The following is a 115,343-nucleotide window of genomic DNA, read 5'->3' as shown; positions in this document are numbered from 1 at the left end:
TTCCGAGTTGGAGACCAAATATGAAGGAAAAGGTTACGGAGATTTTAAAGAAGGCACAGCTAAAGCGATCATTGAACGTTTACAACCGATTCAAGACCGGTATTTCAGCCTCATCGAATCTGATGAACTTGATCAAATCCTTGACCAAGGGGCAGAAAAAGCCAACCGGGCAGCAAACAAAATGCTGAATAAAGCAGAGCGTGCAATGGGCTTGGCCAGAAAACGAGTGTAAAACCCGGAACACGTGAAGAAACCTCCACTTTAAGTGGGGGTTTCTATGTGTTTTTTGAAGTTTGAATCTTGCGGAAAAGCAGTTGTTAATTTAGGGATTTAATCCGAATCTTGATTTAATTGAGCGTTACTCGAAATGAGTATTCACATAACTCCACCCCTGGCTTCAATCCTGAAGATCATAATAAGGGGCTGTCCAAGAAGTCTGATAGCTTTTGATCTCCGCTCCAGGCTGCTCGCTTTCCGCGGGGCGTGCGGTGAGCCTTACCGGCGTGAACGCCTACTTTTTGGCGCAAGCGCCTGCGGGAGTCTCACCTGTCACGCTAGTCCCGCAGGAGTCTCGCACCTTGCACTCCAATCAACTTTTCATTGAAGATTTTTCACGGCAAAGGAGCTGCCTGAAGGTCAATTTTCGACTTTCAGGACAGCCCCTTATTGCTTCATGGTCAGTTTACGTGTGTCCCGTTCTCAAGTTCCCATATCTTTTCAAAGTAAGGCTGCCCTTTTACTAATCGTTCACAGATTGCATAATGCTGGTCGCTCCAGCCGTCTTTAATTTCAGAATAAAGTGCTGCCCATGCTTCTTCAAATTCCATTCGCTGAATGGCCATGTAATTCTCAGGCATCCACTCCGTATACCAATAACGCACTTCCGCAACATTTTTAGTTGTATGAAGCTGATCCAGCACCATGAACAAGAGCTGCTTTAACTGTCTTTCTTTTCTTGTGAGCCCTCTCATGATAATCGGTTCCGGTGATAGGATATGATGCTCTTTTTCTTTGATTTCTGGTTTGAACGTGTAAGTTGCGGTCTCCATTTGTTCCGCCATTTCATAGACGAGCTGTTCCTGTCTCGGAATCAGTCTGCTCTTTCGTATCGGGATACGATAGCCCATCGTGTCAATCACCATCGTTTTCTTCTCATCCGTTATGATAAAACAATGATCAAGCTGCACTCTCTGGTTGTTTTTTCTTACGTATGCTTTTTGGTGTACTTCCTCTAAAAGGGAATCTGGAAGATCGCTAAGTTCATTTTCAATATAATGAAAGAGTGAAGAATCCATTTTCACGATTGGAACTTGATCGAGCAATTCAATAAAGTCATCCTTTCTCCACTCATGGAACTCACAAACGTTATAGCCATTTTCTTCACCTTCGAACCAATTCACCCAAACATCTCGTAAATATAACATCTGCAACCCCTCGCTTAACCGTTTTGTTAAAAACAGTATAGTCAGAGGTTGTCCAATTTATTCTATGGCATGGGAAGAAAAATCCCGAAAAGAACACAAAACCCTGGTTAATAGAATCAACCAGGGTTTTGTATTACAAACAAATATCTTGGCTGAAAAAATCAACCATCATTTTGTACACAAACAAAAATCTTGGTTGAAAAAATCAACCAAGATTTTGTACTACTCACTGTATTTTTTAAAGATAAGTGTTGCGTTATGGCCGCCGAAGCCTAAAGAGTTGCTGAGCACAGCGTTAACTTCTGCTTTTCTTGCTTCATTCGGCACGTAATCCAGATCACACTCCGGATCCGCTGTTTCATAGTTAATGGTAGGAGGAATGATACTGTTTTGAATGGATTTTACTGAGAAAATCGCTTCAATTCCACCTGCCGCGCCTAAAAGATGCCCTGTCATTGATTTTGTTGAACTGACAGCCACTTTATAAGCATGCTCTCCAAATACTTCTTTGATCGCCATCGTTTCAAACTTATCATTATAATCTGTGCTTGTTCCATGAGCATTGATGTAATCAATTTCTTCTAATGCAAGACCGCTGTCTTCAACAGCTTGTGTCATGGCTCTGACTCCGCCTTCTCCTCCTGGAGCCGGGGCTGTAATGTGATGGGCATCACCGGTGCCTGCATAGCCTACGATTTCCGCGTAAATTTTCGCTCCGCGTTTTTTTGCAAACTCAAGATCTTCAAGGACAAGAATACCTGCACCTTCACCAATGACGAAACCGCTGCGGTTCGCATCAAATGGACGGCTGGCTGTTGCAGGATCCTCATTGTAGGAGAGTGCTCCAGCTTGGCAAAAACCAGCCAATGCCATATCTGTGATCGGTGCCTCAGTTCCTCCGCAGATCATCGCATCCGCATCTCCGCGCTGAATCACTTTAAACGCGTCACCAATGGAGTTTGCACCTGATGCACAAGCCGTTACCGTACAGGAGTTCATACCTTTTGCTCCAAGAATAATGGAAACCTGTCCTGCTGCCATATCCGGAATCATCATCGGTACAAAGAACGGGCTGACCCTTCTGTAGCCTTTTTTCTCAAAAACACGGAATTGTTCTTCATGCGTATCCATTCCGCCGATTCCAGAACCGATCCACACCCCTACACGCGGTGCGATCTCATCTGTAATGTCAAGCTCTGCATCTTCCACTGCCATTTTAGAGGCAGCTACTGCAAATTGAGTAAAACGGTCCATTTTTCTTGCTTCTTTGCGGTCCATGAATTCCTGGGGATCAAATTCTGTAGCTTCTGCAGCTACTTTTACCGGGAATTTATCCCGGTCCCTGCGTGTTAGCGGGCCAACACCAGATTCACCTGCAACGATTCGGTTCCATGTTTCTTCTACACTATTTCCAAGGGGAGAAACGGCTCCCATTCCTGTAATTACTACGCGTCTTTTCATTTTTAATTCAACTCTCCTTTGAAGAATAGTTAGCTATTATCTTCCCCACCGAAGTGCAACTGCACCCCATGTAAGGCCGCCTCCAAATCCAACGAGTACTAGCAGATCATCATCTTTTATTTTACCATTTTTTAAGGCATCAGAAATAGCCATAGGAATAGATGCTGATGAAGTATTTCCATATTTATTTACGGTTACTGCCATTTTTTCTTTCGGTAGATCAAGCCGCTGCCGAGCTGCTTCCATGATCCGGATGTTGGCTTGATGCGGAATAAGGTAATCTACATCATCCTTAGTCAATCCAGCTTTTTCAACAACGTTCATGGATGATTCACCCATTTGGCGGACAGCAAATTTAAACACTTCCCGGCCGTTCATATAAAGATATTTGTCCTGATAAAGGTGTTTCGCTCCTCTGCCGTCTGAACCCAGTTCAAAGGAAAGGATCCCTCTGCCTTCAGAAACTGTCGACATTACAGCAGCACCTGCTCCGTCACCAAACAGCACTGCTGTATTTCTGTCATTCCAGTCTGTAATTCTGGACAATTTTTCAGCTCCGACTACCAAAACATTTTTGTAGGTTCCCGATTCAATGAATTGTTTAGCGATCACCATTCCATACATGAACCCAGAGCAGGCTGCACTTATATCCATAGCAACAGCATTAACCGCTCCCAGCCGATCCTGGATCATACAAGCAACGGAAGGAAAAGGCCTGTCAGGAGTGACGGTAGCCACAACAATCAGATCAATGTCCTCTGCATTCATATCAGCGTTTTTAAGCGCCTCTCGTGCAGCATTTTCAGACATGTGTGATGTATTGATATCGTCAGATGCTATTCTGCGTTCTTCAATTCCTGTTCGAGTACGAATCCATTCATCACTTGTATCTACCATTTTTTCCAAATCGAAATTTGTTAACACTTTCTCAGGGACATAAGCACCTAAACCCAGTATTCCAGCATTCATGTCATTACCCCTTTGGTTTATTTTTTATATTTTGTTCGCCAGCTAACTTAGTATCAATTTTTAAGACCTGGTACTAATGTAAGATATTTTTTGTTTTTTGTCCAGTACCGAGATTTCCGGTACAAGATACCAACTTCAAATCAGGGCATATCCTAGAGAGAGAGGTAATCAGTCTGAAAATAAGGAGTGGTACATTTGAATTCGCCTCGCTATGGGCCTCCTTCACCAAGGCATCCAAGGCCGCTGATGCATGCAAGAAGCCCATTTCCTCCACCGCGGCAAACAAGAGAACAGCCTCCAAGTGAGCCGCCCTTTATACCTATGGCTTACCGCCAGCCCTTTCAGCGACCCAATCCCTTATTAAGTGCATTCCGGACGAACGATGGGGCGTTTGATTATAACAAGCTGATGGCTGTTATTGATCAGACCGTTAAAGTAGCACAGCAGGTCTCACCGCTCTTTAATGCCTTTAGGAAAAAATAAAAGAGCCAACACAGAGTTGGCTCCTTTTTCCGATTTCTTAATCCTGTTTTCCGAGCTCATAAGCATCGTTCATTACTTTAAGGAGAAGATTCAACATAGGCTGGATATCCTCCATGGATAATTCCATTCCTTTTTTCTCCAAAAGCTCTTTTCCTTCTGGCAGATGCTTCATGGCAATTTGCATGAATTTCATATTGAGTTCTTGATTCATTGTTCTTCCTCCAATACATGTTCTTTCATTACTTTTCCGTTGGGGAGCTTTCCGGATTTTTTGTATTCGTCAATTTCCTGCTTTATCTTCTTTTCAAAAGAAGCAGGCACTTGCGGGCTGAACCTGCCCAGAGAAATGGCTTTCTCCTTAAATCCATATTGCAGATTCCCGGATTTCAGATCGCCTTCATTAAACTTGTCAGCGACAAATCCATACACATATTCAACATTTTGCACCGTACTAGTCAGTACTGTAGCGCGGCCGAGATCCGATTGGTCAGATACATAGCCTACCGCGTAGAGTGCTTTCTTTTTCACTTCTTCAATAACAGGGATGGTAAATCCGTCACCTGCAGGATAGAAGACATCTGCCCCGGAAGCTTCCATCTTACGGAATGTGCTGATAGCCTTCTGTTCATCGCTCCAGCTGTGTACCACATTCTTATCCACTTTAATCTTGGGCTTTTGGTAACGAGCACCCTCTATAAAGCCATCTATTTCAGGCTGCCAATCCTGGGCGGCAATTACTCCAAGATGGTTGGTGCGGCTCATTTTGGCTGCTGCCATTCCAGCGAAAAAACCCATTCCATATGAATTAAAATGAATGCTCGTCACATTTTTGCCATGTACTTTTCCATTAAAGCTCACAAAGTGCATCTTGGGAAAATCACTGCTGATCTGATCAAAGATATCAGCATAAATCTTACCATGGCCAAAAACGAGGTTAACCTTTTTCTTCTGAAACTCTTTTACCGCTTTAAGCACCTGGCTTTTTGTTTCTATTTTTTCTTTATAAAAAACTTCATTCCCATATGTATCCTGAATCTTTAAAAGCCCTTTATACCCCTTGTCACCCCAGCCCTGATCATTGATTGTATCCTGAATCAGGAGTCCCGTGTTTTGAAGGTTCTGTGAAGATTTTTCCTGGCATCCTGTGAGACCTAACAGTATACAAGCTGCCAGGAGCAATGTTTTAATCTGCATTTTGGACGTTCACTCCATTTCCTCGCTTGCCGGATATCCCCTTTAATAGTATAAAGAATAAATAAAAAAAGGGAAAACATATTTTCCCTTTTTATGCCTTAAACCTATTTTTGAGCCTTTCCTTGCTATGCTGAATCTGCTTTTTCAAACCTTCTTCGATTTTAACATCTGAGCTGAATCCAAGTTCTTTAGCCGCCTTTTCTCCTACAACCACCATGTTTCGCTTTTCTTTTGGAATTTCATCTTCTTTTATAGATAGGAGTTTTAATCCTTTGCGCCATTCTCCGCTTGTTCCGCTGACTATATTATATATCGCATTTCTGCTTTCGTTTTCTGCAGCCATACATAAGGCTCTGACGGCATCTTCAACGTAGATCGCATCCTCTGTGACAGAATCTTTTTTTACCGTCATAACATCACGTTCTCCTTCGTCTGCGCTGATGATCTGCTGAAAAGTCATCCCCTCAGGCTGCCAAGGGCCATATACTGTTGGGAATCTTAGAATGACGTATGAAAAATGCTTTTTTGCAGCAGCCATCCGAATATAATTCTCTTCTGTGAGTTTAATCAATCCGTACAATGTCTCCGGATTCGCTGCAGAGTTCTCTGTAACTTCACCTGTTTTTTTTCCATACACATCATAAGAAGAGGAAAAGATGAATTTCGTTTTTCGGCTGTCTATTGATTCAGCTAACAGCCGCATACAATGAACATGGTCCTTTACTCTATCTTCAATATCACTCCATTGTTCATTTGGCTGAATCCCACAGGCAAGATGGAAAACCACATCGACCTTTTGCATAATCTTCATCAGGTCCGCCTGTTCGATTCGTTGATTAATGAGTTCAAAGTTTGCGTTTCTTCCAATATAATCTAATTTTTCGGTTGATTGGGAGCCATCGATTCCTATGACCTCCACATCATCCTCTAAAAGTTTGGTACATAAGTGGGAGCCAATAAAACCTGCTGCTCCTGTAACGAGTGCTCGTTTCATGAACAATCCTCCGTTCTTTATCCTTCTCTATATCGTATTTTTCAACTTAAGGAGTATGCATCTTAAGAAAAGCACATAAAAAAACCTGCAACAATAAAGTCACAGGATGGTCTCAAAGCGGCTGTAAAAATAAGGGATGGAAGTATACCGTTCTGCACTTTTACCCGGCATCTGTATGGTCAGCGAAACAGAGAAACCTTTTTCAAGGCAAGAGGATTCAAAGGGCCGGCTATGCACTTTGAAAGGATAAACCGAACCTGCCGCATCATGAAAAATTTTAATCGGTACATTGCTTTTCAGGTTGAACCGAGAAATTTCTTTATCTAGAAATCCATCGATCTGTTCGTTTTTTATTCCGTAAGCCTGGCTGATTTCTTTGCGGATTCGCTTCAAAAATAATTTGTTTTGCTTTTCCTGCTGAAAATGCCCCTTAAGATCCAGGCAGGGGTTGATAAAAATGGCAGACCGGATGTATCCTTCCATATCATTGATAAAATCGAGTGCGGTTAGAGCACCCATTCCTTCTGCCAGGATATGAATCTTCGGATTTAGAATTTCATATTTCAGAACATATCGGTAAACTCTTCTCGCAAGATTTACAGCCTCTGGGTTCCCCCAGTTGCGTCCGTATAGATGAGAGTAAAAAACGGTGTATCCCATTTCCATCAGAGTACGGATGAGCATGAACCGGTCAGTGTTCTGTTTCCATAAACTTGTATGATTATCAACAAAATGATTGCAGTCTCCAAATACCATGACAGCAAAACCGTTTGGCTGTTCAGGAAGATGTATTGTATTCCATTGTCCATCTAAGCTGAATGATCTCTCTTCGATACTCACTTTTCTCCCCTCATCCAAAGTTTTCTTACTTATTCTATGTCTGTTCTGTGAAAGAGGAAAAGGGATATGCCTATTCTTGCCGGATTTCCTAAAACATTTAAAGACAAAACATTGATTTTTTGTTACTATATCAAGAGAAGAACTCGTTTACATAAAGCTGAGGTGAACTAAATGCGCTATTTCTGGACGTTAATCTGGTCATTACTTTTAAGCAACATGGCATTTTATGTACTGGCTTCCATGCAGGGCGGAGCATACGACTTCGCAAAAGCTACAACATTTGGCGTGATCTTTGCCGTATTTATCATGATCATCGGTGCTGTACTTCCAAATGAAGCAGAAACTGCAGAATAACCAAAATAGCAGCCCATCACATCCGTGAAGGGCTTTTTTTCATAATAAGGACGTATCTGGAGGTTATCGAATGAAAGAATCCATTACCGCTTTCCTGGATGACAATTTTGACTTATTTAAAGAAGTTGCCCGCTATATTTGGGAGCATCCCGAGCTTGGCTATAATGAATATCAGTCATCTAATAAACTCATCGGCACATTAAGATCATTTGGTTTTGAGGTTGAACAGAATATCGAGGGAATGGAAACGGCATTTATTGCTGTTTATGACAGCGGGCAATCCGGACCTTCCATCAGCTTTCTTGCAGAATATGATGCACTTCCGGAAATTGACCACGCTTGCGGCCATAATTTGATTGGTACGATGAGTACGGCTGCCGGAATTGCACTTAGCCGTGTGCTCGCCGAGACCGGAGGAAAAGTACTTGTATATGGAACGCCTGCAGAAGAAACTGGAGGAGCCAAGGTTCACCTTACCGATAAAGGATACTTTGACCGTGCAGATGCTGCTCTCATGTGCCATCCATACAAAGCCTTTGAACGAAGCGGATCGAGTATGGCGATGGAAGCTCTGCAATTTGACTTTAAGGGCAAATCCGCGCATGCTGCTGCTTCACCTCATGAAGGAATCAATGCTCTGGATGCTGTCATTTCATTGTTTAACAATGTGAATGCTCTCCGACAGCAGGTCACCCCAGATGTCCGCATCCATGGAGTAATCACGCAGGGCGGTACCGTACCCAATGTAATTCCGGATCGAACACAAGCTAAATTCTATGTGCGTGCGTCCACTGTTGAACAATTGCCAGACCTGGTGAGAAGAGTAAAAGACTGTGCTGCAGGAGCAGCTATGAGTTCGGGCTGTGAATGGGAAGCCTCACATTATGAACTCGGCTACGCCAACCTGCTTACGAATGAATCCATGTCAGATGCGTTTACAAAAAATCTCGTTTCACTCTGCATTCCGCTCGAAGAAATTGAAACAGGGAATGACCATGGATCACTCGATTTAGGTAATGTGAGCCAGGTTATACCAGCGATCCACCCGTATATTAAGATTACGGATGCCTTTCATAATCTCCATACGAGAGAATTTTGCACTGCAGCCAATTCAGAAAAGGGCTATGATGGAATGCTCATCGGTGCAAAATCACTTGCACTAACCGGCTATGACCTCCTGACGAATCCACAGCTTCTAAAGACTGTCAAAGAAGAATTCGAAAACCGCGAAAAAAGGACCTGATACCAGGTCCTTTTTTCTTTTACGCGCCAATCAGGATGATTTACGCGCCGATCTTAGCTTTTTACTCGCCGATCCCGGCAATTTACGCGCCAATCTCTTTTTTCAGCAGAATCAAGGCTTTCGTTTATACGTCCAAACACGGTTATGATTTGAATTTTTCGGAAAGGGATCCCCCGTACTAAGCTGGACCTCTTGCGGATCGTTGACCATGCTTCCGGTTTCGCCGATTTCTACATAGATGCCATTGTTTGGAGCCTTTTGCCCATGTTTAAATTGATGATTCTGACCCAATGTTTCCACACTCCTTTTTACATTTTCGTTGATTACTATTCCCAAAAACACACAAAAAAACCAACCAATAATGGCTGGCTCAGAAATTAGTAATATGGAACAGGCGTGACGTTCGCCAGGTTGGATACCGGGATGATAAACCGTTCAATTTCATAGCTTCTTACAGGCTGCGAAAACCCGTAATATGGATAATCGTATTCGGTTTCGTTGTTCTCTCTTTCACTGTCCTGCCCCTCATCGATGATTGGAGAAGCAAAATAAATATTCTGTCCGTCCATGAATTCAATAAATCCATCGTATACACTGCCATCGAGCATGGTTACCGAAACAAATCGCTGAATGTTTTTCCGGCACAGCTTCTGCATCTTTTTGAACATTTGAGGATTCGGCGGGAAGCCTTGCTGCTGAAAGCCCGGTTGCGGTTGCTGGTAGCCTTGCGGCTGGAAACCTTGCTGTTGAGCATAATAAGGATTCTGGTTATTAAACATGGGGCACCTCCTTACTAACACATGTTATTCACCCAGCCCCAATGTGTTCATCCCCTTACATGACTGATGCAAGCAGTGCTTTTTGAACATGCAGACGGTTTTCTGCTTCCTCAAAGACAACGGAATGATTTCCATCTATTATTTCACCTGTCACTTCTTCCCCTCGGTGTGCAGGCAGGCAATGCATGAAAATATAATCTGGATTTGCGCCTGATAAAGATTCGCTGTTTACTTGATAATCTTTGAAAGCTTTGAGACGCTCATTGGTTTCGTCTTCCCAGCCCATGCTTGCCCATACATCGGTATACACGATATCGGCATGTTGTATGCCTTCTTTTAAATCATTGGTCACAAGAATCTTCGCACCCGATTCTTTTGCAATTTCCTGCGCTTTACTTACAATCTCCGCTTTCGGCTTATAATTCTTCGGAGTCACAATGGTACAGTCCAGTCCCACTTTAGCCGAGCCGATCATTAAGGAATGGGCCATGTTGTTTCCGTCCCCAATATACGTTAATTTTTTTCCTGCAAAAGCGGATTTATATTCAAGAATGGTCATGAGATCAGCAAGTACTTGGCATGGATGATAATCATCGGTCAATCCGTTGATTACAGGAATATCTGCATGCAGAGCAAGTTCTTCAACAATCTCATGGTTAAATGTTCTGATCATAATTCCATCAAGATACCTTGACAGCACTTTAGCGGTGTCGGCGATCGATTCTCCTCTTCCCATTTGAATGTCACGGGAACTTAGGTGCAGAGCATGCCCACCCAACTGAAGCATGCCGACTTCAAACGAGACTCTGGTTCTGGTCGATGATTTTTCAAAGATCATTCCTAGGGTTTTTCCTGCCAACAGGTGTTTTGGCTGGTTTTCTTTTTTCAGCTGAAGGGCATAGTGAAGGATTTGTTGTATTTCATCCGCCTTCCAGTCCGCCAGGGTTAACAGGTCCTTGCCTTTGAGTGACGTTTCCGCAATGGATGCCATCGGATTCATAGTTTAACTCCCTTTCTTTCTTGTTTTTCTTTGATATGAATAGGATTTTCGTTATAAGACAATAGGCCATACTGATAAAATGTACATGTTTCCCATTGTGTAAAGATATAATTGCCTGCTAGACTGGCCTCCATTAACTTTTTCTGCGAAAGCTCGTCGCTGCCCGTTGATAAGTAGATGCCGGTCTGCCTGTATTGATTCCACTCAAAAAAAGGGAGCTGTGATGGAAAATAGACGCTCACACCTTTCTCTTTCCAATTTCGGAGAAGTTGTGTTTCTTCTATAGTAAGGGAATCTTCCTCTACGTCTGCATAAAGGCTGGCTGGCAAAGAAACATCTCCTGTCCTGGCAGCCGGATTGCACCCTGCAAAGACTTTTTGTGCAGCTTCCCCTAAAGAATCTCCAATTCCAAGCACCTCTCCAGTTGAACGCATAATAGGGGCTGTTTTAGGCGAAAGGCCTGGGAGCTTAACATTGGAAAATACAGGTGCTTTTACTGCGAAATAGTGGTTTTCGTTCAGCCCTTCTTCAATCCCGAGCTCAGCCAGCTTCTTGCCAAGCATGACTTGAACGGCAGACTGGATAACGTTCACACCCGATATTTTATTAAAAATAGGTGCGGTCCTTGATGCACGCGGGTTGATCTCAAGGACATAAACCTCGTTCCCCTCGATGACAAACTGGATATTGAAAATCCCTTTGAACGGCATCGAGCGGGCGATCGTTTCTGTATAAGAGACAATAAAATCAATCGTGGTCTTTTGCAGACTTACCGGAGGTGTAACAGCTGTACTGTCACCAGAGTGGATGCCCGCTGGCTCGATATGTTCAAAAATCCCTGGAATAAATACTTGGTCTCCATCTGTTAATACATCTACTTCTGCTTCTTTCCCTGAAATATAACGGTCGACTAGGACGGGAAACTCGATGGTCTGTGTGTTCAAATAGTCCTTCAGCTCGTGATCATCATGAACAATCACCATTCCTTCTCCGCCGATTACGTAGGAAGGGCGCAGCAAGACAGGGAATCCGATTTTTTTTGCGAATGCCAGTACTTCATGCCTTTCATAAGCGGTTTCACCTGGCACATGAGGGATGCTGCATTTATTCAAAAAGTGATAAAACCTCTCCCTGTTTTCCATCTCATCAATCAGATCTGCTCTTGAACCAAGGACTTGGATACCCGCTTCTTCCAGCTGATTTGCTACATTAATAGCTGTCTGTCCCCCAAACTGCAGGATCGCTTTTTCGGCTCCTTCAAACTCAAGTACGTTCATAATGTCCTCAAATGAAAGAGGTTCAAAATAAAGCGTATCCGCCACTTCAAAATCAGTACTTACAGTCTCCGGATTATTATTGATCAGAATGGTCTCATAGCCTTCCTTCTGCAAAGCAAGCACGCCATGAACACAGCAATAATCAAACTCCACTCCCTGACCGATCCGGATTGGGCCAGAACCGATAATAGCAACTTTTTCTTTGTCCACTGGTGTTTTGTCACTTTTTCCTCTCCAGCTTGAGTAATAATAAGCCGTATCAGCAGTAAATTCTGCCGCACATGTGTCGACCATTTTATATGAAGGAACGATTCCTGATTGAATCCTTTTTTGTCTTACTTCATTTTCAGTCACGTTCCAGGCCGCTGCGATCGTCTGGTCAGAGAATCCCGCAGCTTTCCATTCAGAAAGCTGGTTTACTACCAGGTCTTTCATTGAACTGCTCTTTATCTGCTGGTCGAGGTTAGTTAGTTTTTTAAATGAAGCAAGAAAAAATGAATTGATTTTCGTACATTCATGAATCTCTTCAACTGAAGTTCCCCTGCTGAGCAATTCGGTGATCGCAAAGAACCGGCGGTCGTCCGCTTCTAATAAAAGATTTTTCAGCTTCCCGCTCCCCCATGTCTTAAGCTCCTGCAAAAAAATACTTTCCGTGTCCAGCTCCAGAGAGCGGACAGCCTTTTGCAAAGCCGCTTCCAGGTTCCTCTCGATGGCCATCACTTCTCCGGTGGCCTTCATTTGCGTTCCGAGTTTTCTTTCTGCTTCCGGAAATTTGTCAAACGGCCAGCGCGGCATTTTAACCGTAATATAGTCCAAAGCAGGTTCAAAGCTGGCAAACGTTGAACCAGTAACTGGATTTTTCAGCTCATGAAGCTGATAACCAATGCTTAACTTGGCTGCTATTTTTGCGATTGGATATCCGGTTGCTTTTGAAGCCAGGGCAGATGATCGGCTTAAACGAGGGTTCACCTCAATCAGATAATAGGCTTTGCTTTCTGGATCAAGAGCGAACTGGATATTGCAGCCGCCGATAATACCAAGTGCCCTGATGATTTTTATGGCTGACGAACGCAGCATGTGGTATTCCTGGTCTGTCATTGTCTGGCTTGGTGCGACAACCATCGAATCGCCGGTATGTATGCCTACCGGATCAATATTTTCCATATTGCATATCGTGATACACGTATCATTGCAGTCGCGTACCACCTCATATTCAATTTCCTTAAATCCGGCAATGCTTTTCTCGATCAGACATTGGCCGATCGGACTTGCTGATAGACCTTTTTTAACGATGACATTCAGTTCGTGCTCTGTATGCGCAGTACCGCCCCCGAAGCCTCCCAGCGTGTATGCTGGACGAATAATGACCGGAAACCCTATTTTTCCTGCAAACGCAGCAGCTTCTTCAGCTGTTGTTACAATTTCACTGTCGGGCACAGGTTCATCAAGCTCATGCATCAATGCACGGAAAAGCTCGCGGTCTTCTGCTTTTTTAATGGACTCCAAATTTGTCCCAAGCAGTTTTACATTGTGTTCCTCTAGAATCCCTTTTTCCTGAAGCTCCATTGCCAAATTCAACCCGGTTTGCCCGCCGACTGAAGCCAAAAGTCCGTCAGGTTTTTCCTTTGAGATAATGCTTGCCAAGGACTGGGCAGTCAGAGGTTCAAAATATACTTTATCGGCATACGTTTCATCCGTCATGATGGTAGCCGGATTATTATTGACGAGAACAACATGTACTCCTTCTTCTTTCAGCGCTGCACAGGCTTGTGTTCCTGCATAATCAAATTCAGCTGCCTGCCCGATGACGATAGGCCCCGAACCAATCACTAGGACACTATGAATCTCTTGCTGCTTAGGCATAAATCTTTTCGCTCCTCTTTTCTTTGATTAGTTCAATAAAACTGCTGAACAAATGAGCATGATCTTCCGGTCCTGGATTGGCCTCAGGATGAAACTGGGCCGTCATGACCGGATGTGTTTCATGAAACATCCCTTCTACACTTCCATCATTGATATTTTTATAGAGCACTTGAAACCCGGTATGAATTAAACTGTTTTCCTCCACAACATAGCCATGATTTTGCGAGCTCATCGCCACTTTATTCGTTCTCACATTAATGATGGGATGATTCGCTCCCCGATGGCCAAATTTTAATTTTTTAGTATTTCCGCCGAAAGCCAGTGCCAAAAGCTGATGACCGAGACAAATACCAAATGAAGGGTAGAGCTCGGCTAGCCTTCTGTACACTGGCATATAGGGTGCCAGTTCTTTTGGATTGCCCGGTCCATTTGAAAAGAGAAGGCCATCCGGTTTTAGTTTATGGAGAACTTCTTCTTGTGTATCATAAGGGACGATGGTCACTTTGCATCCGGACGAGATTAAGGCATCCAAAATGGATTTCTTATATCCGAAATCAATCATTACGATATGTGTTTTTCCTTTGCCGTACACCTCAGGTTTTGTCACGGCTACTTCTTTTACCAGCCTTCCCTGCATCCCTTTTTGTTCTTTGAAATCCTGCAAAGTTTGTTCACTGCTGGTTAATAACCCTTTCATGTCTCCCTCGGAACGGATCAATTTTATTAGAGACCGGGTGTCCGCTCCGCTCAAATGCGGTATATTATGCTTCTTCAGCAAAGCTGAAAATGACTCCTGGCTCTGATAGTGATGGCCTTCTTCATCTGCAGAGCATGTCACCACTCCGGCTGGCTGAGGAACGATAGATTCAAAATCTTCTTTATTGATCCCATAATTTCCGATGAGAGGATAAGCAAAAACAACAATCTGTCCGTGATAAGAAGGATCGCTCAGTACCTCCTGATATCCGGTCATTCCGGTAAAAAACACCACTTCACCGCTCGAGCATTGCGGCTTCCCGTGCCAAATCCCTTTAAAACTTTCTCCATTAGAAAGCTGCAAGTATCCTTTCATCATTCCTTCTCCTTTGTATATTAATTTATATATTTGGATTTTTATGCATTTACTTGTAAAAAAAAATGAGTTATACTAGGATGCTTTTCTTTTTAACAGCTTTAGATATTTTTTTGACGCCTTCCGCCAGTTCTTCATAACTCATGTTTAGAGGCGGGAGAATACGCAAAACCCACTCTCCTGCCGGCAGTGCCAGCACCCCATCGTTTTGAAGTTCCTGAATGAGTGGCGCGGCTTTATGACTGAATTCAATACCTGCCATCAACCCCAGCCCTCTGACTTCTAATACTTCCTTACAAGGAGATAGTTCTTTCTGTAATTCTTCAATTAAAAAAGCGCTTTTTTTCATCACTTCATCCAGAAATACGTCAGAGAACACTTCTTTTAGTACGGCACTCGCTGCTGCCATGGCAAGCGGATTCCCCCCGAAAGTCGTTCCGTGGCTGCCTGGTCCAAACGCTGTGCTTACTTCCTCAGTCCCCAGTACAGCACCTACTGGAAAACCGTTGCCTAGTCCTTTTGCGGACGTAACGATATCAGGTTTTAATCCATAATGCTGAAAAGCAAAAGCTTTCCCAGTCCGTCCAATCCCAGTCTGCACTTCATCAATGATCAAAAGTATGTCATGATCCTGGCAATGCTGCTGAACCCTTTGCAAGAAGGATTCATTTCCCGGTATGACACCGCCTTCTCCTTGAACCACTTCGAGCATTACCGCAGCTGTCTGTGAATCAGCGTATTTGATCAATGAATCAAAGTCATTAAAAGGAACCGTTTGAAAGTCCGCCAGCATCGGCCCGAATCCTTTTTTAATCTTATCCTGCCCTGTTGCTGCCATTGCTCCATAGGTTCTTCCATGAAAGGACTGCTCAAACGTTATGATTTTTGTTTTCCCAGTAAATTTTCTTGCCAGTTTAATAGCAGCTTCATTCGCTTCCGCTCCGCTGTTGCAGAAAAACACTTTATTTAGATGAGTAGGCTTAACCAGCAGTTCTGCAGTTTCTTCCTGCAGATCAGATTGGAACAGGTTAGATGTATGCCAGACTTTTTTCAATTGTTTTTCAACCGCAGCTGTGACCGCTGGATGAACATGGCCTAAATTGCAAACACCGATACCGCTCGTAAAATCAAGATAAGACTTGCCCGCCTGATCGGTCAACGTACTCCCGCTTCCACTTTCAATCTGCAGGTCCCATCGGCCGTAGTTTGAAAATAGTGCACTCAACTGTATACCTCCTCTTTTATGATCATCGTCCCTTTCATTTCTTTTCCTACGATCTGAATCTCTTTAATTTTGGATTGCAGACATCCTATAGCCGCCTGTACTTTTGGAATCATCCCTCCTGTTATGACCCCGTTATTAATCAGCTCATGTATTGAAGCGATGGACGCTTTTTGAACAGTCTTGCCTTCTGCCATAATTCCGTTGACGTCTGTCACAAAAATCAGAGATTCCGCCTCCATGGCAGAGGCAACTTCAAAGGCGACTGTATCCGCATTTAAGTTCAAGATTTCTCCAGTAAGATTCCTTGATACTGATGCGATGACAGGGATAAAACCAGCTTTGATCAGCTGCGTCAGCGTTCCGCTGTTCACCTTTAAAATCTTGCCCACATGGCCCCATTGTTCTTTTTTCAGATAGTCACATTCCAATAGCGCACCATCATTGCCATTTATTCCGATAGCTTTGAGCCCCAGCTGGTTCAGCTGATACACAAACCAGGGATTCAGCCGGCCTGCAAGTACCATTTCGGCTGTTTCTGCCGCTCGGCCGGAGGTTCGCCTCACACCGTTGATAAATTCATTTGGTATGGACAGGACATTCATAAATTTGGTAATATCCGGTCCGCCTCCATGAACAAGTATGATTTGTTTTCCTTCTTCCTGCATATCTTTTAACCTCTGAAAAAATGAAGGCTCCAGCGCTTTCAGAACGCTCCCCCCGCACTTAATGATTACCAATTGATCCATCCTGTCTCCTCCTCACGTCGTATAGCTGGAATTGATTTGTACGTAATCATAGGTTAGGTCGCAGCCCCAAGCTTTTCCTATTCCGTTTCCTGTATGGAGGTTGACTGTTATGGAAATTTCGCTCCCTGTTAAGTAGCCAGAGATCTCTTCATGGTTAAAGCGTTCGATTTCACTCTGCACCAGTACAGGAAAATCTCCTATATAAAGATCAATCGCTTCTGGACTCATTTCGATGCCTGCATATCCAAGGACAGCTACGATCCTTCCCCAGTTGGGATCACAACCGAAGATGGCCGTTTTCACTAGCGGTGAACCAACGATGGACTTTGCTGCCGCTCTAGCTTCCTCACTGCTTGCCGCCCCTTCCACCGTCACCTCGATCAATTTCGTTGCTCCCTCTCCATCTCTTGCGATGGCTTTCGCAAGATCGGTGCACGTTAGTGTCAATGCTTGAAGGAATGTTCCCCAGTCAGGGTGATCAGGAGTGAGTTCCTCATGATCTGCATATCCATTGGCAAGTATGAGAACCATGTCATTCGTCGATGTTTCACCATCAACAGTAATACAGTTGAAGCTTTGATCTGTCACTTTTTTCAGTGCGTGATGAAGGTTTTCGGGAGATATGTTAGCATCCGTTGTTAAAAAGGAAAGCATCGTCGCCATATTCGGATGAATCATTCCAGATCCTTTCGCTGTACCCGCCAGCACCACCTCTGATTCGCCTACAGTAAAAGAGTAACAAGCGTTTTTTGTCTTCGTATCGGTCGTTAAAATCGATTGGCTGAACTCCAGCGCTTGATTCAGTTTGGATGCGGGATTCAATTGCTGAATTCCTTTTAATATTGTATCGATCGGCATTGTCTCACCGATAATGCCTGTGGAGGCTACCCCAACATGATTCTGTTGCAATCCAAATCGTTCACTCACTTCATTGCGCATGGCATAGGCATCCAATCTGCCCTGTTCTCTCGTAAAGGCGTTGGCATTCCCAGAATTAACAATCACAGCCTGCAGCAAACCTTCAGTTTCAATGCTTTCCTTCGTGACCTCCAGGGGAGCTGCCTTGATCTTATTTGTTGTATATACTGCCGCAGCTGAGGCTGGTTTCTCGCTCAAAATAATACCTAGATCTTTTTTCTTGTATTTAATTCCGCAGTTCATACCCGCAGCTGAAAATCCTTTTGGCAATGTAATATTTGATCCTGTAACTTTTTTTAGATGAGATGAAACGATAGAAGCCACATCGGCTCTCCTTTCTTTATGGAAAAACTGGACTTGCCGGCAATCCGGCTGCCTCCGGAAATCCATTCATTAGATTAAAATTATGTACAGCCTGGCCTGCTGCACCTTTCATCAGGTTATCGATGACCGATACAGCTGTTATGCGCTGTGTCCGGTGATCAAAGGACCAGCCGATGTCACAAAAATTGCTTCCGTACACCTGCCTGGTGGAAGGAAATCCTTGTGATGGAGAAAGCCTGATAAAATCATGCTGTTCTGCATACTCGATATAGGTTTCCTCAATCTCCTTAGAACTGACCCCCTCCTTCACTTTCGCATACATCGTATTCATGATTCCACGCGTCATAGGAACCAAATGTGAACTGAACGTAATGGGCTTGTTCGTTTCACAATAGTGATGAAGCATTTGTTCAATTTCTGGAATATGCTGATGCTGGTTTACCTTATAGATTTGCAGATTATCGTTAGCAAACGGAAAATGTGCCGAAACAGAAGGAACCGCCCCAGCTCCTGATACACCAGACTTTGCATCAATAATAATTGTACTGACTTCTATTAAACTCTTTTTGATCAGCGGCAAAAGGCCGAGCAAAGCTGCCGTCGGGTAGCACCCGGGGTTGGCGATCATCTGAGCGTTTCTTATTAGATCTGTGTTCCACTCTGATAGTCCATAAACCGCTAGATCAACCCACCTGGCATCGGGCGGTTCTTTTTTGTACCACTGCTTATATTCCTCACTTTTCTTTAAGCGGAAGTCGCCTGCAAGGTCAATCACCTTCATCCCCCGCTCAAGAATCGGAGGCAGCAAACTTGCAGAGACCCCCGTAGGTGCTGATGAAAACAGAAAGTCAACCTGTTCAGGAATTTTGTACGGATCAATGTCTTCCAGCTTTCCCTCCTTGATGCCGTTCAAATGGGGATAGATTGTTTCAATCGATTCTCCTTTTTTACTTGATGAATACAACGTAAGCTTTTTTACACCGGGATGCTGCAGCAGCAGCCGCACAAGTTCAAGACCCCCGAAGCCTGTTGCTCCTACAATACCGACATTCAAAACTTCCACCTCGTTTTTTTAATGTATGTTTCATTATATGTATGTATAAAGATAAATTCAACTGTATATTTATAAATTTTTATTTTTTCTGAGTTGATTGCACAAATCGTTGCGTTTAAGATAAGGAAAAGGAGGTGGGAGAATGAAGGAATACGTGGGAGAATGCAGCCAATGCAAAAAGCCCATCTATTGTTTAGAGGGCTTTTTAAATGGCATTCATGTGGACCAAACGACATTATTATGTTTTTCGTGTGCAGAACGCGAAAATTAACCTCCGCTTACCGGAGGAATAAAGGCGACAGTATCCCCTGTGGACACTTCTGTATCATCATCGGCAAATTCTTCATTGACCGCCGATAGACAGCCTATAAACATTTTTGGAAAATCATACTTTTTTTCTAATGCGGATTTAATATCAGAAATACGGAGCCGTTCTTCATCCAACTGAAGCTCAGCCGTGCCTGCGCGTTCCTGCATGCCGGCAAACAACAACACTCTAATCATTTTTATCTTCCTCGCTTTCAGGATGGCCTTTTGAATAGGCCTCTGTTTCAAGCTGATCTCCCACCCACAACTCTCCGTTATCCCAATGTTCTTTTTTCCAGATGGGGACAATTTCTTTGATGCGCTCGATCGCGTAGCGGCATGCATCAAAGGCTTCTGCCCGGTGAGGTGTAGAAACCGCGATAACAACAGCAATATCAGAAATATCCAGGCTGCCGATTCGGTGGGAAATGGCCGTTCTTGATCCCGGCCAGCGGGCACTAATCTCATCGCCTATCTTCGCAAGCTGTTTTTCTGCCATCGGAATATATGCTTCATACTTTAAATAGACCGTTCTTTTACCCTTCGTCAACTCTCTGACAGTTCCTATAAACGTATTTACTGCACCAGCTTCCGCCCTGATCACTTTGTCTATAATGTCCTGTATCAAAACTGGTCCAGTGACAATTTCAAATCGTTTCATGTATTCAACCCCTTAAACAAATCCAGAAGAAAATCTATATATTGTTCCTTTTCGCCAATCCTGAAAAATGGAAGATCTGCTGATATCAGCTGCCTGGAAACAGGCGGCCATGCAATCACCGCAAGAATTTTCACACTGTCTTCAAGAAGTTTTAGATCTGCATTCTCCTTTAGCAGGACGATGCGAGGCAGCTGATGTTCCTTGAATCCCTCTAGCAGCAGCAAATCAAGTCCCAGCGGTTCATAGAGTTCCAGCAGCTTGCATAAGCTTGCTTGCATATTAAGACAAAGCTGAAAAGCATTCCCGCCTTCAACCCCTGAAACAACTGCCCCCGCTCTGCGGTGTGCTGCGGTATCCGTTTCATCGTCTCGAAATTCAACCCGGCCGCCATGTCCATGATGCTTAAGCGTTCCGGTCATGATTCCAGCCTTGGCCGCAGCCTCTAATAGGTTTGTAATCAAAGTTGTTTTTCCGCTGTTCTTATATCCTACGACTTGGACTTTACTGCCAGATCCCATGGCCATACACTGCCTTCCCCGTCTAATAAGAGCGTGGTCACTTCCGATCCTTTTTCCCACCCCCTCGTTCCCCCAGGCAGAACGATAAGCGCATTGGCGTAGGCGAGGGAGGAAACGGAACCCGATTTATCCAAGCCTACTGGAACAGAAGATGGTGCAGAGCCCCTCCATTCCACTCTGCTTCGCACAAAACGTGTAAATGGATTCGGTTTAAGGAAATCCTCCTGTAACTCTGTTTTTAAAACGCCAAGATGAACCTTTTCGGCATTCAAGGCATTCAAAAGATAAGGACGCACGAACAGCTCACAGCCCACAAAGCATGCTGACGGGTTGCCGGAGAGGCCAAATAAAAGTTTCCCCTTGTAAACCGATGCTGAAGTAACGCTCCCCGGCCTCATCGCGATTTTATTAAAAAGCAGCTTTGCCCCCATCTTCTTATAGATTGCCGGCAAATGATCAAAATCTCCCACTGAAACGCCGCCTGTCGTGATTAACACATCACATCGTTCTAAAGCGCCGACAATACCCGTATACGTTTGCTCGAAATCATCCGGTAGTTTGCCGAGTATGTGAGGTTCACCGCCTATTTTTTTGATCTGTGAGGCAATCATGTAGGCATTGCTGTTTCGAATCTTTCCGGGAACGAGCTCCTCCCCAACATCCAGCAGCTCTGTACCAGTTGCTAATATTCCCACCACCGGCTTCTTCATAACCTTCACTCTTTCATAACCGAAGGTAGCCAGAAGAGCGACAGCACCCGGATGAATTTTTGAGCCTTTTTTTAAGATCGGAGTTCCCTGTTTTGTGTCTTCACCCTGTTCAGAAATATTATCACCTGGGTGGACAGTTCGTCTTATCTCAATATGCCTGCTGTCCCTCTCGCTCACGAGCTCCAGCATGATGACGGCATCTGCACCTTTTGGGATCTCAGCCCCTGTCATTAGGCGTACGGCCTCTCCCTCTTGAACTGTTTTTTCAGAAACATGGCCTGCTCCGATTGAATCGATCACGTTTAAGATTACAGGAGCTTGTTTTGATGCACCATTTGTATCTTCAGCTCTAATTGCAAATCCATCATAAGGAGAACGATCAAAAGGAGGCACATCATGGGTAGCTTTAATGTCTTCCGCTAAATAACGGTTATCACTTACTTCAAGAGGAATCTTTTCGGTCGGCAATTCAAATGTTTGATCCAGTACACTCCGTACTGCTTCCCAGACGGGTATGATTTCCCGTTTTTCAATCGGCATCATGCTCACCTCTCTCTCTTTGGTTATTTCAGATCTATAAATATTTGGCAAACCATTTTACCGTTTCGAGATACGCCGTCCTAGATACTTTATGCCCTGAGGTTTCATCCGCGATGTATTGGATTTTCTCAGGATTTTTATAAACAGCCTTTGCTTTTCTATAGAAATCGCAGCTTTGGCTGAAAGGTACCACTTCATCGATCTTGCTGTGCCATAATAATAGAGGCCGATTATCAAGCTTTTCCATGCACGATGTTAAATCAAAGGGCTTGATGATGGAGATGACCTTCGCGAGTGCCTCTTCTGAAAAAGGAAAGGAAACTTCCTGCTGTTTCATCTTTTCAATCTGCCAATAAGCAAAATCTTCATAGTACGGTGTTCCCATGAGTGTTACAGCGGCTTTTATATAAGGATACTGCGATAGAGCTCCAAATGTAATGATCCCTCCCATGGAAGTACCTGAAACCCCTACCCTCTCTGGGTCAATTATGCCTTCCCGATCAAGAGATTGAACAAGTGTATGTATGTCCTGGATACCTTGAACGACGATATCCCAGAAGGAATACATCCTTTTATCTCCTGAAACGTCAGACATTCGTTCACCATGATGAAGCATATCCGGCAGAACGACACGGTATCCTTTTTGGGCAAGGGCATAGGCAAAGTGCAGGTTGTGCTCCTTTGCGCTCGTGAATCCATGGATAAACAACATTAAAGGAAGCTTTTCATTCTCTTTGCCCGTTTCAAAAGCTTGCAGCACCGGAATGTTATCAATTGTTCGTGTTTCTATGGTTACCATATACTTCTCCTTTGCTTATTGTTTTCTCTATCATAACAAGTTAATCGAAATTTGCGTATTAGAAAAGCTCAATCGCCCGTTAAAGTCCGACAGCGCTGGAACTCTTACCCAACAACACGCTTTTTGTGTTGTTGGGTAAGAGTGAAGCGACCTAAGACGAAATGGTAAATATTTTTCGTCTTTCGAGGACTTATGCTGAAAACTGAAGTTCGTTTTCAGCACTGGGTGATTGAGCTAGACATTACATCTATGCATGCTAAATTGCTTTATACTTTCTTACCTTGGTCATTGCCTTACTGTTTCTTTTTATTGTAATAATTCACGGGATACATGCTTCCTTCCGACACCATTTCATTATCATCGATATCATATGGATCGGGATGGCCCGCTTTATTCACAGGCAGTTTCTGATCTTTTTCCTCTTTTGTCATAAAAGGTAGGATTTTATCTTTCATGTCATTGATCATCATTTTAGCCATAGCCCTGTTGGAACCCTTACGCAAGAGGTAGGATGTTACTCCGGCAGCGGACAATGCAAAACCAGATAGCAGCAAATATTTCTTCTTCATGGAAACTCCTCCTTCTTGAACCTATATGTATGTAGCATTACCCTTGAGCCGATACTGTAAAACTTCCTTATATTGGACAGTGATTAAGGAAAGCATTACACTAAACTTGAGAACCGAAGAAAAGGCAGGAATCTGAATGAAGAAACCGTATTTAATCGCGTTAGATCTAGACGGCACCTTACTGAATGATAAAAAAACGATTTCGGATCGAACAAAAAACGCCGTTCTTCAGGCTAAAAAAGAGGGCCATATCATCTGCATTTCAACCGGCCGCCCTTATCGTGCAAGCACCATGTATTATGATGAACTTGGCTTAAACACACCAATTGTTAACTTTAACGGCGCATTTGTCCATCACCCCCACGATAAGAAGTTTGGTGTGTACCATTCCCCATTGGAACTTTCACATGCGAAAAGAGTCATTCAAACTGCTGAAGACTTTCTTGTGAAAAATATTATGGCTGAAGTATTGGATGATGTGTATTTGCACAAAGAAGACGAAGTCATTGTCAATACGTTTATCATGGGAGAGAACCCGGCACAGACGGGGGACCTTCAAAACATGCTCACTGATGACCCTACCTCCATTTTGATTCATCCTCAGGATCATCACGTTGCTGAATTACGGGACCAGCTGAAACAGGAACATGCTGAAGTAATCGACCAGCGCGTATGGGCTGCTCCTTGGAACATCATAGAAATCATACGTGCCGGTTTAAACAAAGCTGTAGGATTAAAGAAGATCGCCGAATATTACAACATACCAACAGAAAGGGTCATTGCCTTTGGCGACGAAGACAATGACTTGGAAATGATTGAATATGCAGGACACGGAATCGCGATGGGCAATGCCATTTCCGAATTGAAAAATATCGCAAACTTTGTAACGGCAACAAACGAAGAAGATGGAATCGCCCTTTACTTAGAAGATGTATTGTCATTAAAATAATGTAATCCATTAAGGGGCTGTCCAGAAAGTCGAAAATTGACCTTCAGGCAGCCCCTTTTTGGCTTGAAAAATCTTCAATGAAAAGTTAATTGAAGTGGAAGATGCGAGACTCCTGCGGGACTAGCGTGACAGGTGAGACTTCCGCCGGTGCTTGCACCAAAAAGTAGGCGTTCACGCCGGTAAGGCTCACCGCACGCCCCGCGGAAAGCGAGCAGCCTGGAACGGAAATCAACAGCTTACAGACTTCTTGGACAGCCCCTTTTATAAATTTTGGAAGGGTGAGCTTTCTACATAAAACTCGTGCTTGTGTAAAAACTAATATAAACCGTTAGGAGGCCAAGATGAATGAGCAAGCACAGCAAATCAAAACGTGCTATACAGCAAGGCGCTGATGAAGTAAAGCATAATGACGTTCAGCAGCAGCTAAATGAAGACATTAAAGAAACGAAGCAAGAAGTTCAAAAAAATATTACATTAGGAGGAAATTAACCGATGGGTAATAATATTTTTCAGAGAGCAAGAGAAGCAGTTTCCAATCTGGTTGGGAAAAATGAAGAGGGACAACACGAACAGCATGAGCAAATCAGCCAGCAAAACAATGACTTCAGCAACGAAGACGTTTCAGTAGCACAGAATATTATCTCTTCCGCCATGGCTGACTCTTCTGATGCAGAACGCCAGCAGCTTGCTGAACTGCAGGAAGAGCTTGACCAGACAAAAAAAAGCACACAAGACCAGCAGTAAAAGGCCGAGAGTTTTCTCTCAGCCTTTTTTTATGGGTTACCCATTATAGCAGTAACATTCGTTTCGAAGCTTGGGAACTTGTCAGCTTTTCCATTTTTCGGATGACGAGATCTGCAAGGAGTTTATAGCCCTTTTTATTAAAATGCAGGCCATCATTGTTAAGCATCTTGCAATAATCTTTGTTGATCATCTCTGTCCATAAATCCACGAAATGGGTATTGTACTTTTTTGCCAGTTTCCTTACCGCTAACGCGTAATTCTTCAACTCCTCATTTGATCTCGCATGTTGAAAACGTTCGTCAACCGGTGACGGAGAAACAAGGATGACCTTTGATGGACCAAGCTTTTCAATCATGTATTCCAGGTTTTTTTTATATTCTTCCACTTCGATTAAACGATGGCTGCTCGCGTCATTTGCACCAAAAAGAATGGTCACCAGATCAGGGTCATGCCGTAAAACGTCTTCCTGAAAACGGGTTAACGCCAATCGTGTGGTTTCAGCGGGTACACCTGCATTAATAACATTCCATTTCTGCAGGGACAAACGCACCCTTGAAGTCAGCCTAAGTGTACCATCATCACTTTTTTCCTCAGAAGTGATGCTGTCACCGAAGCACACCAATGTTTTCATGAACTCCCCCCTTGCCATTTTTTAGTTTCATTATAAATATTCGCCTGTAAAATTCATTTGCTCACAGTCGCAAAGTGATTATTTTGTTATAATGTAGCTACAAAACCTATTTGCATGGAGGATTTTAATGTTTGTCTATGAAGTTCCGGCTGACGCCACTGAGGATTTAACCAAGAAAATCGCGGATTTGATCTCTCAGCAGCGGACGCGTTCAGAGGATGATGGCAGTTATCAAAAAGTACTAAACGGCATTTCTCTTGCCATCCAGAAGGATTCCAACTCAGGCGTCATCATCGCCGAGGAAGCAGGAGAAATTCTCGGAGTTGCATTCTACAACATCGGAATCAGTTTGCCTCTCGGCGGCCCCTATCTTTGGTTAAACGAACTTTTCGTCCGGGAAAATGCGCGAAACAAAGGGATTGCCCGCAAAATTTTGCTGCATCTGATCCATTGGGCAGAACGTGAAGGGATTAAGTCCATAGAGCTGGAAACAGGAATCAACAATTCAGTCACGAAACACCTGTACAACTCCCTTGATTTTCATGATATTGTATCACAGAGGTATCGTTTTAATTTTTAATAACAGGAGATGAGAAGAATGGCAGTAGAATTTGGAATACAACCAACCCCAAACCCAAATGCTCTTAAATTTTCAGCAAGCCAGCCCTTTTTAGAAGGCAGATTATCAGCCAGAGCAGGAGACACACCTGATTCAGAATTGGCACAATCCCTTATTGGCATTGATGGTGTGGAATCCATCTTCGGTTTTCAAGACTTTATTACCGTAAACAAATTTCCTGAAAGTGATTGGGACGAACTGGTGCCCCAAATTCAAAAAGTTCTGGAGACTTTATAATGAAAAAAAAGAGTACCTGGCAGGTGAAATTCCCTGAAGGTACTCTTTTTTCTATTAATCATCTCTTCGAAATAACCCGAAAACTCCAGTCGTGTTCACAATATTGGTGAATGCACTTGGATCGACTTCTTTAATGATGTTTTCTAAATCATATAGCTCATAACGGGTTACGACAATAACTAGCATCTCCTTGTTTTCGTTTGAGAATGCTCCTTTTGCAGGGACAATCGTAATTCCCCTAACCAGCCTTGAGTGGATGGCTTCTTTTAATTCGCTTCCCTTTCTTGTCACGATCATAGCCGTCAGTTTCTCATGGCGGGTATGGATTGCATCGATGACACGTGTACTAACATATAAAGTAACGAGTGTATAAAGGGCTTTCTCCCACCCGAAAAGCAGCCCGGCCGCAAGGATGATACAGCCGTTTAAAATAAGAAAATATGTTCCGATCGGGCGGTTGTGTTTACGTGACAAAATCATGGCAACGATATCAAGGCCGCCTGTTGAAGCACCATATTTTAGGGTAAAGCCAACACCAACAGCTGCAATCACTCCTCCAAATACTGCGTTGAGCAAAATATCCTTTGAGATTTCAACAACAGGAATGATTTCAAGAAAAAAAGACATCATAAAAACACAAAAAAAGCTGTAGATGGTGAACGATTTACCAACCTTCATCCATCCTAGAATGGCTACCGGAATGTTTAGAGCAAACAAAAGCATCCCAGTTGAGATAGGAACTGGTGAATGGATAAGCAAGCTAGAAACGAGCTGTGCCACACCGGTAAATCCGCTCGCATACACTTTGGCGGGTATTAAAAATAAATTAAGGGCGGCTGCATTCAACGCAGCACCTAAAATAATGACGATAATTTTCTTGATTTCTTGCATGGGTGTGTAATTCATTATTAAATTTCCTTTCGATTCATTGCTTCCCAACTATACTTTTTTATCAGAATTAACTTCTGGAGTCAATAGGCACAAAGGTTTTAGCTTGAAACATTCTATTGCCATTACCAATAGTGAAGTATACACTGAAGATATCATACATAATTGAAGGTGATTGATATGGGAGTCCAGATCATTACAGACAGCGGCTGTGATCTGCCGCAGCACATAATAGACGAACTTGAAATTAATATGCTTCCTTTAGTCGTAACCATTCATAGCCATGAAGAATATGACCGTAAAACCATACAGCCGCTTCAGCTGTATAATCAGATGCGTGAAGGTGCGGCACCTAAAACGTCCCAGGTTCCTCCTTTGCTTGTTAAGGAAGCCTTCCAAAAATGCGCAGAAACTGAAACGCCTTGTGTTTATATCACGCTTTCTTCAGGCTTAAGCGGAACTTTCCAGACCGCTGAACTCATGCGCCAGGAGGTGCTTGAGGAATATCCTCATGCAAATATCAGTGTTATCGACAGCCAATGTGCTTCTCTTGGTTTTGGCCTTGTTGTTTATCAGGCGGCAAAGGCTGCGAAGGAAGGAAAAAATCTAAAAGAAGTAATAAACACAGCGAATTATTACCTCAGCCATACTGAGCATATTTTTACCGTAGATGACTTGGAATATTTATTAAGAGGCGGACGTGTTAGCCGGACAGCAGCAGTAATGGGAAGCCTGCTGAAAATAAAGCCGGTTCTTCATATGAAGGAAGGAAAACTCTATCCGATCGAAAAAATCCGTGGCAAAAAGAAAGTGTTTGGCCGGATGATCGAATTGATGAAAGAACGGGGAACTTCATTTGAAGATCAAATTATCGGGATCAGCCATGCCGATGATCAAGAAGCAGCAAATGCCTTAAAAGAAATGATTAAAGCAGAAACCGGCTGTGAACAGATTATGATATCCATGATCGGCTGTGCCATCGGCTCTCATGCGGGTCCAGGCACCATTGCCATGTTCTTTCTTACAAAGCCCTATTCCGATGCATAAAGTTACTCCTGCCCGCTCATGTTAATTCATGAGGAGGCGAGACTTTTGACACATAAATACACGAAAGACAATCATAAGAAAAAAAACGATCGTCAAGCGGATCAGCAGTTAAAAAATGAAGCTGAACAAAAAAACAAAGCAGCTGGTAAACATTCGTTTTCTAAAGAAACCGATCATTTGTAAATTTAAAGGGGCTGTCCAGAAAGTCGAAAATTGACCTTCAGGCAGCCCCTTTTTGGCTTGAAAAATCTTCAATGAAAAGTTAATTGAAGTGGAAGATGCGAGACTCCTGCGGGACTAGCGTGACAGGTGAGACTCCCGCNCCCGCCGGTGCTTGCACCAAAAAGTAGGCGTTCACGCCGGTAAGGCTCACCGCACACCCCGCGGAAAGCGAGCAGCCTGGAACGGAAATCAACAGCTTACAGGCTTCTTGGACAGCCCCTTTTATGCTTTTACTTTTTCGGTTTCTGTAAGTTCTGCTGCTGGCCCGAAAAATTCAAAATGAATCTGCTGTTCGTGGATTCCAAGATCCCTTAGGCAGTGATACACAGCCTTCATGAATGGAAGTGGTCCACAGAAATAATAATCCGCATTAGGATCGAGATTCAGTCCTTTCAGCCAGTTGAGATCAATGTAGCCCTTTTTGTGGTACAAACCTTTTTCTTCGTCTTCAAGAGTTGGATTCTCATAGACGACATAACTTTTAATATGATCAAGCTTTGCAGCCAAATTATTGACATGGTCCCTGAATGCATGAAATGTACTGTCGATGGCAGCATGAATGAAAGTAATGTTTCTCTCTGTTTGTTCTTGAGCCAATGTGTTCAGCATGCTGACCATCGGGGTTAAACCCACTCCTCCGCTTAGAAGCACAACAGGAGTTTCTTTTTTTGTATCAAGATAAAACTCTCCGGCAGGAGCACTTACCTGCAGAATATCCCCTTGTTTAATATGGTCATGAAGATAAACAGAAACCTTGCCTGGATGGGAGCCGCCCGCTTCTTTCTTGACACTGATCCGATAATAGCCGGTTCCCGGAGCATCTGATAAGCTGTACTGGCGAATATGATTGTATTCTTCGCCATCGATCAAAAACTTGATACTGATGTATTGTCCAGGTTTAAACGCAGCGATGGCTTTTTGATCTTCCGGCACTAAATAGTAAGAGGAAATAACTGAACTCTCTTCTTCGACCCGATCCACGATAAAATTCCGGAATCCTTCCCAGCCTCCTGGCTGATGTTCTGCTTCCTGATACATTTGGCTTTCCACTCCGATGAACGCGTCTGCAATTACACCGTATGCTTTTCCCCATGCCTCTATAATTTCAGAAGTTGCAGCGTCGCCAATCACTTCCTTGATCGCTATAAGAAGGTTTTCGCCGACGATCGGATAATGTTCAGGCAGAATCCCTAAGCTTCGATGCTTCTGGGCAATTTGCTTCACTGCTGGAATAATCGATTCCAGCTGATCAATATTGGCAGCAGCTGCATAAACGGCGTTCGCTAAAGCCGTCTGCTGGCGGCCCTGTTTTTGATTGGCATGATTAAAAATATTTAATAGTTCCGGATGTTTAGTGAACAAATTTTTATAAAAACGGGTAGTGATCTCCTTTCCGTGAGTTTTAAGCACAGGTACGGTTGATTTAATCACTTCAATTGTCTTTTGATCCAGCATGACAAAGTCCCCTTTGTTTTCAATATTGATTACATGTTCATTATAAGAAAACGAAAATATCCTCATAGTGATTACAATCACTTTTCTTATGTCAGATTTGTGAATCATAAGAAAGGTGCAAGCCTCTGCTAAAGTTCGTTCGTCAAGCATCGAATCTAGACATTACTTCATTGCAAAAAAAAACACCTTATAAAGATGTTCTTTCGATTGCTTCTGGAATACTGATGGAAAAGGTTGTATATGAAGCATTGGAGTCAACAAGGATTTGGCCATTATGCTTTTCAACAATTTGCTTGCAGACCGATAATCCAAGTCCGGTCCCCAGCTCCTTGGTTGTAATGAAAGGTTCAAAAATGTTCTCGAGCAGGTGGGCTGGAATCTGTGAACCATTATTTGATATTTCAAGCCTGATTTTTTCTGATGATCGATAGGCTTTTACTTTAATAATTCGTTCTTCCGGAAGATCACAAAGCTCCTCTACGGCGTTGTTCAGTATATTCAAGATGACTTGTTTCAATTGGTTCTTGTCCCCTTCAACCTTTAGATCCGGAGAGATTTCTACCATTAGATTAATTTTCGCTTCTAGAAAACGAGGGTACATAAAGTCGATCATTTCATGCAAACAGATAGATAGATCAAAGATAGCGATAAGGTCGTCCAGTCCTTTCATCTTGGAAAGCAATAGGAACTGGCTGATCTTGTCCTGCAGATTTTCCATCTCATCATTGATGATAGAAATATAATGGTCGGTTTTTTCATTCGGTACAAGCTCTGATTCCAAAAGATAAATGAATCCTTTAATAGAAGTTAACGGATTCCTAAACTCATGTGCAAAGCTTGCCGCAATCTGCCCTAATATCGTAAGCCTGTCACTGTGCATTTCCTGAATAAACTGGTTTTTATTCTCGATGATAACATCATTCAATGACGAAAACTCTTTTATGGCATAGTAAAGAAGCTGGTCAAAAAAATGGTTGATGGTCATGATGATCCACTTCTTTTCTTCAGGAAGAAAAATGGCGTTCAGTGCCTTATCGTTTACGATTTGCCTGCCTATGTTAATGTTATAAACGAATTCACTAATGTCTGTTTTGGCTTCAATCCGCTCAGGAGCAATTTTTTTTGTAAGCTCCATAATCAGGGCAATATCAGGTTTTTCTATATACTGATAAAGCAAATCAAGGGTGCGGTTGCCGTTCTTAACGACCTCTTCATAAAAAGGGTCTTCTTTTTTTATTAAGGCATGGTCCAGCCATTCCCAAACAATTTTTTCATGAAGCGTTCGAAAGTGATTTATTGCTCGATACAGTTGTTCGCTGGACAACGCTTCAACACCAACCATGAAACCACTGCCTCTCTCTTTGTCATCTTTTATTTCATTATGCAACACTTTGAAAAGATGAACAATATTTGTCTACCTTTTTTTTAAAAAGGTTTGATTGCATAAGAGATGTGGAAGAATAATGTCGTATTCAAACCATGGACAAAGGAAGGATGAGAAAATGAGCGACCAGCAAGGAAGAAAAATTGATCCTCCGGCACAGCACCAGAATCATCAGCCGGGAACAGAATCGGAAATGAATCCAAAACCGCAATCTCAAGCTAAAACATATCAAGGCAGCGGCAAGCTCAAAGGAAAAGTCGCCCTAGTCACAGGAGGCGACAGCGGGATCGGTAAGGCAGCCGCGATTGCCTTTGCAAAAGAGGGCGCTCAGTTGTCCATCATCTATCTTGATGAACAGAATGACGCTGAAGAAACAAAATCGCTGATCGAACAGGAAGGCGTTCGCTGCCTCTTATTTTCCGGTGACATTGGAGACGAAAACTTCTGCAAGGAAGCCGTTGAAAAAACGGTAGGAGAATTTGGACAGCTAGACATTCTTGTTAATAATGCTGGTGAACAGCATCCACAGAACAGCATTGAGGATATTTCAGCAGAGCAGCTGGAGAAAACCTTTAGAACAAATATCTTCTCCATGTTCCATCTGACGAAAGCCGCTTTAAAGCATTTTAAGGCTGGAAGTTCCATCATCAATACCGCTTCCATAACTGCTTATAAGGGCCACCCTAAACTGATCGACTACTCATCGACCAAAGGAGCAATCGTGTCGTTTACTCGCGCCCTTTCCAATTCAATCGTCGAGAAAGGCATTAGAGTAAATGCAATTGCTCCAGGACCGATTTGGACACCACTGATCCCTTCTACTTTTACTGCAGAAGAAGTGGATGTATTTGGAAAAAACTCCCCTATGAAGCGTCCGGGCCAGCCTGAAGAACTGGCACCAGCCTATGTCTACCTGGCAAGTGACGATTCATCCTATGTTTCAGGTCAGACTATCCACATCAACGGAGGAACGGTTGTTAACGGATAGATTAAGAAAAGCTCAAGCAACCTGAGACGAAATGGTGTTTATATTTCGTCTTACGAGGACCTTGGCTTAAAACATAAATCCCGTTTTCAAAATTTGCGCTGGAGCTAGACATAGCCTCAATGCAAGCTGTTTCTCACATTTGAAAAGCCGATAAAGATCGGCTTTTTTTATTTGGATAAAATGGCAGGCAATTGTCACACACTAGAACAAGAACACTAGGAAAGGGTGTAGACAATGCATACCATGTGGAAGGGAAGCATCAGTTTCGGCCTGGTTAATATTCCAATAAAGCTGTTTGCAGCGACTGAGGACAAAGACATTAAGATGAGGTATCTTCATAAAAAATGTCATAATCCGATCAAGTATGAAAAAACTTGTCCGGTTTGTGAACAGCCTGTCGAGCAAGAAGACATCGTCAAAGGCTATGAATATGAGCCGGGAAAATTTGTGCTTGTAGAAAAAGAAGATCTCGACAAAATCGCCGGGATTAAGAATAAAGCGATCGAAATCATTGATTTTGTCTCATTGGAAGAGATCGACCCGATTTACTTTAATCGTTCCTATTTCATCGGCCCCGGAGAGAATGGCGCAAAACCTTTCACTTTGTTAAAAGAAGCAATGAAAGAAAGTGGAAGGATCGGACTCGCAAAGATTACGATTCGTTCCAAAGAGAGTTTGGCTGCCGTAAGGGTTTATGATAAAGGGCTTGTCATGGAAACGATATATTACCCCGATGAAGTTCGTAATGTCGAGCATGTTCCAGGACTGGATGAGGACATACAGGTGAATGACAAAGAACTAGAAATGGCAAAGCAGTTAATCGAACAGCTGTCTACGCCTTTCGAGCCTGAGAAATATAAAGACGAGTATCGTGAAGCGCTTCTAAACATCATAGAAAGCAAGATTTCCGGTGAAGAAATCAAAGTGTCTGAAGAACGGCCGCGAACCAATGTGGTTGACTTGATGGAAGCACTGCAGGCGAGTATCGACCAGTCCAAGACAACAGAAAAGAAACCGGAAACTCAAACAAAAAAGGCTAAACCAAAGAAGAAGAAAGCTTAAAATAAAATGCCTATACCGATCAGACCAATGCTTGCTTCCTTAGGGAGTGATCTGCCAACGGGATCCGAATGGATTTATGAGATAAAATATGACGGCTACCGCTGCATTGCCCAATGGACCGAATCAGGAGTCGATCTTTACAGCAGAAACGGCCATTCATTAAACCTTTCGTTTCCAGAAGTCGTGAATGATTTAATCCTGATGACTGAGGAGATCAAATCCCTCCTCCCACTCATATTCGATGGAGAATTATGCATCTTGGAAACCCCCTATAAGGCATCATTTGAAGCTTTGCAAAAAAGGGGAAGGTTAAAGGATGTGAACAAAATCAAACGGGCCGCTGCAGATCATACTGCCACCTACCTTGTCTTTGATGTGCTGAGTGTACGGGGAGAGCGAGTAACCGAAACCCCTTTGCTTCAGCGAAAAGAAAAGCTCCAAGAGATTTTCAAAAAAATGTCTGCACGCGAAGAAATGAAAACAAAACCCATCGAATTTTTCAGTAATGGGGATGAGCTCTGGTCTCTCAACAAAAAAGAAAAGAGTGAAGGGATTATAGCGAAACGGTGCAAAAGCAATTACGTTCCAGGAGCACGGTCAGAACAATGGATAAAAATAAAAAACCCACAGACCGGCATCTTTTTTATCACAGCCTATGAAAAGAAGAACGGCTACTTTCATGTTGCTGCACGTAAAGATGGTGAAACGGTTTCTGTCGGCTTGTTCTCTCATGGCTTATCTTCAGAAGAACGCAGAGTTCTGATCGAAGTCATAAAAAGCAACAAGTCTGGGGAAGACAGCAATTTTATCAAGGTTTTACCATCAATATGTGTTGAACTTCAATATTTGGAGATCTATAAAGATCAGCTGAGACATCCAAGATTTGTTGCTTTTAGACTCGATGTAAGCTGGGAGGATTGTACATGGGAAAAAGCAATCAGCAGCAGGAGCTGAACATCAACGGTTTTAAAGTAGCCGTCACCTCTCCAGATAAGCCTTTGTGGCCGAAAAAAGGACTTCAGAAGCTTCACTATCTTGAGTATTTGGCCAAGATAGCGCCTTACCTTCTTCCCTTTTTAAAGAACCGGGCACTGACGGTCATCCGCTATCCTCATGGGGTCAATGATGAACGTTTTTATCAGAAGAATTGTCCTGATTATGCTCCTGACTTTATCGAGACCGTTGTTGAAGACGAGATTCATTATATTGTTTGCAACACCCTGCCTGCACTGCTTTGGCTAGGAAATCAGCTGGCATTCGAGCTCCATATCCCCTTTCGTAAAATCGGTACAGAAGCACCCTCTGAGATTGTCATGGATCTAGACCCGCCATCACGGGATGAGTTCGTGCTCTCAGTCGAAGCTGCCATGCTTATCCATGAGGTTTGTCAAAAGCTGAAGTTAGAAGCGTTTGTCAAAACAAGCGGAAACAAAGGGCTGCAAGTATATATCCCTTTGCCTGAAAACCAGTTTACCTTTGATGAAACAAGAAGGTTCACCCATTTTCTGGCTCAATATCTTATTACGAAAGAACCGGGCTGGTTTACTGTTGAACGGCTTAAGAAAAACAGAGGCAACAAATGCTATATTGATTACATTCAGCATGCGGAAGGAAAAACCATCATCGCCCCTTATTCTGTGAGGGGCAACGAGGAAGCACTCGTCGCTACACCTCTTCGCTGGGAAGAACTAAATAGAGATCTTCGCCCAGAAACCTTTCCGCTGGACTCGATCCACCAGAGAATATTGGAAAATGGCGATCCGTTTGCTGAATTTGAAGATGCAAAATCCAACCAGCACTTCGGGCCGGTACTGGACTGGCTGAAGGAACAAGGTTTATAACAAAAAAGGGGCTGTCCAGAAAGTCGAAAATTGACCTTCAGGCAGCCCCTTTTTGGCTTGAAAAATCTTCAATGAAAAATTAATTGAAGTGGAAGATGCGAGACTCCTGCGGGACTAGCGTGACAGGTGAGACTCCCCGCCGGTGCTTGCACCAAGAGGCTCACCGCACGCCCCGCGGAAAGCGAGCAGCCTGGAACGGAAATTAACAGCTTACAGACTTCTTGGACAGCCCCTTTTTTTTATTCATCATTTGCTGTAAAACACCCGAACTTCAAACGGCTGCAGTTCACAGTTCTTCAAACCACTGCCGCTGTACTCATAATTCGAGATCAGCAACACAGCTTTGTCATCTTTTAAGCTTTCTGGCAGCTCAACTTGTGTGCATTGGCTGCTGAAGTTGCAAAGCACCGTAAGCTTTTCATTATCTAGAGTACGAGTGTAGGCGTATACGTCAGGATGGCCATCAAGAACCAGGTCGTACGTTCCATAGACAATGATGCTGTGTTCTTTTCTAAGCTGGATCAGCTTTTTATAAAAGTTTAAGATTGAATTCTCGTCAGCCAACTGCTGTACCACATTAATCTCAGGATAGTTCGGGTTCACAGAAATCCATGGTGTTCCTTCAGAAAAGCCACCGTTTTTAGCGTCTTTCCATTGCATTGGAGTTCTGGCGTTATCACGGCCTTTCACATAAATGGACTTCATGATTTCAGGAACACTCTTTCCGTCAAGCTGAGCTTCCCTGTACAGGTTCAGGATTTCCACATCACGGTAATCTTCGATCGACTCAAACTGTACGTTGGTCATCCCAATCTCCTGTCCCTGATAAATATAAGGTGTTCCCTGCATGAACTGATAAAAAGCGGCCAGCATCTTGGCTGATTTATTGTGGTATTCTTTATCATTGCCAAACCTGGAAACTGACCGCGGCTGATCATGATTTTCAAGATATAGGCTATTCCATCCGCTTCCCTCAAGGCCTTTTTGCCATTTGGTAAGTACGTCTTTCAAATCAGAGAGCTTCCAAGGAGCAAGATCCCACTTACTTTCTTCCGTTTGATCAAGACCCATGTGTTCAAATTGAAAGACCATATTAAATTTACCGATTTCTTCATCCACGTACTCTCTTGCACCTTCAGGACTAACGCCTGGCGTTTCTCCCACCGTCATGATTTTATCATTCATGAAGACATTCTCTTTCAGCTCTTTCAGGAAATCCTGGATTCCAGGCTGATTGAGGTGGCCGTCCCAGGAAGGAACGTAGCGTTTATTGCCCGGATTTGGAAGATCTTCGAGCCCTTGAGCTTTCTTAATGTGCGTGATCGCATCCACACGGAATCCATCGATTCCTTTATCGACCCACCACTGAACCAGTTCATAAAGCTTTTGACGGACCTTTTCGTTTTCCCAGTTAAGATCTGGCTGTTTCGTCGAGAACAGGTGCAGGTAGTATTCATCGGTCTGTTCATCGTACTGCCATGCTGAGCCGCTGAAGATACTCTCCCAGTTGTTCGGCTCTCTGCCGCCTTTCCCCTCCCTCCAAATATAAAAGTCTCTGTAAGGATTGTCTTTAGATGAACGTGATTCAATAAACCAAGGATGTTCATCAGATGTATGGTTGATGACAAGATCCATGATCAGCTTGATTCCCCGTTCATGGCAGGCTTCCAGCATCTCTTCCCAATCTTCCATCGTACCAAAATCATCCATGATCTCCTGATAGTCGCTAATATCATAGCCGTTATCATCGTTCGGAGATTTATATACTGGCGAAAGCCATATGACATCGATTCCAAGGTCCTTTAAGTAGTCCATTTTTGAAATAATTCCTTGTAGATCACCAATTCCGTCCCCATTACTGTCCATAAAGCTTCGAGGGTATATTTGATAGACGACGCTTTCTTTCCACCATTTCTTTTTCATTTCAATAACTCCCCGTTTTCGTTTTGTGCAAACGTTTGTCCTAAGTCCCATCCTTATTGTATACGATTACATAAACATTAAGCAACAGGTTTATTTAATAAGTACCCGTTAAGGCCCGACGAGCGTTGGAATATCATCGATCTATTCATTCCCAAAGAAAAAAGCCTGTCTATTTGAACCATAAACAGGCTGCCTTCTTTTTTATATGGTTTTCTCTTTTGGGGCAGATATTGCCATACAAGACTGCCGTTCGACAAGCCGGTACGGAACTGCCACCCTTCTTGGTTTGAGGTCTGGTTTTGCGATAAGATCCATCAGACACTCTGCTGCTTCATATCCCAGTTTAAAAATATTGATGTCAACAGAGGTTAACGCTGGTGTTGAAAAGTCTGCCAGCATCACGTTATTAAAGCTAAGTACGGAAATGTCATCAGGTACAGAGATGTTCATCTCGCTGAGTGTACTCAGTACACCAAACGCCATCAGATCATCCATGACGAGAAGAGCAGTCGGGGGTTCCTCTAGTGCCATCAACTTTCTGATCGCTTCCTGGCCGCCTTCTTTTAAAAATTCTTCATGAATAATGTATTCATCACGGTATGGTATCTGGTGGATTCTCAACGATTTTTCATAGCCGAGAAGCCGGTCGATGGTTACAACCAAATGAGAACTTCCACCAACGAATCCGATCTTATCATGGCCGAGCGAGATCAAATAGTCTGCCATCTCTCTTGCCGCTTTAAAATTATCATTATCAATGTGGGTAATCGCATCTTCATTCTTAAACGGCTTGCCGATCAGTGTAAAAGGAAACTTCTTCTCGATCAGATAGTTCATTACTTTATCATCTACGCTTGAATACAAGAGGATAATACCGTCCACTCTGCCGCCCTGGACCATTCGAACGACCCCATCATGAATTTCATCTTCTGTCTGGCCTGTGGACATATACAGTGCATATTCTTTTTCATGCACAATGGTGCTGATGCCGCGGATAACTTCCGGGAAAAATGGATTTTGAAACGCTTTGTCTGCGGAACCGGGCATAACAAGACCGATCGCCTGGGTTGAACGGTTAGCGAGACTTCTTGCATTAAAGTTTGGATGATACCCTAAATGCTCCATCGCTTCCCTTACTCTGAGCTTTGTTTTTTCAGATATCCTTGGGTTGTTGGCAATGACACGCGAAACGGTGGATGGGGCTACATTTGCAAGTTTAGCTACATCTTTAATCGTAACGGTCATCATCATCCTCCTTCCGTGTTTACTCTCAATCATGCTGCAACGTTCCTTTAATGATTACTGTATCATTGACATTTAACCTGTTGCCTTTCACCGTTTGTCCATTTAACTTAAATTCTGTATCTGGCGCAGGATGGTGGATAACAACCTCGTATTCTGTCCAATCAGGAGTATAGCCGCTGCTTTCTTGGTTATGTCCTATTTTAATCAAATTTTTGGAAAATGAACAGTTGATATTTATTTCTGCAAAGTGATCCTCTTCATAAGCAAAAGTCTTGGCGTCATCTTCGTACAAGCTATACTCCGTACTTCCATCAAGCTCTGCATACACATGGAACGTCATCTTCGTTTCTTTTACGGCAGAGTTTGGTTTTACCGTACCATGCGGCAGGATATAGCCGGCTTTTACAAAGATCGGCATTACATCCAGTTCCGCCTTTATAAGGACATGCTGACCGCCTTCATATACGGTGTCTGTCCAATAATCATGCCATGTGGAAGATATACCACTCGATGGGTGGTTCCCGAAGCATAACCGGCTCTGGTCAATAGAAATGGCCTGTCTCCGCCGATCAGCTTCTTCATACCATTATAGGTGGATTCACCCATTAATAAACCATACACATTGTGAAGCTCTCTGTGCGTTTTCGGATGACCGTTATTCCCATGCAACACTTTAATATCCATCGTCTTCGTCTCATTGAAGACAGCCGGTTCATTCATATCATTCCAGATGCCGTGGTTTCCCATATCACTGTAGAATTTGTGGTTCCGACCCCACCATTCCCTTGTTTTCGTGTTCGTGAAATCAGGAAATGCTGACTCTCCAGGCCAAACGTCACCAAAATAAGGGTGTCCTTCGATGTATTTACAGAAATGATCTTCATAAGTTCCCTCTTGATAAGTTTTATACTCCGGATCCTCTTTGACACGAGGATCGACAATCGGAACCACACGAATACCCATTTCAAGCAAATCCTGAACCAGCTTCTTCGGATTAGGAAACCTCTCATGATCAAACGTAAAAACTCGGTACCCGTCCATATAGTGGATGTCGAGATAAATCGCGTCGACGGGAATTCCTTTTTCCTGAAAGGATTGCACAAGAGCTCTGTCTTCAGCTTCGGTCTCATAGCTGTAACGGGACTGATGATACCCGATCGCCCATTTTGGCGGCATGTTCATCCGCCCTGTCAGCTCTGTGTATTGCTGTAAGACCTCTTTTGGCGTTGGGCCTGTCATTACATAATAATCAAGCTGTCCGCCTTCTGCACCAAATGAGTATGAATCCTCATCTGTTTTCAAGTCAAAAGCAGATTTAACCGTATTATCAAAGAATATTCCATGTGCCCTTCCATTTCGCAGTGTCGTAAAAAAAGGAATCGATTGATAGAGTGAATCTATTTCAGGATTGTGAGGGGCATAGACATCCGTGTTCCACATGGTCATCTTTTCCCCCCGCTTATTTAAAAAGCCGGATTTTTCACCGAAACCGTAAAAATGGTCTTCATGATCCATCTCTTTATAACAGATAACCTCTTTTTTCTCATTAAAACCCATTCCTCTTGCCCCTTCGGATACGAGAAGTGTGCCATCCCCCCGATATACTGAGATGCGAAAGGGTTTCTTCTGGATGGCAACACTGATTCGGGAAGCAGCTAAAATCATTTTGTCTTCTTCGTCTGTCATGTTAACGTTTATGTTTTCAGGTTCTTTTATAAGAGCAAAGCTTGAATCGAATGAAGGATATCCCGCAGGATTCATCGTCACTCTGGCCGTATCTTCTGTATAAAACGAAACTCTTGCAAAGCCGAATTCGCACTGAAACAAAAAAACCGTCTCTTCCTTTTCTGCCTTCAAGAGCTTTCCTATGTCGGTATAGGAACTGTTCAATAATTTAGCCTTTTTCCCTGGATGTATGGCAAAGCTTGTATCTAGCATTCTCATTTCCTCCAAAAATAATAGAATTCCATTCATTAAAAAACGGGAAAAGCGTATGCAGCTTTTTCCCGTTCATATATTGAGGCGCTTTTAGCCTTTTGTTCCTCCAGCCGTCAGCCCAGAAACGAAGAAACGCTGCAATGAAAGGAACAAGAGTCCGATCGGAACTGCAATTAATACAGATCCAGCTGCAAACAGGGTAAAGGAATTTCCAAACTCATCGGATACCATATTGAAAAGACCTACAGCCAAAGTCTTTTTCTCATCTGACTGGAGCAAGATGGACGCAAGAATGAAGTCCGCAAATGGCGAGATGAAACTGAACAAAGCAACCACAGCCAGAATTGGCTTGGCAAGCGGAAGAATGATCTGCCAGAAAATGCGGAAGTGTCCTGCTCCATCAATGCGTGCTGATTCATCCAGTTCTCTTGGGATCGTATCAAAGTAACCTTTTGCCAGCCAGGTGTTCATAGGAATTAATCCCCCAACGTACACAAGAACAAGTCCGAAATGCGTGTCAAGAAGTCCAACAAGGTTTGCAAGGATATAGATTGCAAGAATTGCCACAAACTGAGGAATCATTTGCAATACAAGGAATAGAAGCAGACCATTTTTCCGCCCGAAGAAACGGTAGCGAGAAAATGCATAGGCTGTCAGACCGATAAAGATTACAGCAAGAACCATAGTGCTGATACAAATTTTCAATGTATTCCAATACCAAGTTAAATATTGAGTTTTCGTGAACAGTTCTTTGTAATGCTGCAGTGTTGCATGCTCCGGTATAATCGTTGAACTCGTTAAACTGTCTCCGGGATTCAGTGATGATCCGATAACCCATAGGATCGGATAGATCACTATTGTAATCGCAGCAAGAATGACCAGATAGGACAGAGTGAGACGTATAATTTTTCCTCGTTTAATGCTCATCTTACATCATTCCTTCATCTTTAAATGCTTTCGTTCGCTTAAAGTTAATAAGCGCAACCGTAACGATAACGACAGACAGCAGAACTGTAACAGCTGCAGCTTTGCTGTACTGTGCAGAAGTCATGGTCAAATTATATATCCATGAAATTAAAATGTCTGTTCCGCCCGCACTTTGTCCAGCAACGGCTGGACCGCCCTCGTTAAAGAGATAAATGACGTTAAAGTTGTTAAAGTTGAACGTGTACTGTGTGATGATGATCGGTGCAGTAGCAGCCAGAATCATCGGAAGCGTAATGGATCTGAATTTATCCCAAACTGTCGCTCCATCAACGGTTGCTGCCTCATACAATTCTTCAGGGATGGATTGGAGTACCCCGGTTGTCATTGCCATGATGAAAGGGAATCCCAGCCATGTCTGGATAAAGATGATCGCGACTTTCGTCCATTGCGGATCGGTCAGCCACGGTATGGGATCGATTCCAAAAGCTGCCAGAATATCGTTATTAATGGCTCCAAAAGAGTCGTTGAACATTCCACTGAACACTAGGATAGAAACGAAAGCAGGAACTGCCCATGGAAGAATTAATAACGTACGGATGATTCCTTTAAATTTAAGATCCTTTTGATTAATAACAACCGCAAGAAAAATCCCAACGGCAACCTGCAGAGTGGTTGCTGTAAATGTCCAGATAATTGTCCAGGCAAGTACAGATACAAATGTATTTCTCCAGATATCCATCGTAAACATGTCACTGAAGTTCTGAAATCCTACCCAATCTACCAGTTTGGCAGGCGGTGAATGGTACAAGTCATAGTTGGTAAACGCAAGGAAAACCATGAACAGAATCGGAAATACAACAACAAAGATCAGGATAAAAAAGCCCGGCCCTACTAAAAGATAAGGGAATCCTTTATCAATCACATTTTGATATTGCTCTTTAATGGTTGTGACTGCAAAGCCCTGATCTCTCTTCTTGCCATTTTGAAACGCATCGTAAATGTTAAACACATAAAAAGCCATGCCGAAACCAATCACGATAAATGCGATGACCCCTTGGACGAGAAGGATGATGGAATGGTCACGCGGAAGCTCTGTTCCGAGGGTAAAGAATCCCCAGAGCCCCATGTTCAACAGGTTCCCGAAAACAACGAAATAGGAAGCTGCCAGGATAAGGAATAAAGCTCCTTTTATTCTTTGTTTATTATATATCTGGCCGATCCCAGGAATGATAGAGAGCAAAGCCGCGGTTTTACGATGGTTGGATTGATTTGCTAACGCCTCCATGATGTAGGCTGTCCCCTTTCTGAATCACTTGATATAGATGCATCTTTCAATGTCTGAACCTTCAGGTATTAGAAGATGCACCTATAGTGAAAGCAGTACCCAGAATATCCTGGGTACCGCCTCCCTCTATATTATTTACCGGTGTGTTTTGCTTTAATGTTTTGCTCGATTGTTTTTGATGCGTCTTCCAATGCTCTCTTGGAATCTTGTTTACCTGTTGCAGTAAGCTGCAGCGCGTTTCCTACTGGTACCCAAACTTCAGCCATTTCTGGTACGTTTGGCATTGGAATACCGCGTTCTGATTGGACAGCAACTGCTTTTGCTGCTTCGTTATCAGCAATGATTGGATCTTTCATAAGAGCTTTGATCGGAGGGATCTCCTGAGTTTTTTCGTAGCGGATTTTCGCGTTCTCTTCGTTCGTTATCCACTCTACAAATTTTTGAGCCCATTTTTTGTGCTCAGAGTATGCACTTACGTTCCAGCCTTTAACACCGATGAATGTTTTTACATACTCGCCGTTAGGAAGCTTCGGCATTGGTGCAACACCGATATCGATTCCTGCATCTTTATAGCCTTGGAATGACCAAGGTCCGTTCATTACAGAAGCAACTTTCTTTTCATTGAATAGACCGTCAATGGTTTGTCCTGCTTTTTTCCCGATGATACCTTTAGGGAATAATCCTTCTTTGTACCATTTGGAAATGTAATCAGCACCTTCAAGAGAGCCTTTGTTTGTTAAACCAAGATCTTTCGTATCGAGTGTTCCATTATTTTCCTTAAATACATAACCACCGTAACCGCTTAAGATGCCATGTGCGAAGTAGAAATCTGTCCAGTTCGCCAAGAACCCGTATTGCGCGCCGCCATTGTCGCCTTTAGAAAACTTGTAAAGATCGTCAAATGTTGCAGGCGCTTCTTTCATATACTTTTTGTTGTAGATGAAAACTGGTGTTTCAGTAGATTTTGGAAGACCATAAAGTTTTCCTTTAAACGTTAAAGCCGAGATTGATGAGTCAGTATATTGGCTTGTAATATCACTTGAAATATTTAGAGGCTCGATCAAACCTTCAGTAGCCAATGGCCCAATACGGTCATGTGGTGTTGTGATAACGTCCGCACCTTTGTGAGTCGGTCCATCAAGACGAAGCTTATCTTGTTGATCAAGCATTGGCATTTCTTTAAATTGAATTTTAATTCCGTATTTCTTTTCAAAGCTTTTCGCAGCTGGTTCAAGGCCTACACCTTTATCTGTATCTTCCCAGACTACTAATTTTTCTGGTTTTTTCTCTGCTTTTCCTGTATTGCTGCCGCTTCCGCTGCTGTCTTGTGGACCACAGGCAGAAAGAACACCAAAAGCAAGCACTGGCGTTAACATATAGGCCATTAACTTTTTCATTCTTGTTCCCCCTATTTTGTTTAAGATCTTGAACAACCGTTTGCACAAACGAGCCAAAAAAAGGATTAGACCTTCGCCTAATGTAGGTTGTGAAAACGATTGCATTAATTCTTAATTTCATTATACATCCCTTTTTGCATTTGACAACTTTTTTTAAAAATTTTTATAAAACGCTTTCAACTCTTTCGTTGACATCAATTTCAGTATATACTACATTAAAGTTGAAATTAATTGCATCGGGGCAATGCTACCGCAGGTACAACCTTCACACAGAGTTTGTACCTTTTTTATATCCTAATCGTGCAATCGATTGCAAAAACTAGTCAGGAGTGATGATATGCAGCGAGAAGTCCTGTACCATAGACCAAAGAATAACTATGCCTATGCCTATGACGAAAAAACGCTTCACATCCGTTTACGAACGAAAAAAGGGGATGTTCAGTCTGTACAGCTTATCTATGGCGACCCTTATAACTGGATAGACGGGTGCTGGCAAATCAAGAAAAGTGAGATGACCAAATCGGGATCTGATGAATGGTTCGATTATTACTTCATTGAAGTATCTCCCGAGTTTAGAAGACTTCGTTATGGATTTGAGCTAATGAATGAGAATGAGAAGCTGGTCTATACGGAAAAAGGCTTTTATGAAGAAGCACCTATGGATGATATATCGTATTATTTCTGCTTCCCTTTCCTTAATAAAGGGGATGTATTCAAGGCACCTGAATGGGTAAAGAATACGGTTTGGTATCAAATTTTCCCTGAACGGTTTGCGAATGGCAACCCTGCCAATGATCCTGAAGGAGCACTCCCATGGGGTTCTGCTGAGCCTACACCCGGGAACTTTTTCGGAGGGGACTTCGAGGGTGTGTTTCAGCATTTGGGCCATCTTTCAAACCTCGGAATTACTGGCATCTATTTCACCCCTATTTTTAAGGCAAAGTCGAATCATAAATATGACACGATCGATTATTTTGAAATCGATCCTCAGTTTGGAACGAAAGAAACTTTCCGTCGTCTGGTAGAGGCATGCCATGAAAAAGGCATAAAAGTGATGCTGGACGCCGTTTTTAATCATAGCGGCTTCTACTTCGGACCCTTTCAGGATGTTCTCAGTAACCAGGAAAACTCGCCATATAAAAACTGGTTCCACATTCGCGAATTTCCGGTCATCACAGAGCCTAAACCGAACTATGACACCTTTGCCTTTGAAAAGAACATGCCGAAGCTAAATACTGAAAATCCTGAGGTAAAAGATTATTTATTGAAAGTAGCCCGCTATTGGGTGGAAGAATTCAACATTGACGGCTGGCGGCTGGATGTGGCCAACGAAGTGGATCATCAATTCTGGCGCGAGTTCCGCAGCACTGTGAAGAGTGTAAAGCCTGATACGTATATCCTCGGAGAAATCTGGCACGATTCCATGCCTTGGCTGCAGGGTGATCAGTTTGATGCGGTTATGAACTATCCGTTTACTACTGCTGCTCTAGATTTTCTTGCCAAAGAGAAAATAACGGCAATCGAGTTTGCCGACAAGATTACAAACGTTCTGCAATCCTATCCTGCAAACGTGAATGAGGTTGCTTTTAATCTTCTTGATTCACATGATACACCAAGGGTACTGACACTAGCCAAGGAAAATAAAGAAAGAGTCCGCCAACTGTACGCACTCATGCTTTCCTTCCCTGGAACTCCCTGCATCTATTATGGAGATGAAGTAGGAATGACAGGCGAAATGGATCCCGGCTGCAGAAAGTGCATGGAGTGGAATGAGGAAAAACAGGACCGCTCTTTATTTGAAGATATTCAAAAACTGAACACGTTCAGATCTGATCATTCTGCTTTTGGCAATGGTGGAACCCTCTCTTTTATCAAAGCGAGCCATACACCTGAAACGCTTCTTTATAAGAAAACATCTGCTGATGAAACCCTTTTATTCGCCTTTAATACAGAGAGCGAACCCATAACGCTTGAAGAAGGTCTATTTGACGGCTTCAGCAATGCCATTAACCTTTGGACCGGAGAAAACATCAGCCTAGCTCATGCAGTTGTAAATGCCAATGATTTCTTGATTTTAAAATTAAGTTAACGTAGAACAGTGCAAGCGTCCTGTAAAGCAGTCAGCATGTACTTGGATTTTTGCTAGTCCCAGTCCTATTCATCAATAAAGCCCCTTTGATCATGAACACTAACATGGCGCACATGAACCAAAGGGGTTTTTTTCCCTCGGATGAAATTTTTTTCATCAGGCATATAGATAGGACTTTACATCACTCCCGGATAATTCCAATCAATGTCAGTGACATTGCCAAACATTTGATCGGACACATAATAATTTTCCTGCTGATCAACCTTAATTCCCGCCGGCATACAATTTTTCCAATATTGATTTACCTCAATTTTTTGATCAATAAAATCCCAATTTAAAAGATACCAATGAAAAACCATGCGATAGCGGCCGAATTTACTTAAATCCTGCTGTGGGTTATACGATGGCTGGTAGGAGAAAGGCTGTGAAGGATATTGTCTGAATGGCAAGGAAGGATGGGAAGATGAAAAATAGGGTTGATGATAAAATTTTTCATCGTAGAAGGGAAATGCAGGCTCTTGCATAAAAAAAGTGAAACTCTCATCCGGATTAAAAAAGGTTTGACATTCTCCTATAGTCTCGCGGGCTGATCCCTTCCAGTTTCTTAAATAGCTTTGAAAAGGCCATGAATGTGGCGGTTTTCATGAATGTACTCAATGTCATCGGAAATTGCCTTGTTATTTTCGGACCATTTGGATTTCCTGTTTTGGGTGTTCAAGGGGGCTTCTCTCCATTTTCACACATGATCATGCCAATATAGCCGCAGGGGCCGCGCTGCTTTATGTCACAGTTATCTTAGAGCCTGGCCGGTCGTTTAATCTTGTGGTCATCTCGTCACTTCGTGCGGCCTGAGACGCTAAGTTCCCTGCCCTGATGGGAGTCATATCGATGTGGGGAATCAGTGTCCCGCTTGCTTATTTTTTAGGAATTGCGATGGAGATGGGACTGCTTGGCATATGGATCGCCTTTATCGTAGATGAATGGCTGGGCGGACTTCTTATGCTTTGGCGCTGGAGGTCAAGAATCTGGGAGCGGAAGAACGTATTGGATATTCAGCCCAGCGCAGCTCACACATAGAAAACCGCGGAAGTAAATTCCGCGGTTTTTTTCAATCGATAATATTAATGTTATAGTCGTTCAGCCAAGTATCGATTTGAGACAGATGGGCCATGAGCTGTGGCCCGGTCATTAGCTGGCCGAACCAAGGAACTTTAAATGCTTCACCGTTTGTATCAATAATCGCCTGAACTTTTTCTTTTTTTATCAATTCCAGTATAGGTGAACTGCTGTTATCGATGATCGACTGAAGCCACTCTTTCACACTTTGCGTATAGTTTGGATTATGTGTTTTCGGATAAGGGCTTTTCTTTCTATGAAGAACTTCATCCGGCAGGATTCCGGTAAGCGCTTTTCTGAGAAGGCCCTTTTCCCGCCCTTCCAGCATCTTCATCTCCCACGGTATGTTCCAGGCGTATTCAACGATCCGGTGGTCAGCAAACGGCACCCTGACCTCCAGACTTGCCCCCATGCTCATTCGGTCCTTACGATCGAGCAATGTTGTCATGAACCAGATCATGTTTAAGTAAAAAATCTCCCTGCGTTTCGCCTCCACTCCCGTTTCTCCATCAAGCCTTGGCATTTCCGCGAGTGATTCTTGGTACCGCTGTTTCACATAGGAAGATAGATTGAGCTTATTCTTCCAATGATCATGCAGCAGATCTTCACGCTCAGCCGTTGAACTCATCCATGGAAAAAGGGGCCGGTTCATAACTTCTGGTTTATGAAACCATGGATAACCGCCAAAAATTTCATCGGCACACTCACCGGAAAGTGCAACCGTGGAATGATCTTTAATCAGTCTGCAGAACCAAAGCAATGAGGAATCAACATCTGCCATTCCCGGAAGATCCCTTACTGCTACTGATTCCCGAAGGTGATTGACCAGCAGCTCTGTGTCAATGACACAATTGTGATGGACGGAGCCTGTGTCTTCCACCATCTTTTGGATAAATGGACCGTCGGCGTTCGGCTGGAAATCACTCGCTTTAAAATACTTGTCATTATCCACATAATCGATGCTGAACGTGTGGAGCCGGCCTCTATTCTCTGATTTAAAATGCTCTGCCGCAATCGCGGATATCACACTTGAGTCAAGGCCTCCCGATAAAAAGGTGGAAACCGGCACATCGGCAACAAGCTGCCGTTGAACAGCATCCACCACCAGCTCTCTCACATTGGATATGGTTTCTTCCAGCGAATGAGGATGACGCTCGCTCTTCACGTTCCAATACCGCCAAAGCCTTTGACCGTTTCTATCAAACGTTAAAGCATGGCCGGGCCTGAGTTCACTGACCCCTTTAAACACACCATGTCCCGGAGTCCTTGATGGCCCCAGCCCGAAAACTTCCTGAAGACCTTCGCTCTCCAGTTCGGCTTTTACATCAGGATGAGCCAGGATCGCTTTTAATTCCGAACCGAACAAAAGACGCCCTCCCGCTATAGAGTAAAACAGCGGTTTGACACCAAGACGGTCTCGTGCAAGAAACAATTTTTCCTTTTGGGAATCCCAGATCGCAAAAGCAAAGATCCCATTAAAGTGATCAATACAGCTTTCTCCCCATTCAATATAGGAAATGAGAAGCACTTCGGTATCAGAATGACCTTCAAACCGATACCCTTTTTTCAACAGTTCTTTTCTTAAATCCTCTGTGTTATAAAGCTCACCATTATAACAAAGTGTGCAAGGGGCGTTCTCTTCTCCCCTCGTCATCGGCTGTGCGCCGCCTTCAAGATCCACAACCGCCAGCCTCGCATGGCCGAAGCCTGCATGAGTGCGGCTCCATACGTTCAAAGCGTCCGGACCGCGTTTCGATAATGTAGCTGCCATTTTAATCAATGTTTTATTTTCCTGTGAAACGTCGCGCTTCCAGTCTATCCATCCAGTAATCCCGCACACCGTCATCACCCTTTCCATTCGGATGCTGATTCATCCTTCCATAAGCGCCCAATACTTACTTTATGCAGGTAAATGATAATGGTTCACCGGTATGAGTGGGTAATTATGCAAGATTGAAAAGCTTGCAAGCTAGCCATTAAAAAAACTGCAGCAAAGGAAGCTCCCTTTGCTGCAGTCTAGTGTGTAATCTGATTATTTAACGGCTGTTTCCTGTTTATCGTAGAGGGGCACCCAGCCTTCCTTTGATTTAAAGATTCGGACGGCCACAACTTTGCGGTCATCCATGAGTGTAAAGTAATGGCGATAGTTTTCAGGTACAGAAATGAGATCTCCTGGCTCTAGCTCGACGTCAAAAAATCGTCCCTCTGGCCCTTCAATCGCAAAAATACCGTGTCCGCTCACAATAAATCGTACTTCATCATCGGAATGGTGATGCTCTGCCAAAAAGTTTTTCAGCAGCTCATCAAGATTTGGAGTATCCGGTGACAGGGCAATTATATCTTCTGTCACGTATCCTCTCCTTTCTGACAGTTCATCAATTTCTTTTCTGAAGACCTGAATGATTTCTGCTTTCTCTTCATCACTTAAAGAATAGTTTTCTTTCAGGTGTGCAGGAAGTTTTTCAATATCCCAATTTTCGTAGATTACTCCCTGGCTTTCGAGATAATCACTAACCTTCTTAAGTTCTTCATATCTTTCATTGTTATCATGAAAACGTAATTGCGCCATATGGCATCCCCCTATGCTCTTTCGTTTTATATAAGTGATGGTTGTCCATCATGAAACTGCATTATTGATTTCATTTTAATATGATAGGAAAATAGAAACTCTATTGCTTCCAAGTGCCTTTTCGCCTCAAATCCCGATTTGCCCCAAACGGTGATTCCGTGGTTTCGAATAAGGACAGCTCTTGTATCAGGACCAATTGCCTTTCCGAAGCTTTCGGCCAATATCTTAAGATCCGCATAGTTCTCAATAATGGGAACCGTGATAGACCCATCTTCTTCCCAGATGTTAAAGGCCTTGATCAGTTCCTGCCCTTTGAAAGTAACCTGCCCCTCTCCTGCATACAATTCTGAAATCACATTATTGTCCACAGTATGCACATGGAGACAGCAGCCCGCATCGGTCAGCTGATATACTTTTGAATGAAGGCCGGTTTCAGCTGAAGCGCGGAGATGTGTCGGATCAGCTGCATTTCCCTCTGAATCCACCAATAGAAAGTCCTTAGTCGTCCTTCTTCGCTTATCCTTTCCGCTTGCGGTAACCAAGAAGGTAAGCGGTTGATCGCTTACCTTAATGGACAGGTTTCCGCTTGTTCCTGGAAACCAGTCCCTTAATGCCAATTCATCTTTAATGTCCGCCAGTTCTGTCCATAGCGCATCAAGCGTACTCAAACTCTCACTTCCTTTTCCTCAAGATACTGTACAATCTCATAAAAAGTAGAGAAAGGATCGTATGCAATGCTGAGTTCTTCGCATTTCTCGATCAAGAAATCTCTGGCAAACACTTTATCCGCAATCTTGGCGGCCTGCAGGTCTGTAATGGAATCACCGATCACAATTTTTTCATAACGGGAAGAATCGTAGCCTCTCAGTATAGTAGGTTTACAGCATCCACAATCATTGCCGCAGGAAGAATCGCAGGAGTGCGGCCAAAGAATCTGTATTGTCTCTCCATGAAAATTACTCCGGTTGCAATAAATCTTATCTTGATTAATTATTCCATCAAGCATTGGATAAACGAAAAAATCAATTCCACCGCTGACGATAAACAGTGGGATATTGTGCTCTTTTGTATAAACTACAAATTCTTTAAATCCTTCTCGAATTTTTGCAGTTGAGAGGACATAGTCCACAATCTCATTCTTCCTGTCGGATGGAATAAGGGAAAAGAGTTTCCCTACACCTTCCCGGATAGAGATCTCCTGATTTAGAATTTGATCTTTAATGAGTTCCCAGCCGTTCGGAGCAAAATTCTTCATGATATCGATAATATTATCTTTTTCGGTAATCGTACCGTCAAAATCACAAAAGATAATTTTCGTTTTGCTCATGCCTTTACCAATCCGCCCCACAAATCAAGCGCTTCTTTTAAAGGTTTACTTTCCTGGCTGATCTGTTCAAGAGATTTGTTTAGCATCAATCCATCGATTGCATCCCGGAAAGCTCTTCCGCCATCCACAGCCCCTCCTGGATGGCCGTGAACACCCCCACCAGCATTAATAATGCTTTCAATGCCAAAATCCTGAAGCAAGAGCGGTGTTAAACCAGGATGGATTCCTGCTGATGGTACCGGGAATGCCCCTTTCCAGTTTGCATCCTTCTCAGTCAGTTCGCCTGCAATGCCGATTGCATCTTCTTTTCGAAGGGCGACACTGCCATATGGTGACGGGAACAATACGAAATCCGCTCCTGCAAGGCGGAGCAGTTTACCAAGAAGCAGACGGTTGGAGATCCCATAAAATTCCGATGGTGTAATGGCGCCTGATAAGGCAGGATGTGCCATGATCGGAAGGCTGACGTCCGGATCTTCTGCTAAGCTTTGCAAGACGTCAAGCCCATAGGCGAAAACGTTAAAGAGCAATGCGCTTGCCCCGAGCTCTGCCGCCTTTTTTGCTTTATCTTTCAGATCATACGTACGCCCTGTCAAATTCACTGCATACAGTGTCTTATGTCCGGTCTCTTGTTCAGTTGCCGTCAATACTTCTTTAGCAGCTTTTATTCGTTCTTCAAATGGTGTCAGCGGATTATCGAACAGAATTTCATCATCTTTTACGAGGTCCACTCCGCCCAGCGCTTGTTCCTTCAGCTGATTCTTGAAATATTGAAGATCCCTGCCGATCACACCTTTAAAAATACTCATTAGAAGAGGCCTTTCAAAAACCCCCAGCTGATTGCGAATTCCATCAATTCCAAAAGAAGGTCCAGGAAAAGCCGAAGCCAATTCAAGGGGAAAATCCAGATCGATCATCTTTACTTCTCCATCCAACGATAGTTTACCGAAGACAGTCGTCAAGATTGCCGGCAAGTCCGGTGTGAAGTTAGCGGCAGGATATGCGATTTTAAGAAGAGCCTGTTTTCTGGACGAGCCAAAGTATTGATTTACCCTCGTATCTTCGGGCAATTCATTGATTTCCACTACGTGGCCTTTATGGTTTCGCAGCTGTTCTTTCTCAAGATCTGGCAAGTCCGTCCATGAACCGACCGTCAGTCCGAGTGCTATTCCTTCAGCTTTTTTCTCAAAGTTGCCTTTTGGATCATGAACCAGATAGGTTGCAGTTATTGTCGACATGCTGAAATCCCTCCGAAAGCATAGATTTATATTAGAAAAGCGCAATCGCCCTGCTAAGGTCCGACAAGCGCCGGAACTCTTACACAGCAACACGCTTTTTGTGTTGTGGAGTAAGAGTGAAGAGACCAAAGACGAATTGTGTTTTTCAATTCGTCCTCCGAGGACCTGAGCCGAAAACAAGAAACATGTTTTCAGCCCTGGGCGCTGGAGCTGGACATTACTTCTATGCCAGCGTTATTTTGTACTCGCTTTACACTTAACTTAAAAAACCTCTTCCCGAGGGAAGAGGCATAATAAACACAAAGATACCGCTTCCTCTCATCTGTCAGCTGCCGCTGCAAGAATTAGCACCGTTTTTATCCTAAAGGATAAGCCGGTTGCCGGGCTTCATAGGGCTAGTCCCTCCACCTGCTCTTGATAAGAGAATAAATAAAATTATTCGAATGTTAGAATTACTTGTGATTATGACAGGTAACAAAAAATCTGTCAATCTCTGAAATGTTCAACACTATCAAAATAATTTTAGCTGGGCTATCCGATCAACGGCTTCCTTCAGCTTGTTCTCATCCGTTAATAGCCCTGCTCTAACATAACCGTCTCCTTCTTTGCCAAAACCGATGCCTGGTGCAACAACGACATGTGCATGCTCCAGAAGATAATCTGCAAAACTTTCAGATGTGAATCCTGAGGGAACAGGTAGCCAACAAAAGAAGGATCCTTTAGGGGCAGTCACATCCCAGCCGATCTCCTTCAATCCTGAAATAAACACATCACGCCGTTTTTCATACATGGCTACCAGGTTTTCCACGCACTCCTGCGGCCCCAGGAGTGCTTTAGCTGCAGCTTCCTGTACAGCTGGAAAAAGGCTGACATAGAAGTGGTCCTGAAGAAGATTAATGCTTTCAATCACACTCTCGTTCCCGATGGCAAAGCCTACTCTCCAGCCAGCCATGTTATACGTCTTGCTCATCGTATAGATTTCGATACCCTGTTCTTTCGCACCAGGAACCTGCAGATAGCTGACCGGTTTCTCGTTGTCAAATCCGATGGCTCCATAGGCAAAATCATGGACGACTAAAATATTATGCTTTTCAGCAAAGCTTACTGTATCTTCAAAGAACGGCACTGTGGCTACACCCGCCGTTGGATTATTCGGATAGTTCAAGAACATGAGTTTTGCCCGTTCTGCATCCTCTTGTGAGATTTCAGCGTAATCAGGCAGGAAATCATTTTCCTCTTTAAGAGGCATCATGCTCATCTCAGCTTCCGCCATGGCAAGTCCTGACCAGTAATCGGGATATCCAGGATCCGGGACCAAGGCTAGGTCACCTTTGTTCAAAAAACATTGTGAAATCTCTACTAAACCCGCTTTACCTCCGAATAAGACAGATACTTCTTTTTTAGGATCAACGTCTACGCCGAATTCTTTCTTGTAATGTTCAGCAACTGCCTCTTTTAAAAAATCATAACCCCTGAACGGAGAATATTTATGATATTGCGGGTTATGAGCAGCCTCCTGCAAAGCGGCCACAATATGCGGAGGAGTTGGCTGGTCAGGGTTTCCCTGGCCAAGGTTGATAATATCATGCCCTTTAGAAGCAGCAGCACTCACCTTGCCTACCAGCTTTGCAAAAAATTGTTCAGGCAGCCGCGATAAAGCTTCTGCTTGCTGAAATTGTTTCACGGTTACACATCCTGTCTTTCGTAATTTTCTTGAAATTCTAATCAATTATGTTATACGCTTAATTAAAATCTGTCAAAACGTTTAATGGAGGATAGCATGAAACTTACTGTTGCAGCGATTCAAATGGATATTCAGCTTGGCAATCCCAAGGAAAATATTAAGAGGGCTTCAGAAAGAATTGAACAGGCAGCAAAAAAAAAACCTGATGTGATTGTTCTTCCTGAACTGTGGACTACAGGCTATGATCTAGAAAGGCTAGATGAGATAGGAGATACAAACGGCGATGAGATCAAACGATTAATGAGCGGCCTTGCCAGCAAATACCAAGTGAACATTGTTGCAGGTTCCATCGCTAAGAAAACGGATGAAGGAATCTATAACACCATGTATGCCTTTAACCGAAAAGGTGAGCAGACCGGCGAATACAGTAAACTCCATCTGATCCGGCTAATGCAGGAAGAAAAATATATTGCTCCGGGCTCCCGCAAAGGAAATTTCATGCTGGAAAACGTTCCTGCTGCCGGTGTTATCTGCTATGATATCCGTTTCCCTGAATGGATTCGCGCCCATATTCTTGAAGGCGCCTCTATCCTGTTTGTTCCTGCCGAGTGGCCGGCGCAGCGGCTGAGCCACTGGCGGAACCTGCTAATAACAAGAGCCATTGAGAACCAATGCTACGTTGTGGCATGCAACCGGGTCGGCAGTGATAAGAACAACACGTTCGCAGGTCACACGATGGTCATTGATCCCTGGGGAGAAATTATTGCAGAGACAGACGGAGAAGAAGAGACCATTTTGTTTGCTGTGGTCGACACTGATCTTGTTGAAGAAGTAAGAAACAGAATCCCTGTGTTTGAAGACAGACGTCCAGAATTTTATTAAAAAAGATTTGACAGACAATGGATAAGATTGTATGATTGCCATTGTAAATTATTATTGCATTCTGTTTTTTCTAACAATTTTATATTTGTTGTCTCTTATCAAGAGCAGGTGGAGGGAATTTGGCCCGATGAAACCCAGCAACCGACCGTAATACCATTGTGAAATGGGGCGTCTATTACTAGAAGCCTGGAGATCCAGTATGGCACGGTGCTAATTCCAGCAAAACTTTGTTTTGCAAGATAAGAGGCGTGGAAACTATACATCCAGGCCTCTTTTCTTACAGAAAAGAGGCCTTTTTACATACAAAATATTCCGGAGGTAGTATAGATGGCAACAACCCTCAAACAATCTTACGAACAACTGAATGAACAAACCGTGGTGGAGCTGGCACAAAAACTCGAACTGTTATCTGATTATCAAAACATTAAAGTCAATGAGATTGGTGACGGTAATCTTAACCTTGTATTTCGGCTAATCGAAGAAGATACAGGTAAATCCATTATCGTAAAGCAGGCACTTCCCTATGCCAAAGTCGTGGGAGAAAGCTGGCCGCTTACACTGGACAGGGCAAGGATTGAAAGCAGCTCTTTAATAAAATCAGCAGAATTTGCTCCTGAGCATGTTCCAGAAGTTTTTTATACAGACCAGGATCTCGCTCTCACTGTAATGGAAGACTTATCTTCTCACGTGATTCTGCGGAAAGGTCTGATCGAAGGGGTCAAATATCCTCATCTCGCACAGCACATCGGCACATTTATTGCCAAAAGCCTGTTCTATACGAGTGATTTTTACTTGCATCCTTTCGAGAAGAAAGAGCTTGTCCAGACGTTTACAAACCCTGAACTCTGCAAGATTACCGAAGACCTTGTATTTACTGACCCGTTTTATGACTTCGACACCAACGATTTTCCTTCCGAGCTGAAGGAGGCCGTTTCCGAACTATGGAGTGATACTCTCCTCAAACAGAGAGCTGCCTCTCTAAAATATAAATTTTTGACGCGTGCAGAGGCTCTGTTGCATGGTGACCTCCATACCGGAAGTATTTTCGTTACCGAAACTTCTACAAAATTAATAGATTCCGAGTTTGCTTATTATGGGCCTCAAGGCTTTGATATCGCCCACTTTTTTGCCAATATTGCATTGAATCATGCCTCACAGTCCTTTCATATCTCTGACTCTCTTAGGCGCGAAGAATATCAGAGCTATTTGCTCAGCGTGATCAAAGACACTTGGGAAACCTTCACTGCCCGTTACAGAGAACTGTGGAAAACAGAGGGTGTAGAGTCTGCAACCAAACTTCCTGGATTTGAGGAAGAGATTTTAAATAGCATTTTTACAGATATGATTGGTTTTGCCGGTTGTGAAGTGATCCGCCGCACGATTGGGCTTGCCCATGTCGAAGATCTTGATTCCATTGAAGACTTCAATGGCCAAATCGAGTTAAAAAAACGTGTGCTGAAGCTTGGAAGCGATTGGGTAAAGAACGCTGAGAGCATAAAAAATATCGATGAATTTATCACATACATCAGGAGTGTTTAATGATTATGAGTACGACAGAAACCTGGATTTCATCACTGAGATATAAAGGGGATCATCTTCTGCTGCTTGATCAGCAGCAGCTTCCCCGCCATACCGTCTACATTAATGTTACGACAATTGAACAAGTGTGGGATTGCATAAAAAAATTGCAAGTGCGAGGCGCACCTGCCATTGGAATCGCCGCAGCTTTTGGAATCGTGTTATGGGCAAAGGCCAACATATCCATGCCGTATGACGAGTTCAAGTCAAAGCTGTTTCAGCAAAAAGCTTACCTTGCCGGATCCCGGCCCACTGCGGTTAATTTGTTCTGGGCCCTCGACCGGGTCACAGGCTCTGCCGAACAAGCCCGAGATACTGAGGAAGCGGTTCAGCTGATCGAGCAAGAGGCTCTTCTCATTCAGCGGGAAGATGAAGAAACTTGCCGTAAAATCGGGGAATACGCATTGACCTTGCTGAAAAACGGGGATTGTTTGATGACGCACTGCAACGCTGGCGGAATTGCAACTTCCCGGTATGGTACAGCTCTGGCTCCCATGTATTTAGCAAAAGAAAAAGGCTGGGACCTCTCGGTGTACGCTAATGAAACAAGACCGGTATTTCAAGGGGCGCGTTTAACAGCCTGGGAGCTGCAGCAGGCAGGAATTAATGTAACATTGATTACGGATAACATGGCTGCCCATACACTTAAAACAAAAAACATCGCTGCGGTCATCGTCGGCTGTGACAGAGTCGCTGCCAACGGAGATACCGCAAATAAAATCGGGACGTTCGGACTAGCCTTGCAGGCAAAAGCACTCGGCATTCCCTTTTATGTAGCCTCTCCTCTATCAACGATCGATTTGAACACATCAACAGGAGATGATATTCCCATTGAGGAAAGACCGGCAGAAGAAGTGACCCACTTTCAGGGAGAACCCATCGCACCAGAAGGCGTGAAGGTATTCAATCCGGCTTTTGATGTCACTCCCCATGAGTACATTACCGCCATCATTACCGAGAGGGGAATTGCGTCAGGAAATTATAAAAAACAGCTTGCAAACTTTTTTAATAGCTAAAAAAAGCTCGCGGCCCTTTTGGGTCACGAGCTTTTTGTATGGTACGTATGAAACAATTCTTCGATTTCTGCCGCACAGACCGGTTTCCCGATGAAAAACCCCTGTACATGATCACAGCCATAATCCTTCAGCACAAGAAGCTGCTGTTTTGTTTCCACCCCTTCAGCAAGAGCTGTTACGGAAAGCCCTTTGCATATCGTGATGATCGCTCTGACGATGGCTGCATCTGTGGAACTGTGATCAGATTTCGTAAGGTTGCGGATGAATGATTGATCAATCTTAAGAATATCGATTGGAAAATCTTTTAAGTAGCTCAATGAACTATATCCCGTGCCAAAATCATCGATGGATATTTTAATGCCGAGCTCCTTCAGTTCTTTCATGATGTTAATGCCATATTGTACATTTTCCACCATCATGCTTTCTGTCAGCTCCAAATGAAGGAACCTTGGGTCAATTTTAGATCGCTGAAGCGCTTCTTTCACTTCATACACAAAATCCAGCTTTTGAAATTGCCTGCCTGAAACATTCACGGATATAGAGATCTCACTGTTCATCGTCTCATGCCATTTTTTCAGCTGCTGACATGCTTCATTTAATACCCATCTCCCAATGTTCCCAATCAGTCCGGTCTCTTCAGCAAGAGGGATGAAGTTTCCCGGGGAAACAATTCCAAGACGAGGATGGTTCCAGCGGACCAAAGCTTCGAGTGCGATGACCTTGCCATCATCCAAACTAATCTGGGGCTGAAAATACAGTGACAGTTCACCTTTTGGAATGGCATTCCGGAGAAAGCTCTCCATGGCAAGCCGTTCAATCGTGAACTCGTTCATCTCGCCTTTAAAGAACTCCCGCTCTCCCCTGCCTTTTGCTTTTGCCCGGTGAAGAGCAATTCCGGCATTTTTGATCAAAACATCCGGAGTAAGTCCATCATCCGGATAAATGCTGATTCCCATCGAGGCTGTCAGAACAAATTCCTGATCATTATAAATAAGAGGAACAGCCAGAGTTTCTGATAGTTTCTCACTTACCCTTCCGGCTTCCTCCACACCTGACAGCTCGTTGATGACAACCATGAATTCGTCTCCGGCATATCGTGACAGCATGCATTGCCGTCCGATTCTTTTTTTCAGCTGTTTTGCCGCATACTTAAGAAAATGATCTCCGGCTTGATGCCCAAGACTCTCGTTAATCATTTTGAACTGATCAAGATCAATAAAAACAACCGCAGCCTTTTCTCCGTTTTCCATGGTTTTCCTTAAGCAGTTTTCCAGATGCTGTTCAAATAGCATTCGGTTTGGAAGTCCGGTCAATAGATCATGAAACGCAAGGTGAACGATTTTTTCTTCTGCTTCCTTTTGCTTTGTAACATTCTTACCGATCCCATAAACACCAACCACCTCTCCGTTAACGATAATCGGAAGGTTGGTGATGCAGAATTCGAGCGCATGCCCTTTTTTATGATAAAGCTTAGCTGTGAAACATTGCGTCTGCCCATGTATGGTGAGGTTAAAGCAGTTGCTTACCTTTAATTTATCTTCCTCTGAAACATAGGTGATCGCCGTTGTTTTCAATACTTCCGGCTGTCTGTACCCAAGCATTCTGGTCAAAGAGGCGTTCACACTCGTAATCATGCCTGTGAGATCCATAGAGTAGATCAAGTCAGGGTTATGATCAAACAGAGATTTATAGCGCTGTTCAGATTCTTGGAGGCTGGCATTTAGCTTAATCATTTCAACAGTTGATGCTTTCACTAAATGAGACAGTGCCATTATTTCTTCGTTATCATTCTTCATCATGAGCACCTCGATCTATTCAAATGCCAATATACAGTTCTCTGTATTCTATATCGGCATCGGCTGCTCATTTGTTTACACAAACATCATCGCTTCATTAAAAGCTCATCGGCAATACAGAATAGCCGTAATAAAACACAAGAGCCAGCGCAAGAACAAAAGTGATCCAGCGGGTTTTTTTCAGTTCATTGCGTTTTTCACCGTAAAGCATAAGCTCCATCTGTCCAATGACAGCCAGCCCAAGTACACCTTTAACAATAAGCGGACCAATATTCACGGCACCGGCCTGAATCCACAAATAAATGAGCGCAGCACCCGAAAAAATGGTCGTTACATAGAGCAGGCGCAAAATCATATGAAGAATTTTAGAAATTTTTTTATTTTTTCTTTTGTATAGGCTATAAGTCACAAAGAACAGAATAAGCGCCATACCCCACGAAAAGACATGCATATGCAACATATTTATTTCCTCCTATGTATAATCCTCCACTTTACTATACCACGAACTTTTTCAGCTCGGGAAATACGAGAATTTAAGGTAGGAAGAAAGCCTTTTCATTGCTATAATGTAAAAGGATTCACCATAAACTACAGATTGGAGTGAGAGATATGATTAAAACAGAAAACATCATCTCCAAAACAGAACAATTCGGGGCGAATAACTATCACCCACTTCCAATAGTCATTTCCAAAGGCGAAGGTGTTTGGGTTTATGACCCGGAAGGAAACCAATATATGGATATGCTCAGTGCCTACTCTGCGGTAAACCAGGGGCACAGACATCCTAAAATTATTCAAGCCTTAAAAGATCAGGCAGACCGAATCACGTTAACATCTCGTGCTTTCCACAATGATCAGCTTGGTAACTTTTATGAGAAAGTAACTGATCTCACAGGAAAGAACATGGTTCTTCCGATGAACACAGGTGCTGAAGCGGTTGAAACAGCTATTAAAACTGTCCGTCGCTGGGCGTATGACGTAAAAGGCGTTCCTGCCAACCAGGCAGAAGTCATCGCTTGTGAAGGCAACTTCCACGGCCGTACAATGACAGCGGTTTCCATGTCTTCTGATGAAGAATATAAACGCGGATTCGGGCCGATGCTCCCTGGCATCAAACTGATTCCTTACGGTGATCTTGATGCGCTGAAGCAAGCGATCACACCGAATACGGCAGCTTTCATCATGGAACCGATCCAGGGTGAAGCAGGAATCGTGATCCCGCCGGAAGGTTTCTTAAAACAAGCACGAGAGCTTTGTAAAGAAAACAACGTCCTTTTTGTAGCGGACGAGATTCAATCTGGATTAGGCCGTTCAGGTAAGCTGTTTGCCTGCGACTGGGAAGAAGTTGTTCCAGACATGTACATTCTCGGAAAAGCATTAGGCGGCGGCGTTATGCCAATTTCCTGTGTAGCTGCTGATAAAGATATTCTTGGCGTATTTAATCCAGGCAGCCACGGATCAACGTTTGGCGGAAACCCGCTTGCATCTGCTGTTTCTGTTGCTTCTCTTGAAGTTATTGAAGAAGAAAATCTGGTTGAGCGTTCATTGCAGCTAGGAGAGCACTTCTTGAACGAACTAAAATCGATTGATAATCCGGTCATTACAGAAGTCCGCGGACGAGGATTATTCATCGGGGTTGAGCTTAGCGAAGCGGCCCGCCCATATTGCGAGAAGCTGAAAGAAGAAGGGCTCCTCTGCAAAGAAACACACGAAAACGTTATCCGTTTTGCTCCACCGCTCATCATTTCAAACGAAGATTTGGACTGGGCGATCGATCGTATAAAAAAAGTATTATCTGTTTAACACAATAAGCAGAAACAGGCTGGAAGTACTTCCAGCCTGTTTTTTTGTTGGACTACTGATCCGAGAGAATGGGTGGAGTGAGGTGAGGCCGCGCGTGTGAATTGACACGCGAAAAAGACAGAAAATTCAGTAATGATCAATTATTTCGAGTTAGGCTCAATTCCCTGGGTTTCTGGCACAATTATTTCCTTGTTTCGCTCAATTACTGCCCCAATTCGCTCAATTCCGTTTAAAAGACCCAAAAAAAAGCATGGGTACTGCTCTTCAAGCAGCCCATGCTTTCCTCTCTTATAGCGCCTTCACCATACCTCCGTCAATCAGGAACGATTGTCCTGTAATGTAGGTGTTGGCTTCCGAGCCTAAGTAAACAATGGTCTTAGCAAATTCTTCTGGTGTACCATATCGGCCGAGCGGAATGCTCTTTTCCATCTGTTCCTTCACCTGTTCAGGGCTCACTGAATTCGCATCTGCAGCTTTACTGTCTAGCTCCGCCACCCGGTCGGTACCGATACGGCCAGGGCCGATCGTGTTAATGAGGATGCCGTCCTTGCCCAGCTCCTGAGATAAGCTTTTCGACAAGCCATTGATGGCAGTCCTGAACGTGTTGGATAGAATGAGCCCATCAATCGGCTGTTTAAATGAAGAAGAGGCAATGTTAACAATTCTGCCGCCACCATTCTCCCTCATATAAGGAAGAACCTCACGAACAGTACGAACCAAACTCATAAGGGTAAGATTGAACCCAAACTCCCACTCTTCATCCCCGAACGAATCAAAAGTCCCAGCCGGCGGTCCACCAGCGTTGTTTACGAGGACATCAATTTTCCCGAACGCGTCTGCGGCTGCTTTCACGAGCCGCGTAATCTCTTCTTTTTGAGTAATATCACATACAGCATACTCAATCCGGCTTCCTGTTTTCTTTCTGATCTCATCCGCAGTTACCATCAAAGCTTTTTCATCACGGCTCGTAATCATGACAGCCGCACCTTCTTCGGCAAATTTCATCGCTGTTGCCCGTCCAAGTCCTTTGCTGGAGGCAAGAACGAGCACTGCTTTATTTCTTAACCCTAAATCCATAATTTAATCCCCTCCCACTTCCTGCGCTTACTAAAAATTAATTCAGATGACAATGCTAACGTACTTCGTTTCAAGATACGCTTCCATTCCTTCCGTACCGCCTTCTCTGCCGATGCCGCTTTCCTTGAATCCTCCAAATGGTGCCTGAGCAGCGGAAGGGACACCATCATTCCAGCCAATGATGCCGTAGTCAAGCCCTTCGATCAAACGTGTGCCTCTCGACATACTTTCTGTGTAAACATACGCCGCAAGGCCAAATGGACTGCTGTTTGCAAGCCTGATTCCCTCTTCATCTGTACTGATTTTCTGCACAGGAAGTACGGGCCCGAATGTCTCTTCATTCATAATAAGCATGTCATGGTTTACATCTTTTAGAACAGTAGGTTCATAGAAGCAGGCATTGCCTTCGTCCTTACCTTTTCCGCCCAAAACACAAGTTGCTCCCTTTTCAACCGCATTATCAACATGCTCTTTGATTTTTTCATAGCCGTCCCTGTTGATGATCGGACCAATGTCTGTGCCTTCATCCATTCCATTTCCAACTTTCAACTTGCGCGTCGCTTCAACAAGCAATTTTGTAAACTCTTCATATTTGTTCTCATGGACATACACACGGTTGATACAAATACAGGTCTGGCCTGCGTTTCTAAATTTGGAAGCGACGATGCCTTTCACCGCTTTATCAAGATCCGCATCATCCAGGACGATTGAAGGAGCATGGCCGCCTAGTTCCATGGATACATTTTTTACAGTCTTGGCACTTTGCTCAATCAGCATTTTTCCCACTTCCGTCGATCCTGTAAAAGTCACCTTTTTCACCTTGTCACTGTCCATAATCTCTTCGGCTATTACCGAAGACGGACCAGTGAGCAGATTTACAACGCCTTTTGGAAAACCAGCCTTTTCACAGAGTTCTACCAGTTTAATAGCCGTCAGCGGAGTTTCTTTCGGTGGCTTTACAATAAATGTGCAGCCTGCAGCCAAAGCCGGGCCAAGCTTTCGGGTAATCATCGCCGCCGGAAAGTTCCAAGGCGTTATCGCCGCCACGACACCAACCGGCTGTTTGATCACCTGCATCCTTTTGTTTTCAGCAGAAGCCGGGATAGAGCGGCCATACACACGCTTGCCTTCCTCTGAATACCACTGAATGAAAGAAGCTGCATATTGAACCTCACCCAGCGACTCCTTCAATGGTTTACCCATTTCTTTTGTCATTATTTCCGCGATCTCTTCCTTCTGTTCAATCATCAGATCATAAAGCCTGTCCAAATAGGCCGAACGATCATAGGCTGTTAAGCGGGACCAAGGGCCAAAAGCTTCATGGGCAGCTTCGATCGCTGCACGGGTTTCCACCTTGCCAGCCGAAGCAACCGTTCCAACAAGCTCTCCGTTCGCGGGATTTAACACCTCAATCTTTTTTAAATCACTGCCGGTCCATTCTCCATTAATATACAGTACTTTTTCCATCGGCCTTGCCTCCTCAATCGTTGAATGTCTTTCTACTCTTCCTTTTCTACATGACCTTAAAACGTGCTAGATTACTTCATTGCTGAGGGTTCCGATTCCTTCTACCGTAATTTCCACTTGATCTCCACTGTTAAGAAGTCTAGGCGGCTTAAATCCTTTACCTACTCCAGCCGGTGTCCCCGTTGCGATAATATCACCAGGTTCAAGGGTTGTGCCGGCCGAAAGCGCTTTAATAATTTCTGGTATGGTGAAAATAAAGTCTTTCGTATGGCCATCCTGCCTGACCTCGCCGTTCACTTTGGTGATCAGCTTCAGTTCATGGGGATCACCCAGGTATTCCTTCGGCACGATGCATGGCCCCATCGGGCAGGAACCATCCAGGCTTTTTCCGATTAGAAATTGCTTATGGCGCTTCTGCAAGTCTCTGGCCGTTACATCGTTGATAATTGTATAGCCGAAAACATAGTCCATCGCTTCTTCCGCCGGGATGCCGATTCCTATCTTCCCTATGACAACTGCCAGCTCACCTTCATAATCGAGCTCATCTGTAATACCTTTATGCCTTGGAATGCCTGCTCCATGGCCGATAACAGACGTAGGAGCTTTAGAGAACATCATGACATGTTCTGGAATATCGGCTTCACTGCCCATCTCAATGGCGTGATCCTTATAATTTTTTCCAACACAAAAGATATTCTTTGCCGGCCGCGGAATAGGAGCGAGCCATTGTAGATCAGGGTCGTCAAGACCGTATGTAAAGAGCAGGTTTTCGTGAAAAGTGTCTGATAATTGATTGATTTTATCCAAAAATGCAGCACCGAGCTGTATTCCTTCCAGCATGGTTGCAGGTAATTCCATGTTTTTTTCTTTCGCAGCCATACTAAGATTGAACACTACATTTTGTTCCTCGATCAGTTTGCCTAAAAATAAATCATTCTGATAGCGAGCTGTTACTAATTTCATAGGCTTCACCTTCCGTTTCTTTCTTTAGAGTTTACTGAATGCTTCATCAAAAAGGACGGCCATTTTGAGGTCTGTCTGCGTCAGCCCGCTCAAACTCCACGTTGTAAGCTTAACGGTGACAAGCTTGTAGTTCACTGTAATATAAGGATGATGCTGAAAACTCTCTGAAAGCTGTCCCACTTCACTGACAAATTCAATCCCGTTCAAATAATTTTCGAATCGGTATTTTTTCACCAGCCATTTTCCGTTTGTCAGCTTCCAATCCGGATGCCTCTCAATAAATCGTTCAATCACTTCCTCTGACAGCACTTCATCCATCCGAAATCCGCCTTTCTGCCCCTTATTAAAACTATAACCGAGCGATTGTTTAAACGTCAAAATATTCGGTTAACAGATCCGTTTTATTTCCCTATTTTTTTATGATAAAATAATTTGTTGAATAAAATTAACAGATATGAGGGATTGCTGTGAACATTGTAGTGAGCACACTCAATGCAAAATATATTCATACCTGCCTGGCACTCAGGTATTTAAAGGCTTATAGCGAACCGGATTTCCAAGTTGAGATGGCCGAGTATACCATTAAAGATCCCGCGATTAACATCGTGAGTGACCTCTATATGAAAAAGCCCGATGTACTTGGCTTCAGCTGTTACATCTGGAATATTGAAGAAACGATAAAAGTCATCGAGATGATCAAAAAGATCAGCCCGGAAACAGCCATTATCCTTGGCGGCCCTGAGGTTTCCTATGACGTGGCCCATTGGTTAGACAGAATTCCAGATGCTGATTTCATTATCGTAAACGAAGGTGAAATCTCGTTTAAACATTTTCTTTCAGAGCACTCCGGAGAAAAACGCTATGAAAAGGTAGCGGGCTTGGCCTGGAGAAAAGAAGGAAAGCCAACGATTAACCCGCCGCGCGAAAAATTAGATCTCAAAACCGTTGCAAGCCCCTACCGTTTCCATGAAGATTTGGATCAGCTTTCCAAGCGGGTGACCTATTTTGAGACAAGCAGAGGCTGTCCTTATTCCTGTGCGTTCTGTCTCTCTTCCATTGAAGTGGGTGTCCGGTATTTTGACATCCAAAAAGTAAAGGACGATCTTATCTTTCTTATGGATAATGGGGCGAAGACGATCAAATTCGTCGACCGTACCTTTAACATCAAACGTGACTACGCGCTTGAAATGTTTCAGTTCCTTATTGAAAACAGGAGACCTGGCGTGGTATTTCAGTTTGAGATCACAGCAGATATCATGCGGCCTGAGGTCATTGCCTATCTTAATGAAAATGCACCTGCAGGGCTTTTCCGTTTTGAAATCGGCGTACAATCCACCAATGATCATGTCAACGAACTTGTACAGCGAAGACAGAACTTCGAAAAACTTACGCGGACGGTAATGACCGTAAAAGAAGGCGGAAAGATAGCACAGCATCTTGATCTCATCGCCGGGCTTCCAGAAGAAGACTATGCTTCCTTCCGTAAAACGTTTAATGATGTTTTCGCATTCGGTGTGGAAGAAGTACAGCTCGGCTTCTTAAAGATGCTTCGAGGAACCGGTTTGCGCCTGACTGCTGACCGTCATGACTATGTTTATATGAATCACTCTCCTTATGAGATTTTGGGCAATAACGTGCTTTCGTTTGACGAAATCATAAAGATTAAGCGTGTAGAGGATGTGTTGGAAAAATACTGGAACGACCACCGAATGGACGAGACGCTTCATTATCTCATCCATCATGTGTTCGAATCACCGTTCGATTTTTTCCAGGAATACGGAGATTATTGGGAAAGCAAAGGCTGGTCACGTATTGGACACCAGCTGGAGGATTTATTTGCACGGCTTAAGGAGTTCTTGCAGCATAGCGGGACAGTACATGAAGAGGTGATCGAGAGTCTAATGAAATACGATTATTTCTCTCGTAAAAAACACCGTCCGCACCGCTCGTGGTGGAAGGAAACCCTTTCTAAAACAGAAACAGACCACTATAACCGCTGGATTAAAAATCATCCTGAACTTGTTTCGGAAGAGTTCAAAGCGTATGGTTTAAGTGAGAAGGATCTTATAAAGCATACCGTGCTCGATCTAGTTCCATTTGATCTGCAGCACTACCTCCAGACACATGAAATTAAAGATAACCCTGTTCTTTCTTTGATCTATTACCATCCGAAGACCCATGAACCGGAACACTACACCATTCCGCTTGAGCGCATTATGCTTGAAGAACTGCATTCTGTATAAATAAAAAAGGATGTCCTTAATTAGGGGCATCCTTTTTGCTGTCTTTAGCTTTTTTCGCTTTAGGAACGTTGACTTCCGTATTTTCCGTCAAGTATGACGTTGGGTCTGAGACAACTTTTTCCTCCGGACGGATTCCTGCTTTTATCTCTATCCATTTCCCGTACGATAAACCTGTGCGTACTGCCCTTTTCTTTAAGTATCCTTCTTGCACCGTGTAAACAAATGGCTTTCCTTTGTTTTTTATAAGGGATGACATTGGGATGACAACGGCTTTTTCTCTAATAACAGGTTTCAGCTTCAGCTGCAGATGCTGTCCGATCTTTAAGTTATTCGCCTGATCCATTTTTACCGTAAAAGGAAAAGCTGATCCTTCATTGCTTTTTTTGGCATCTTGAAATTGTGAAACAGTTCCTTTCCACTGCTTGTCTTCAATAGCTGGAGAAAGGATGACCGCTTTTTCACCTGCCTCTACGATCAGGGAATCTTCTTCTGTCAGATTTCCTTTAATCTGAACATCATCTTTGGAAACGATCTCTACGATCGGCATACTTCCCTCGGAGGCGCCTTGATTGACGCTCTTCACTACTCCCTGAGTATTGCTCTTAATGGATAAGTTTTCTTTTTCTTCTGCAAGCTTTGTAAGCTGCTCATCGATGGAAGAGTTCCTTGCAGCGGCCAGTTCACTTTCCATTTTTGCTTTCGCCTGATCTTTTTCAAGCTGGTTCTTCTTTGTTTCTTCTTTTTTATCCGTACCAAGCGCATCAGCCTGTGCCTGAAGCTTTGTTTGCAGATCTTTATAATACGTTTCTTTTACTGCAGTTTCTTCCTTTTTCTGTTCCAGGCTGCGGACTTCCTTCTCAAGCTCCGGATTCTCATACGTAAAAAGGACAGTGCCAGGTGTAACTTCGTCTCCTGCTTTTACTTCCATCTCTTTAACATATCCTAGCTTATCCTGGACATAGAATGTTTCATTTTCTGCCGGAACGACAACACCTTTTGTCATGACTGTCCGCTTAATATCCATCACATTTGCAGACGCAAGGTGGACATTCTGGACTCTGGCAAATGCACTTTTGTCTTTCGAGAAAATCCATCCATTCAATGCCAGTAATAGAACGGAGAACACTCCAATTCCTAAAAAAATGATTTTTTTATTCACAATGTGGGCCCCCATTATAAAGTAAGCTGGCCATATTGCATTGCATAGGTCAGTGAGGACAACAGTATGAACCCTATGTATAAAAGCGATACAGCAGCAATGATATAGGTCTTCGATTTATAGCTCGCCTGTTTTAATCCGGTATACGTTAAATAAAATGCCCAAACGGTAAATAGCGACATAAATCCAAAAAGGGATATGATAAACGCGTTATTGGTCATGTAATTGGCGATGACTCCTAGACTTAACGGGCTGAGTACTTCATTCGTGTCAAGCATCCCTTGAAACGGAAGCTTAATGAGGGCGGAAATTAAGAAAACACAATAAACAATCGATTGAAGAACAAAGAGTTTCTTAAAACCAACCTCTCTAAAGAAAGGAAGAAAAACAATCGACATCAAAGATATAACAACAGCAGGCGTTATTAAGCCGATCAAGCCTCCTGCCACCATTAATAAATATTTGCTTGCCTGCAGTTTGGTTTCTGTTAAATTCACTTCTTTTACAATCGGCATATCCAGCAGATGTTCTGCTGAAAGAAAATAACTGATCGCAGTCATAAAGGCACTTACGATACAGATCATCAAAAACCGCAAAAAAAATCCTTCCGCTCTGTTAAACCGGCGGAAATAACCAAATTGCTCCCTGGGCTGAACCAGACTTTTCAAAATATGCACTTCACCCGGCAACTTATGGTCCCCCTCCATTACTTTCTTTTTCCTCCATCATATCACAATTTTTTTATCTATTTTGTCTTGATTTGGCAAATAACGTATTTTTATTTTTACAAAACCCTCTATTCCGAATGATTTTAAAAGGCAAATTCTTACACGATTGGCATCGGCCGAGAGCTGAACGCCTATCATTCAGATCTGGAAAAAAACCGATTGGGAGAAGGACTTTCCCAAAATTGCTCTATCCGCGAAGGTCACTGTGAATATCGTGGATCACGGGATCATCTACTAAAAAAACGGGGCTGTCCAAGAAGTCTGTAAGCTGTTGATTTCCGTTCCAGGCTGCTCGCTTTCCGCGGGGCGTGCGGTGAGCCTTACCGGCGTGAACGCCTACTTTTTGGTGCAAGCACCGGCGGGAGTCTCACCTGTCACGCTAGTCCCGCAGGAGTCTCTAATCTTCCACCTTCAATTAACTTTTCATTGAAGATTTTTCAAGCCAAAAAGAGGCTGCCTGAAGGTCAATTTTCGACTTTCTGGACAGCCCCTTTTTTTACGTATTTTCAATTGCTGTCCGGCTGCCATTTCCTTCGGCATTAGCAGGGGTGACAATCAATTTCTTCGTTAATCTTGCTTTGAGTTCCGGCACATGAGAAATGATGCCGACTGACAAAGCGTTTGTATGAAGCTTTTCCAATGCCGTGACGACCGTGTCCAGCAGCTCCTGATCGAGCGTGCCGAACCCTTCATCCAAGAAGAAAAACTCAAGCGGATATTTCCCTCTAAGCTGGATCTGTGTGGACAAGGAAAGCGCCAACGCAAGGGACGTCAGGAACGTTTCACCACCGGATAGCGTTGAAACAGGTCTTTTAACACCGCCGTTCGCATCATCTCGGATGACAAATCCATTATACGAGTCCACTTCAATCGCATACCTGCCGCGGGTTAGCTGGGCAAGACGGTTTGAAGCATCGAGGCTTACTTGAACAAGCTGCTCTTCTGCAACATATTCAACAAAGCTGTTGCCTCTGAAGACGGCTTGCAGTTTACCGAGAGTTTTAAGCTGTTCTTCCACTTCTCTTTTTTCTGTTTCAAGCTCATTGTAGCGGACATGTCTCATTTCCAGGTCCTTATGATACTGTCCTGCTTCTCCCATCTTCTGAATGGAGGTCTGAAGCTCTTCCTTAACACGCTGTAAAGAAGCGGTGATTTCATCCCATTGCTCCTTCGTCAACAATGCTCCATTTAATTCATTTGCTATTTTTCGTTTCTCTGATTCCGTCCGTTTGCATTGATCATGATACACATCAATCTCTGACTTCCATGATTTCTGAACCTGTTCAGATGCCATGCATTCTCTTAATTTCTCCATTGATTCAAACTGCGAAGACTTTCTTTTTTCTTCCCATGCGATAAGACATTCTTCTTTTCTTTGTTCACTTTTTTCTTTTGCATCCAAAGCAGAACGCCATTCTTTATCCTTTGTATGATAATGATCCAAAGCCGCTTTTCTTTGTGCTTCAAGCTGTGTCACTTGTTCCGAAAGACTGCTGAGTTTTTGCTCAGTCTGCTGAAGATAAGCCTCCGCATCCTGTCCGCCCGTAATTCGTTCTGACTTTTCACTTAATCGCGTGTATTCCTGAAGCAGACTGCTATGCTCTATTTCAAGCTTAGTAATGCTGCGGTCGATATCGATGCTCTGTTTTCGGCACTCCTCGATAATTTTTTCTTTTTCTTCAATAAAAGGCACTGCTTTTAGAAGACCTTCTTCTATCTTCTCCCGCTGGGCATCCAGCGACCGTACCCGTTCTTTTTCTTCTTTTACCTGGCCGGGAGGAAGGTCTGGAAAACGCTCTTTCCAACCGGTCTGCTGCTGCTTCAGTGCAGACTCCAGCTCAACAAGCTTCTCCCTGCGTTCCTCTGCTTCCTTCTGTAAATTATCAAGCTGTGCATTTACCTTATGTTCAACGGAAGATAATTCATGGAACTCAGAGCGGATCCTTTTCGTTTCATCTTCGATCTGAAGGATGTCCTGTCGCAATCCTTTGACACTCACCCTTGCAGCCTGCAGCTGCTGATTTAGATCTGAAAGGGAATGAAGAGATATCTGCTTTTCTGATGGAGAAGAAATCAGGCCCGCTGCAGCTTCAGATTTCTCTAGAAATTGATGGAGATCTTCGGACATCCGTTCCATCCTGTTTTTCATCAATAGAATTTCATTTTTCAATTCTGCTGAATCCCTTTGTATCACTTTCATCTGCTGGATCTGTCCGGCAGCCTCTTCGTCAGGTTTAAAATACTCCATTGGATGAGGATGGTCCAGTGATCCGCAAACCAAGCATGGCTCACCGTCCATTAACTGTTCAGAAAGTTTTGCCGCCAGGACTTTCGCCTGGTCCAGCTCTCTTTTAGACACGAGCTGCTCTTCCATTTCCTCGGCCGTATGAGTCATCAGCTCTTGACCATACTGAAGATCGGACAGCTCATTATAAAGTGCAAGAATGCGGTTTCCTGTTTGCTGAATCTTGTTTTCAAGCTGTTTTTTCTTTTCGTTCAGCCGCTCCGATTCGGCTTCGTTTGTACCCAGGAGTTTAATGGTTTTATCAAAGGCTGCATTTGCTTCCCTGAACTGTTTGGCTGTATAGTCCATTTCCAAAGCATACTCAACTGCATGGTTAATCCTCTCTCTGTCTGCGGAAGAAACACTTGTTGCTTTTAACTGCATTTGCAGTTCATTCTGCCGGTTAATGGCTTTATGCAATAATTCTTCTGCCGCTTTCTGCTGGCTGTGGACCGAACGCTGCTGTTGCTTCTGTTCTGTTAGAATTTGCTTTTTTTCTTGTGCGCTCTTCTTTTTCAAACGCGCTTCTTTTTCCATTTCTATGGCTGTAAGAAGCTGTTCTTTCCTTGCGATCAGAAGCGGTTCTTGGTTCTCTTTTTCTTTTTTTGCTTCTTCATACCTATGATCCGTATCATCCGCCCGTTCTTTCGCCTGATAGGTCTGAACGCGCAGTTCTTCTTCTCTTTTTATATAATAAGCCCATTCTTCCTCGGCCTTTTCAGCGGCATCACCATAGGGCATCAACAGATCTGCAGTCCTTGCGTTCTGCAATTTTTGTTCAAAGGTTTGAATCCTGCCGGCATTTGTTTGAAGCCGTGCTTCTTCCTCTTCCAAAGCTTTCAGCTGTACCTGTGCTTGCCAGATCTGTCTATTTTTTTCGTAGCTTTGTTCTTGTGCCTCTGTCTCTTTCCTCTTTAAAGCTACCTCTTGCTGAGCTTGATTCCAGGCCATCTCAGCATCCTTGAGGGCTTCCTTGGAGGCATCGCCAAGACCCGCCTGCTCTGCAGACAGATGATCCTTGACCCCTTTTGCCTCTTCCACACGTTTCTTTAATTTCTGGTTTAAACTGTCTCCGTACTTTTCAAGCTGAAACAGCCGCTGAAGCATCTGTCTCCGTTCTGCTCCCTTTAACGATAAAAACTCAGCAAATTTTCCTTGGGGCAGGACAACCGCACGCGTGAAATCTTCAATGGTAAGTCCAAGAAGCTGCTGCACCTGCTGTGTTACATCCCGTTCTTTATCAGCATGGACCACCCAGCTATCATTCTCTTTTTCGAGCAGCCTGCATGTGCTGGTGCGAATCGTGTGCTCACCCGTCCGCTTATAGTTCCGTTCAATTTTATACCGTGAAGGAGCTGATCCCACACCAAGCTCAAATGTAAACGATACAGAAAGTGTGTCCTCGGCATGGTTCAGTATGCCCTGTGTGCCGCCAGCTGCCCGTTCTACTTTTCCATACAGCGCAAGGGTAATGGCATCAAGAATGCTGGATTTGCCGCTGCCGGTTGGGCCGAAGATTCCGAAGACCCCTCCCCCGCACAGCGTATCAAAATTGATGCTCTGTTTTTCGCGAAAGCTTTGCAAACCTGCCACCTGCAATAAGATCGGCCTCATTCTGCAGCACTCCTTTCCTCTTCTTCATCTGAAATCAGCTCGAGAAAAAGGGACATCACCTTTTCATCCGGAATACCGCCGCCTGTCTGACGTTCGTAAAATTTACTGAACAGCTCGTCGATGGGCAGCTTCTTCTGTACAGCCATTTCCTGTGAAGTGCTGTTTTCAAAAATGGGTTTGATATGAATAATGCCTTTATGGGCTTTTCTGATGTATTGTATATCTTCCATCGCGATGCTGTCCTGCACAGAGATAGAGAGATCCACCCATGCACTGCTGTTCAGCCCTTCCTCCAGCCAGCGGTAAACCTCTGCTACTCCTTTTGCCTGATAGACGACCAGCGGCTTTCCGCATGTCAGCGGAATCTCTTTTATCTCAGCAGCTTTACCTGGTTCAACATCAACAATAGTGACGGATTTCGTGTGGCCTGCTTCCGAAAAACTGTAACTGAGCGGCGAACCGGAATACCGCGCGGCCGTTTTGGCCCTCTTGACGTTCTGGGGCCGATGGAGATGGCCAAGAGCTACGTATTGTGCAGCTTCCGGCAGTGTTTCAGCCGCGACTGTATAAGCTCCCCCTATATGTACTGGCCGTTCTGAGTCACTCTCGTTGCTGCCTGCAACATATAAGTGGCTCATCGCGATATTGACGCATTCAGGTGAAAAATGGCCCGACATCATTTGAAAATATTTTCCGACCCAGCTATCGTACTCATTTCGTAACTGCAGTTCTTCTCCGGAATCAGAAAGCATTTCTCTTAATCTTGATTCTGAGGGGTAAGGCAAAGCACAGACATTCAATTTCTCCTGTGTGCGCTTAATGCCATATGAATACATTTCCGTCCCAGGCAGCCCGACAAGTGTAATGCCGAGATTTCCTGCAAGGGGTGAGGAAGCGGAAAGACGGTCAGGATGGTCATGATTTCCCGCAATGGCGATCACATGCCGTTTTCCTTTATCGCTCAGCCGTGCCATCGTATCATAAAACATCTGTTCCGCTGCAGCCGGCGGGTTGACTGTATCAAACACATCACCCGCCATGATCACTGCATCTACTTTTTCTTCCTCTGCGATGCTGACCAGTTCATCGAGAAACTGCTGCTGTTCTTCGAGTCTGCTGCGCCCTTCCAGTGTTCTTCCCAAATGCCAATCTGCCGTGTGAAGCAGCCTCATTCTGCTCCCTCCTTTTCTTTCTTTTACAACTCTATTTCACTTGCAATAAATGGCCTCCGTCAAAGAAATACAAATAACTCTCTTTAACCGGCTTCTTTAAGATCCGCTCTATCGCTTTTCCATATAGCTCCAGCTGCACACGATACCGTTCAAGCAATATCTGCTTCGCTCCATCAAATCCTCCGGCAAAGCGATTGCTGATGGTATCCGACTTATAATCTATCAAAATAAACCCATCTTCTTCTGCAATCATACAATCGATAACACCTTGTACAAGAATAGTTTCTTTGGCTGTACCCTGCCATGTCAACGCGGCTTCCTCCACGGGGAGCGCCATGCTGAACGGCATCTCTCTTATGATGTTTGGTGCCTGGCTTACCCTTTTTCCAATGTCGGTTTCAAAGAATCTGGAAATGGCGCCAAAGTCAATATGAGCAGCCTGTTCGTCTGTTAAAAGTTCCTTGTTCACCATTTTTGCAAGCAGCTCTTTAATCTGTTCGGGTTCAGCCTGCAAGGACAGATCAATATGCTGCATAACAGCATGCATGGCCGTTCCCCGTTCTGCCGCTGTCAGCGTTTTTTCCTGCATAAACCTAGGCCTGCTCGCATTTGCCGACGAAAAGCCGCCAGCCAACGGACGATCGCTGTACTCATCGAGGAACTGATACTGTTTTTTAATTTCGGTGACCGACTGCTTCGATAAAGTCGCCGTCGATAGTTTGTAGCCATATTCCCAGTTCAGACGCCGTTCTGCTTCTTCTTTTTCCTCAGAACCGAGATCGACAGACTTGTATTCTTTAATAGCTGATAGAATTTCTTCCTGAAGAATTTTTCTGCCTTCGTGTTCTTCTTCATAATCCGCAGCATCAAAGATATCGATCCGCCACTTCGCCGGGTCAATATACGTTTCGCCTCTTCCCTGTTCTGCACTTTGCAAATGGTTTCTCAGATCGCCGCTGTCTTTGTGTCTGATTACCGCGCGGCCAATCCAGTCCAAATAGCTTTTTGCCTGTGAGCGGTCATAGTCCGGGAGAAGCCATTCTTCGCTTCCCAGTGCTTCTCCCCATTGATTGACAGACTTCTCCAGATCATTGAGTGTCCCCAGCAGATATAGCTTTTCTTTCGCCCGTGTTAAGGCGACATACAATACCCTCATCTCCTCTGCCAGCAGCTCCATTTTCTTTCTGCGCTGAATCGCTAGCTGCGGAAGCGTAGGATAGGCCACCCTGAATCTCGGATTAATATACCGTGTGCCAAGCCCGAGTTCTTTATGCAGAAGAACGCTCTCCTTCAGGTCCATCGTATTAAACTGTTTATTTAACCCCGCTGCAAAAACAACCGGGAATTCCAGACCCTTACTCTTATGAATCGTCATTACCCGCACGACATCTTCCTGTTCTCCAAGTGCACGGGCCGCACCCAGGTCCTTCCCGCGGTCCTGCATCCGTTCGATAAATCGAAGAAATCGGAAGAGCCCGCGGAACGATGTTTTTTCGTATTGCCTTGCCCGGTCGTATAGCGCACGAAGGTTAGCCTGCCGCTGTTTGCCACCAGGAAGGCCCCCTACGAAATCAAAATAGCCCGTTTCCCGGTAGATTCTCCAAATTAATTCTGCAAGAGAACCTTGTCTCGCGGTTTCACGCCACTGACCGAGCTTCTTTGTAAAGTGCTGCAGCCGGCTGATGATGTTTTCATCTTCTCCGGTGGCGATGTATTCTGTCACTGCGTCAAAATAGGTGCCTTTTTTATCTGCCAGCCGGACAGCGGCCATTTCATCCCCGGTGAACCCTACAATTGGAGAACGCAGTACAGAAGCGATCGGGATATCCTGCAGCGGGTTATCAACGACTTTTAACAGGGAAAGCATAATGTTGACTTCCACAGCTTCGAAATACCCGCTAGAAAGCTCTGCGTAAGAAGGGATGCCCTGGCGCTTGAACTCTTCCAGGATGATGGGAGCCCAGGAGCTCGTTGCACGGAGCAGAATAACGATATCTTTATATTTTACCGGCCTCATGTTTCCTGTTGTCTTATCAAGAACCTGATAAGAGGCATTACTCTCTGTGCCGATCAGCTGTTTAATTTTCTCTGCCATTACCCTTGCTTCAAGCAGTACTGTTTCACTGTCCGATTTCTCGCTTTCACCGGTCGCTTCACCCTCTTCATCAAGTACAGGAGAACTTTTATTGATGAGCAGAAGTTCTGCTTCCACTTTAGCGGTTTCCGGATAATAATTTGCGCCAAAAGAAAGTTCAGCTTCCTTGCTGTATGCGATTTCGCCAACAGACTCATTCATGATCTGCTTAAAAATATAGTTAGCAGCATCAAGTACTTCCGAACGGCTCCTGAAGTTTTTTGCCAGGTCGATCCGCAGTCCGTTTCCTCCATCACCCTGCTTGGAAAATTGCTTGTATTTCGATAAGAAAAGTCCTGGTTCAGCCAAGCGGAAACGATAAATGCTCTGCTTCACATCCCCGACCATAAACAGGTTCCCTTGTTCTCCTTTTCCTTTGCTGACCAGCCTGACAATGGTTTCCTGCACGAGGTTCGTGTCCTGATACTCGTCAACAAGAACCTCTACAAAACGGTTTCTGTATTCAAGCGCTGCAGAAGAAGGTACAGGGTTCTCAACTGTTGAAGAAGGCGCGCTCAAGATCTCCAGGCAAAAATGTTCAAGATCCCCAAAATCAAGCAACCCCTTTTCCTGCTTTTCTTTTAAAAAACGGCGGCCAAACTCTTGAACCAGTTCTGCAAGATATTTTACAACCGGGGCCATCTCCTGCAAGTGAATCACATACGACTCCGGCGGCCTGCTGAACAGATCTTCTTTAATTTGAGAGACTTTCTTTTTTACCTGGTCCCGCATCTTCTTTACTTTTTCTTTGAGAACAGGATCTACCTCTTTTCCGCGCACCTGTTTCATCGTTGCAAAAGCACCGGATTGAAACACGTCATAAAGCTCTTGCCAGGATAAGACTGCAGCGGCTTCAAGGCGCTTTACAAAAACCAGATCGTTTTCAATCGTTTCTCCGTATGCGGCAGGTCCTTCAGGAGACCGTGCTGTGTCAAGTGCACGTTCAAGCACGGTTCCTAAGCCTTTCAGCTGCATCGCCACATCTTCCAGCAGCTCTTTCGTCCAAGGCAGATCATCGATTATCGCCACTTCACCAGCATCATACTGAGCCGCCATTTGCTGCAGCCATTGTGCCGGTTCAGGATGGCTTCTTGAAAAATCATAGAGCTTTAGAATAAGGCGCTGCAGTTCAATATCATTCCGATCTGAACTGTATGCATCAACCACATCAAAGAACGCATGGCCCTCTCCCTTGCTGTACTCTTCTTCAAACAGATTTTCCAATACTTCCTGCCTGATTAATTCTGCTTCGGTGTCATCGGCAATCCTAAAGCCCGGATCCAGATCGATCTGATAATAATACTTTCTCAGTACTTCAATACAAAAGGAGTGAAGCGTGGAAATGGAGGCTTTATTCAGCAAACCGAGCTGCCTTCGCAGATGGAGCGAGGCCGGATGCAGAGAAAGCTCTTTTTCAATCGCATCTCCTATCCTTTTTCGCATCTCAGCAGCGGCGGCGTTTGTAAATGTAACGATGAGCAGTCTGTCGACATCAGCAATTTCTTTACTGATCATCGAAATAATCCGCTCAACAAGCACGGCTGTCTTTCCCGATCCTGCTGCAGCAGCAACAAGAATATCCTGCCCTCTCGATTGAATCGCTTGCCACTGGTCATCTGTCCATAAGCTGTCTGCGGGCTTTTCTGCTATTTTAATCATCGCTGCTTCCTCCTTCCTCGTTCATTTTGGCTAATATATTCTCATCACTTTCGTCTTTTAACAGCCTGTATTGATTTTCTTCGAGCGACTGGTCGAACTGGCATACCGAACGATAGGAGCAGAAGGTACATGGCACTTTACTTTTCATTTGATATGGGGAGATATCTATGACCCCTTCCGTAATGTCTGTGCCGACATCCTTAATGACCTTTCGAACATAGTTCGTCAGCGTTGAAAACTCTTCCTCGGTTGCTACAGATGAGTGAGTAGGATGAAAACCTTTCGAAGTAATGGAAACAGGTATGATATCTGATTTCTTTTCAAAGACCGTATCCATCAATTGCACCGTCTCAGTATCTGCCAGCACCAAGCCTTTCATCTTGAACTTCTTGTAAAGTTCGTGCTGCACCTCTTCAAGCGTCAGCAGCTTTTTGTTTGAAACTAATGGGTTATGGATGTGGAAATACAGAACACCGGCCGGGTGTGCTTCCCTTCCGAGCCATTGTTTGGAGTGGCTGATGACAACATCAAGATACGTAAGCATCTGCAGGGTGATCCCATAATAAACTTCTGAGAGGTTTAACCCTGTCGAGCTTGATTTATAATCAATGATTCTTAACATCAGTCCGTCTGACCCTTCGGCGGAATCCACACGGTCAATTCTTCCGATAATCTCCATGGTTGTGCCGTTTGGCAATTGATATTTAAGCGGCGGAAGGGGCTGCTGTTTGCCGAACCCCAGTTCAAGGCCGATTGGAGCAAAGCCGCTGGCTCGCGCATGCTCGCTTAACATATGGGACGCTCTGCCGACAATATCCTTTAATTTGCTCTTTATATATAAATGGCGTTTCGTACTGAGCAAGATCTGGCTCTGAAGTTTTAATGCGAGGCTTTCCACCATGTCTCCCGCAATGCGGTAACAATCCTTCATGGAAAGATCGCACCAGCTCATGTGGTTGGAGCCCAGAAAATCATCCATGTTCTTTAGAGCAGCATGAAACAGCTGACCGATATCAGGTGCTTCCAATCTATACAGCTTTCTTTCCTGTAGCTTCAGCCCATAGGAAAGAAACTGTGAAAAAGGACATGACTGGTGCAGTTCCATCCTTGAAACGCTGGCCGTAATCTCATTTCCGTATAACTCTTTCGTTAAAGCCGGTGTGAGGTTGTTTTCCTGATTAAAATAAAATAGACTTCCCAGCACGGTTTCTCCCAGCCATTTCCACCTATCCTGAACGGTAGTCCAATTGTAAACATCCCACCAAACCCCTGAGATGGGATAGCCTTTCTTCCATTCACGCAGCTGGGTATTGAGATAGGAAATCGCCTTTTGAGGATGCTGGATATAAGCCAAATCGTTGCCGTTTTCCGGATCGCTTTGAATCAATTCTTCTTTAAGTCCAGGGAACAGTGATTTCACCCTGCCGATCACCATGGAAGGAAGCAGATTCTTCCCCTCCTCATCTGCCAGCGGATAAGAGATATACAGCTTGTCTATGGCATTCGCCAGTGAAAGATAGATGAGGAATTGTTCATCTAAAAGCTGCCTTCTTGAACCAGGAGCAAGAGGCAGGCCGTTCTTTTCAAGAACATTCCTGTCATCTTCTGAAAGTATTCCTTCCTCCTTCGGCTTTGCCGGCAGAATCCCGTCATTGACACCCAATATGAAGTGGCATTTTACGCCTGAGTAACGGGAGCGGTCCATCGTTCCGGCGAGCACCTGATCGAGGGCAGGCGGTACGAGGGCAAACTTTAGGCTTTCTAAGCCTGTATCCAGCATTTTGATCCATAGATCAAGCTTGATGCTTTCTTCACCCGTAATCTCTACCATCTCATCTAGAAGCTCTACAACTGCATCCCAGACCTGATCATGTTCTCGTGCAATCCTGAGCTTGCCTTCCTGCTGTGCTCTTTGACTGAGACGTTCAAGCTTCATCGGGATATGCAGACGTTCAAGATAAAGAAACAGCACCTCACAGAACCCCCGGACATTGTCCGCGTTTTTCAAGTCATGTGAAAGTTTGTCCAGCGGAGACGCAACCATATGCCTGACTTCATTCAGCCGCTCCTGCTTTTCTTTTTCCTCATCTGTCTGGACGAATTCATGTTCTTCCAGCGCCTGAAAACGCTGCACCTTCCACGGCTTCTTCTCTATCCAGCGATATCCCTGAATGCCGTATGCGAGCACATAATTCTCCAGTTCATCCATTTCATGGCGAAGTTCTGCCCATGAAAAATCACTGTCTACAGGATAAAGCAGATCTGTTTTTACAGCACGGAAAACCGATTCGTACCGCCAGTTGCTTGTCACAGCTTCCAGCGACGACCGGATCAATTCAACGAGTGGATGGTGAAGCATCGGTTTCTTCTGATCTAAAAAGACGGGAATTTCATATTCCTCAAAGACCGTTTCAATCAGGTCGTAATAATCATTCATGTTTCGAATGGAGAGGGCGATCTCCCTGTATCGGTAGTTTTCATCACGGACAAGGCGGATGATCTCCCTGGCAGCGGCCTCGATTTCCGTTCTCCGATTAACGGCAGATTGAACAGAAATGCCGTTTGGCGCATCAAATTCCATAGCTGGCCTGCGGTCGAACTGGCTTTCTAAATGAGCCAGAGACGGTGTGCCGCTGAACCTTGGCGTTTTTTCCAGAATAACCGGCTCTCTTTCAAACACACCCTCTTCCTGTGCTATTTTTTTAATGGAGAGAAGTGTATTTTTCGGAGTATAGAACAGATCAAGCTCATGGGGATGTCCAGCACTTTCGTATGAATCAAGAGTCAGGGCAACTGTTACATGATCTGCATGTTTCAGCAGCATCCGAATGACTTCAAGTTCCTGCGGCGTGAACTGGTGAAAACCGTCTATGTAGAATTCAGCCTCTTTTATATACTCTGAATAAGGAATCTTCTCTGCCAGCAGCCTTAAATAATCCTCGGTATCCACGTATTTATGAACCAATGCTTTTTCTAATTCTCCGTAGATCAGGGCGAGGTCCGTAAGCTTGTCCTGAAGAACAGTTCCTTTTGCGTCGCTGTTAAATTGCAGCAGCGTCTGAGCGTTCCAGTCGAGCTGCTCGGCATCCACGCAGTATCGCTTGAATTCAGTGATCATATTTTCCATAAGTTCATAGAATCCATTCTGATCTGACGCTTTTTTAAATACCTTTAGATCCTGTTTTTTGTTTTCTATTATTTTTCTGAGCATCATGTTCATTCCGACACTTGTAATATGAAGTCTGGTCATCCCTCCGACATCACCGAGGACTTTCCATGCCATACGGGAAAAACTGAACACCTGGGCACGCATCATTCCTTCGAGGCCAGGTGTCTTTGCCAACTCATATTCGGATTGAAATGTCATCTGATCGGGCACCAAATAGATAATGGGTTTTCCCTCCGGATTTGCAAAAAGAGATTCTCTGATCTCGCTTAAACTGCGGTCACTCTTTCCGCTTCCGGCTCTTCCAAGAATAAAGCGCAAACTCATATCCTCACCTCTGTCAACCTAATAATCTTAAACCTATTATCTCATAAAACAGTATGTAAAAGAATGATAACGACTGCAGAAAAGCCTGCCTTTAACTGGAACAAGGCAGGCACTGAACATTCTATTCATTATTGCTTTATGTTTCTTTTATTCATGTACATTCTTTCATCCGCAAGACGCAGGTAATGATCAATATTGTCAACCGCATCCGCATGAAGGCAAATGGTTCCATAGGCCAGCGAGACCTTTTCATTCCACGAACGCAAATACAGATCAATCTGGCCGGCCAGCTGATAGGCCGTTTGTTCTGTATGGCCGGGAATCAAGAATACAAACTCGTCGCCTCCAAACCGGAAGCCGAGATTCATTTTCAGCTTTTCCGCAAAGAAAGCGATCTGCTGCAGCAGCTCGTCTCCCATATGATGGCCGAACTGGTCATTAATCTCTTTAAAATCATTGATGTCCATCATAATCAGTGACAGTGGATATTGGCCCTTTTTTGCCTTCAGGACCTCTGTTTCCAGGCAATGATAAAAGTAGCGCCTGTTATATAGGTTCGTTAATGGGTCTCTGATGCTCAGCTCTTTCAGATCGGTTACTTGTTTTGAAAAATAACCGCTTAAAACCCCGATCATTAAAGAATTGGCAGCATGTCCCCATCTCTCCAGGAAAAACAGTTTGTTTTCAGCTGTTTCTTCCTTAATCAGGTTCTGAATAACACTGTTGCCCGCCTGCCTCAGACTCTTTGCTAAAAGAGGAAGGAGCTGATGGGGGATAGCCCTTTGCCCGGCAAAATCATGTCCCTGCTTGAAACCCCGATCTTCAATTCGTTCCATGCAGGAGGTAAATTCTTCATTATGTATAAAAATGCCTTTTATCAAGGCAGTTAACATCCATTTAAGATGCATCTGGTATTCTGAATCTGTATAGGTCAGGAAGGGAACAAACAGTTCATTCTTTTCCAGATGAAGAAGATGCCTCTCGATAATGCTGGGAATGGATTCGATATGAAGGTTATAAAGACGGCTTTTGAGGTCGGCAATGTCCGTTTCTGGCATAGGTTGGATCCCTCTATTCAATATAGTATTTAAGAAGTGACCGGCTTTAGTACAAGATGTATTTGGCCGAACATAACAAAAAAGCCATCTCCCCTGCAGGGAAATCGCTCTTTCCCCTTTGGCAACCCGGCTGCCATAGTTTTTACAAACATTAGGCCCGCGGCTTTGCGTCCCACCTTTTCAGATGGTTTGCTCTGAGACAAAGGTCTCTTCTATTTATCCAATATAGTAATTATATACCATATAACCTATTTTTACCAACATCAAACACGAACCTTAGACCTATTTTTTCGTTTTCCATCTTTTGTACCATCGATAGCCGACTCGTACACCATTCAGCACCGGATAAGGAACTCTAAGAGGGAATCTATAAAAGAACGGCTGATAGATTTTATAATAAGCCTTTCTTAAATCTTTCCATTTATAGCATTCCTCTTTCTTGCAAAAATCTGAAACATCCACAATGATTCCCCGCCCATTAGAAATCATTACATTTTTCCCGTGAACATCCCGGGGAAAAAGGCCGCGGTTTCGAGCATAGCACAGTGCTTCATCCACGTCACGAATCACGTTTTCGGAAATTTTCACCCCTTTATGCAGGCAATCATAAAGTGTTATTCCTTCGATTCGCTTTAGGATCAAGTGGCGTTCTCCATATCCGTAACAGCGTGAATATCCAGGGTGCTCACCCAGCTGCCGGTAAACAGAGATCTCTTCAAGCAGGTCTTCATGATTTCTGCCGTAAATCTTAACGACTTGGTCAGGGAAATCAGGATGGACGAAAACGGCAGCATAATTGCCGCAGCCCAGAAGCTCCCACGGTTGAGGAGCGAACAGAACTTCCACAGGATCACCGGGATTCCTGCTAATTATTTTTACTTCTTGTGTTAACTCCTCTGATAACTCCGTATACTTTTTCATGATTCACCTGGCCCGATTCCTAAGTCTCTCGCCGAAAGCTTTGAACAGCTTTGCTATTTGCGCTTTATCATCGTACCAAAAAGAAAATGTTTCATCAGCAATTCTGCTTTATTTCGAAGATGGACGTTTGGGAATCTCATGACTTCCTGATATCCCCGGATAAAAATCTGATATTCTGTGATGTCATCCACTAGCCTTCCATCCGTTACTTTAATTTTACGGGCCATCATTTCTTTTTTCACATCTCTTAATTCAAAACTGATGGCATTCATCACGTTCTCGATGAGGGTGACATACGGCTGCCTTAATTTGAAAGGAGAAACGGCAATCACTTTTAAATCACGGTTAAAGATGGTGAGCAGCATAGGATACATAATATATTTATCTACTAGTATACGATCTCTTTCATCGCCATATAACATTTTTGTTCCTCCCGATCGCCGTTCAACCCGTTTTTCCGGCAACCGACAAAATATTAGACAGCTTAAACGTACGGATTTGTTTTCGAAGACAGCAATAGGCGGTTAACGTTTCTCCTTCACAAGAAACCGGAAAAACGTAACGCTTAGTAAACTGCCCGCCGCCAGACTGATAGATCATCATAAAGGGAGAACGTTCAGACACACAACGCATCAGCAATCGATTCATTTTAGCCACCGCCTTACCATTTATTTATTCACAGTATATGCGAACAAACGTTCTTTATGCAACTAGAAAAATATGCCTACCCTTAGTAAGGATAGGCATAAACCCTAATATTATTACACGCTTTGCAATAATCCTTTCTGTCCCAGTGCCTGATGAAGGCTTCCTGCGATGAAAAATCCCTCAAAGCTAATTCCCAGAGCAACAACGGTCTGAGCAAGTTCTGGCCGCATGCCTGTCAATGTTACCTCCACACCGAGAAGCTTTAAGGATGTAATCACTTGAAAAAGGTTATGGGCGACCATCGTGTCAATGATTGAACACCTGATAAATCAATATAAAGGTGCTCAATTTGCATCTCCATACATTCATTAAGAGCGATCTCCCCAGATAATCGTCCGGTAAAGCCGTGTAGAATCGAGGGCTGTATCAAGGGACAAATTGATTTTTTCTGATTGTTCGAGGTTTGAGAATAATGCTTCACCGATGAATTGAAACAGTTCGATTTCGCCAATCGATTAAAAGCTGCTTTTGCTGGTCATTCGGCGTATTGATCCCATTCTTTATCCGATTCTGCGTTACGGCCTCAGCAGAATAATGCGGTCTCCCAGAGCTCTTAAGTTCTTGTCCATCGTCTACCCCTCATATCGTTTACCAATAAACGATTTCCTACCTTTGACGACGAGCCTCATCATAAGTGCCTAAATATTCTTTGATCTCTCCTTCATGCACCCAGGCCACACGGTTGAAGAGCTTATTTAAGAAGTACCGGTCATGCGAGACAGCTAGGACAGTCCCGTTATATTCTTCCAGAGCATCCTCTAGGACTTCACGTGAATCAATATCCAGATGGTTGGTCGGCTCATCAAGCAGCAGTAGATTAACATCCTGGTGGACGAGCTGTGCAAAGCGAAGGCGGGTATTCTCTCCTCCGCTTAAATCCCTCACCTTCTTGAACACGGACTGTCCATAAAATAAAAACTTGGCAAGCAAATGCCTTGCTGCCCCTTCATCAACAGGAACAGCTTCACGAAAAGCAGACAATACCGTTTCATCCGGGTGACTGTTCAGTCCGGTCTGGGAAAGGTATCCAAGTTTAACGGATCTTCCAATCTCGATAAGACCAGTGACTTCCTGCTCCCCTAAGATCGCTTTTAACAAGGTAGACTTTCCTGTCCCATTGTTGCCTACAATTGCAACCTTTTCACCAAAACGGATAAAAAGATCAACTTGTTTCAGTATTTCCCTGCCAGGATAGCTTGCCGTCACATCCAGCATAGAAAGGACTTCTTTTCCGCTTCGATCCTTCATCTGAAACGAGATTTCTGTCTTTCTGCGGTTAAGTAACGGACGTTTGATTTTCTGCATCCTTTCTATAGCCCGTTCCATGCTGCGGGCCCGTCTGTGAAGATCGCCATTGTCACCCCTGATCGCCCAGTCGCGCAGACGCTTAATGGCCTCCTGCATTTTTTTTATTCTTTTTTGCTGTTCTTGATACTGAGCAAATTCAGCAAGCAGGCGTTTTTCTTTTTCAGCTGAAAAAGCACTGTAATTCCCGTGATAGAGGATCACTTCTCCGTCTTCCAGATCATAAATTTTGTTCACGGTACGATCCAGGAAATAGCGGTCATGGGAGATGATGACGACAGCCCCCTTGTATTTCAGCAAATAGTCCTCAAGCCATTCCATCGTACTTAAATCAAGATGGTTGGTCGGTTCATCAAGCAAAAGCAGATCCGGCTCCTTCAGAAGCAGGCATCCGAGCCCTGCCTTTGTCTTTTCGCCTCCGCTGATGGAAGAGAATGGCTGGTCTTTTACAGCTTCAAGACCGAGGCCTTTTACGATTCCGTTAATCTTGGATTCGATGGAATACCCCCCCATTTCTTCATATGTCTCCTGCAAACCATATAGCTGATTCAGCCATTTATCCAGCTGTTTTTCGTTTGGAGTCTCACTCATTTTTGCAGTCAGAGCATGTATTTTTTCTTGAATTTCATGAAGTTCTGAAAAGGACTGCATAAACACCTCATAAACCGAGGCATTATCCGATCGGACCGGCACCTGCTCCAAATAGCCTGCCGCCGATCCTTTCTTGAGATGAACACTTCCTTCGTCCGGATGCTCTGTACCCGCAAGCAGTTTAAATAATGTACTTTTTCCGGTTCCGTTACGCCCGATCAGGCCTATCCGGTCTGTGCTATGGATTTCCATAGATAAATTATTAAATACGGTATGTCCTCCGAAGCTTTTTGTGAGTCCGTTAGCGGAACAAATAATCATAGGTAAACACTCCTCAAATTTGGTGGTTACCCATTCTTCAAATAAATTAAAACACAAAAAACCATGGGCAAGCATACCTGCCCATGGTTGATCCGTTGATGAGGAATGGGTATGGAAAACTTACTGATGCACTAATGTTGTATGAAATTTGGCCAGACTTCTCCCGTCGACAGCTATTACATGTGTAATAGAGCGTACTTCAACCGTCAGCCAATCCACCATACAACGTACACCATTCAGCATTCCTACCCCTCCTTTCATCCAAAAGTATATTTGTTCCAATTATACCATTTTTAAATTTTGTATTGCAATAGGCAGCTCGCCATTTTATGAAGATTCATCCACATGAATAATCGCATCAAATCCTGCTTTAATGGCTTTCCGTGCTGCCTCTTCTGCATTCCCTTTTTGTTTAAAACAGCCAATTTGGACACGATAGAGCCTGTCATGCTTTTTTTCGTTAACCCGATGCACGCCTTCTCCTTCCCTTTTTATGCTTTCCAATTGATCTTTTACATCCTGAAGAAAATCTTCAAAACTCTTCCCGTTCCTTTTTAACGCGTTCACAGGGTCTTTCCGCCTGCCGGGATCCAGCTGAAAATGGCCTTTAATATGCAGAGTGGGATTCCATTCATAGGTTTGGCACAGCCAGGAAAAAAACCAGACATATCGTTTGTATGCTTCTACCCATGAAATCTTTCCGCCGTAGCATAACTCCACTCCTATAGCCCAGTCGTTCGCATCAGACACCTGTCTTCTGACATGCCAGGCTTTCTCGCGCAGCGGGATGATGATCAGGATGTCCTGATCATCAATAAATACATGAGCAGAAGCGGCTAAATGCCTGCTGTTAAAATAGTTGAAATTTTGCAGGGCAGTGGAGCCTTCATTTCCAGTATCATGGGCAACCGCGTACCTCGGTATTCTGTTGCCGCCAGGCCTGTGCCTCCACTTTTTATCAATCAGCATAGAAGTGATACTGTAACGATCCCCGATCAAACCTATCCCTCATTTCCTTTTTACCTATAAGTAGGCAAAAAAAAACAAAAGGAGCTGCCTTTACAGACAACTCCTCCGCCTTTAATTCGCCGCGAACACCCACACCCAGTAGATGATTCCTGCGAGAAAACCAATTCCAAGCAGCAAAAACCATAATGTACTGTTCTTCATCTTCCAACCTCATTCTTATTTCATTTCCACTTCGAGGGTACCATATCGGAAACGAGAAAAGAAGTTCCAAAACAGGAAACTTTGTGTCAATAACAGATAAATGTTTGAGTAAATGGCCGCCACAGTATACTATATTTAATAGAAGCGTCAATATTGAACTAAACGTAGAATAGGTGAATGATATGAGTGATAAACGCACGGAATCTATTGCAGAGCTCGAAACCAGCTTCCAAACCGTCTTTCGGACATTCAGGAAAGACATCAATGACCTTTTTTCTGATGATGTCCCCTCCAATGAGTTCGGAGTACTGAATTTGTTAAAAGATAAAGATTTCCTTACTGCATCTGAACTGGCAGCAGAAATGAAGGTGTCTTCAAGCCACATTACCGGAGTAACAGACCGTCTAATAAAAAAAGGTATGATCACAAGAGAACGTTCGGTTACTGACCGAAGAATCGTATACGTTAAAATAACAGAAAAAGGCCATTCTGTTGCAGAAAAACTGGCTTCCATCCGCCGGGGCTATTTCAGAGAAAAGTTCTCCGGTCTCTCTGATGAGGAAATGGAAAGAATGATAGACTATTTAAACCGAATGATTTAGTCTTAGAAAAGGCAAAAACACTTAGCCAACAAGTGTTTTTGCCTTTTTCAGTGCAGAAATTTTAAATTCAAATTCTTTTCCGCACCTTTAGAAAGATGAACCTAGGCTTCGAACGCATTGCAGCATTCTTTCTCTCTCTGATTCGGGAGACTGGATTACGTTGCCAAAATAGATGGATCGCTTGACCTCCATTCCGCAAAATTCAAAAATACTATGATCCCGCGCGAGATTCATTGCATAATGCATACCGTTCTTTTCGTAGATCTCAGAAGGCGTTCCAGTCGTGCAGATTGAAACTGCGGATTTTCCTTTTAACTGCGGAATGGGTTCTTCTCCGTCCAGTTCATAAGCAAATCCGTAGCTGAATACCCTGTCGATATACCCTTTAAGCAACGCAGGCATGCCTCCCCACCAGACCGGATAGATGAGCGTAAGGCAGTCACACCAGGTAAGCAGCTCCTGTTCTTTTTTTATATCAGTGCTGTACATATAAGCCAGGGACTGTTCATATTCCTCCTGTGTCAGAACCGGCTGAAATCCAGAAGAATACAGATTTCTGACAGCCACTGTGTGCCCGCTCCTCTTTAATTCCTCTGTATAAGTCTCCAGCAAAGCCATGTTGAAACTTTCTTTAGCTGGGTGGCAGTACAGTATGACATGATTCATCTAATCTCTCCTTCCTACATTGACACGTATACGACACTTCCATTATTAATCCTTTCACATAGTAAAAAAGATGTTTCATTACCAATATCAGGGCAATTTCTTATAAACTTTCATAAGGCGAATAAATCCTTCTGAATAAGCCTTATCCTTTTGATGTTCCGTTCAGTGAGTTCTCCAACAAGATTGTAGATTGGAAAGAAGAAGTGGACCGGCTCGTTGAAACCAGATAAAGCAGAGTAAAAACCCGCCGAGGCCGGCGGGTTTTGTTTCATATTAGATGAGAAATAAAGATCGACGCAGTCCCAAAATAGACAAGCAATGAAAAAATATCGTTGAGTGTTGTAATCAGCGGCCCTGAAGCGACGGCTGGGTCGACGTTAAAACGATATAAAAGAAGCGGAATCAGCGTTCCTGCAAGGGTTCCAATAATAAGAGTCAAAAACAGCGAGCTTCCAACCACCAATCCCAAAATGGCATTTCCCTGCCAGAAAAAAGCAACGAGTGCGATAAGAATTCCGCAGGTAGTGCCAATGATCAGCCCGACTCCAAATTCACGGAGGATGAGGCGCCAGACGACCTTTTTATCGATGTCATTGGAAACAAGCCCACGGACCACGACAGCGAGTGATTGTGTACCCGTATTTCCGGTCATTCCAGCGATCATCGGCATGAAGAATGCGAGCGATACGACCTTTGACAGCGTATCCTCAAAAGCAGAAATAATACTTCCGGAGATAATGCCGATGAATAGGAGCAAGATCAGCCACGGAAGCCGGCGGTAAGCAGCAACGAAGGCACTGGTGTTAAAATCAATGGATTTTCCCGAAGCTGATAGCATTTCAATATCCTCATTCGCTTCTTCGATCAAAACATCAAGCACATCGTCTACCGTAACGATTCCAAGCAAAACATCATTATCGTCCACTACCGGAACAGCAATGAAATCGTATTTTTCAATCGTGCGGGCCACTTCCTCCTGGTCCATGTCAGCAGCAACAGAGATGACCCGGGTAAACATGATGTCTTCAATCCGGTCGTTGAGGTCTCCCAGCAGCAGATCACGATAGGAAACGACGCCGGCGAGCTGCTTTTCTTCATTGATGACATACAAATAATAAATATTTTCAGCAAATCCGGCGAACGTCTTCAGTTTATCGACCGCATCGCGAACTGTAAACATCTGCGGGATCCAGACGAACCGATTGGTCATAATCCCGCCAGCGGTGTCGGCAGGATATTGCATGAGTGATTGGACCGTACGGGATTCATCCGCCTTCATGGATGCTAGAAAATCCTGAATCTCTTCAAATGAGAAATTACTTAGCAAGTCCGCCAGGTCATCGTTTTCCATCTCATTCATGATATGGGATGATCGTTCGACTCCTAATTTATGAAGAATCTCGATCTGAAAATGGCTGTCCAGTTCCTGAATGAGAGAAGCAAGCTGCCTTGTTGTCAGGAACGTAAGAAATTTATGCCGGTGTTTCTCCGGCAGCGTCTTATAGACTTCCGCGATGTCGTATGGGTGCAGTTCGTCCATTAATTCCTGGAACTCTTTCTTTTGAAGTTCTTTTAAACTTTTTATAACAAAAAGCAGGATCTGATTTTCCGTCATTTCCTTGAACACGAATGTCACCCCCTTGATATCGTTCTTATTATATAAGAATCTCCAAGAAACTGCGAATGCAACATTGCTTTTTAAAAAACGTGTTCTGCTGTATTGAATCTGTGGGAAAACTTGATGTATAATGAAAGCAACATAAGAAATAAGAGGGCAGCAACTGACGAGAACGTGTGGAATTGACCACAAGGAAGCTGCATTTTTTTAACCTAAAAAGCCGTTCGTCTGGGCAAAGGTAAGGAATCACTGTGTATATTCCTTGCCTTTTTTCTATTCTCAGGAGGTAATTGGATGGAAAACAAGCTAATACTCGATGGCACCCGTGTCGCAGCAGAAATTAAAGAACAGTTAAAAGAAAGAGTTTCGTCATTAACCAGCCAAGGCACCACACCGTGTCTGGCAACTGTTTTAGTAGGAGAAGACCCTTCTTCTGCTACATACGTGAAAATGAAAGGCAACGCTTGTGAAAAGCTAGGGATCCTATCAAAAAGGATTCATCTTTCAGCAGAGATCACCACGGAAGATCTATTAAACACTATCCATGAATTGAATCAGGATGAGAACGTGCATGGCATCCTTCTTCAGCATCCTGTACCTTCCCATATTGATGAAAGAGCCGCGTTTGAAGCGATCGACATTGAAAAGGATGTGGATGGCGTAACGAGCTGGGGATTTGGACAGACTTCGTTCGGATTTGGCAGCTATCCATCCTGTACGCCTGCAGCCATTATGGCCATTATGGATTACTATGACATTTCGATTGAAGGCAAGCACGCTGTCGTTGTCGGCAGGAGCCCTATACTCGGCAAACCGGTTTCCATGCTGCTCCTTAACCGAAACGCTACTGTAACCACCTGTCATTCCTACACTCAAAATTTGAATGAGATCATAAAACAGGCCGATATTGTCGTAGCGGCCGTAGGAAAGCCTAAGTTCATCCAAGGAGATTGGATCAAGCGAGGGGCCGTTGTCATGGACGCCGGCTATAATCCGGGCAACATTGGCGATGCTGATTACGAAGAATGCGAGAAAAATGCCGGAGCCATCACCCCTGTTCCAGGCGGTGTCGGTCCAGTCACTATCGCGATGCTGCTGAAACATACAGTGGATGCAGCTGAGAAAAAACTGGAGAATAAGTAATATAGAAAAAACTGATCCGTGAATTTTCGCAGATCAGTTTTTTTGTGGACCGCTTAGAGCCGTCAAGTTGACCATAAAGGTGTTTTGGAGGGTATTTTCTCCGTTTCGGCGGGTAAATGCTCTATTTTCGCGGGTATTTTCATCTTAAACAAAGCAATAGCTGAGTGTATGCTTTTCAGGCATACAACAGTATGAAATCTCCCGACTCAGATGGACATATTCACTTACTGAAGTTTCATAAGATAAAAAAACACGAGGAACCAGTGCTTTTCCAGCCAGTTCCTCGTGTTTTTATCTTTTTATTTACATTGCATATTATTGAGCAGTCAGAATGAGCGGACCTTCTTTTGTTATGGCAATCGTATGCTCATATTGAGTGGATAGCGAGCCATCAAACGTACGGGCGGTCCATCCGTCATTATCTATTTTCACATAGCGTTTGCCTGTGTTCAGCATCGGCTCGATCGTAAGGACTATTCCTTCTTTTAAGAGGGTGCCTGTTCCTTTTGTACCGGCGTGCGGCACTTGAGGATCCTCATGCATCACCCGTCCGATCCCATGTCCGATAAACTCGCGGACGACTGAAAGCCCTTCTCCTTCTGCATACTGCTGGATGGCATGAGAGATGTCTCCGATCCGGTTGCCAATCACAGCTTTTTCAATGCCGAGATAAAGTGATTTTTCGGTGGCCTCCATCAGATGGCGCGCTATTTCAGATACTTCCCCTACAGTATACGACCACGCGGAATCAGCAAGCCAGCCGTTTAATTTCACGACCATGTCAATCGTCACGATGTCTCCTGATTTCAGTTTCTTCTTGTTCGGAAATCCGTGGCAGATGACATCGTTCACAGAAGCACAAGTGGCAAAAGGATATCCCTGATAACCTTTTTGTTCAGGAGTTGCTCCGTGTTCTTTAAGAAACCTCTCCACAAAAGCATCAATTTCAAGTGTTGAAATACCCGGCTTGATGAGTTTCTTGATCTCTTTGTGGCAATTCGCCAGCAGCTGTCCGGCTTTGTGCATTTTTTCAATATCTCTTTTTGACTTATAAGTAATCATGAGTATCCTTTCCCATCCTGCAAATAAGTAAGGTGTAAACTTACTATATTCTTTGTTTATCTATTTGTTCCCAGCAAACTTGCTAAAAACAGCGCAAGGCGCAAATCAATGGTTGATTTACGCCTGATGGCTTTGTTTCATTCTCGATTCGACAACTTTTCCGCCAAGCCAGAGGACTAAGATGCCAAATACCGTGAGCCCTAGTTTCAATGGATTTTTTATCACATCCAAAAAATCATAGCCGATGAAGGAGATGATGGCGATCATTACGAGCTTCCCAAGAGCTACGGATAAAATGAATGTCTTTTGGTTGATCCGGGACAAACCGGCAATGACATTGATCAAAGCAGAAGGCGTAAATGGAAAACAGTAGATGAGGAAGAGTGTGCCGAAACCACGGCGTTCCATCCATCCCAGCAGCTTTTCAATCTTATGATGCTTTGTAATAAAATGCAGAAATCTTTGCTGGCCCAATTTCCGTACCAAAAAGAACACAATCAGCGAACCGATTACTGCGCCCAGCCAGGAAAAGAGGGCTCCCATCCAGAATCCGTAGGCCGCAGCGTTTCCAGCTACGATAATGAACAGCGGCAATACGGGAATAATGGCCTCAAGCAGCGGGAGAAGCACGCCGGGCAAGAAGCCTAAATCCCGGTATTGCTCTAAAAAATGCAGTATGTTTTCCTGCGAAAGATAAGTTTTCCACTCACTCCAATTCATAGCCCGGTCTCCCTTCTATATAGCTATCATCGTTTCCATTTCAGCCTTTATTTAATCTCATTATGCCCGTCTAAATTATCGCCAAAATTAGACAGACTTTTCACCTAGTTTACCATATTCACTCAATTAGTCCTAGTAAACACGCAACAAAAAACCATCCATTCTGAAGTGACCCCAAAAAGTTAGACAGCTTTTTGGGGTCACTTCAGAACGAACGGATAGGTTTTTTGCTATCTTATTTCATTAGTGCTTCGTATACCTGCAGATCGAGTTCTTTTGCCTTTTCCGCGTTCGTGGTCTTTTCATACTCCGGTTCCTGAACAATCTTTGCTCCCCAGAACATACTTTCAAAGACATGATCGATCACCACTTCAATCTTGGCAAGTTTTAGTGGCACACCTTCCATTTTTCCCTCAAGAACAGCAGCTTTCCCATTGATGGAATACACGCTCTCCAGTCCGACAATGGTTAAGACAACCTGTGGATTCTTCTTAATGTTAGCCACAATTCTCGAGTTGTTCGTTACTGTAAACCTGATTCTTTTTTCGTCACAGCTTTTTACCCATGATATGGCAGAAATTCCTGGGGCCTTCGTTTCTGCATCAACCGTACCGAGCAGCACAAGTTTCTCCCCCTGCAGATATTCAAAAAGTTCTGTGGAAAGCTGAGCAGGTATTTCCGGTTTGGCCATTTGAAAGTGCTCCCTTCTTCATCCGAGAATTTTTATGTACCATTTTATCTTCTCATAAACTGGTTTGGTAAGTAACGGATACAGCAAGAAATTTCAAAAAAACTGTCATAAGATAACTACTCTTATGACAGCTCCTCTCTATTTCCACGCTGTATCATGTCACAAAATCAGGTTTTTGCTGAGCAAGGACGGCTTTAGACTGTCCGACAGGCAAGCCGCTCTCCTGCTGAATAAATTCCGTTGCTTCTTCAAACCAGCTGTCAGGTGCCTTATGCCCCCAGAACGTCTGGCGCCGGGGGTCATTAATATCCCATTTAACCGGCTCGAAATCAGGGTCGCACGTTAAATAGTCTCCATTATATAGTTCCAGCCGGTTTCCATCAGGATCCCGAATATAGAGGAAAAAAGCGTTCGATAAACCATGGCGCCCAGGTCCCCTCTCGATACAATCGGCATATCCCATGCTTGCCAGCACATCACAAGAATGAATAAGGCTCATGGGATCAGAAAGCCAGAAACCGATATGATGCAGACGGGGCCCCTCTCCGTTCATAAAGGCGATGTCGTGGACAGATGGTTTGCGATGGAGCCAGGCAGCCCATGTTCTGTCGTCCTCTGTAGCCGTATACTCTGAACAGCGGAAGCCAAGTTCATCAGTATAAAAAGCGACAGCCTTCTCCACATCAGGTACCATGCAGTTAACATGGTCAATCCTCTGGATACGTGCTCCCTTGTATAGATCGTACTTTTGCAGGCAGCGTTCCACCGTTTCCATTTTTGAAAAGAATTCAAGCGGCATACCAGAAGGATCTGTTGCCTTAAGAACGCGGCCCAGCGCTCTTTGCTTACCCGCCTCCTCCCACTGCGTAAAAAGATTTCTTCCTTTGAAAAGTCTCTCAATCTTCTCAAGATCTTCTTCATGCCAAACTTTATAGCCGATGGAATGGACACCTGGCTGATCCGCTTTCTTCAGTACGAGGCAATGATGACAGTGTTCTTCCAGGCCCCTTAAATAAATGTGCTGTCCATCGCTTTCCGTCTCAATAAAGCCTAACGCATTGACATAGAAATCTCGGGAAGCGTTCAAGTCGGTCACGTTCATGACTATCCGGGCCACTCGAATGATATTAAAGTCCATAAAGCACCTCCTTAAATACGAGCATAGTTGTGGTCGGCGGTTTTCACACGGCTCAAGAATTCCTGGACCATTTGTTTGTACGGTTCCTTGTTGAAGCCATCATAATAAATGTTGGACATGCGTGCGGGATCGCCAAAGAAATAATATTCGTAAAGCGCCTGCCTGCCGCCAAAGGAGCTCATGCAAACATCCCATGCAAGCCTGAAAAGCTGTACCCTTTCATAGCCATTGATGTTCGCTCCCTGTGTGTAGCGGTGTACGAGTTCCCCGATGTCTTCCGCTTCAAAGTCAGACTCTGTCGGTATCCCCATTAAGCCGGAGGCCCCTAAGATTCGTACGATTTCCACCATCCGCTGATACATTTTAGGGAACCAGTTTCGAGCTGCATTGAGCGGAGCAAAATCCGGGGTCATGTTTCCATAGGCATCAAGGGATGCATTTTGTTCAGCACGGAACAGATGAGATTGCATCGTTTCAAGAATGAGCATGACCTCTGACGCTTTTTCTTTTACGTGCGGAAACACATCGATGCCGATCGCATCCATAATGCTTAAGATGATGCCGAGAACGAATTCCGTTTTTACCGTATTTTTAGCTACTACCTGATGGGCCATATGCACGATCGCATTTGTTTCCACGTACGTACGATTACAGATGTCAGAGCTTCCCCCGACAAACACACGGTCCCACGGAACTAGCACGTTATCAAACACAACGATCGCATCGCTCTCTTCAAATCTTGAACTCAATGGGTGATCCCACTGGTTTCTTCCTTGGTCAAATGATTCACGGCACAGGAACTTCAAGCCTTCTGTGTTGTTGGGAATCGCGAAAGCCATTGCGTATGGATCATCCTCAGATGCCGCTTTGTTCAGGGTAGAAGGGAACACGACGATCTCGTCCGTCACACCGCCCAGCGTGGCTAACAGACGCGCCCCTTTTATCACGATTCCCTCTTTGTTCTTTTCTACGATTCTTGCAGACAGAAAAGGATCCTTTTGTTCTGATTGTTTTTTCGAACGGTTAGTCTGCGGATGGATGAGCGTATGTGTGAGGCTAATATCGTTTTCACGGCAATAGTGATAATAGTTTCTGGCGTTCTCCGCAAACATCGGGTCTCCCTGAGCAAAAAACGAATCTGCTGTACCAAACGCCATGACACTCGTATTCAAGTAATCTGGTGTGCGCCCCATCATTCCGCCCGTGTACCGCGCCCATTCTGTAAACATTTCACGGCGCGCGATTAAATCGTCCTTGGTTTTAGGGGCGATAAAAGATAAACCGACTTTATCTCCTGTTGTATCTGAGGTGTAGAGCATTTTATCCGCTTTTTCATGCTGGAGATCGAATAGATTGGCAATCGAACGTACCACGTTCCTTAAGGCAGGATGTTCTGTTACATCTGTTACTCGTTTTCCATGAATCCAAACGTTGTTGTTTGCCGTTTTTAAACCGTTGATATATTGTTCTCCCGTGCGTGCAGGCAATGTCATTCCCTCCCGGATATTAGTAGCTTGCTAGCGTTCTGGTCTCAGGCGTTGGTATTCGCTGAAGCAGCTATGTTCTTTTTTCCGAACTGCTGAATATGGTGATCACCGACGGCCACATGAACGACTTTCATTTCTGTGTAAAATTCAAAAGCATAATGCCCGCCTTCTCTTCCAATGCCGGATGATTTAGAACCTCCAAATGGGATTCGCAAATCACGAACATTCTGTGAGTTCACCCACAGCATTCCAGCGTCAACGGCACCAGCGACACGATGTCCTTTTTTCATATCGTTCGTCCATACATAGCCGGCAAGACCATATTTCACATCATTGGCCATCTCGACCACTTCTTCTTCTGTCTGAAAGGTCATCACCGTTAAAACCGGACCGAATATTTCTTCCTGTGCCACCGTCATGTCATTCTTCACATTCAACAGGAGGGTCGGCGGAATAAAGTTGCCTGTGGAAAGATGCTTTGGCACTTCAGCAGCAAATACCTCACTGCCTTCATCCTCAGCAATTTTCAGATAGCGTTTTACATTTTCATAATGATCCTTATGAATAAGAGGGCCTACTTCGGTATCTGCATGGGAAGGATCGCCAACAATAATGTTGAGAACTCTTTTCTTTAAAGCGCTGATAAAGGTTTCACTTATTGATTCCTGAACAAACAGTCTGGAGTTCGCCGTGCACCTCTCACCATTGAAAGAGAAGATCCCCCATACACACGCATCAAGGGCACGTTCAACGTCACAGTCGTTAAACACAATGATTGGTGATTTTCCGCCAAGCTCCATGGAGAACCGTTTAAGAGAATCTGCTCCGTTCCGCATAATTTCCGAACCTGTCTTCGTCTCACCGGTAAACGAGATCAGCTGTACATCCTGATGTGCGACCAATGCTGCACCGGCAGTTTCGCCAAACCCATGAACAATATTAAACACACCTTCTGGAAGGCCTGCCTCATGAATGATCTCTCCAAGCTTGTTGGCCGTCAGCGGCGACCATTCAGCGGGCTTGAGTACAACCGTGTTCCCCGTAGCAAGAGCCGGGGCAACTTTCCATGTTTCAAGCATGAACGGTGCGTTCCAAGGGGTGATTAAGCCTGCTACACCTACAGGTTTCTGGATGGTATAATTGATGAATTCATCGTCCACATGGTAGGCTTCACCCACCATTCTGTTCTTTACCATCTCGGCATAAAAACGGAAGTTGTCCGCAGCTCTTGCAACCATTTTCTTCGTCTGTGATATCGGAAGGCCGGTATCCAGGGACTCCAGATGTGCCACCTGCTCAATATCCCGGTCGATGAGGTCCGCGATCCTATGAATGTGTTTCAGCCTATCACTGAGCTTCATTTTTCCCCAGGTTCCTGTTTTGAAGGCCTCCTTCGCCGATTTAACGGCCGAGTCGATTTCTGTTTTTGTTCCTTCTGCTACGGGATTAATCGCCTCATTTGTAAAAGGATTGATATTTGTAAACGTTTCTCCTGATGCTGAAGGTACAAACTCACCATTTATATAATGAAGGACGGTTTTTTCATAGCTGCTGCTCATGCTTCATCCCTCCTGCCGCGGTACCAGTATTGCGGCCATCAAGAATTTTATTTTCCAAACTTCCAATATAATCGATTTCAAGCCGTACTGAATCACCTGGATGAATGTGAGAAATCCCCTTTGGAGTCCCTGTCCAGATGATGTCATTCACTTCAAGGGTCATAAAGGAAGAAATGAACTCGATCAGCTCAGATATGGTATAGATCAAATTCTTTGTGTTGCCCTGCTGTCTCAGTTCACCGTTTACATAGGTTCTTAGTTCGAGATTGTTAGGATCGGGGATATCCGCCGCATCAACAAAATATGGCCCAAGCGGTCCGAAGGTGTCATGTCCTTTTGCCCGAACTGGCGGACGGTACATGTTGTTTACGAAATCCCGAACCGTTACATCGTTCGCAATGGTGTAACCGCTTACAAATTTCATCGCGTCCTTTGCTTTAATATTTCTGCCTTCCCTGCCGATGACCACAGCCAGTTCATTTTCATAATGCATATAGGTAGCGCCATCCGGATAATATACCGGTGCTTTATGTCCGACAAGAGAACTGTTCGGCTTAATAAAGAGAACAGGTTCAGCGGGTTTATCCAAGCCGAGTTCTTCCGCATGATCAGCATAGTTTAATGCCAAGCCAATCATCTTATTTGGCTTGAGCGGAGGAAGCCAAGCCTCTGCTTCATCCATGGAGATGGTCCGTCCGCAGCTAAGCAATAGCTGGTCATCCTTCACCGTGGCAGTCCGCTCTCTGCCCTCGAATATGATACGTGCGTGTTTCATTGCATCTCACTCCCAACTTTATTCAATAGACCATAACTGTTTAACACCGTACGAATTTCTTCTTGAATGCTGTCAGACGGCAGATCCATCGGAAGTCTCAGCCTTGGCTTAATTTTACCCATCATTCCCAATGCCGCCTTTAATGGTGCCGGATTGGTATCCCTGAACAGCACATCATTCAGCGGCATCAATTCATAATGAAGCTGCATGGCTTCTTCAATGTTGCCAGCTTCCCAGGCATTATACACTTCTGCAACTTTCCCTGGCAGAACATTTGCTGTTGCGCTGATATAGCCTTTTCCGCCGATCGCAAGCATTGGATAGCAGAGCAGTTCAATCCCGGAGAACAGCAGGAAGTCTCTTCCACAATTCAGAAGAACACGGTTCACATGTTCAAAATCCTTGTTCGACTCTTTCACTCCGATGATGTTCGGGCAGTCCTCTTTCAGCCTGGCGAGTGTTTTAACTTCAAGATTCACACCTGTTCTTCCTGGAATGTTATAAACGATCAATGGGATATCAACAGATTGTGCAACAGCTTTAAAGTGATTATATAAGGCATGCTGTGAGGGCTTGTTATAATAAGGAACAATAACCATCGCGGCATCTGCTCCCATTTCCTGGGCTCTCTTAGTCAGATGCCTTGTTTCCTGATGATTGGTTGACCCTGTTCCCGGAACGACTGGCACCCTCCCGGCAACAGACTGGATCGTCGTTTCCATCACTTGCTCTCTTTCCTGCAGCGTCAATGAGCTCGGTTCTCCTGTTGTGCCCGTAACCGAAATTCCATGGCTCCCGCTTTCAATATGCCAGTTGATCAAATCACGAAGAGTTTCCAAATCAAGGCTGTCATCCTCTTGAAAAGGCGTAATAATAGGAGCAACAGACCCTTTCAACCTGCTTTTTATCTCATCAAATTGACCAGTTTTCAAAATTATCATCTCTCCTTTGTAAGTAGCTGAAGTTTCCGGTTAAGTGCTCATAGACACTGAAGCCCGAACACCAGCAGTGCTTAGTGCCAACCTTTCTGTTTTTCTCCTCCTTATGGATAATTCCGTAATTCTTCCTCACCCTTTTTTTCTTCCAAAAATGACTGGACGGTGTTTAATTTGTGGGTCCGGACATAGGCTTCGATTTCTGAGAAAGAATGACGGTTAAAAAGCATCTCAATAATCTTTTCATGTTCTTCGATGGATTTTTTTGCTCTAGAGGGCTTGGTGGCCGCCCCCATCTTTCTTACACGGTCGAGCCTGTTCCAGATGGATTTGATGTTTTCAACTAAGAAGTGGTTATCGCAGTATTGGTAGGTTAAGCTGTGGAATTCCCGGTTGAAGTTTCCGAACATGAGAAAATCAAATTCATCCAATGACTCTTTCATCCGGTTGTTGATCGCAATGAGGTCGGTAATCTTGTGGCGGGGGAAATGCTGGGCTGAAATTGCAGTAGCATGGCCTTCTAAAACAGCCAGGACAGACAGCGTTTCCAGGTACTCTTTTTCATTGAAGGGGGTGACAACAGCGCCGCTGTAGGGTTTAAAATGAATGAGCCCGTCAGTCTCCAGATTACGAATGGCTTCACGAACTGGGATGGCACTTGTCTGCAGTTCTCTTGCCAGCTGGTCGATCACAATCCTGTAACCCGGCGGATAACGTCCATCCAGAATACGTGACTTAATGACCTTATAGGCATACTGCTGTTTGCTGATTTTGTTGTTATTTTCCATAAATTTATGATAATCGAAAATCATATATGATTTCAATCTAATTTTCAGAAAATCATATATTATTTGTAAATTTAGGTAAAAGGAATCATCCTTTAACTAATTAATTTACAGATGTAGTAAAAATAAGCTATTCTAGTTCTATCTTATTAAAGGGGTAAATAAAGCCATGAAAGTCAGAAACGCGATGGAAATTCTTGTTGAAGAAGCGTTAAATTATTATTGGAAGCAGCTCGAACTCCCATGTAAATGTGATTTATGCAAGACCGATGTTTATGCCATTACACTGAATCAGCTTCCCCCGAGATATGTTTCCAATGAAAATGGCTATGCTTACGTAAAAGCACAAAATTTTAATGATCAATCAAGAATAAACATATTGAACGAAATCGTAAAAGCTACAGGAAAAGTAGCCGTACAACCTTCTCACCCTCTTTCCCGTCCATCGGAAGATCATCATCCTTCAGAGGAGTAAAGGTTTTTAATTTTTCTGACAAAACAACTTGCCTATGATATTTTTCTATGATATAGTAGTTCCAACCATTTAGACTTTGATTACATATTTATGTTCTGTAAGTAAATGTTTGAAAGGTTCTATGGTAAAAAAAGCACACCGTGCAAAGTTTTAGGAGGCATAGTAATGCAAACAGGTAAAGTAAAATGGTTTAACGCAGAAAAAGGTTTTGGTTTTATCGAAGTTGAAGGTGGAGACGACGTATTTGTCCATTTCTCAGCAATTCAATCCGATGGCTTCAAATCATTAGATGAAGGCCAGGAAGTTGAATTTGAAATCGTTGATGGTGCACGTGGACCACAGGCTGCCAACGTTGTAAAAAGATAATCAACTTAAATTGAGGGACTGGCTTGTTAGCCAGTCCTTTTTATTTTGGAAAAAAAATTTTAAAATGAGTCCCTTTACCGATTTCGCTTGCAGCCTCAATCCTTCCGTTCATTTCAGCTGCCATTCGGTAACTTGCCATCAATCCTAAACCTGTCCCGCTTGTTTTGGTAGAAAAGAATGGATTCCCAAGCATTTTCAACTGTTCCCTTCCCATGCCAATCCCTGTATCTGATATATTGATAATCACTTCTTTGTCCTCTATAAAAGCGGATAGCGTTACCGTTCCCCCTTCCGGAGTTGCTTCAATCCCATTTTTAATAATGTTCATCAAAATTTGTTTTATTTTTACGGGATCTCCCACCACATGAATAACATCCCCAGGTTTTTGAACAAGATCTACACCCTTTAACAGAGCATATGGAAACATGACACTTCTTAACGAGGATATTAATTCGGAAACATTCATCCGCTCAATCCTTGAAGAGTTGGTCTTAACGAGAGACAAATAATCAGAGATGATCATTTGTGCCCTGTCAATTTCTTCAATCATCATCGTTAAGAAAATCTTTTTATCTTCAGGTATGTATTTTTCTTTTTGGAAAATCTGCATAAAGCCGCGCGCAACAGCCATGGGATTACGGACTTCATGGGTTACAGAGGCTGCGAGCTGCCCTACAGAATGAAGCATTTCAGATTGCTGCAGCCGAAAATTTAGTGCATAACGGATATTTTCAATCAAGGAAATGACAACAATAAGTGCCGCCGTTTGAAGTAAAGGATAAAATGCATAAATCATAGCCTTCTTCATATCCCAGCTCAACGAATGGAATAAAGCCAAGAAAAGCATGAGAAAAAGCAGCTTGGAAAGTGTAATTCCCAATGTAATGCCTGTAATTTTTTTTAATTTTTTCTTGATCGGAAGCAGATGATACGTTTGATACTGACTGCTCGTTATAAGCCCGGCCGCCAGGGTGAAGAGGACTGCAATGATCATACCCTCGCCTCCCAGGAACAACCGATACCCTATCAAAAGAACAGCTGTCAGGCATCCTGGTACGATTCCTCCATATAGAAAGCTGATGAACAGCGGGACGTAACGAAGATCGAAAAAAACACCTTCCGAAAAAGAAACAGGGAATGTCATACAAACGAGAACAACACCTGCATTAATAACTTGGAACAGAAACGATGCTCTAGTCCGGTTTACTGTGGTGTTTTTCTCGAATAAAACAAATTGCAGGCAAATTATCGGAACGAGGATGACCAATAAATTAATGATCAAATGTTCTATCATTCATGTATTGCCCCCCTCTCCGGTAATATATAGATAATTCTTCAGAATTCCCTATTTCCCTTCATTTTTTTGACAAAATATACATCTTCAGTCAGAATCTTCATTTACTTGCCTATAGCTCAGCAATGTCAAAAGAATACTGCTGGCTATAGAAATAATGTAGAAATAATAGCTGGCATGCGTAACAAAATAATAGACAGCAAAACAGGTGATCGCCAGAAGAGCCAGAAAGAATTGAAACATCCATTGACGCATACGGGATTTCCCCTCTCTACCGTTTCTAACAAACTATTCCGGCAGCCCTCCGTTTGTGTCTGTCTAGGGAAGACGAATTAAACCGTTTTTCTCTGTTTATATTGATGGATTTTATCCAGAATTTCTTTCTTTTCCCCCTCATTAAATACACCTAATCGGTGCAAAAAACGGGTATAATGTTCAACCTTCTTCAAGGACATCCTGCTGCTCCAGTTCATGCTTTTCCTCCTTTTTCCTCAAGGAAACTTTTTTAATGATAATAAACACTATATGCTCAAAACAAAACATTGGACACCTTTTCAACAAACTTGTACTTTTTTTAAAATGGCTTAGTTAAAGCATATTGTTGATTTTCTATCATATTAAGGGGTGATGGCCGGCGATGATAAGAGCCGGCTGATTTGTGAAACAAATGAAAGTAACAGAGCTTTAAAAATGAAAAAAAAGAGCATGATTCATGCCCTTTCTTTCTTCCTTTATCTTACTTTTTAAACGCCAGAGAACCAAGCATTGACCAGAACGACGGCTCGATTCCTTCAATTGGTTCACGGACAGGCAAGTGAACGGTGTATTTCACTAGATGTCCGTCTGTTTCCTGGACGATGATATACTTGATGAGTTCATCGGAAGCTGCCTTTAGTACGAGTTTCGCCCCGCCGAACGCTCCGCTGTCTACGTCAGATCCCTTTACCTCATCTGGTTTTCCTATAACTTCTAACTCTTTTATTCCCAATGATTTAATGTCTGCTAAACTGGCAGCATCGTCAAGAGGCTCGATCCTTACAAAATATTCTTCATCCATCTGAGAGTATAATAGGTCCCGGCCCGGCTCCTCTGCTGTAAAATCAAAATGATCAAATTTGTAGAAGTAATATCCTTGGTCACTTTCAGCCAATTTGGCAGTTCGTTTATCTTGTTCTCCTTCAACGTTCACAATAAGTGTTTTTGTTTTCGGAAGAACGGTTTGCTCAGGCCTAGGCTTTGGCTTAGATGGCTGAGCTATTGGAGCCTTAATCAATTTAATGGTCTCGGCTGTGTATTGATGATTTTCTGCTTGAAAAGATATGGAAACGGTAGAACCCGTTTTTATTGTTTTAATAGCCTCCTTGGATGCATCTGTCAGCTGCAGGAGGAGAGTCCCGTTGGAAGCTGTTATTATTTCAATCGTTTGATCATCCATTTTCTTTGTATAGATTCCCTCATCGGTAATCATTTGCACTTTTGTATCAGCTGGTTTGTCTGATTGTTCATTATTCTTATTTTCTTTTTGTATTACTGATGGGGCCGCTCCATCTTTTTTTGTTGTTTCAGAACTGCAGCCGGCAGCTCCGAAAACAAGAGTCCCTGCACACAGCCCGGCAATCCATATTTTATTTTTCAATTTTATCACCTCATAGAGTTAGACGAATCCGTTGAAGATTTGTTACATCATTCTTGTGTTGTCATGTGCCTCTCTTTCTATATCGGCTGTTATGTATCGGTCTTTAATCCTGATAAATACGATCGCTCTATAGCAAAAGAAAGCCGAAAAACGGCTTCCTCTGTGTTAGGAACATACAAAGTATGCGATACGGTTTGAATCAATGCCAAAGTAGTTCCATCTGAATCCGTTCCATCTGAACCCTGCGACCGACCGGAATCCCGCAAACGTAAGCCATGCCCAAAAACTTTGTCCGTTGTTCAACCAGATATAGACATACCGGAATAAACAAGGCCTTATAGCACCTGGATCAATGGCAAAGGTACCTGGCTGTCCGGAAAGCAATGCTGGTGAAGCTTGAGGAACAGCAGTGGGCGGAGGTCCTGGGGGATACATCCCAGCTTGCTGGCTTCCTGGGCCTTGCTGCTGGCCACCTGGAAATGGCGGAAACTGCTGGCCTACCTGTCCGCCCGGAAATGACGGAAATTGCTGCCCCCCCTGTCCGCCCGGAAATGATGGAAACTGAAATTGCCTTTCGTTCAAATTCTCTCAACTCCCTTTCTGTATTACCCTATCATCCTATGCCCCCCTGTCCTGTATGTATAGGCATCGGGCTACAAACAGTAAAGTATTTGCATGGGCTTGCTCCGCCAAATTCAGGGTATGGTAGAGAAAGGAGAGATAGTATGCCGCGTGTAAGAAATGGAAAAAGGAATCCTAGTTGCTTTTTTAATCAGAGAAGGGAAAAAAAGAGTCCTTCCTTATGTACTTCGAAAAATTAAAAACCGCCATAATAAAAGGTTATCCTGTAATAGGGTCACCCTTTTTACCGGTTCAGAAATACTTTTTTGCGGTTTATCCGATAGATGTCATTTTCATCTTTTAGAAACCTGGATTGAAAGAATGCGAGCGTATTTCCCGTCTCCTTCTCAAAAACATGGTAAAAAGCTTGCTGATCTCCAGTAAATAACAGCTTTAAGATGCTTTTCTTTCCATAATCATGAAGCAGCTGATCGATAGCAAAGTAACTCTGCTCATACGGTTTATAAGGTGAATTGATTTTATTCGCTTTTTCCCAATCTTGGACCGAACTCAATTGTTCAAATGGAACCAGTTCAAAAGGGCTGAAAACCGGTTCCCGGCCGATGCTTTTATAGCTGATATATTCAGCGAGACCCTCTTCCAGCCATCTTGGAACGTTTTGATTATCAGTGCCTCTCTCCGTTAAATACGCAATGATAAGATGGTGGGCATATTCATGGGCAAACAGTTTTTTAATCGTCCGCATATGTTCAGTTTGAGCAGGAGGAACGAGAAGGTGGATGGTACTCTCTTTAGGCACGTACATCCCATTTAACGATTCATAATGATTTGGCGGTAAATTTTGCTTCATGATTAAAGGATTATGGTAGAGAATCACCCTGACTTTTGGGACATGATTTAAGTGCAGGACTGCACTGACTGCTTTTTCAGTGGCCTGGCTCTGGTTGATCAGCTCTTTGGCATAGATTGAATCTTCCGCAGGATAATAGAGATCCACATTCTTTTCCGTTTTGTTCTGGAGAGAAGAAAGATACCTCATACTCCGCTGCAAATAATCATACTTGTATAGGAATGCTTCCTGATAATAATCCTTTTTTACTTGGGCATTGATCGTTCCGTCTTGCAAAAAAGAGTAAAAGGAATAATTGGACAAAGAAAGAACAGCACTTGCCACACCTGCTCCAATCGCTAATCCCATTCGAGATACCATTTTCCGTTTATCAGGTGAGCCGCTGATCAGCCCCAAAAATCCGTGCATAAACCAAATAAAACAAACGGCAAGAAGCACTACGGCTAATAGTATCCCCATCATGCCGTCCAACCGCAGATAAAGGGTGAACAGGCAGGCGATCATCATTACAATTTTGCCTAAATAGGAGAGAATTGCTTTGATAACGTCCATCTCATTCACCTCCTGTCACTTTAATACATTTGCTCCATTCATCAAACAAAATTGGAAGTGTGCTGATTTTCCGTCCTGTTTTTATTTTTTACTTTCTGTCCTACCTGAAAGAAAGGCAAGGCCAAAAGGGAAAGGAGCGTTAAACATCCGAATACATAGAAACCATGGCTAAAACCAAATGTTTTCAGCAAAAGGCCGCCGATCCAGGGTCCTGCACTAAAGCCGATAGAGCGGAAGGACATTGCCCCAAAATATGATCCTCTCATATGATCGGGTGCCAAGTCGTCCAGCAAAACATCACTGATCACAAATACAATAATCTCCCCAAGAGTGAGAACAACCATAGAAAGGACGAGAAATAACCAGTTCGAGGATAATCCGAAACCAAGCAGGGCCAGACTGAAAGCAGCGCTTCCTATCCGCAAGGCAAACATCGGATCAAATCTCTTTACATAATTCGTCACCGGATACTGCAGGATTAAAACACTCACAGCATTCGTCACAATTAGATAAGAAAATAAGGTCACTCCATGATGGAATTGGGGTGAGTTCCCCATATACTGGGCGAGCGTGGAATCCATCTGAGATTGCGCCATCAGGACTGCTATATTTCCAAGAAGAAAATACAACAAAACTTTGTCTCTGCTGATGACACTTACAGCCTTCTTGATGGTCAATTTATTCTCCTGCTGCGGCTGAAGACTTCCTTTATATTTTTTCATTAGCATCAGGACGATCACTGCATAAAGAAAATAGACGGCAGAAGTGATAAAAAAGGTGGCCATCGAAGTTGAACTGCCTAAATATGTACCTGCCACTGGCCCGATCGCGGCTCCCGCATTAATGGAAAAATACCGGGCATTAAACACACTCAACCGGTTTTCTTTTGTTGTCACGTCGGCCAACAATGCTCGGGAGATGGGCTCAAACCACGATCTGCACAGACCGTTTATGGAATTCAGCACAAAAAAACTCCAAACAGTATCTGCCATCGCAAAACCCGCGAAAACACCGCTCCAAGTAAAGATCGCAATAATCATGACCGGGAACCTGCCGATACGATCTGATAAGTAACCGCCAATGAAACCGCCAAAGGTGCCTGTCAGTGCACTGATACCGATGATCAGTCCGACAGTCTGAGGATCAATGCCCTTCTCCTTGTATAAAAAAATAGCCAAAAATGGCATCGTCATAAAAAAAGCTGCTCTGGAGAAAAAAGTCCCCATTATAATAGTAGTTACAATAGGATGCCAGTGCTGCATAAATGTTTTTCTGCTCATCGCGCATACCCCATATCTTTTTACATTGTGAAGCTTTTTCTCTTTTTAATTTAATTTAACATGACTTACATTCTTTACCTATCTTTTTTTAATTTATTTGAAACTTTTTCAGAGTGGATTCGTCTAATAGAATGTAACCCCCCCTTTTTTAAATAGAAGTGTAAAAAAAGCCTCTGACCAGGGCTTTTTTTATTTTTTGGCTCTATTCAATTAACGCATACTGATGCTTGAAAGAGACCCTCAAATCTTTTTCTTTATACAGTAGGGTGTGATCGCTGGAGAGGATAAGAGCCGGCAGATTTGTGTAACAAATGAAGCGCCTGAAAAGCAGATGGGAAAAAGCTTTCTTATACCCTTCTGCTTTTCAGACAGCGGTTCAATCACACCTTTAATTATCATCATCATTGACAAACACATCTATTTTTTCGTGAAGTTTAATACTCATATCAAAAAAATCACACATTCCCTATATCAATTTTAAGCTTTGATATATTGTACTCATCCCTATCAACCCCTTTTTCATCGTAGAATGAAAAAAGAGCCTCACAGGCCATACCTGTGAGGCTCTTTTTTTGTTTATGATTCTATTGGCATTCGTCACCTTCACAGAATTGCATCTTCTGATCCCTGATCGTGCATCTGATCGCTTTTTCAATGGAAGCCTGTGGATACAGCCCCTTTAACATACGCTCTCCGATTACGATCGTGGGAGCAGCCGTAATGTTGTCTTCCTTCGCTTCACCCTGTTCACGTACTAATTTTTCTTTGAATTCCTCTGATGAAAGAGCACTTAGGAATCCGGAGCGATCCAGCCCCGCTTCCATCGCGATCTCCGCTAAGACGTCTTTCTTTTCAATGTCCTTGCCTTTTTCAAAAAAAGCAGAAAAGACGAGCTGTGAATACAATTGATCTTTGCCTTGTTCTTTTGCATATATAAAACCTTGATGAGCTAAGCCGGTATAAGGTAACGCTGGAAGATCGGGAGTATTAATTGTTCTTCCCAACTCTCTAGCATGGGGCAATACAGAAGTTTCCCAATCCGCACTCCATTCTTTAATTGCCTTTCGGTTTGAAGGAAAAGGGTGCAGTTCAAACGGCTTCCATTCCACTTTAACGTCCTTGCCTTCAACTGCTCTTTTGATTGCTGTTTCTGCCAAGTAGCAGTATGGGCAAGTATAATCAGAGTATACTTTTAGTTTGATGGTCATGATACACACCTTCCTTGCAGTTAATCAGTGATGAAAACATACTCTTTCTCTTATAATAGCAAAGCAGCCGCCAGAAATGTACTATTCAGCTTTCCACAAAAGTGATATATTTAGAAGGTGTTTGCACTTACAGCACCATATATAGACACAATCAATATACATAACAAGAAATGGATACATACAGGGGGCTTATTTAGTGATTTTAATGGCTGGAATGATAGGAACTGGCAAAACAACATTCGCTGAACTGATCAGTGAATCTCTCGGAAGCCAGGTTTTTTACGAGAGTGTAGGCGATAACCCCATTTTGCCTGACTATTATGTAAATCCTGAACGGTGGGCTTTCCCACTTCAAATTTACTTTTTAAATACACGGTTTAAAACTATTCGGCAGGCAATGTCTGATCAGCACCATGTCCTTGACCGCAGTCTTTACGAAGACCTGATCTTCGCGGAACTGAATTATGAAGCGGGAAATATGACCAAACTGGAATTTGAAACGTATGTGGATCTGCTGGAAACGCTAATGAATGAAATCAGTTCTTCACCGAAACATCGTCCAGATCTCCTTATTTATTTGGACAGTGATTTGGATACTGCCTTAAACCGGATCAAAAACCGCGGCCGGGATTATGAACAGATAGAGAACCATCCCGAGCTTCTGGAATATTATAAGACGCTTCACGGCAAGTATAAAGACTGGATTCAAAATTATACGAAAACGCCTGTCTTGATCATCGAAAGTAAAAAATACGATGTCCATAACAAGCAAGATGCGGAGAAAGTCCTTACTTTAGTAAAGGAAAAACTCTATTCTCTTGAACCCCTGACCGTTTAACCAGCCCCTCCTTCTGTAACTTATGAATAATCAGCTCCTCCTTTTAAAAGACTAGAAAAAACCACAAAAGCAAGGAGCTGAACTCACGTGTTACTATGGATTCTCATGGCTGCTGGCCTCATTCTATGCGGCGGCGGATTGGTCTGGACATGGAAGGTACTGCAGTCCAAACGGACCAAAAATGAAGCAGACGGCAATGTTAATGCTGCCATCGCAAGGCATACCGTTGTCCTTAATCCAGTTCTATTGGCTTTTATCTTCTTTTCAATTGCGGTAATTATTATCATTTACGCCGCATTCTTCATGTACTCGTGATAAGAAAAGCTGCTCCCTGACGCTAAACCTGGCGTTACGAGCAGCTTTTTCTTTATTGGCGTTCGCCAAGAATCCCCATCGACTCGATATGCTCTTTTGTCAATGGCTGTCCATGATCATGTATGAACTGGTATATGTCCTTCAACGTCTGATCGTAACGGTGGTTATCAGCATCATTATGATAAGGAACGTATGGAACATGAGATCTTAAAAAGGTATCTGTCGCTGATTCGTCACACTCTCTGAACAGTTTTGTAAGCCGGCTTGCCTCCTCAGCTGTCGCCTCAATCTCAAATTGAAAACTGGATGCTGTTTTATCGCTATGTACCTCTCCTGTTTCTACATTGACGTAATACGGCTGCTTTTCCAACATCATCACTCCTGCTCTTTTCTTATAGCTTGTTTCATATTGAAAAAAACATTCATACAAGAAAAGCGCAAGCGCCTTGTTCAAGTCCAACAAGCGCTTGAGCTAGACATCACTTCTTGATTGCTGAAAAAAAAGGGGCTGTCCAGAAAGTCGAAAATTGACCTTCAGGCAGCCCCTTTTCGGCTTGAAAAATCTTCAATGAAAAGTTAATTGAAGTGGAAGATGCGAGACTCCTGCGGGACTAGCGTGACAGGTGAGACTCCCGCCGGTGCTTGCACCAAAAAGTAGGCGTTCACGCCGGTAAGGCTCACCGCACGCCCCGCGGAAAGCGAGCAGCCTGGAACGGAAATCAACAGCTTACAGACTTCTTGGACAGCCCCGCTTTCTTACGATTAATTATTGCCCCGGTAAACATATTGTTCTTTCGGTGCAGTTGTTTTTGACCAGGAGTCCACTTTGACATAAGGGATATTGGTTTTAAAAGGCTGATAATAAATCTCCGAGATCTTGCCTTTAACGGTAATCCATTCATCATTTTTCAGCTTTACACCATTGGGCATCTCAACCATCATGCCGAATACTCCGGAGTCTGCTACACAGTGGATAATTCCAAATCGAAAAACGAAAAGCTGATTTTTTTTCGTATCTGGATCATTATAAACAAATCCCTTAAACGAAATACTCTTGTCATCAAAATCACCTGGATAATTATAGATGGTTTCCATGCCCTTTAGATAATTTGTATCATTTAAGGCAAGTGTTTCGTATTTTGAGTACTTCTTTTTCTCTTTTCTCATCAATTTATCATAGGCATCCTTGCCATAATATACGCTTGTATCCGGCCGCAAAAATTGATTCTGAGCATACGGATCGCCTTTGGATTCCTGATTTACAGGAAAGTGAAACCCCTTCGCTTTAACAATATTGGAATCCATCGTAGCGACAGGAAGGAAGATTCCCGTAATCACCGGAAATGCAAAAATCGAATAAACGAACAGCTTTTTATACCATGTATCTTCAACAGAGTGGCTGTGATCGCAGCAATCGCAGCTGGCATCTTTCTCATCATTCTTTACGGCATTGCGAAACTGTACAATGGTCAGGAGCGCTAAAGCAAACATGACACTGAATGACAGGTACGAGTATTTCATATTAATGTACTTGCTGATGTTGCCTGATGCATGAAGCTGCATGATCAAAAATGTAAATCCCATCAATAGATATCCTCGAATCATAGTACCACCTCCTTAGAACAGCAATGAATATAAAAATACAACTACAGACAGTGATGCAACGACGATCAGAACCAGTTTTGTCTTAAATGTCCCGAGCATCATCAAGAGATTCTTCATGTCAAGCATCGGCCCGAATACAAGAAACGCCACTATGGAGCCTGTGGAAAACGTACTTCTGAATGAGGACGCAATAAACGCATCTGCTTCCGAACAAAGGGATAAGACAAAGGCAAGTCCCATCATAACGAGAGAAGATGAAGCTTGTCCCTGACCGATGGCAAGCAATGTGGATGTCTTTACATACGTTTGAACAGCCGCTGCAATAAGTGAGCCGATTACTAAGTATTTACCCATCGAAAAGAATTCTTCAACAGCATGATTCAGGGTTTCCCCGATCTTTTGTTTAACCGTAAGCTTTTTAAGAGAATGATGATGTTCGATCCGAATCTTCAAACCGTCCCCTTTATAAAAGAAAGCAAGAATCAGACCTACCACCACTGAAACAGCAACAGCGCCGCCAGCACGGTATAAAGGCATGGTCCAGTTGCTTCCAAAGGCGACATAGGTTGAAAAAAGGACGACCGGATTGATAATGGGTCCTGTCAGCATAAAGGCAATACCCGCATAGATGGGTACTCCCTTGGAGACCAATCTCCTGACAATCGGTACGATCCCGCATTCACATGCTGGGAAAAGGGCGCCTAAAAACGAGGCGAACAAAACTGCAAGAATTGGATTTTTTGGCATAACCTTTGCCACCAATTCCTCCGAAACAAAGATTTGTATGATTCCCGCCATAAAAACACCGAGAACTACAAAGGGCAGTGCCTCAATTAAAATCGAAATAAATATCGTATTCATCTGTAAAAACGATTGCGGCAGTGATAAAAAGAGCATAGATTGCCTCCTGGATGTTTTCCTTCTGCAGTAAACTATAAGACAAAATAAAGCAGCCGTCTATTTTTATCTTTTTATAAAAATATTCAAAAAAGACTGCCGGTTATCTCATAACCGGCAGTTGATGACGTGATATCGCTTTCCTCATTGTAAAAATTCTTCCACCGTAACCTTGCGTTTTTGTACAGAAGGCGGGCATGATGAATTAAAAGCTGTAACTTTTTTATTAATTTCTTCCACTGTTCTTTTGATGTTATATTCCACGGTATAGGTTTTAACTTCTTCCTTCAACTGTTCAATCTCTTTTCCAAGCTTGACCCAGTTAGGCAGAATGTTGTTTTCCTTCAAGATTTTATTCAGCTGTTTTTCCGGATTGTACGTAAGATCATTATCCTCAAAAACTAACGGCTTGCCCTTTCCCTTAAGGTTATCAAAGGCTCCTTCTTTTTCGGCACGTTTTACAATGGCAGTTAGATGGTCTTCGTAATACCAGCCTGTGTCTTCATCCTTCATAAGAATTTCTTTCTTCTGAAGTTCCTTTTCCAGCTCGTTTTCTTTCATACCATTTATACCTCCCTTGCCATTTTAGGATGTATCTATATCTTCATGATACGCTAATTAACATCCTTTCTTAAGGGAAATTGTGACATTTTATTGAAAAGCGCAAGCGCCTGGACTGCCTATCTGATGAGACGTCAGTGAGGCTGATGCGTTGTCTGGCATGTAACGTGCCGTGTTTGGCACGTAAACCGCGAAAACTCGCACGTAAACCTGGAAAGCCAACATATATACTTCCATTTCTACATAAAGAAAAGCCCGCATTAAAATCATTGCGGACTTGAATGTTTTCTATTACTTTACTAGATATTTCTCGATGTCATCGAGCATAAGATTTGCTGCTTTAACACCACCGGCTGTATTCCAGATAGCATCAGACACCTTGTGGACATGTCCTTTTTTCACAGCGCTTAAGTTCTTCCAAAGCGGATCGTTTGTCCATTCTTTTTCTTGTTTTGTCGCTCCTCCGTCTCCTGCTTCATACGTGAAATAGAATAGTTCATCCCCATCCATTTGCGGGATTTGCTCTTTTGTCACTTCAGCAACAAAGTCATCTTTGGTTTCCACTTTTGGACGTTTGAAGCCTAATTGATCTAGAACCACCCCTGAGAAAGAATTTGTAAGGTAGATGCGGGAAACTCCAGGCATGAAGCGGACGACAGAAATTTCTTTATTCAAGCTATCGCCTGCTTTTTCTTTAATATCTTTCACTCGCTGATCATAATCACTGATCACTTTGTTTCCTTCTTTTTCTTTATTTAATGCTTTGGAATATAATTTGAAATTGTTTTTCCAGTTGCCTCGAAGATCTGGCGCAATCTTGTTCAACTGATCATAGATTTTTTCCTGTCTCATCTTATTCCCGATGATAAGGTCTGGTTTTAAAGAAGCGATCTTCTCCAGGTTAACCTGGCTTTCATCCCCAACGACTTCGACACCTTTCATGTCAGCTTTAATATGGTCGTACCAGGGATTCCCAAGCCATGATTTCACCGCACCCACTGGTTTAACCCCCATTGCCAATACGGCTTCGGTTCCTTCATTCGTCAATAAACGCATGGCAATCAGAAGCCCACCCTGCACCTCTAAAAAAGCAGCTGGAGGAAGATTATCGTTTTATCGTACAGCAAGCGGAAGGTTTTCATTTCGGAGCCTCCTCCAATCCTTTTCTGAAATCGTCAAGGAAGTATGAGGAACAGGAGATGAAAAAAAGGCAGACATGCTGCCTATATTACAGAACAGATGGAGGCACATGCTGCAAAACGTGCCCGATGAATGAAGCCGACTGATCCATTGAATATCAGGCGGCTTTTGTTTGTATGATAATAATATTGGGTATCACTTGATTATAGAGAACATAAGGAGGAAGAACATGGCCATTATTTATATCAGTATTGCTGTCGTCGTTGCTGCATTGGTTTTCCTTGGAGTCTATGCTGTTAAACTGATGAAATCGAGCCGCCAAACGATGGAGAACTTAAACCGGACGACGCAGCTCATGCAGGCGGAAATGAACGATGTAACCAATCAGACTGCTCTTCTAAACGAGAAAACAGAGTACTTAAAATATGATATGTATAATAAAAAACAAAGCATTAAAAGTGTTGGAGATTCTGCTACAGAATTGAAGAATACAACAGCAGAACTCCTCAGAAAGTTTAAAAAATAACAGCCGCAAGCCCGGGTCATGGGCTGCGGCTGTCTTGCTGTCAGAACGGTTTCATCTGGCTTATGACTTCGTTGTATTCCTTCAGCAGACACTTCATTATTTCACGGGCAGGACGGCTTTCTGCAAGAGGAGCACCTTGCCCTGCCCATAATGACATCCACTCTCTTTTACCTTCACTTGCCGCTTTCTTGCGGATTTCTGACGTCATTGCGTTCAGGATCGGGTATGGCGGGAGATCTTCTACTGCTGCCATCTGCTTCATAAAATCATTGTTGATGCCTCTGGCCATCTTTCCAGAGAAGGCCTTCGTCAGCCGCAGATCCGTTTCCTTTGCATGAAGAACGGCGTCTTTATGCAAAGGATGGGCACCGCTTTCAGCTGAAGCTAAAAATGCCGTACCGAGCTGTACTCCACTCGCTCCGAGTGCCATAGCGGCAGCGATTCCCCGTCCATCCATAATTCCTCCGGCTGCTATGACTGGCACAGAAACCGCATCTGTGAGCAGCGGAATGAGTGCCATCGTCCCGATCAATGCATCTTCTGCTTCACCTATAAACGTTCCCCGGTGGCCGCCAGCTTCACTGCCTTGTGCCGAAATGGCGTCAATCCCAAGTGCCTCCAGCTTTTGAGCTTCCTTCACTGATGTTGCAGTAGCCATAATCCTTACCCCGTGCCCTTTTAAAAGATCCACAAGTTCATCTGAGGGGGCGTTAAATGTAAAACTCACGATCGGAACTTGAGCATCAAGGACACATTGAAGCTGTTCT

118 protein-coding genes, 1 pseudogene and 4 riboswitches (2 of these 123 only partly in view) are annotated in these 115,343 nt (G+C 43.7%); of the genes and pseudogenes, 33 read left to right on the top strand and 86 right to left on the bottom strand.

Annotated elements, in window-relative coordinates:
- On the top strand, nucleotides 1–232 hold the final stretch of the coding sequence (gene trpS, locus AR335_RS01190; protein WP_053358293.1) for a tryptophan--tRNA ligase. The gene continues 758 nt to the left of window position 1, outside the view; 232 of the gene's 990 nt are visible here — the last part of the coding sequence; its start codon lies beyond the left edge, outside the window; its stop codon occupies nucleotides 230–232.
- 214 nt (nucleotides 233–446) lie between these two features.
- Nucleotides 447–743 (top strand): hypothetical protein, encoded by a 297-nt coding sequence (locus AR335_RS23460; RefSeq protein ID WP_156418815.1) that lies wholly within the window; start codon nucleotides 447–449, stop codon nucleotides 741–743.
- On the opposite strand, the gene AR335_RS01185 is transcribed toward AR335_RS23460, so the two are convergent.
- The 3 genes from AR335_RS01185 to AR335_RS01175 form a co-directional block, all read right to left on the bottom strand.
- Entirely contained in the window at nucleotides 678–1,424 is a 747-nt protein-coding gene (locus tag AR335_RS01185) for a YjbA family protein (protein WP_053354765.1), read from the bottom strand. The two genes, AR335_RS23460 and AR335_RS01185, sit on opposite strands and share 66 nt — an antisense overlap.
- Before the next feature lie 222 nt (nucleotides 1,425–1,646).
- On the bottom strand, nucleotides 1,647–2,885 hold the full coding sequence (gene fabF, locus AR335_RS01180; RefSeq protein WP_062231382.1) for a beta-ketoacyl-ACP synthase II: 1,239 nt from the start codon (nucleotides 2,883–2,885) through the stop codon (nucleotides 1,647–1,649).
- Between the two features lie 36 nt (nucleotides 2,886–2,921).
- Nucleotides 2,922–3,854, bottom strand: a complete 933-nt coding sequence (locus AR335_RS01175) for a beta-ketoacyl-ACP synthase III (RefSeq protein WP_053354767.1) — start codon at nucleotides 3,852–3,854, stop codon at nucleotides 2,922–2,924.
- A 195-nt stretch (nucleotides 3,855–4,049) separates the two neighbouring features.
- Between AR335_RS01175 and AR335_RS22815 the strand changes: the two genes are divergently transcribed.
- Nucleotides 4,050–4,337: a YppG family protein gene (locus tag AR335_RS22815; RefSeq protein ID WP_082683303.1), complete on the top strand. Its 288-nt coding sequence runs from the start codon at nucleotides 4,050–4,052 to the stop codon at nucleotides 4,335–4,337.
- Nucleotides 4,338–4,374: 37 nt separating this feature from the next.
- Here the strand turns inward: AR335_RS22815 and AR335_RS01165 are convergent, their stop codons facing one another.
- The 4 genes from AR335_RS01165 to AR335_RS01150 all read right to left on the bottom strand — a co-directional run bounded on the left by AR335_RS01165 (nucleotide 4,375) and on the right by AR335_RS01150 (nucleotide 7,365).
- Nucleotides 4,375–4,548, bottom strand: coding sequence for a ComZ family protein (locus AR335_RS01165; RefSeq protein WP_053354769.1), 174 nt, complete (start codon nucleotides 4,546–4,548; stop codon nucleotides 4,375–4,377).
- On the bottom strand, nucleotides 4,545–5,531 hold the full coding sequence (locus tag AR335_RS01160; protein WP_062231377.1) for a BMP family ABC transporter substrate-binding protein: 987 nt from the start codon (nucleotides 5,529–5,531) through the stop codon (nucleotides 4,545–4,547). Before AR335_RS01160 ends, AR335_RS01165 begins: the two co-directional genes overlap by 4 nt.
- Before the next feature lie 91 nt (nucleotides 5,532–5,622).
- Entirely contained in the window at nucleotides 5,623–6,525 is a 903-nt protein-coding gene (locus AR335_RS01155) for an NAD-dependent epimerase/dehydratase family protein (protein WP_062231374.1), read from the bottom strand.
- A gap of 99 nt (nucleotides 6,526–6,624) precedes the next feature.
- Nucleotides 6,625–7,365 (bottom strand): hypothetical protein, encoded by a 741-nt coding sequence (locus AR335_RS01150; RefSeq protein WP_062231372.1) that lies wholly within the window; start codon nucleotides 7,363–7,365, stop codon nucleotides 6,625–6,627.
- Nucleotides 7,366–7,536: 171 nt separating this feature from the next.
- Between AR335_RS01150 and AR335_RS01145 the strand changes: the two genes are divergently transcribed.
- The gene (locus tag AR335_RS01145) at nucleotides 7,537–7,719 is read left to right on the top strand and encodes a YjzD family protein (RefSeq protein ID WP_053354773.1); all 183 of its coding nucleotides are present in this window, start codon (nucleotides 7,537–7,539) and stop codon (nucleotides 7,717–7,719) included.
- 70 nt (nucleotides 7,720–7,789) lie between these two features.
- Nucleotides 7,790–8,962: a M20 family metallopeptidase gene (locus tag AR335_RS01140; protein WP_062231371.1), complete on the top strand. Its 1,173-nt coding sequence runs from the start codon at nucleotides 7,790–7,792 to the stop codon at nucleotides 8,960–8,962.
- Nucleotides 8,963–9,073: 111 nt separating this feature from the next.
- Here AR335_RS01140 and AR335_RS01135 read toward each other — a convergent pair whose 3' ends face one another.
- From AR335_RS01135 to argC, 9 genes are all read right to left on the bottom strand, one after another.
- Entirely contained in the window at nucleotides 9,074–9,253 is a 180-nt protein-coding gene (locus tag AR335_RS01135; protein WP_062231369.1) for a YjzC family protein, read from the bottom strand.
- Between the two features lie 86 nt (nucleotides 9,254–9,339).
- Nucleotides 9,340–9,741 (bottom strand): hypothetical protein, encoded by a 402-nt coding sequence (locus AR335_RS01130; protein WP_062231367.1) that lies wholly within the window; start codon nucleotides 9,739–9,741, stop codon nucleotides 9,340–9,342.
- A gap of 55 nt (nucleotides 9,742–9,796) precedes the next feature.
- Complete coding sequence (gene argF / locus AR335_RS01125; protein ID WP_369795789.1) at nucleotides 9,797–10,732, bottom strand: ornithine carbamoyltransferase; 936 nt, start codon at nucleotides 10,730–10,732, stop codon at nucleotides 9,797–9,799.
- Nucleotides 10,733–10,737: 5 nt separating this feature from the next.
- On the bottom strand, nucleotides 10,738–13,881 hold the full coding sequence (locus AR335_RS01120) for a carbamoyl phosphate synthase large subunit (protein ID WP_062231363.1): 3,144 nt from the start codon (nucleotides 13,879–13,881) through the stop codon (nucleotides 10,738–10,740).
- Complete coding sequence (locus AR335_RS01115) at nucleotides 13,874–14,953, bottom strand: carbamoyl phosphate synthase small subunit (RefSeq protein ID WP_062231361.1); 1,080 nt, start codon at nucleotides 14,951–14,953, stop codon at nucleotides 13,874–13,876. The genes AR335_RS01120 and AR335_RS01115 overlap by 8 nt, the downstream gene beginning before the upstream one ends.
- Nucleotides 14,954–15,023: 70 nt before the next feature.
- A complete protein-coding gene (locus AR335_RS01110; protein ID WP_062231359.1) occupies nucleotides 15,024–16,178 on the bottom strand; it encodes an acetylornithine transaminase in 1,155 nt (384 codons plus the stop codon).
- Nucleotides 16,175–16,924: an acetylglutamate kinase gene (argB, locus tag AR335_RS01105; protein WP_053354780.1), complete on the bottom strand. Its 750-nt coding sequence runs from the start codon at nucleotides 16,922–16,924 to the stop codon at nucleotides 16,175–16,177. Before argB ends, AR335_RS01110 begins: the two co-directional genes overlap by 4 nt.
- A gap of 12 nt (nucleotides 16,925–16,936) precedes the next feature.
- Nucleotides 16,937–18,166, bottom strand: a complete 1,230-nt coding sequence (gene argJ / locus AR335_RS01100; protein WP_304438374.1) for a bifunctional glutamate N-acetyltransferase/amino-acid acetyltransferase ArgJ — start codon at nucleotides 18,164–18,166, stop codon at nucleotides 16,937–16,939.
- Nucleotides 18,167–18,182: 16 nt separating this feature from the next.
- The gene (gene argC, locus AR335_RS01095) at nucleotides 18,183–19,220 is read right to left on the bottom strand and encodes an N-acetyl-gamma-glutamyl-phosphate reductase (protein WP_062231357.1); all 1,038 of its coding nucleotides are present in this window, start codon (nucleotides 19,218–19,220) and stop codon (nucleotides 18,183–18,185) included.
- A 142-nt stretch (nucleotides 19,221–19,362) separates the two neighbouring features.
- Between argC and AR335_RS25080 the strand changes: the two genes are divergently transcribed.
- The gene (locus AR335_RS25080) at nucleotides 19,363–19,491 is read left to right on the top strand and encodes a hypothetical protein (protein ID WP_255357532.1); all 129 of its coding nucleotides are present in this window, start codon (nucleotides 19,363–19,365) and stop codon (nucleotides 19,489–19,491) included.
- On the opposite strand, the gene AR335_RS01090 is transcribed toward AR335_RS25080, so the two are convergent.
- From AR335_RS01090 to AR335_RS01065, 6 genes are all read right to left on the bottom strand, one after another.
- Nucleotides 19,488–19,724 (bottom strand): MoaD/ThiS family protein, encoded by a 237-nt coding sequence (locus AR335_RS01090; RefSeq protein ID WP_053354783.1) that lies wholly within the window; start codon nucleotides 19,722–19,724, stop codon nucleotides 19,488–19,490. The genes AR335_RS25080 and AR335_RS01090 overlap by 4 nt on opposite strands.
- Nucleotides 19,717–20,187: a molybdenum cofactor biosynthesis protein MoaE gene (locus AR335_RS01085; protein WP_062231355.1), complete on the bottom strand. Its 471-nt coding sequence runs from the start codon at nucleotides 20,185–20,187 to the stop codon at nucleotides 19,717–19,719. Before AR335_RS01085 ends, AR335_RS01090 begins: the two co-directional genes overlap by 8 nt.
- Entirely contained in the window at nucleotides 20,184–20,711 is a 528-nt protein-coding gene (mobB, locus tag AR335_RS01080; protein ID WP_062231353.1) for a molybdopterin-guanine dinucleotide biosynthesis protein B, read from the bottom strand. Before mobB ends, AR335_RS01085 begins: the two co-directional genes overlap by 4 nt.
- Nucleotides 20,675–21,958 carry a molybdopterin molybdotransferase MoeA gene (locus AR335_RS01075; protein WP_082683301.1) on the bottom strand — a complete coding sequence of 428 codons (1,284 nt, stop codon included), beginning with the start codon at nucleotides 21,956–21,958 and terminating at the stop codon, nucleotides 20,675–20,677. Before AR335_RS01075 ends, mobB begins: the two co-directional genes overlap by 37 nt.
- Nucleotides 21,959–21,989: 31 nt before the next feature.
- On the bottom strand, nucleotides 21,990–22,754 hold the full coding sequence (gene yjfP, locus AR335_RS01070) for an esterase (RefSeq protein ID WP_062231349.1): 765 nt from the start codon (nucleotides 22,752–22,754) through the stop codon (nucleotides 21,990–21,992).
- A gap of 293 nt (nucleotides 22,755–23,047) precedes the next feature.
- Nucleotides 23,048–23,323, bottom strand: coding sequence for a hypothetical protein (locus tag AR335_RS01065; protein WP_062231346.1), 276 nt, complete (start codon nucleotides 23,321–23,323; stop codon nucleotides 23,048–23,050).
- A gap of 136 nt (nucleotides 23,324–23,459) precedes the next feature.
- Between AR335_RS01065 and AR335_RS01060 the strand changes: the two genes are divergently transcribed.
- Nucleotides 23,460–24,272 (top strand): Cof-type HAD-IIB family hydrolase, encoded by an 813-nt coding sequence (locus AR335_RS01060; RefSeq protein WP_053354789.1) that lies wholly within the window; start codon nucleotides 23,460–23,462, stop codon nucleotides 24,270–24,272.
- A gap of 85 nt (nucleotides 24,273–24,357) precedes the next feature.
- Here AR335_RS01060 and AR335_RS23455 read toward each other — a convergent pair whose 3' ends face one another.
- Nucleotides 24,358–24,504 carry a hypothetical protein gene (locus AR335_RS23455; protein WP_156418814.1) on the bottom strand — a complete coding sequence of 49 codons (147 nt, stop codon included), beginning with the start codon at nucleotides 24,502–24,504 and terminating at the stop codon, nucleotides 24,358–24,360.
- A 113-nt stretch (nucleotides 24,505–24,617) separates the two neighbouring features.
- Here AR335_RS23455 and AR335_RS23450 point away from each other — a divergent pair, with 113 nt between their 5' ends.
- Nucleotides 24,618–24,761: a hypothetical protein gene (locus tag AR335_RS23450; protein WP_156316220.1), complete on the top strand. Its 144-nt coding sequence runs from the start codon at nucleotides 24,618–24,620 to the stop codon at nucleotides 24,759–24,761.
- A gap of 3 nt (nucleotides 24,762–24,764) precedes the next feature.
- Complete coding sequence (locus tag AR335_RS01055; RefSeq protein WP_062231344.1) at nucleotides 24,765–25,016, top strand: DUF3813 domain-containing protein; 252 nt, start codon at nucleotides 24,765–24,767, stop codon at nucleotides 25,014–25,016.
- Between the two features lie 43 nt (nucleotides 25,017–25,059).
- On the opposite strand, the gene AR335_RS01050 is transcribed toward AR335_RS01055, so the two are convergent.
- Nucleotides 25,060–25,647, bottom strand: coding sequence for an SGNH/GDSL hydrolase family protein (locus AR335_RS01050; protein WP_062231340.1), 588 nt, complete (start codon nucleotides 25,645–25,647; stop codon nucleotides 25,060–25,062).
- Between the two features lie 127 nt (nucleotides 25,648–25,774).
- Between AR335_RS01050 and AR335_RS01045 the strand changes: the two genes are divergently transcribed.
- Both AR335_RS01045 and AR335_RS01040 read left to right on the top strand, forming a co-directional pair.
- The gene (locus tag AR335_RS01045) at nucleotides 25,775–26,227 is read left to right on the top strand and encodes a GNAT family N-acetyltransferase (RefSeq protein ID WP_053354792.1); all 453 of its coding nucleotides are present in this window, start codon (nucleotides 25,775–25,777) and stop codon (nucleotides 26,225–26,227) included.
- 18 nt (nucleotides 26,228–26,245) lie between these two features.
- On the top strand, nucleotides 26,246–26,503 hold the full coding sequence (locus tag AR335_RS01040; RefSeq protein ID WP_062231337.1) for a NifU N-terminal domain-containing protein: 258 nt from the start codon (nucleotides 26,246–26,248) through the stop codon (nucleotides 26,501–26,503).
- A 54-nt stretch (nucleotides 26,504–26,557) separates the two neighbouring features.
- Here the strand turns inward: AR335_RS01040 and AR335_RS01035 are convergent, their stop codons facing one another.
- A complete protein-coding gene (locus tag AR335_RS01035) occupies nucleotides 26,558–27,409 on the bottom strand; it encodes a YitT family protein (RefSeq protein ID WP_082315953.1) in 852 nt (283 codons plus the stop codon).
- Between the two features lie 162 nt (nucleotides 27,410–27,571).
- Here AR335_RS01035 and AR335_RS01030 point away from each other — a divergent pair, with 162 nt between their 5' ends.
- Both AR335_RS01030 and AR335_RS22810 read left to right on the top strand, forming a co-directional pair.
- Complete coding sequence (locus AR335_RS01030; RefSeq protein ID WP_062231335.1) at nucleotides 27,572–28,438, top strand: DegV family protein; 867 nt, start codon at nucleotides 27,572–27,574, stop codon at nucleotides 28,436–28,438.
- A 45-nt stretch (nucleotides 28,439–28,483) separates the two neighbouring features.
- The gene (locus AR335_RS22810; RefSeq protein WP_234293153.1) at nucleotides 28,484–28,621 is read left to right on the top strand and encodes a DUF3941 domain-containing protein; all 138 of its coding nucleotides are present in this window, start codon (nucleotides 28,484–28,486) and stop codon (nucleotides 28,619–28,621) included.
- A 261-nt stretch (nucleotides 28,622–28,882) separates the two neighbouring features.
- Here the strand turns inward: AR335_RS22810 and hmpA are convergent, their stop codons facing one another.
- A complete protein-coding gene (gene hmpA, locus AR335_RS01025; RefSeq protein WP_082683348.1) occupies nucleotides 28,883–30,181 on the bottom strand; it encodes an NO-inducible flavohemoprotein in 1,299 nt (432 codons plus the stop codon).
- 121 nt (nucleotides 30,182–30,302) lie between these two features.
- On the bottom strand, nucleotides 30,303–31,457 hold the full coding sequence (locus tag AR335_RS01020) for a histidine kinase N-terminal domain-containing protein (protein ID WP_062231333.1): 1,155 nt from the start codon (nucleotides 31,455–31,457) through the stop codon (nucleotides 30,303–30,305).
- A 160-nt stretch (nucleotides 31,458–31,617) separates the two neighbouring features.
- Here AR335_RS01020 and AR335_RS01015 point away from each other — a divergent pair, with 160 nt between their 5' ends.
- The 4 genes from AR335_RS01015 to ligD (AR335_RS24775) all read left to right on the top strand — a co-directional run bounded on the left by AR335_RS01015 (nucleotide 31,618) and on the right by ligD (AR335_RS24775) (nucleotide 35,390).
- Nucleotides 31,618–32,487: an SDR family oxidoreductase gene (locus AR335_RS01015; protein WP_062231331.1), complete on the top strand. Its 870-nt coding sequence runs from the start codon at nucleotides 31,618–31,620 to the stop codon at nucleotides 32,485–32,487.
- Nucleotides 32,488–32,721: 234 nt separating this feature from the next.
- On the top strand, nucleotides 32,722–33,549 hold the full coding sequence (locus AR335_RS01010) for a Ku protein (protein WP_053354797.1): 828 nt from the start codon (nucleotides 32,722–32,724) through the stop codon (nucleotides 33,547–33,549).
- Nucleotides 33,550–33,555: 6 nt separating this feature from the next.
- The gene (ligD, locus tag AR335_RS24780) at nucleotides 33,556–34,503 is read left to right on the top strand and encodes a non-homologous end-joining DNA ligase (protein ID WP_234293151.1); all 948 of its coding nucleotides are present in this window, start codon (nucleotides 33,556–33,558) and stop codon (nucleotides 34,501–34,503) included.
- Complete coding sequence (ligD, locus tag AR335_RS24775) at nucleotides 34,473–35,390, top strand: non-homologous end-joining DNA ligase (RefSeq protein WP_234293150.1); 918 nt, start codon at nucleotides 34,473–34,475, stop codon at nucleotides 35,388–35,390. Before ligD (AR335_RS24780) ends, ligD (AR335_RS24775) begins: the two co-directional genes overlap by 31 nt.
- A 246-nt stretch (nucleotides 35,391–35,636) precedes the next feature.
- Here ligD (AR335_RS24775) and AR335_RS01000 read toward each other — a convergent pair whose 3' ends face one another.
- From AR335_RS01000 to AR335_RS00970, 7 genes are all read right to left on the bottom strand, one after another.
- Nucleotides 35,637–37,313, bottom strand: a complete 1,677-nt coding sequence (locus AR335_RS01000; protein ID WP_062231329.1) for a glycoside hydrolase family 13 protein — start codon at nucleotides 37,311–37,313, stop codon at nucleotides 35,637–35,639.
- Between the two features lie 201 nt (nucleotides 37,314–37,514).
- Complete coding sequence (locus AR335_RS00995) at nucleotides 37,515–38,558, bottom strand: LacI family DNA-binding transcriptional regulator (protein WP_062231327.1); 1,044 nt, start codon at nucleotides 38,556–38,558, stop codon at nucleotides 37,515–37,517.
- Nucleotides 38,559–38,583: 25 nt separating this feature from the next.
- Nucleotides 38,584–39,060 carry a DUF5110 domain-containing protein gene (locus AR335_RS24770; RefSeq protein ID WP_369795788.1) on the bottom strand — a complete coding sequence of 159 codons (477 nt, stop codon included), beginning with the start codon at nucleotides 39,058–39,060 and terminating at the stop codon, nucleotides 38,584–38,586.
- On the bottom strand, nucleotides 38,994–40,496 hold the full coding sequence (locus tag AR335_RS00985) for a TIM-barrel domain-containing protein (RefSeq protein ID WP_062231323.1): 1,503 nt from the start codon (nucleotides 40,494–40,496) through the stop codon (nucleotides 38,994–38,996). The genes AR335_RS24770 and AR335_RS00985 overlap by 67 nt, the downstream gene beginning before the upstream one ends.
- A 90-nt stretch (nucleotides 40,497–40,586) precedes the next feature.
- Entirely contained in the window at nucleotides 40,587–41,423 is an 837-nt protein-coding gene (locus AR335_RS00980) for a sugar ABC transporter permease (protein ID WP_053354800.1), read from the bottom strand.
- A 1-nt stretch (nucleotide 41,424) separates the two neighbouring features.
- Complete coding sequence (locus AR335_RS00975; RefSeq protein WP_062231321.1) at nucleotides 41,425–42,708, bottom strand: carbohydrate ABC transporter permease; 1,284 nt, start codon at nucleotides 42,706–42,708, stop codon at nucleotides 41,425–41,427.
- Between the two features lie 131 nt (nucleotides 42,709–42,839).
- Nucleotides 42,840–44,105 (bottom strand): extracellular solute-binding protein, encoded by a 1,266-nt coding sequence (locus AR335_RS00970; RefSeq protein ID WP_062231318.1) that lies wholly within the window; start codon nucleotides 44,103–44,105, stop codon nucleotides 42,840–42,842.
- A gap of 337 nt (nucleotides 44,106–44,442) precedes the next feature.
- Here AR335_RS00970 and AR335_RS00965 point away from each other — a divergent pair, with 337 nt between their 5' ends.
- Nucleotides 44,443–46,194 (top strand): glycoside hydrolase family 13 protein, encoded by a 1,752-nt coding sequence (locus AR335_RS00965; protein ID WP_062231316.1) that lies wholly within the window; start codon nucleotides 44,443–44,445, stop codon nucleotides 46,192–46,194.
- A gap of 176 nt (nucleotides 46,195–46,370) precedes the next feature.
- On the opposite strand, the gene AR335_RS00960 is transcribed toward AR335_RS00965, so the two are convergent.
- Complete coding sequence (locus AR335_RS00960) at nucleotides 46,371–46,718, bottom strand: hypothetical protein (protein ID WP_062231314.1); 348 nt, start codon at nucleotides 46,716–46,718, stop codon at nucleotides 46,371–46,373.
- Between the two features lie 199 nt (nucleotides 46,719–46,917).
- Here AR335_RS00960 and AR335_RS24765 point away from each other — a divergent pair.
- Nucleotides 46,918–47,271, top strand: a pseudogene (locus AR335_RS24765) (MATE family efflux transporter); the annotation flags it as partial.
- 31 nt (nucleotides 47,272–47,302) lie between these two features.
- Here AR335_RS24765 and asnB read toward each other — a convergent pair.
- The 6 genes from asnB to AR335_RS00925 all read right to left on the bottom strand — a co-directional run bounded on the left by asnB (nucleotide 47,303) and on the right by AR335_RS00925 (nucleotide 54,128).
- On the bottom strand, nucleotides 47,303–49,150 hold the full coding sequence (gene asnB / locus AR335_RS00950) for an asparagine synthase (glutamine-hydrolyzing) (protein WP_425589896.1): 1,848 nt from the start codon (nucleotides 49,148–49,150) through the stop codon (nucleotides 47,303–47,305).
- 192 nt (nucleotides 49,151–49,342) lie between these two features.
- Nucleotides 49,343–49,879, bottom strand: a complete 537-nt coding sequence (locus AR335_RS00945; protein ID WP_053354805.1) for a 1,2-dihydroxy-3-keto-5-methylthiopentene dioxygenase — start codon at nucleotides 49,877–49,879, stop codon at nucleotides 49,343–49,345.
- Between the two features lie 26 nt (nucleotides 49,880–49,905).
- A complete protein-coding gene (locus tag AR335_RS00940; RefSeq protein ID WP_062231303.1) occupies nucleotides 49,906–50,547 on the bottom strand; it encodes a methylthioribulose 1-phosphate dehydratase in 642 nt (213 codons plus the stop codon).
- Nucleotides 50,544–51,206: a 2-hydroxy-3-keto-5-methylthiopentenyl-1-phosphate phosphatase gene (locus AR335_RS00935; protein ID WP_062231301.1), complete on the bottom strand. Its 663-nt coding sequence runs from the start codon at nucleotides 51,204–51,206 to the stop codon at nucleotides 50,544–50,546. The genes AR335_RS00940 and AR335_RS00935 overlap by 4 nt, the downstream gene beginning before the upstream one ends.
- Nucleotides 51,203–52,444, bottom strand: coding sequence for a 2,3-diketo-5-methylthiopentyl-1-phosphate enolase (mtnW, locus tag AR335_RS00930; RefSeq protein ID WP_062231299.1), 1,242 nt, complete (start codon nucleotides 52,442–52,444; stop codon nucleotides 51,203–51,205). Before mtnW ends, AR335_RS00935 begins: the two co-directional genes overlap by 4 nt.
- Before the next feature lie 315 nt (nucleotides 52,445–52,759).
- Nucleotides 52,760–52,868: riboswitch (SAM riboswitch) on the bottom strand.
- A gap of 87 nt (nucleotides 52,869–52,955) precedes the next feature.
- Nucleotides 52,956–54,128, bottom strand: coding sequence for a pyridoxal phosphate-dependent aminotransferase (locus AR335_RS00925; RefSeq protein ID WP_062231296.1), 1,173 nt, complete (start codon nucleotides 54,126–54,128; stop codon nucleotides 52,956–52,958).
- A gap of 96 nt (nucleotides 54,129–54,224) precedes the next feature.
- Here AR335_RS00925 and AR335_RS00920 point away from each other — a divergent pair, with 96 nt between their 5' ends.
- The 3 genes from AR335_RS00920 (at nucleotide 54,225) to mtnA (ending at nucleotide 57,604) form a co-directional block, all read left to right on the top strand.
- Nucleotides 54,225–55,010, top strand: coding sequence for a carbon-nitrogen family hydrolase (locus AR335_RS00920; protein WP_062231294.1), 786 nt, complete (start codon nucleotides 54,225–54,227; stop codon nucleotides 55,008–55,010).
- Between the two features lie 92 nt (nucleotides 55,011–55,102).
- Nucleotides 55,103–55,256, top strand: a riboswitch (SAM riboswitch).
- Between the two features lie 81 nt (nucleotides 55,257–55,337).
- A complete protein-coding gene (mtnK, locus tag AR335_RS00915) occupies nucleotides 55,338–56,549 on the top strand; it encodes an S-methyl-5-thioribose kinase (protein ID WP_062231292.1) in 1,212 nt (403 codons plus the stop codon).
- A gap of 5 nt (nucleotides 56,550–56,554) precedes the next feature.
- Nucleotides 56,555–57,604 (top strand): S-methyl-5-thioribose-1-phosphate isomerase, encoded by a 1,050-nt coding sequence (gene mtnA, locus AR335_RS00910; protein ID WP_062232507.1) that lies wholly within the window; start codon nucleotides 56,555–56,557, stop codon nucleotides 57,602–57,604.
- A gap of 23 nt (nucleotides 57,605–57,627) precedes the next feature.
- Here mtnA and AR335_RS00905 read toward each other — a convergent pair whose 3' ends face one another.
- A complete protein-coding gene (locus AR335_RS00905) occupies nucleotides 57,628–59,400 on the bottom strand; it encodes a bifunctional diguanylate cyclase/phosphodiesterase (RefSeq protein WP_062231290.1) in 1,773 nt (590 codons plus the stop codon).
- Nucleotides 59,401–59,497: 97 nt separating this feature from the next.
- The gene (locus tag AR335_RS00900; RefSeq protein ID WP_062231288.1) at nucleotides 59,498–59,860 is read right to left on the bottom strand and encodes a DUF1516 family protein; all 363 of its coding nucleotides are present in this window, start codon (nucleotides 59,858–59,860) and stop codon (nucleotides 59,498–59,500) included.
- 149 nt (nucleotides 59,861–60,009) lie between these two features.
- Here AR335_RS00900 and AR335_RS00895 point away from each other — a divergent pair, with 149 nt between their 5' ends.
- A complete protein-coding gene (locus AR335_RS00895) occupies nucleotides 60,010–61,203 on the top strand; it encodes an ornithine--oxo-acid transaminase (RefSeq protein WP_062231286.1) in 1,194 nt (397 codons plus the stop codon).
- Nucleotides 61,204–61,491: 288 nt separating this feature from the next.
- Here the strand turns inward: AR335_RS00895 and AR335_RS00890 are convergent, their stop codons facing one another.
- From AR335_RS00890 to AR335_RS00875, 4 genes are all read right to left on the bottom strand, one after another.
- Nucleotides 61,492–62,280 (bottom strand): SDR family oxidoreductase, encoded by a 789-nt coding sequence (locus AR335_RS00890; RefSeq protein ID WP_053354815.1) that lies wholly within the window; start codon nucleotides 62,278–62,280, stop codon nucleotides 61,492–61,494.
- Between the two features lie 42 nt (nucleotides 62,281–62,322).
- Complete coding sequence (locus AR335_RS00885; RefSeq protein ID WP_062231284.1) at nucleotides 62,323–63,747, bottom strand: NAD-dependent succinate-semialdehyde dehydrogenase; 1,425 nt, start codon at nucleotides 63,745–63,747, stop codon at nucleotides 62,323–62,325.
- 66 nt (nucleotides 63,748–63,813) lie between these two features.
- Nucleotides 63,814–64,710 carry a fumarylacetoacetate hydrolase family protein gene (locus AR335_RS00880; protein ID WP_062231283.1) on the bottom strand — a complete coding sequence of 299 codons (897 nt, stop codon included), beginning with the start codon at nucleotides 64,708–64,710 and terminating at the stop codon, nucleotides 63,814–63,816.
- A 24-nt stretch (nucleotides 64,711–64,734) separates the two neighbouring features.
- Nucleotides 64,735–65,028, bottom strand: coding sequence for a 4a-hydroxytetrahydrobiopterin dehydratase (locus tag AR335_RS00875; protein ID WP_053354818.1), 294 nt, complete (start codon nucleotides 65,026–65,028; stop codon nucleotides 64,735–64,737).
- 155 nt (nucleotides 65,029–65,183) lie between these two features.
- On the opposite strand from AR335_RS00875, the gene AR335_RS00870 reads away from it, so the two are divergent.
- Entirely contained in the window at nucleotides 65,184–66,953 is a 1,770-nt protein-coding gene (locus AR335_RS00870; RefSeq protein ID WP_369795787.1) for a B12-binding domain-containing radical SAM protein, read from the top strand.
- Nucleotides 66,954–66,969: 16 nt separating this feature from the next.
- On the opposite strand, the gene AR335_RS00865 is transcribed toward AR335_RS00870, so the two are convergent.
- Nucleotides 66,970–68,112 carry an efflux RND transporter periplasmic adaptor subunit gene (locus AR335_RS00865; protein ID WP_062231278.1) on the bottom strand — a complete coding sequence of 381 codons (1,143 nt, stop codon included), beginning with the start codon at nucleotides 68,110–68,112 and terminating at the stop codon, nucleotides 66,970–66,972.
- 14 nt (nucleotides 68,113–68,126) lie between these two features.
- Nucleotides 68,127–68,801: a YIP1 family protein gene (locus tag AR335_RS00860; protein WP_062231275.1), complete on the bottom strand. Its 675-nt coding sequence runs from the start codon at nucleotides 68,799–68,801 to the stop codon at nucleotides 68,127–68,129.
- A gap of 310 nt (nucleotides 68,802–69,111) precedes the next feature.
- On the opposite strand from AR335_RS00860, the gene AR335_RS23435 reads away from it, so the two are divergent.
- Nucleotides 69,112–69,270 (top strand): hypothetical protein, encoded by a 159-nt coding sequence (locus AR335_RS23435; protein ID WP_156418811.1) that lies wholly within the window; start codon nucleotides 69,112–69,114, stop codon nucleotides 69,268–69,270.
- Between the two features lie 66 nt (nucleotides 69,271–69,336).
- On the opposite strand, the gene AR335_RS00855 is transcribed toward AR335_RS23435, so the two are convergent.
- The 11 genes from AR335_RS00855 to AR335_RS00805 form a co-directional block, all read right to left on the bottom strand.
- Nucleotides 69,337–72,738 carry an AAA family ATPase gene (locus AR335_RS00855; protein ID WP_062231274.1) on the bottom strand — a complete coding sequence of 1,134 codons (3,402 nt, stop codon included), beginning with the start codon at nucleotides 72,736–72,738 and terminating at the stop codon, nucleotides 69,337–69,339.
- Nucleotides 72,735–73,910 (bottom strand): metallophosphoesterase family protein, encoded by a 1,176-nt coding sequence (locus tag AR335_RS00850; RefSeq protein WP_053354823.1) that lies wholly within the window; start codon nucleotides 73,908–73,910, stop codon nucleotides 72,735–72,737. The genes AR335_RS00855 and AR335_RS00850 overlap by 4 nt, the downstream gene beginning before the upstream one ends.
- A 31-nt stretch (nucleotides 73,911–73,941) precedes the next feature.
- On the bottom strand, nucleotides 73,942–77,703 hold the full coding sequence (gene addA / locus AR335_RS00845; RefSeq protein ID WP_062231273.1) for a helicase-exonuclease AddAB subunit AddA: 3,762 nt from the start codon (nucleotides 77,701–77,703) through the stop codon (nucleotides 73,942–73,944).
- On the bottom strand, nucleotides 77,696–81,196 hold the full coding sequence (gene addB / locus AR335_RS00840; protein ID WP_062231272.1) for a helicase-exonuclease AddAB subunit AddB: 3,501 nt from the start codon (nucleotides 81,194–81,196) through the stop codon (nucleotides 77,696–77,698). Before addB ends, addA begins: the two co-directional genes overlap by 8 nt.
- 128 nt (nucleotides 81,197–81,324) lie before the next feature.
- A complete protein-coding gene (locus tag AR335_RS00835) occupies nucleotides 81,325–82,254 on the bottom strand; it encodes a GGDEF domain-containing protein (protein WP_062231271.1) in 930 nt (309 codons plus the stop codon).
- Between the two features lie 117 nt (nucleotides 82,255–82,371).
- Nucleotides 82,372–82,458: riboswitch (cyclic di-GMP riboswitch) on the bottom strand.
- A 78-nt stretch (nucleotides 82,459–82,536) separates the two neighbouring features.
- The gene (locus tag AR335_RS00830; protein WP_062231270.1) at nucleotides 82,537–83,175 is read right to left on the bottom strand and encodes a hypothetical protein; all 639 of its coding nucleotides are present in this window, start codon (nucleotides 83,173–83,175) and stop codon (nucleotides 82,537–82,539) included.
- Between the two features lie 53 nt (nucleotides 83,176–83,228).
- Complete coding sequence (locus AR335_RS00825) at nucleotides 83,229–83,597, bottom strand: hypothetical protein (RefSeq protein ID WP_082683296.1); 369 nt, start codon at nucleotides 83,595–83,597, stop codon at nucleotides 83,229–83,231.
- A gap of 22 nt (nucleotides 83,598–83,619) precedes the next feature.
- On the bottom strand, nucleotides 83,620–83,823 hold the full coding sequence (locus tag AR335_RS00820) for a hypothetical protein (protein WP_062231269.1): 204 nt from the start codon (nucleotides 83,821–83,823) through the stop codon (nucleotides 83,620–83,622).
- A gap of 113 nt (nucleotides 83,824–83,936) precedes the next feature.
- Nucleotides 83,937–84,134 (bottom strand): STAS domain-containing protein, encoded by a 198-nt coding sequence (locus tag AR335_RS25405; protein ID WP_369795786.1) that lies wholly within the window; start codon nucleotides 84,132–84,134, stop codon nucleotides 83,937–83,939.
- 355 nt (nucleotides 84,135–84,489) lie between these two features.
- Nucleotides 84,490–86,100: a ribosomal protection-like ABC-F family protein gene (gene abc-f, locus AR335_RS00810; RefSeq protein WP_234293146.1), complete on the bottom strand. Its 1,611-nt coding sequence runs from the start codon at nucleotides 86,098–86,100 to the stop codon at nucleotides 84,490–84,492.
- Between the two features lie 327 nt (nucleotides 86,101–86,427).
- Nucleotides 86,428–87,099 carry an N-acetylmuramoyl-L-alanine amidase gene (locus tag AR335_RS00805; protein ID WP_156418810.1) on the bottom strand — a complete coding sequence of 224 codons (672 nt, stop codon included), beginning with the start codon at nucleotides 87,097–87,099 and terminating at the stop codon, nucleotides 86,428–86,430.
- Between the two features lie 353 nt (nucleotides 87,100–87,452).
- Between AR335_RS00805 and AR335_RS00795 the strand changes: the two genes are divergently transcribed.
- The gene (locus AR335_RS00795) at nucleotides 87,453–87,872 is read left to right on the top strand and encodes a MarR family winged helix-turn-helix transcriptional regulator (RefSeq protein WP_062231261.1); all 420 of its coding nucleotides are present in this window, start codon (nucleotides 87,453–87,455) and stop codon (nucleotides 87,870–87,872) included.
- A gap of 87 nt (nucleotides 87,873–87,959) precedes the next feature.
- On the opposite strand, the gene AR335_RS00790 is transcribed toward AR335_RS00795, so the two are convergent.
- Both AR335_RS00790 and mgtE read right to left on the bottom strand, forming a co-directional pair.
- Nucleotides 87,960–88,538, bottom strand: coding sequence for an NAD(P)H-dependent oxidoreductase (locus AR335_RS00790; protein WP_062231259.1), 579 nt, complete (start codon nucleotides 88,536–88,538; stop codon nucleotides 87,960–87,962).
- Nucleotides 88,539–88,806: 268 nt separating this feature from the next.
- Nucleotides 88,807–90,165, bottom strand: coding sequence for a magnesium transporter (gene mgtE / locus AR335_RS00785; RefSeq protein WP_234293145.1), 1,359 nt, complete (start codon nucleotides 90,163–90,165; stop codon nucleotides 88,807–88,809).
- Between the two features lie 140 nt (nucleotides 90,166–90,305).
- Nucleotides 90,306–90,397, top strand: a riboswitch (ZMP/ZTP riboswitch).
- Between the two features lie 53 nt (nucleotides 90,398–90,450).
- Here mgtE and AR335_RS00780 point away from each other — a divergent pair.
- On the top strand, nucleotides 90,451–91,299 hold the full coding sequence (locus tag AR335_RS00780; protein ID WP_062231257.1) for a bifunctional 5,10-methylenetetrahydrofolate dehydrogenase/5,10-methenyltetrahydrofolate cyclohydrolase: 849 nt from the start codon (nucleotides 90,451–90,453) through the stop codon (nucleotides 91,297–91,299).
- 315 nt (nucleotides 91,300–91,614) lie between these two features.
- Here AR335_RS00780 and map read toward each other — a convergent pair whose 3' ends face one another.
- From map to AR335_RS00735, 9 genes are all read right to left on the bottom strand, one after another.
- Complete coding sequence (map, locus tag AR335_RS00775) at nucleotides 91,615–92,361, bottom strand: type I methionyl aminopeptidase (protein WP_062231255.1); 747 nt, start codon at nucleotides 92,359–92,361, stop codon at nucleotides 91,615–91,617.
- A gap of 117 nt (nucleotides 92,362–92,478) precedes the next feature.
- Nucleotides 92,479–93,081, bottom strand: coding sequence for a TVP38/TMEM64 family protein (locus AR335_RS00770; RefSeq protein WP_062231253.1), 603 nt, complete (start codon nucleotides 93,079–93,081; stop codon nucleotides 92,479–92,481).
- 235 nt (nucleotides 93,082–93,316) lie between these two features.
- Nucleotides 93,317–93,772 (bottom strand): pyridoxamine 5'-phosphate oxidase family protein, encoded by a 456-nt coding sequence (locus AR335_RS00765; RefSeq protein ID WP_062231252.1) that lies wholly within the window; start codon nucleotides 93,770–93,772, stop codon nucleotides 93,317–93,319.
- Between the two features lie 154 nt (nucleotides 93,773–93,926).
- Nucleotides 93,927–94,910 (bottom strand): 3,4-dihydroxyphenylacetate 2,3-dioxygenase, encoded by a 984-nt coding sequence (gene hpaD, locus AR335_RS00760; RefSeq protein ID WP_062231250.1) that lies wholly within the window; start codon nucleotides 94,908–94,910, stop codon nucleotides 93,927–93,929.
- Between the two features lie 11 nt (nucleotides 94,911–94,921).
- Nucleotides 94,922–96,397: a 4-hydroxyphenylacetate 3-monooxygenase, oxygenase component gene (gene hpaB / locus AR335_RS00755; protein ID WP_062231248.1), complete on the bottom strand. Its 1,476-nt coding sequence runs from the start codon at nucleotides 96,395–96,397 to the stop codon at nucleotides 94,922–94,924.
- A 44-nt stretch (nucleotides 96,398–96,441) separates the two neighbouring features.
- Entirely contained in the window at nucleotides 96,442–97,956 is a 1,515-nt protein-coding gene (gene hpaE / locus AR335_RS00750; protein ID WP_062231246.1) for a 5-carboxymethyl-2-hydroxymuconate semialdehyde dehydrogenase, read from the bottom strand.
- Nucleotides 97,940–98,731 (bottom strand): fumarylacetoacetate hydrolase family protein, encoded by a 792-nt coding sequence (locus AR335_RS00745; RefSeq protein ID WP_062231244.1) that lies wholly within the window; start codon nucleotides 98,729–98,731, stop codon nucleotides 97,940–97,942. Before AR335_RS00745 ends, hpaE begins: the two co-directional genes overlap by 17 nt.
- Nucleotides 98,728–99,663 (bottom strand): 2,4-dihydroxyhept-2-ene-1,7-dioic acid aldolase, encoded by a 936-nt coding sequence (gene hpaI, locus AR335_RS00740; protein WP_234293143.1) that lies wholly within the window; start codon nucleotides 99,661–99,663, stop codon nucleotides 98,728–98,730. Before hpaI ends, AR335_RS00745 begins: the two co-directional genes overlap by 4 nt.
- Nucleotides 99,664–99,773: 110 nt before the next feature.
- Nucleotides 99,774–100,478: a GntR family transcriptional regulator gene (locus AR335_RS00735; protein ID WP_369795752.1), complete on the bottom strand. Its 705-nt coding sequence runs from the start codon at nucleotides 100,476–100,478 to the stop codon at nucleotides 99,774–99,776.
- Between the two features lie 142 nt (nucleotides 100,479–100,620).
- Between AR335_RS00735 and AR335_RS00730 the strand changes: the two genes are divergently transcribed.
- Both AR335_RS00730 and cspD read left to right on the top strand, forming a co-directional pair.
- A complete protein-coding gene (locus AR335_RS00730) occupies nucleotides 100,621–100,926 on the top strand; it encodes a late competence development ComFB family protein (protein ID WP_053354843.1) in 306 nt (101 codons plus the stop codon).
- Between the two features lie 165 nt (nucleotides 100,927–101,091).
- Nucleotides 101,092–101,292, top strand: a complete 201-nt coding sequence (cspD, locus tag AR335_RS00725) for a cold-shock protein CspD (protein ID WP_053354844.1) — start codon at nucleotides 101,092–101,094, stop codon at nucleotides 101,290–101,292.
- 40 nt (nucleotides 101,293–101,332) lie between these two features.
- On the opposite strand, the gene AR335_RS00720 is transcribed toward cspD, so the two are convergent.
- The 8 genes from AR335_RS00720 to AR335_RS00690 form a co-directional block, all read right to left on the bottom strand.
- On the bottom strand, nucleotides 101,333–102,586 hold the full coding sequence (locus tag AR335_RS00720) for an ATP-binding protein (RefSeq protein WP_062231239.1): 1,254 nt from the start codon (nucleotides 102,584–102,586) through the stop codon (nucleotides 101,333–101,335).
- Between the two features lie 87 nt (nucleotides 102,587–102,673).
- Nucleotides 102,674–102,841: a hypothetical protein gene (locus tag AR335_RS23430; protein ID WP_156418809.1), complete on the bottom strand. Its 168-nt coding sequence runs from the start codon at nucleotides 102,839–102,841 to the stop codon at nucleotides 102,674–102,676.
- 77 nt (nucleotides 102,842–102,918) lie between these two features.
- Complete coding sequence (locus AR335_RS23425; protein WP_156316224.1) at nucleotides 102,919–103,059, bottom strand: hypothetical protein; 141 nt, start codon at nucleotides 103,057–103,059, stop codon at nucleotides 102,919–102,921.
- Between the two features lie 263 nt (nucleotides 103,060–103,322).
- A complete protein-coding gene (locus AR335_RS00715) occupies nucleotides 103,323–104,222 on the bottom strand; it encodes a hypothetical protein (RefSeq protein ID WP_062231237.1) in 900 nt (299 codons plus the stop codon).
- A 165-nt stretch (nucleotides 104,223–104,387) separates the two neighbouring features.
- Nucleotides 104,388–104,804 (bottom strand): hypothetical protein, encoded by a 417-nt coding sequence (locus AR335_RS00710; protein WP_062231235.1) that lies wholly within the window; start codon nucleotides 104,802–104,804, stop codon nucleotides 104,388–104,390.
- A 283-nt stretch (nucleotides 104,805–105,087) separates the two neighbouring features.
- On the bottom strand, nucleotides 105,088–106,206 hold the full coding sequence (locus AR335_RS00705) for a DUF2268 domain-containing putative Zn-dependent protease (RefSeq protein ID WP_062231233.1): 1,119 nt from the start codon (nucleotides 106,204–106,206) through the stop codon (nucleotides 105,088–105,090).
- 41 nt (nucleotides 106,207–106,247) lie between these two features.
- Entirely contained in the window at nucleotides 106,248–107,486 is a 1,239-nt protein-coding gene (locus AR335_RS00700) for an MDR family MFS transporter (protein WP_234293140.1), read from the bottom strand.
- 584 nt (nucleotides 107,487–108,070) lie between these two features.
- Nucleotides 108,071–108,694, bottom strand: coding sequence for a DsbA family oxidoreductase (locus AR335_RS00690; RefSeq protein WP_062231229.1), 624 nt, complete (start codon nucleotides 108,692–108,694; stop codon nucleotides 108,071–108,073).
- 205 nt (nucleotides 108,695–108,899) lie between these two features.
- Here AR335_RS00690 and AR335_RS00685 point away from each other — a divergent pair, with 205 nt between their 5' ends.
- Nucleotides 108,900–109,532: a deoxynucleoside kinase gene (locus tag AR335_RS00685; RefSeq protein ID WP_199805053.1), complete on the top strand. Its 633-nt coding sequence runs from the start codon at nucleotides 108,900–108,902 to the stop codon at nucleotides 109,530–109,532.
- An 87-nt stretch (nucleotides 109,533–109,619) separates the two neighbouring features.
- Nucleotides 109,620–109,847, top strand: a complete 228-nt coding sequence (locus AR335_RS00680; protein WP_062231223.1) for a hypothetical protein — start codon at nucleotides 109,620–109,622, stop codon at nucleotides 109,845–109,847.
- A gap of 52 nt (nucleotides 109,848–109,899) precedes the next feature.
- On the opposite strand, the gene AR335_RS00675 is transcribed toward AR335_RS00680, so the two are convergent.
- From AR335_RS00675 to AR335_RS00655, 6 genes are all read right to left on the bottom strand, one after another.
- Nucleotides 109,900–110,217, bottom strand: a complete 318-nt coding sequence (locus AR335_RS00675; protein WP_156418807.1) for a hydrolase — start codon at nucleotides 110,215–110,217, stop codon at nucleotides 109,900–109,902.
- A gap of 206 nt (nucleotides 110,218–110,423) precedes the next feature.
- Entirely contained in the window at nucleotides 110,424–110,570 is a 147-nt protein-coding gene (locus AR335_RS23420; RefSeq protein WP_156418804.1) for a hypothetical protein, read from the bottom strand.
- Between the two features lie 39 nt (nucleotides 110,571–110,609).
- A complete protein-coding gene (locus AR335_RS00670) occupies nucleotides 110,610–111,452 on the bottom strand; it encodes a TIGR03943 family putative permease subunit (RefSeq protein WP_053354854.1) in 843 nt (280 codons plus the stop codon).
- Nucleotides 111,453–111,464: 12 nt separating this feature from the next.
- Nucleotides 111,465–112,349 (bottom strand): permease, encoded by an 885-nt coding sequence (locus tag AR335_RS00665; protein WP_062231218.1) that lies wholly within the window; start codon nucleotides 112,347–112,349, stop codon nucleotides 111,465–111,467.
- 144 nt (nucleotides 112,350–112,493) lie between these two features.
- Nucleotides 112,494–112,910 (bottom strand): DUF1992 domain-containing protein, encoded by a 417-nt coding sequence (locus AR335_RS00660; protein ID WP_062231216.1) that lies wholly within the window; start codon nucleotides 112,908–112,910, stop codon nucleotides 112,494–112,496.
- Nucleotides 112,911–113,201: 291 nt separating this feature from the next.
- A complete protein-coding gene (locus AR335_RS00655; RefSeq protein WP_082683295.1) occupies nucleotides 113,202–113,966 on the bottom strand; it encodes an ABC transporter substrate-binding protein in 765 nt (254 codons plus the stop codon).
- 143 nt (nucleotides 113,967–114,109) lie between these two features.
- Between AR335_RS00655 and AR335_RS25400 the strand changes: the two genes are divergently transcribed.
- Entirely contained in the window at nucleotides 114,110–114,196 is an 87-nt protein-coding gene (locus AR335_RS25400; RefSeq protein ID WP_082683294.1) for a (2Fe-2S)-binding protein, read from the top strand.
- 83 nt (nucleotides 114,197–114,279) lie between these two features.
- Entirely contained in the window at nucleotides 114,280–114,576 is a 297-nt protein-coding gene (locus AR335_RS00650) for a DUF948 domain-containing protein (RefSeq protein WP_053354862.1), read from the top strand.
- 40 nt (nucleotides 114,577–114,616) lie between these two features.
- Here AR335_RS00650 and AR335_RS00645 read toward each other — a convergent pair whose 3' ends face one another.
- A protein-coding gene (locus AR335_RS00645) for an NAD(P)H-dependent flavin oxidoreductase (protein ID WP_062231214.1) crosses the window boundary here: on the bottom strand, nucleotides 114,617–115,343 show its 3' portion. It continues 341 nt past the right edge of the window; only the last 727 of its 1,068 coding nucleotides appear in the window; its start codon lies off the right edge, out of view; its stop codon occupies nucleotides 114,617–114,619.

Source organism: Fictibacillus sp. FJAT-27399 (assembly GCF_001510655.1).
Classification (GTDB): domain Bacteria; phylum Bacillota; class Bacilli; order Bacillales; family Fictibacillaceae; genus Fictibacillus_C; species Fictibacillus_C marinisediminis.
Note: the sequence above shows the minus strand (reverse complement) of the source record. Positions and strands in the feature narration are given on the sequence as shown.

Coding starts and splice junctions, on each gene's coding strand:
- AR335_RS01185 (WP_053354765.1), bottom strand. CDS start 1,424: ATGTTATATTTACGAGATGTTTGGGTGAATTGGTTCGAAGGTGAAGAA.
- fabF (WP_062231382.1), bottom strand. CDS start 2,885: ATGAAAAGACGCGTAGTAATTACAGGAATGGGAGCCGTTTCTCCCCTT.
- AR335_RS01175 (WP_053354767.1), bottom strand. CDS start 3,854: ATGAATGCTGGAATACTGGGTTTAGGTGCTTATGTCCCTGAGAAAGTG.
- AR335_RS01165 (WP_053354769.1), bottom strand. CDS start 4,548: ATGAATCAAGAACTCAATATGAAATTCATGCAAATTGCCATGAAGCAT.
- AR335_RS01160 (WP_062231377.1), bottom strand. CDS start 5,531: ATGCAGATTAAAACATTGCTCCTGGCAGCTTGTATACTGTTAGGTCTC.
- AR335_RS01155 (WP_062231374.1), bottom strand. CDS start 6,525: ATGAAACGAGCACTCGTTACAGGAGCAGCAGGTTTTATTGGCTCCCAC.
- AR335_RS01145 (WP_053354773.1), top strand. CDS start 7,537: ATGCGCTATTTCTGGACGTTAATCTGGTCATTACTTTTAAGCAACATG.
- AR335_RS01140 (WP_062231371.1), top strand. CDS start 7,790: ATGAAAGAATCCATTACCGCTTTCCTGGATGACAATTTTGACTTATTT.
- AR335_RS01130 (WP_062231367.1), bottom strand. CDS start 9,741: ATGTTTAATAACCAGAATCCTTATTATGCTCAACAGCAAGGTTTCCAG.
- argF (WP_369795789.1), bottom strand. CDS start 10,732: ATGGCATCCATTGCGGAAACGTCACTCAAAGGCAAGGACCTGTTAACC.
- AR335_RS01120 (WP_062231363.1), bottom strand. CDS start 13,881: ATGCCTAAGCAGCAAGAGATTCATAGTGTCCTAGTGATTGGTTCGGGG.
- AR335_RS01115 (WP_062231361.1), bottom strand. CDS start 14,953: ATGAAAGGATACTTGCAGCTTTCTAATGGAGAAAGTTTTAAAGGGATT.
- argB (WP_053354780.1), bottom strand. CDS start 16,924: ATGGATCAATTGGTAATCATTAAGTGCGGGGGGAGCGTTCTGAAAGCG.
- AR335_RS25080 (WP_255357532.1), top strand. CDS start 19,363: ATGAAGGAATACGTGGGAGAATGCAGCCAATGCAAAAAGCCCATCTAT.
- AR335_RS01090 (WP_053354783.1), bottom strand. CDS start 19,724: ATGATTAGAGTGTTGTTGTTTGCCGGCATGCAGGAACGCGCAGGCACG.
- AR335_RS01085 (WP_062231355.1), bottom strand. CDS start 20,187: ATGAAACGATTTGAAATTGTCACTGGACCAGTTTTGATACAGGACATT.
- mobB (WP_062231353.1), bottom strand. CDS start 20,711: ATGGCCATGGGATCTGGCAGTAAAGTCCAAGTCGTAGGATATAAGAAC.
- AR335_RS01075 (WP_082683301.1), bottom strand. CDS start 21,958: ATGATGCCGATTGAAAAACGGGAAATCATACCCGTCTGGGAAGCAGTA.
- yjfP (WP_062231349.1), bottom strand. CDS start 22,754: ATGGTAACCATAGAAACACGAACAATTGATAACATTCCGGTGCTGCAA.
- AR335_RS01065 (WP_062231346.1), bottom strand. CDS start 23,323: ATGAAGAAGAAATATTTGCTGCTATCTGGTTTTGCATTGTCCGCTGCC.
- AR335_RS01060 (WP_053354789.1), top strand. CDS start 23,460: ATGAAGAAACCGTATTTAATCGCGTTAGATCTAGACGGCACCTTACTG.
- AR335_RS23450 (WP_156316220.1), top strand. CDS start 24,618: ATGAGCAAGCACAGCAAATCAAAACGTGCTATACAGCAAGGCGCTGAT.
- AR335_RS01055 (WP_062231344.1), top strand. CDS start 24,765: ATGGGTAATAATATTTTTCAGAGAGCAAGAGAAGCAGTTTCCAATCTG.
- AR335_RS01050 (WP_062231340.1), bottom strand. CDS start 25,647: ATGAAAACATTGGTGTGCTTCGGTGACAGCATCACTTCTGAGGAAAAA.
- AR335_RS01045 (WP_053354792.1), top strand. CDS start 25,775: ATGTTTGTCTATGAAGTTCCGGCTGACGCCACTGAGGATTTAACCAAG.
- AR335_RS01040 (WP_062231337.1), top strand. CDS start 26,246: ATGGCAGTAGAATTTGGAATACAACCAACCCCAAACCCAAATGCTCTT.
- AR335_RS01035 (WP_082315953.1), bottom strand. CDS start 27,409: ATGAATTACACACCCATGCAAGAAATCAAGAAAATTATCGTCATTATT.
- AR335_RS01030 (WP_062231335.1), top strand. CDS start 27,572: ATGGGAGTCCAGATCATTACAGACAGCGGCTGTGATCTGCCGCAGCAC.
- hmpA (WP_082683348.1), bottom strand. CDS start 30,181: ATGAGGATATTTTCGTTTTCTTATAATGAACATGTAATCAATATTGAA.
- AR335_RS01020 (WP_062231333.1), bottom strand. CDS start 31,457: ATGGTTGGTGTTGAAGCGTTGTCCAGCGAACAACTGTATCGAGCAATA.
- AR335_RS01015 (WP_062231331.1), top strand. CDS start 31,618: ATGAGCGACCAGCAAGGAAGAAAAATTGATCCTCCGGCACAGCACCAG.
- AR335_RS01010 (WP_053354797.1), top strand. CDS start 32,722: ATGCATACCATGTGGAAGGGAAGCATCAGTTTCGGCCTGGTTAATATT.
- ligD (WP_234293151.1), top strand. CDS start 33,556: ATGCCTATACCGATCAGACCAATGCTTGCTTCCTTAGGGAGTGATCTG.
- ligD (WP_234293150.1), top strand. CDS start 34,473: ATGGGAAAAAGCAATCAGCAGCAGGAGCTGAACATCAACGGTTTTAAA.
- AR335_RS01000 (WP_062231329.1), bottom strand. CDS start 37,313: ATGAAAAAGAAATGGTGGAAAGAAAGCGTCGTCTATCAAATATACCCT.
- AR335_RS00995 (WP_062231327.1), bottom strand. CDS start 38,558: ATGACCGTTACGATTAAAGATGTAGCTAAACTTGCAAATGTAGCCCCA.
- AR335_RS00985 (WP_062231323.1), bottom strand. CDS start 40,496: ATGCTAGATACAAGCTTTGCCATACATCCAGGGAAAAAGGCTAAATTA.
- AR335_RS00980 (WP_053354800.1), bottom strand. CDS start 41,423: ATGAGCATTAAACGAGGAAAAATTATACGTCTCACTCTGTCCTATCTG.
- AR335_RS00975 (WP_062231321.1), bottom strand. CDS start 42,708: ATGGAGGCGTTAGCAAATCAATCCAACCATCGTAAAACCGCGGCTTTG.
- AR335_RS00970 (WP_062231318.1), bottom strand. CDS start 44,105: ATGAAAAAGTTAATGGCCTATATGTTAACGCCAGTGCTTGCTTTTGGT.
- AR335_RS00965 (WP_062231316.1), top strand. CDS start 44,443: ATGCAGCGAGAAGTCCTGTACCATAGACCAAAGAATAACTATGCCTAT.
- AR335_RS00960 (WP_062231314.1), bottom strand. CDS start 46,718: ATGCAAGAGCCTGCATTTCCCTTCTACGATGAAAAATTTTATCATCAA.
- AR335_RS00945 (WP_053354805.1), bottom strand. CDS start 49,879: ATGGCGCAATTACGTTTTCATGATAACAATGAAAGATATGAAGAACTT.
- AR335_RS00935 (WP_062231301.1), bottom strand. CDS start 51,206: ATGAGCAAAACGAAAATTATCTTTTGTGATTTTGACGGTACGATTACC.
- mtnW (WP_062231299.1), bottom strand. CDS start 52,444: ATGTCGACAATAACTGCAACCTATCTGGTTCATGATCCAAAAGGCAAC.
- AR335_RS00920 (WP_062231294.1), top strand. CDS start 54,225: ATGAAACTTACTGTTGCAGCGATTCAAATGGATATTCAGCTTGGCAAT.
- mtnK (WP_062231292.1), top strand. CDS start 55,338: ATGGCAACAACCCTCAAACAATCTTACGAACAACTGAATGAACAAACC.
- mtnA (WP_062232507.1), top strand. CDS start 56,555: ATGAGTACGACAGAAACCTGGATTTCATCACTGAGATATAAAGGGGAT.
- AR335_RS00905 (WP_062231290.1), bottom strand. CDS start 59,400: ATGAAGAATGATAACGAAGAAATAATGGCACTGTCTCATTTAGTGAAA.
- AR335_RS00900 (WP_062231288.1), bottom strand. CDS start 59,860: ATGTTGCATATGCATGTCTTTTCGTGGGGTATGGCGCTTATTCTGTTC.
- AR335_RS00895 (WP_062231286.1), top strand. CDS start 60,010: ATGATTAAAACAGAAAACATCATCTCCAAAACAGAACAATTCGGGGCG.
- AR335_RS00890 (WP_053354815.1), bottom strand. CDS start 62,280: ATGGATTTAGGGTTAAGAAATAAAGCAGTGCTCGTTCTTGCCTCCAGC.
- AR335_RS00885 (WP_062231284.1), bottom strand. CDS start 63,747: ATGGAAAAAGTACTGTATATTAATGGAGAATGGACCGGCAGTGATTTA.
- AR335_RS00880 (WP_062231283.1), bottom strand. CDS start 64,710: ATGAAATTAGTAACAGCTCGCTATCAGAATGATTTATTTTTAGGCAAA.
- AR335_RS00875 (WP_053354818.1), bottom strand. CDS start 65,028: ATGGATGAAGTGCTGTCAGAGGAAGTGATTGAACGATTTATTGAGAGG.
- AR335_RS00855 (WP_062231274.1), bottom strand. CDS start 72,738: ATGAGGCCGATCTTATTGCAGGTGGCAGGTTTGCAAAGCTTTCGCGAA.
- AR335_RS00850 (WP_053354823.1), bottom strand. CDS start 73,910: ATGAGGCTGCTTCACACGGCAGATTGGCATTTGGGAAGAACACTGGAA.
- addA (WP_062231273.1), bottom strand. CDS start 77,703: ATGATTAAAATAGCAGAAAAGCCCGCAGACAGCTTATGGACAGATGAC.
- addB (WP_062231272.1), bottom strand. CDS start 81,196: ATGAGTTTGCGCTTTATTCTTGGAAGAGCCGGAAGCGGAAAGAGTGAC.
- AR335_RS00835 (WP_062231271.1), bottom strand. CDS start 82,254: ATGCCAGAAACGGACATTGCCGACCTCAAAAGCCGTCTTTATAACCTT.
- AR335_RS00830 (WP_062231270.1), bottom strand. CDS start 83,175: ATGAAAAAGTATACGGAGTTATCAGAGGAGTTAACACAAGAAGTAAAA.
- AR335_RS00825 (WP_082683296.1), bottom strand. CDS start 83,597: ATGTTATATGGCGATGAAAGAGATCGTATACTAGTAGATAAATATATT.
- AR335_RS00820 (WP_062231269.1), bottom strand. CDS start 83,823: ATGAATCGATTGCTGATGCGTTGTGTGTCTGAACGTTCTCCCTTTATG.
- abc-f (WP_234293146.1), bottom strand. CDS start 86,100: ATGATTATTTGTTCCGCTAACGGACTCACAAAAAGCTTCGGAGGACAT.
- AR335_RS00795 (WP_062231261.1), top strand. CDS start 87,453: ATGAGTGATAAACGCACGGAATCTATTGCAGAGCTCGAAACCAGCTTC.
- AR335_RS00790 (WP_062231259.1), bottom strand. CDS start 88,538: ATGAATCATGTCATACTGTACTGCCACCCAGCTAAAGAAAGTTTCAAC.
- AR335_RS00780 (WP_062231257.1), top strand. CDS start 90,451: ATGGAAAACAAGCTAATACTCGATGGCACCCGTGTCGCAGCAGAAATT.
- map (WP_062231255.1), bottom strand. CDS start 92,361: ATGATTACTTATAAGTCAAAAAGAGATATTGAAAAAATGCACAAAGCC.
- AR335_RS00770 (WP_062231253.1), bottom strand. CDS start 93,081: ATGAATTGGAGTGAGTGGAAAACTTATCTTTCGCAGGAAAACATACTG.
- AR335_RS00765 (WP_062231252.1), bottom strand. CDS start 93,772: ATGGCCAAACCGGAAATACCTGCTCAGCTTTCCACAGAACTTTTTGAA.
- hpaD (WP_062231250.1), bottom strand. CDS start 94,910: ATGGACTTTAATATCATTCGAGTGGCCCGGATAGTCATGAACGTGACC.
- hpaE (WP_062231246.1), bottom strand. CDS start 97,956: ATGAGCAGCAGCTATGAAAAAACCGTCCTTCATTATATAAATGGTGAG.
- AR335_RS00745 (WP_062231244.1), bottom strand. CDS start 98,731: ATGAAACACGCACGTATCATATTCGAGGGCAGAGAGCGGACTGCCACG.
- AR335_RS00735 (WP_369795752.1), bottom strand. CDS start 100,478: ATGATTTTCGATTATCATAAATTTATGGAAAATAACAACAAAATCAGC.
- AR335_RS00730 (WP_053354843.1), top strand. CDS start 100,621: ATGAAAGTCAGAAACGCGATGGAAATTCTTGTTGAAGAAGCGTTAAAT.
- cspD (WP_053354844.1), top strand. CDS start 101,092: ATGCAAACAGGTAAAGTAAAATGGTTTAACGCAGAAAAAGGTTTTGGT.
- AR335_RS00720 (WP_062231239.1), bottom strand. CDS start 102,586: ATGATAGAACATTTGATCATTAATTTATTGGTCATCCTCGTTCCGATA.
- AR335_RS23430 (WP_156418809.1), bottom strand. CDS start 102,841: ATGCGTCAATGGATGTTTCAATTCTTTCTGGCTCTTCTGGCGATCACC.
- AR335_RS23425 (WP_156316224.1), bottom strand. CDS start 103,059: ATGAACTGGAGCAGCAGGATGTCCTTGAAGAAGGTTGAACATTATACC.
- AR335_RS00705 (WP_062231233.1), bottom strand. CDS start 106,206: ATGGACGTTATCAAAGCAATTCTCTCCTATTTAGGCAAAATTGTAATG.
- AR335_RS00700 (WP_234293140.1), bottom strand. CDS start 107,486: ATGAGCAGAAAAACATTTATGCAGCACTGGCATCCTATTGTAACTACT.
- AR335_RS00690 (WP_062231229.1), bottom strand. CDS start 108,694: ATGACCATCAAACTAAAAGTATACTCTGATTATACTTGCCCATACTGC.
- AR335_RS00685 (WP_199805053.1), top strand. CDS start 108,900: ATGGCTGGAATGATAGGAACTGGCAAAACAACATTCGCTGAACTGATC.
- AR335_RS00670 (WP_053354854.1), bottom strand. CDS start 111,452: ATGATTCGAGGATATCTATTGATGGGATTTACATTTTTGATCATGCAG.
- AR335_RS00665 (WP_062231218.1), bottom strand. CDS start 112,349: ATGCTCTTTTTATCACTGCCGCAATCGTTTTTACAGATGAATACGATA.
- AR335_RS00660 (WP_062231216.1), bottom strand. CDS start 112,910: ATGAAAGAAAACGAGCTGGAAAAGGAACTTCAGAAGAAAGAAATTCTT.
- AR335_RS00655 (WP_082683295.1), bottom strand. CDS start 113,966: ATGCGTTTATTGACGAATGAAGGAACCGAAGCCGTATTGGCAATGGGG.
- AR335_RS25400 (WP_082683294.1), top strand. CDS start 114,110: ATGAAAAAAAGGCAGACATGCTGCCTATATTACAGAACAGATGGAGGC.
- AR335_RS00650 (WP_053354862.1), top strand. CDS start 114,280: ATGGCCATTATTTATATCAGTATTGCTGTCGTCGTTGCTGCATTGGTT.